Annotated in this window: 77 protein-coding genes and 2 tRNA genes; 36 read left to right on the top strand and 43 right to left on the bottom strand. The window is 59.6% G+C overall.

Going from position 1 to position 89,119, the window contains the following annotated elements:
- The 3 genes from cgtA to rplU all read right to left on the bottom strand — a co-directional run.
- Window positions 1-1,056: Obg family GTPase CgtA (gene cgtA, locus ACFQ95_RS18940; protein ID WP_422833432.1), on the bottom strand; the 1,056-nt coding region annotated here is incomplete at its 3' end.
- Between the two features lie 95 nt (window positions 1,057-1,151).
- Entirely contained in the window at window positions 1,152-1,412 is a 261-nt protein-coding gene (gene rpmA, locus ACFQ95_RS18935; protein ID WP_422833431.1) for a 50S ribosomal protein L27, read from the bottom strand.
- A gap of 12 nt (window positions 1,413-1,424) precedes the next feature.
- Entirely contained in the window at window positions 1,425-1,736 is a 312-nt protein-coding gene (gene rplU, locus ACFQ95_RS18930; protein ID WP_422833429.1) for a 50S ribosomal protein L21, read from the bottom strand.
- A 176-nt stretch (window positions 1,737-1,912) separates the two neighbouring features.
- On the opposite strand from rplU, the gene ACFQ95_RS18925 reads away from it, so the two are divergent.
- Entirely contained in the window at window positions 1,913-2,896 is a 984-nt protein-coding gene (locus ACFQ95_RS18925; RefSeq protein ID WP_422833428.1) for a polyprenyl synthetase family protein, read from the top strand.
- Window positions 2,897-2,900: 4 nt separating this feature from the next.
- On the opposite strand, the gene bluB is transcribed toward ACFQ95_RS18925, so the two are convergent.
- From bluB to ACFQ95_RS18905, 4 genes are all read right to left on the bottom strand, one after another.
- On the bottom strand, window positions 2,901-3,587 hold the full coding sequence (gene bluB / locus ACFQ95_RS18920; protein ID WP_422833427.1) for a 5,6-dimethylbenzimidazole synthase: 687 nt from the start codon (window positions 3,585-3,587) through the stop codon (window positions 2,901-2,903).
- Between the two features lie 75 nt (window positions 3,588-3,662).
- Window positions 3,663-3,739, bottom strand: a tRNA-Val gene (locus tag ACFQ95_RS18915).
- Between the two features lie 63 nt (window positions 3,740-3,802).
- The gene (locus ACFQ95_RS18910; RefSeq protein ID WP_422833426.1) at window positions 3,803-6,094 is read right to left on the bottom strand and encodes a RelA/SpoT family protein; all 2,292 of its coding nucleotides are present in this window, start codon (window positions 6,092-6,094) and stop codon (window positions 3,803-3,805) included.
- Complete coding sequence (locus ACFQ95_RS18905; protein WP_422833425.1) at window positions 6,091-7,056, bottom strand: alpha/beta fold hydrolase; 966 nt, start codon at window positions 7,054-7,056, stop codon at window positions 6,091-6,093. The genes ACFQ95_RS18910 and ACFQ95_RS18905 overlap by 4 nt, the downstream gene beginning before the upstream one ends.
- A gap of 161 nt (window positions 7,057-7,217) precedes the next feature.
- Between ACFQ95_RS18905 and ACFQ95_RS18900 the strand changes: the two genes are divergently transcribed.
- Complete coding sequence (locus ACFQ95_RS18900; RefSeq protein ID WP_422833441.1) at window positions 7,218-8,000, top strand: 3-hydroxybutyrate dehydrogenase; 783 nt, start codon at window positions 7,218-7,220, stop codon at window positions 7,998-8,000.
- 149 nt (window positions 8,001-8,149) lie between these two features.
- Here the strand turns inward: ACFQ95_RS18900 and aspS are convergent, their stop codons facing one another.
- The 10 genes from aspS to serA form a co-directional block, all read right to left on the bottom strand.
- Window positions 8,150-9,967: an aspartate--tRNA ligase gene (gene aspS / locus ACFQ95_RS18895; protein WP_422833423.1), complete on the bottom strand. Its 1,818-nt coding sequence runs from the start codon at window positions 9,965-9,967 to the stop codon at window positions 8,150-8,152.
- Between the two features lie 75 nt (window positions 9,968-10,042).
- Window positions 10,043-10,669 carry a DUF502 domain-containing protein gene (locus tag ACFQ95_RS18890; RefSeq protein WP_422833422.1) on the bottom strand — a complete coding sequence of 209 codons (627 nt, stop codon included), beginning with the start codon at window positions 10,667-10,669 and terminating at the stop codon, window positions 10,043-10,045.
- 9 nt (window positions 10,670-10,678) lie between these two features.
- Window positions 10,679-11,011, bottom strand: a complete 333-nt coding sequence (locus tag ACFQ95_RS18885) for an FmdB family zinc ribbon protein (protein ID WP_422833420.1) — start codon at window positions 11,009-11,011, stop codon at window positions 10,679-10,681.
- 107 nt (window positions 11,012-11,118) lie between these two features.
- Entirely contained in the window at window positions 11,119-12,705 is a 1,587-nt protein-coding gene (ubiB, locus tag ACFQ95_RS18880) for a ubiquinone biosynthesis regulatory protein kinase UbiB (protein ID WP_422833419.1), read from the bottom strand.
- On the bottom strand, window positions 12,702-13,298 hold the full coding sequence (locus ACFQ95_RS18875) for a hypothetical protein (RefSeq protein ID WP_422833418.1): 597 nt from the start codon (window positions 13,296-13,298) through the stop codon (window positions 12,702-12,704). Before ACFQ95_RS18875 ends, ubiB begins: the two co-directional genes overlap by 4 nt.
- A 57-nt stretch (window positions 13,299-13,355) precedes the next feature.
- A complete protein-coding gene (locus ACFQ95_RS18870) occupies window positions 13,356-14,381 on the bottom strand; it encodes a Tim44 domain-containing protein (RefSeq protein ID WP_422833417.1) in 1,026 nt (341 codons plus the stop codon).
- 27 nt (window positions 14,382-14,408) lie between these two features.
- A complete protein-coding gene (gene ubiE, locus ACFQ95_RS18865) occupies window positions 14,409-15,140 on the bottom strand; it encodes a bifunctional demethylmenaquinone methyltransferase/2-methoxy-6-polyprenyl-1,4-benzoquinol methylase UbiE (RefSeq protein ID WP_422833415.1) in 732 nt (243 codons plus the stop codon).
- 158 nt (window positions 15,141-15,298) lie between these two features.
- Complete coding sequence (locus ACFQ95_RS18860; RefSeq protein WP_422833413.1) at window positions 15,299-15,712, bottom strand: gamma-butyrobetaine hydroxylase-like domain-containing protein; 414 nt, start codon at window positions 15,710-15,712, stop codon at window positions 15,299-15,301.
- A complete protein-coding gene (locus ACFQ95_RS18855) occupies window positions 15,712-19,620 on the bottom strand; it encodes a DUF3683 domain-containing protein (RefSeq protein WP_422833412.1) in 3,909 nt (1,302 codons plus the stop codon). Before ACFQ95_RS18855 ends, ACFQ95_RS18860 begins: the two co-directional genes overlap by 1 nt.
- 158 nt (window positions 19,621-19,778) lie before the next feature.
- Window positions 19,779-21,008 carry a phosphoglycerate dehydrogenase gene (serA, locus tag ACFQ95_RS18850; RefSeq protein WP_422833410.1) on the bottom strand — a complete coding sequence of 410 codons (1,230 nt, stop codon included), beginning with the start codon at window positions 21,006-21,008 and terminating at the stop codon, window positions 19,779-19,781.
- 342 nt (window positions 21,009-21,350) lie between these two features.
- Here serA and ugpB point away from each other — a divergent pair, with 342 nt between their 5' ends.
- The 8 genes from ugpB (at window position 21,351) to ACFQ95_RS18810 (ending at window position 27,554) form a co-directional block, all read left to right on the top strand.
- Window positions 21,351-22,661 carry a sn-glycerol-3-phosphate ABC transporter substrate-binding protein UgpB gene (gene ugpB / locus ACFQ95_RS18845; protein WP_422833408.1) on the top strand — a complete coding sequence of 437 codons (1,311 nt, stop codon included), beginning with the start codon at window positions 21,351-21,353 and terminating at the stop codon, window positions 22,659-22,661.
- A 118-nt stretch (window positions 22,662-22,779) separates the two neighbouring features.
- Complete coding sequence (gene ugpA / locus ACFQ95_RS18840) at window positions 22,780-23,661, top strand: sn-glycerol-3-phosphate ABC transporter permease UgpA (protein WP_422833407.1); 882 nt, start codon at window positions 22,780-22,782, stop codon at window positions 23,659-23,661.
- Window positions 23,662-23,815: 154 nt separating this feature from the next.
- Window positions 23,816-24,667: a sn-glycerol-3-phosphate ABC transporter permease UgpE gene (gene ugpE, locus ACFQ95_RS18835; protein ID WP_422833405.1), complete on the top strand. Its 852-nt coding sequence runs from the start codon at window positions 23,816-23,818 to the stop codon at window positions 24,665-24,667.
- Between the two features lie 91 nt (window positions 24,668-24,758).
- On the top strand, window positions 24,759-25,763 hold the full coding sequence (locus ACFQ95_RS18830) for a sn-glycerol-3-phosphate import ATP-binding protein UgpC (protein WP_422833403.1): 1,005 nt from the start codon (window positions 24,759-24,761) through the stop codon (window positions 25,761-25,763).
- Window positions 25,764-25,765: 2 nt separating this feature from the next.
- Window positions 25,766-26,101: a bleomycin resistance protein gene (locus ACFQ95_RS18825; protein WP_422833402.1), complete on the top strand. Its 336-nt coding sequence runs from the start codon at window positions 25,766-25,768 to the stop codon at window positions 26,099-26,101.
- A complete protein-coding gene (gene ugpQ, locus ACFQ95_RS18820; RefSeq protein ID WP_422833401.1) occupies window positions 26,098-26,874 on the top strand; it encodes a glycerophosphodiester phosphodiesterase in 777 nt (258 codons plus the stop codon). Before ACFQ95_RS18825 ends, ugpQ begins: the two co-directional genes overlap by 4 nt.
- A 48-nt stretch (window positions 26,875-26,922) precedes the next feature.
- A complete protein-coding gene (locus tag ACFQ95_RS18815) occupies window positions 26,923-27,243 on the top strand; it encodes an antibiotic biosynthesis monooxygenase family protein (RefSeq protein WP_422833399.1) in 321 nt (106 codons plus the stop codon).
- 41 nt (window positions 27,244-27,284) lie between these two features.
- Complete coding sequence (locus tag ACFQ95_RS18810; protein ID WP_422833398.1) at window positions 27,285-27,554, top strand: DUF2277 domain-containing protein; 270 nt, start codon at window positions 27,285-27,287, stop codon at window positions 27,552-27,554.
- A gap of 26 nt (window positions 27,555-27,580) precedes the next feature.
- Here the strand turns inward: ACFQ95_RS18810 and ACFQ95_RS18805 are convergent, their stop codons facing one another.
- Window positions 27,581-27,853, bottom strand: a complete 273-nt coding sequence (locus ACFQ95_RS18805; RefSeq protein WP_422833397.1) for a hypothetical protein — start codon at window positions 27,851-27,853, stop codon at window positions 27,581-27,583.
- Window positions 27,854-27,936: 83 nt separating this feature from the next.
- On the opposite strand from ACFQ95_RS18805, the gene hemA reads away from it, so the two are divergent.
- Together hemA and prfA are read left to right on the top strand one after the other, a co-directional pair.
- Window positions 27,937-29,235, top strand: a complete 1,299-nt coding sequence (hemA, locus tag ACFQ95_RS18800) for a glutamyl-tRNA reductase (protein ID WP_422833395.1) — start codon at window positions 27,937-27,939, stop codon at window positions 29,233-29,235.
- Window positions 29,236-29,361: 126 nt separating this feature from the next.
- A complete protein-coding gene (gene prfA, locus ACFQ95_RS18795) occupies window positions 29,362-30,456 on the top strand; it encodes a peptide chain release factor 1 (RefSeq protein ID WP_422833394.1) in 1,095 nt (364 codons plus the stop codon).
- A 4-nt stretch (window positions 30,457-30,460) separates the two neighbouring features.
- Here prfA and ACFQ95_RS18790 read toward each other — a convergent pair whose 3' ends face one another.
- Complete coding sequence (locus ACFQ95_RS18790) at window positions 30,461-30,703, bottom strand: hypothetical protein (RefSeq protein WP_422833393.1); 243 nt, start codon at window positions 30,701-30,703, stop codon at window positions 30,461-30,463.
- Between the two features lie 108 nt (window positions 30,704-30,811).
- Here ACFQ95_RS18790 and prmC point away from each other — a divergent pair, with 108 nt between their 5' ends.
- From prmC to ACFQ95_RS18770, 4 genes are all read left to right on the top strand, one after another.
- The gene (gene prmC / locus ACFQ95_RS18785) at window positions 30,812-31,648 is read left to right on the top strand and encodes a peptide chain release factor N(5)-glutamine methyltransferase (protein ID WP_422833392.1); all 837 of its coding nucleotides are present in this window, start codon (window positions 30,812-30,814) and stop codon (window positions 31,646-31,648) included.
- Between the two features lie 185 nt (window positions 31,649-31,833).
- Entirely contained in the window at window positions 31,834-32,160 is a 327-nt protein-coding gene (grxD, locus tag ACFQ95_RS18780) for a Grx4 family monothiol glutaredoxin (RefSeq protein WP_422833391.1), read from the top strand.
- A gap of 185 nt (window positions 32,161-32,345) precedes the next feature.
- The gene (locus tag ACFQ95_RS18775; protein WP_422833389.1) at window positions 32,346-33,341 is read left to right on the top strand and encodes an AAA family ATPase; all 996 of its coding nucleotides are present in this window, start codon (window positions 32,346-32,348) and stop codon (window positions 33,339-33,341) included.
- 67 nt (window positions 33,342-33,408) lie between these two features.
- The gene (locus ACFQ95_RS18770; protein ID WP_422833388.1) at window positions 33,409-34,734 is read left to right on the top strand and encodes a hemolysin family protein; all 1,326 of its coding nucleotides are present in this window, start codon (window positions 33,409-33,411) and stop codon (window positions 34,732-34,734) included.
- A 20-nt stretch (window positions 34,735-34,754) separates the two neighbouring features.
- Here the strand turns inward: ACFQ95_RS18770 and ACFQ95_RS18765 are convergent, their stop codons facing one another.
- The 5 genes from ACFQ95_RS18765 to ACFQ95_RS18745 all read right to left on the bottom strand — a co-directional run bounded on the left by ACFQ95_RS18765 (window position 34,755) and on the right by ACFQ95_RS18745 (window position 43,308).
- On the bottom strand, window positions 34,755-35,486 hold the full coding sequence (locus ACFQ95_RS18765; RefSeq protein ID WP_422833387.1) for a S1 family peptidase: 732 nt from the start codon (window positions 35,484-35,486) through the stop codon (window positions 34,755-34,757).
- A gap of 125 nt (window positions 35,487-35,611) precedes the next feature.
- On the bottom strand, window positions 35,612-38,335 hold the full coding sequence (gene prsT, locus ACFQ95_RS18760; RefSeq protein WP_422833439.1) for an XrtA/PEP-CTERM system TPR-repeat protein PrsT: 2,724 nt from the start codon (window positions 38,333-38,335) through the stop codon (window positions 35,612-35,614).
- 78 nt (window positions 38,336-38,413) lie between these two features.
- A complete protein-coding gene (prsR, locus tag ACFQ95_RS18755) occupies window positions 38,414-39,775 on the bottom strand; it encodes a PEP-CTERM-box response regulator transcription factor (RefSeq protein WP_422833385.1) in 1,362 nt (453 codons plus the stop codon).
- The gene (gene prsK / locus ACFQ95_RS18750) at window positions 39,772-41,883 is read right to left on the bottom strand and encodes an XrtA/PEP-CTERM system histidine kinase PrsK (protein WP_422833383.1); all 2,112 of its coding nucleotides are present in this window, start codon (window positions 41,881-41,883) and stop codon (window positions 39,772-39,774) included. The genes prsR and prsK overlap by 4 nt, the downstream gene beginning before the upstream one ends.
- A gap of 45 nt (window positions 41,884-41,928) precedes the next feature.
- Entirely contained in the window at window positions 41,929-43,308 is a 1,380-nt protein-coding gene (locus ACFQ95_RS18745; protein WP_422833382.1) for a TIGR03013 family XrtA/PEP-CTERM system glycosyltransferase, read from the bottom strand.
- A 435-nt stretch (window positions 43,309-43,743) separates the two neighbouring features.
- Here ACFQ95_RS18745 and ACFQ95_RS18740 point away from each other — a divergent pair, with 435 nt between their 5' ends.
- Window positions 43,744-46,650 carry an aconitate hydratase gene (locus tag ACFQ95_RS18740; protein ID WP_422833381.1) on the top strand — a complete coding sequence of 969 codons (2,907 nt, stop codon included), beginning with the start codon at window positions 43,744-43,746 and terminating at the stop codon, window positions 46,648-46,650.
- A 56-nt stretch (window positions 46,651-46,706) separates the two neighbouring features.
- Window positions 46,707-47,948 carry an FAD-dependent monooxygenase gene (locus ACFQ95_RS18735; protein ID WP_422833380.1) on the top strand — a complete coding sequence of 414 codons (1,242 nt, stop codon included), beginning with the start codon at window positions 46,707-46,709 and terminating at the stop codon, window positions 47,946-47,948.
- Window positions 47,949-48,150: 202 nt separating this feature from the next.
- Here ACFQ95_RS18735 and kynA read toward each other — a convergent pair whose 3' ends face one another.
- The 4 genes from kynA to ACFQ95_RS18715 form a co-directional block, all read right to left on the bottom strand.
- Complete coding sequence (gene kynA, locus ACFQ95_RS18730; RefSeq protein WP_422833378.1) at window positions 48,151-49,044, bottom strand: tryptophan 2,3-dioxygenase; 894 nt, start codon at window positions 49,042-49,044, stop codon at window positions 48,151-48,153.
- A 269-nt stretch (window positions 49,045-49,313) separates the two neighbouring features.
- Window positions 49,314-49,619 carry a YkgJ family cysteine cluster protein gene (locus tag ACFQ95_RS18725; protein WP_422833376.1) on the bottom strand — a complete coding sequence of 102 codons (306 nt, stop codon included), beginning with the start codon at window positions 49,617-49,619 and terminating at the stop codon, window positions 49,314-49,316.
- A 134-nt stretch (window positions 49,620-49,753) separates the two neighbouring features.
- Window positions 49,754-50,695, bottom strand: a complete 942-nt coding sequence (gene argF, locus ACFQ95_RS18720; protein ID WP_422833375.1) for an ornithine carbamoyltransferase — start codon at window positions 50,693-50,695, stop codon at window positions 49,754-49,756.
- On the bottom strand, window positions 50,692-51,912 hold the full coding sequence (locus ACFQ95_RS18715; RefSeq protein ID WP_422833373.1) for an aspartate aminotransferase family protein: 1,221 nt from the start codon (window positions 51,910-51,912) through the stop codon (window positions 50,692-50,694). The genes argF and ACFQ95_RS18715 overlap by 4 nt, the downstream gene beginning before the upstream one ends.
- 465 nt (window positions 51,913-52,377) lie before the next feature.
- On the opposite strand from ACFQ95_RS18715, the gene ACFQ95_RS18710 reads away from it, so the two are divergent.
- Window positions 52,378-52,698, top strand: a complete 321-nt coding sequence (locus tag ACFQ95_RS18710; RefSeq protein WP_422833372.1) for a DUF3579 domain-containing protein — start codon at window positions 52,378-52,380, stop codon at window positions 52,696-52,698.
- Window positions 52,699-52,790: 92 nt separating this feature from the next.
- A complete protein-coding gene (locus ACFQ95_RS18705; protein WP_422833370.1) occupies window positions 52,791-53,150 on the top strand; it encodes a LysR family transcriptional regulator in 360 nt (119 codons plus the stop codon).
- A 183-nt stretch (window positions 53,151-53,333) separates the two neighbouring features.
- Here ACFQ95_RS18705 and rpsT read toward each other — a convergent pair whose 3' ends face one another.
- Window positions 53,334-53,633 carry a 30S ribosomal protein S20 gene (rpsT, locus tag ACFQ95_RS18700; RefSeq protein ID WP_422833369.1) on the bottom strand — a complete coding sequence of 100 codons (300 nt, stop codon included), beginning with the start codon at window positions 53,631-53,633 and terminating at the stop codon, window positions 53,334-53,336.
- A gap of 119 nt (window positions 53,634-53,752) precedes the next feature.
- Here rpsT and murJ point away from each other — a divergent pair, with 119 nt between their 5' ends.
- A complete protein-coding gene (murJ, locus tag ACFQ95_RS18695; RefSeq protein WP_422833368.1) occupies window positions 53,753-55,321 on the top strand; it encodes a murein biosynthesis integral membrane protein MurJ in 1,569 nt (522 codons plus the stop codon).
- Between the two features lie 36 nt (window positions 55,322-55,357).
- Complete coding sequence (locus ACFQ95_RS18690) at window positions 55,358-56,209, top strand: SirB1 family protein (RefSeq protein ID WP_422833366.1); 852 nt, start codon at window positions 55,358-55,360, stop codon at window positions 56,207-56,209.
- A 22-nt stretch (window positions 56,210-56,231) separates the two neighbouring features.
- Here the strand turns inward: ACFQ95_RS18690 and hemW are convergent, their stop codons facing one another.
- The 5 genes from hemW to ACFQ95_RS18665 all read right to left on the bottom strand — a co-directional run bounded on the left by hemW (window position 56,232) and on the right by ACFQ95_RS18665 (window position 61,059).
- Entirely contained in the window at window positions 56,232-57,503 is a 1,272-nt protein-coding gene (gene hemW, locus ACFQ95_RS18685) for a radical SAM family heme chaperone HemW (RefSeq protein ID WP_422833364.1), read from the bottom strand.
- A gap of 106 nt (window positions 57,504-57,609) precedes the next feature.
- Window positions 57,610-58,215 (bottom strand): RdgB/HAM1 family non-canonical purine NTP pyrophosphatase, encoded by a 606-nt coding sequence (gene rdgB / locus ACFQ95_RS18680; protein WP_422833437.1) that lies wholly within the window; start codon window positions 58,213-58,215, stop codon window positions 57,610-57,612.
- 37 nt (window positions 58,216-58,252) lie between these two features.
- The gene (gene rph, locus ACFQ95_RS18675; RefSeq protein ID WP_422833363.1) at window positions 58,253-58,981 is read right to left on the bottom strand and encodes a ribonuclease PH; all 729 of its coding nucleotides are present in this window, start codon (window positions 58,979-58,981) and stop codon (window positions 58,253-58,255) included.
- Window positions 58,982-59,146: 165 nt separating this feature from the next.
- A complete protein-coding gene (locus ACFQ95_RS18670; protein ID WP_422833362.1) occupies window positions 59,147-60,052 on the bottom strand; it encodes a PP2C family protein-serine/threonine phosphatase in 906 nt (301 codons plus the stop codon).
- The gene (locus ACFQ95_RS18665) at window positions 60,049-61,059 is read right to left on the bottom strand and encodes a serine/threonine protein kinase (protein ID WP_422833360.1); all 1,011 of its coding nucleotides are present in this window, start codon (window positions 61,057-61,059) and stop codon (window positions 60,049-60,051) included. Before ACFQ95_RS18665 ends, ACFQ95_RS18670 begins: the two co-directional genes overlap by 4 nt.
- A 77-nt stretch (window positions 61,060-61,136) precedes the next feature.
- On the opposite strand from ACFQ95_RS18665, the gene ACFQ95_RS18660 reads away from it, so the two are divergent.
- The 4 genes from ACFQ95_RS18660 to ACFQ95_RS18645 all read left to right on the top strand — a co-directional run bounded on the left by ACFQ95_RS18660 (window position 61,137) and on the right by ACFQ95_RS18645 (window position 65,352).
- Window positions 61,137-62,054 carry a YicC/YloC family endoribonuclease gene (locus ACFQ95_RS18660; RefSeq protein ID WP_422833358.1) on the top strand — a complete coding sequence of 306 codons (918 nt, stop codon included), beginning with the start codon at window positions 61,137-61,139 and terminating at the stop codon, window positions 62,052-62,054.
- Window positions 62,055-62,120: 66 nt separating this feature from the next.
- On the top strand, window positions 62,121-62,741 hold the full coding sequence (gene gmk / locus ACFQ95_RS18655) for a guanylate kinase (RefSeq protein WP_422833356.1): 621 nt from the start codon (window positions 62,121-62,123) through the stop codon (window positions 62,739-62,741).
- A 17-nt stretch (window positions 62,742-62,758) separates the two neighbouring features.
- Window positions 62,759-62,962: a DNA-directed RNA polymerase subunit omega gene (gene rpoZ / locus ACFQ95_RS18650; protein ID WP_422833354.1), complete on the top strand. Its 204-nt coding sequence runs from the start codon at window positions 62,759-62,761 to the stop codon at window positions 62,960-62,962.
- A 233-nt stretch (window positions 62,963-63,195) separates the two neighbouring features.
- Window positions 63,196-65,352, top strand: a complete 2,157-nt coding sequence (locus tag ACFQ95_RS18645; RefSeq protein WP_422833352.1) for a RelA/SpoT family protein — start codon at window positions 63,196-63,198, stop codon at window positions 65,350-65,352.
- On the opposite strand, the gene greB is transcribed toward ACFQ95_RS18645, so the two are convergent.
- Window positions 65,349-65,918, bottom strand: a complete 570-nt coding sequence (gene greB, locus ACFQ95_RS18640) for a transcription elongation factor GreB (protein ID WP_422833435.1) — start codon at window positions 65,916-65,918, stop codon at window positions 65,349-65,351. The two genes, ACFQ95_RS18645 and greB, sit on opposite strands and share 4 nt — an antisense overlap.
- 538 nt (window positions 65,919-66,456) lie before the next feature.
- Between greB and ACFQ95_RS18635 the strand changes: the two genes are divergently transcribed.
- The gene (locus tag ACFQ95_RS18635) at window positions 66,457-67,974 is read left to right on the top strand and encodes a mechanosensitive ion channel family protein (protein ID WP_422833433.1); all 1,518 of its coding nucleotides are present in this window, start codon (window positions 66,457-66,459) and stop codon (window positions 67,972-67,974) included.
- Window positions 67,975-68,113: 139 nt separating this feature from the next.
- Here the strand turns inward: ACFQ95_RS18635 and ACFQ95_RS18630 are convergent.
- The 5 genes from ACFQ95_RS18630 to ACFQ95_RS18610 all read right to left on the bottom strand — a co-directional run bounded on the left by ACFQ95_RS18630 (window position 68,114) and on the right by ACFQ95_RS18610 (window position 74,150).
- Window positions 68,114-68,190 (bottom strand) — tRNA-Arg (locus ACFQ95_RS18630).
- An 86-nt stretch (window positions 68,191-68,276) separates the two neighbouring features.
- Window positions 68,277-69,053: a ferredoxin--NADP reductase gene (locus tag ACFQ95_RS18625; RefSeq protein ID WP_422833351.1), complete on the bottom strand. Its 777-nt coding sequence runs from the start codon at window positions 69,051-69,053 to the stop codon at window positions 68,277-68,279.
- 212 nt (window positions 69,054-69,265) lie between these two features.
- Window positions 69,266-71,248 (bottom strand): hypothetical protein, encoded by a 1,983-nt coding sequence (locus ACFQ95_RS18620; protein ID WP_422833349.1) that lies wholly within the window; start codon window positions 71,246-71,248, stop codon window positions 69,266-69,268.
- Window positions 71,249-71,262: 14 nt separating this feature from the next.
- Window positions 71,263-72,507 (bottom strand): pyridoxal-dependent decarboxylase, exosortase A system-associated, encoded by a 1,245-nt coding sequence (locus ACFQ95_RS18615; RefSeq protein ID WP_422833348.1) that lies wholly within the window; start codon window positions 72,505-72,507, stop codon window positions 71,263-71,265.
- A gap of 29 nt (window positions 72,508-72,536) precedes the next feature.
- A complete protein-coding gene (locus ACFQ95_RS18610; protein WP_422833347.1) occupies window positions 72,537-74,150 on the bottom strand; it encodes an acyl-CoA ligase (AMP-forming), exosortase A system-associated in 1,614 nt (537 codons plus the stop codon).
- Window positions 74,151-74,266: 116 nt separating this feature from the next.
- On the opposite strand from ACFQ95_RS18610, the gene ACFQ95_RS18605 reads away from it, so the two are divergent.
- The 5 genes from ACFQ95_RS18605 to ACFQ95_RS18585 all read left to right on the top strand — a co-directional run bounded on the left by ACFQ95_RS18605 (window position 74,267) and on the right by ACFQ95_RS18585 (window position 78,062).
- Window positions 74,267-74,518 (top strand): acyl carrier protein, encoded by a 252-nt coding sequence (locus ACFQ95_RS18605; protein WP_422833346.1) that lies wholly within the window; start codon window positions 74,267-74,269, stop codon window positions 74,516-74,518.
- A gap of 25 nt (window positions 74,519-74,543) precedes the next feature.
- Complete coding sequence (locus ACFQ95_RS18600) at window positions 74,544-75,377, top strand: hydrolase 2, exosortase A system-associated (protein ID WP_422833344.1); 834 nt, start codon at window positions 74,544-74,546, stop codon at window positions 75,375-75,377.
- Entirely contained in the window at window positions 75,374-76,273 is a 900-nt protein-coding gene (locus ACFQ95_RS18595; protein WP_422833343.1) for a hydrolase 1, exosortase A system-associated, read from the top strand. Before ACFQ95_RS18600 ends, ACFQ95_RS18595 begins: the two co-directional genes overlap by 4 nt.
- Complete coding sequence (locus tag ACFQ95_RS18590) at window positions 76,270-76,953, top strand: tetratricopeptide repeat protein (RefSeq protein ID WP_422833342.1); 684 nt, start codon at window positions 76,270-76,272, stop codon at window positions 76,951-76,953. The genes ACFQ95_RS18595 and ACFQ95_RS18590 overlap by 4 nt, the downstream gene beginning before the upstream one ends.
- Before the next feature lie 170 nt (window positions 76,954-77,123).
- Complete coding sequence (locus ACFQ95_RS18585; protein WP_422833341.1) at window positions 77,124-78,062, top strand: glycosyltransferase family 2 protein; 939 nt, start codon at window positions 77,124-77,126, stop codon at window positions 78,060-78,062.
- 105 nt (window positions 78,063-78,167) lie between these two features.
- Here the strand turns inward: ACFQ95_RS18585 and ACFQ95_RS18580 are convergent, their stop codons facing one another.
- Window positions 78,168-79,799, bottom strand: coding sequence for a hypothetical protein (locus ACFQ95_RS18580; protein ID WP_422833339.1), 1,632 nt, complete (start codon window positions 79,797-79,799; stop codon window positions 78,168-78,170).
- A gap of 408 nt (window positions 79,800-80,207) precedes the next feature.
- Between ACFQ95_RS18580 and ACFQ95_RS18575 the strand changes: the two genes are divergently transcribed.
- Window positions 80,208-81,743, top strand: coding sequence for a lipopolysaccharide biosynthesis protein (locus ACFQ95_RS18575; protein ID WP_422833338.1), 1,536 nt, complete (start codon window positions 80,208-80,210; stop codon window positions 81,741-81,743).
- Window positions 81,740-82,876: a glycosyltransferase gene (locus tag ACFQ95_RS18570; RefSeq protein ID WP_422833337.1), complete on the top strand. Its 1,137-nt coding sequence runs from the start codon at window positions 81,740-81,742 to the stop codon at window positions 82,874-82,876. Before ACFQ95_RS18575 ends, ACFQ95_RS18570 begins: the two co-directional genes overlap by 4 nt.
- 724 nt (window positions 82,877-83,600) lie before the next feature.
- Here the strand turns inward: ACFQ95_RS18570 and ACFQ95_RS18565 are convergent.
- Window positions 83,601-84,896, bottom strand: a complete 1,296-nt coding sequence (locus ACFQ95_RS18565) for a hypothetical protein (RefSeq protein WP_422833335.1) — start codon at window positions 84,894-84,896, stop codon at window positions 83,601-83,603.
- A gap of 7 nt (window positions 84,897-84,903) precedes the next feature.
- Window positions 84,904-85,857, bottom strand: coding sequence for a glycosyltransferase family 2 protein (locus ACFQ95_RS18560; protein ID WP_422833334.1), 954 nt, complete (start codon window positions 85,855-85,857; stop codon window positions 84,904-84,906).
- 486 nt (window positions 85,858-86,343) lie between these two features.
- On the opposite strand from ACFQ95_RS18560, the gene ACFQ95_RS18555 reads away from it, so the two are divergent.
- Both ACFQ95_RS18555 and ACFQ95_RS18550 read left to right on the top strand, forming a co-directional pair.
- A complete protein-coding gene (locus tag ACFQ95_RS18555; RefSeq protein ID WP_422833333.1) occupies window positions 86,344-87,588 on the top strand; it encodes a hypothetical protein in 1,245 nt (414 codons plus the stop codon).
- A 153-nt stretch (window positions 87,589-87,741) separates the two neighbouring features.
- The coding region (locus tag ACFQ95_RS18550) for an asparagine synthetase B family protein (RefSeq protein ID WP_422833332.1) at window positions 87,742-89,119 on the top strand (1,378 nt) is incomplete at its 3' end.

Below are 89,119 nucleotides of genomic sequence, written 5' to 3'. Positions count from 1 at the left end.
TGGCATGAACCGTGGATCAACTTCCACGTGAACCTGCTCCGCATCGTGCTCGGCACGGATGTGTTTGTAGACCGCCTTGATCAGCGGCTCGCAACCTTCGCGGTTCAGCGCCGAAATCTCGAACACCGGGCCTTTGTACTTCAGCCGTTTGACGAAGTCCTTCACCAGCGCCTCGCGCTCTTCCACCGGCACCATGTCCAGCTTGTTCAACACTAGCCAACGCGGCTTTTTAAAAAGACCTTCGTCGTACTTTTTCAGCTCGGCGATGATGCCCTTGGCCTGTGCCACCGGATCAATCGAATCATCAAACGGCGCCGCGTCCACCACATGCAGCAGCAAACGTGTGCGTTGCAGGTGGCGCAAAAACAGATGGCCCAGGCCCGCGCCTTCAGAGGCACCTTCGATCAAACCCGGCAAATCGGCCACCACAAAACTTTGCTCAGGGCCCACGCGTACCACACCCAGGTTGGGGTGCAAGGTGGTGAATGGATAGTCTGCAATACGTGGGCGGGCGTTGGAGACAGCGGTGATCAAGGTTGACTTGCCAGCGTTTGGCAAACCAAACAAGCCCACATCGGCCAGCACCTTCAGCTCGAGCTTCAGGCTGCGCTTCTCACCGGGCCAGCCCGGCGTTTTCTGGCGTGGCGCGCGGTTGATGGCGCTCTTGAAACGCAGGTTGCCAAAGCCGCCGTCGCCGCCCTTGGCGATGGTGATCACCTCGCCCGGCGTGAGCAACTCAAACAGCACTTCGCCGGTTTCGGCGTCGGTGATGATGGTGCCGACGGGCATCTTCAGCGTGATGTCGTCACCGGCAGCACCGAACATATCGGAACCCATGCCGTGTTCACCACGCTTGGCGTCATAACGCCGGGCGAACCGATAGTCCACCAAGGTATTGAGATTGACGTCAGCCACCGCAAAAACGTGGCCACCACGGCCACCGTCGCCGCCGTTCGGGCCGCCAAACTCTTTGTATTTTTCATGCCGGAACGACACACAGCCGGCCCCACCATCTCCTGCAGAGATGTCAATATAGGCTTCGTCAACGAACTTCATGGTCGCTCCAGTTCAAAAAATCGCACCGCAAAACACAGAAGCCCCGGCTAGGCGGGGCTTCTGACGGATCCGTAGATCACTGTTGCCAGCAAAAATTACGCAGCGGGCGTAATGATCACTTGGTGCTTGTTCAACGCGCCTTTGTGGGCGAACGATACGTGACCGTCGACCAAAGCAAACAAGGTGTGGTCCTTACCCTGGCCAACGTTCGCACCAGCGTGGAACTTCGTGCCACGTTGGCGAACGATGATAGAGCCTGCGCTCACCAGTTCACCACCGAACGCCTTGACACCCAGCATCTTTGGCTTGGAGTCGCGCCCGTTTCGCGTAGAGCCGCCGCCTTTTTTCTGTGCCATGACTCTTGCTCCTTATCCAGCAATCGCGCCGATTTGCAGTTCGGTGAACTGCTGACGGTGCCCTTGACGCTTTTGATAGTGCTTACGACGACGCATCTTGAAGATGCTGACCTTGTCGTGTTTACCGTGGGCCACAACCGTGACCGTAACAGTAGCGCCGGACACCAAGGGCGTGCCAACCTTGATCTCGCTGCCGTTGCCGACTGCCAGAACCTGGTCGAACACAATCTCTTGGCCTACGTCCGCAGCAATCTGTTCTACTTTAATTTTTTCGCCGGAAGCAACACGATACTGTTTGCCACCGGTTTTTATGACCGCGTACATTTTTTAACCTTTTGAATTGGCTCTGAAGACGAATTTCTGCAGAGCCCTCTAGTTTAGCACAGGCCGAGCGAGTGTTGCAAACGCCCACCAAGCAGACAACTCCGGCACTGGCGCCGCCGGTTGAGGCTGGAAGTGCGTCAAAATTCATATAATTCTGCAAAACTTACGCTCGCATTTTGACCGTCAATTCTCATAGCACCACCGCCGCGCTCGCGCTGATCACCGATGACATGCGTGAGGTTGATCAAGTGATCGCCAAGCGGCTCTCCTCAGGCGTACCACTGGTTGGCGAAGTCTCCCGCTACATCATCTCCGCCGGGGGCAAGCGCCTTCGTCCCTCCATTTTGCTGTTGATGTGTGGCGCTTTGGACTATCAACAGGCCGACCGCTTCAACCTCGCAGCGGTGATCGAATTCATCCACACCGCCACCCTGCTGCATGACGACGTGGTCGATGAATCCAGCCTGCGCCGTGGGCGCGCCACAGCCAACGAGATTTTTGGCAACCCAGCCAGCGTGCTGGTGGGCGACTTCATGTATTCGCGCGCTTTCCAGATGATGGTGGAAACGCGGCAGATGCGCATCATGGAGATCCTAGCCGAAGCCACCAACATCATCGCCGAGGGCGAAGTGATGCAACTGGTGAACATGCATGACGCCTCACTCGACGAAGCCAATTACCTGCGCGTGATTCGCTCCAAAACAGCCAAGCTGTTTGAAGCCAGCACCCGCATCGCGGCCATTCTGGCCCAAGCTTCACCGGAACTCGAAGAAGCTTGCGCGGCCTACGGCCAAGCCTTGGGCACAGCCTTCCAGGTGATAGACGATGTGCTCGACTACGACGGCTCGGTGGCCGAAATGGGCAAAAACCTGGGCGATGATTTGCGCGAAGGCAAGTCCACCCTGCCGCTGATCATTGCCATGCAACGCGGCACCCCCGAGCAATGCGCCGTGATTCGCCACGCCATCGAACACGGTGAAGTGGAACGCATCCAGGAGATCGTCGACATTGTGCGCAGCACCGGTGCACTCGACGCAACGCGTGCCGCCGCCGCCGCCGAGGCCGAACGCGCCATCGAAGCGACGAAGGCGCTTCCCAGCAACGCATTCAGCAACGGCTTGCTGCAGTTGGCGGCATCACTGCTGGAGCGCAGGGCTTAAACACTCAGTCGGCGGCCGAGGCTGCCGGCCAGCGGTCGGTGAACGCAAAATCATCCAAAGGTCGGCCATAACGCCAGCCTTCGAGCTCCAGCATTGGCTTCTCATAAAAAGCCGGCACCGGCCCAATACACAGCAAGGCCAACGGGTCGGCGGCCTCGGGCAATTGCAGCAGACCGCGCACACGAGCGGGGTCAAACATCGACACCCAGCCCATGCCCAGATTTTCGGCACGTGCTGCCAGCCACAGGTTTTGAATCGCGCAAGCAACCGAACACACCGCCATGTCACGCGGCATGGTGCGTCGACCAAACACCGTGCCATCGTCGGGCGCCAGCACCGCCACCAGCAGCTCGGCGCAATCACGCAAGCCTTCAACCTTGAGGCGCAAAAATTCTTCAGAACGCTTGCCCATGGCCTCCGCCGTCGCTTGGCGCTCTTCTTCAACCAAAGTGACCAAAGCCTGCCGCAGTTCTGGGCTCGTGATGCGCAACAGCCGCCAAGGCTGCATCAACCCCACCGAGGGCGCGCGATGCGCCGCCTGCAGCAAACGCAGCATCACCTCATCCGGCACCCGCTGCCCCGGCAAAAAATGACGCATGTCGCGGCGCTCTGCCATGACACGATAAAGCGCATCACGCTCATCAGAAGAAAAATCGGAATGCTGGCTGCGGATTGGCTGATCGGAATGCATGGGCAAAAGCATAGACGCCATTCTCAGAATGAAAAACAAAAAGCCCAACACGAAACACTTCGTGTTGGGCTTGTTTGGTAGGCGCGATTGGACTCGAACCAACGACCCCCACCATGTCAAGGTGGTGCTCTAACCAGCTGAGCTACGCGCCTGAATATTTATTCAAGACCACGAGTATAGCATTGGTTTGCGCATTTTTTGCAGCCGCGCCACTTTTAACGCCGTCTTGCCGAGCGTACACCGCTGACCTCACGCACCACACCCAAAACTTTGTTCAAGCGTGTGGAGTCCGATACCTCGACGGTGAACGTCATCCAGGCCATGCCTTTGATCGATTGGGTCTGGACGCCAATCACATTGGTTTTTTCTTTTGCAAAGACTTCCGAGATATCGCGCAGCAGCCCCTGGCGGTCGGCCGCCTCCACCGCTACGTCCACGGGATAAACCGCGGACTGTGTCGGTTTGCCGGCGCCACCACTTGCGCTGCCCCAGGTGACCTCGATCACGCGCTCGCCGTTTTGCGTCGCCATCTCGCGCAGATTGCTGCAGTCGGCACGGTGCACACTCACACCCTTGCCGCGCGTCACAAAACCCATGATCGGATCGGGCGGCGCCGGTTTGCAGCACTTGGCAAGCTGCGTCATCAGCGAGTCTATGCCGACCACCAACACACCGCCCTTGGGGGCGTTTTCATTGGTGCGCGACTTGCGCTGCAACAGCAACTCATCCGGGTCGGGTGCGGGCTCGGGCGGGCGCAAGAGATTTTCGATATTGCGCAGCGAAAACTCGTCCTTGCCCACCACTTCAAACAGGTCGTCGGCACTCTTGAAACCCAGCTGAGTCGCCAGGTCGTCGAGTTTCATCGCCGTTTTGCCTTCACGCTGCAGCAGTTTTTCCACCGCTTCACGGCCACGCGCCACGGTGCTGTGCAGTGCCAAAGCGTTAAACCAGGCGCGTGCCTTGGCACGGGCTCTATGGCTCACCAGATAGCCCAGCTCGGCATTCAGCCAGTCACGTGAGGGACCGCCCTCTTTGGTCGCGATGATTTCCACCGTCTGGCCGTTTTGCAGCGGGGTGTTCAGCGGCACCATGGTGCCATTGACCTTGGCGCCACGACAGCGGTGACCCAGATTGGTGTGCACGCTGTAAGCAAAGTCCACCGGTGTGGCGCCAGCCGGCAACTCGACCACGGCGGCTTCGGGTGTCAGCACATAGATGCGGTCGCCCAGCATCTCGGCAGCGGTATGCGTGCCTGCGGCGGGCGGCGCGGCCTGACCCGACAGGTCGCGCTCCCAGGCCAGAAGCTGCCGCAGCACGGCGATCTTGGCATCGTATTCGCTGCTCGCCGATACCCCGGCATAGCCCTTGGCTCCGGCCTCCTTGTAGGCCCAATGCGCGGCCACCCCGTGCTCCGCGTGGTCGTGCATGGCCTGGGTGCGGATCTGGATTTCGATCGGCAAACCCTGGCCGGTGCGGGCGCCATCGGCATCGTCCACGCCGGTACTCGCGGGTTGGCGCACCACCGTGTGCAGCGACTGGTAGCCATTGGGTTTGGGGCGCGCGATGTAGTCGTCAAACTCATTGTTCACCGGCACAAAGCGCATGTGCACCCAGCCCAGCGCGGCGTAACATGCTTCCACGTTGTCAACGATCACACGCAGCGCACGGATGTCAAACACCTGGTTGAAGTCGAGCGACTTGCCACGCATCTTTTTCACGATGCTGTAGATGTGTTTGGGTCGCCCCTGCACCGTGGCCTTGATGCCCTGCGCGGTCAGCTCTTCCTGCAAGCTGTGGCGCAAGGCTTCCATGCTGGCTTCGCGCTCTATGCGCTTTTCATCGAGCTGCCGGGCCACCTGCTTGTAGGTGTCGGGCTCGAGAAAACGGAACGCCAGATCTTCCATCTCCCACTTGATCTGCCAGATGCCCAGACGATTGGCCAGCGGCGCAAACACCTGCAGCGATTCACGTGCCTTGCGTGGCGACATGGGGGTTTTGCTGGCGGCGCAGTAACGCAGGGTTTGCAGGCGCGAGGCCAGGCGCAGCATCACCACGCGCAGGTCGCGCGAAAAGGCCAGCAGCATTTTGCGCACCACTTCGGTTTGCTCGGCCGGGTCGTCCACCTGCTGCGCACTGCGCGACAGGCGCTGCACACGCATGAGTTGTGTAGTCTCCACGGCCAGGGTGGCAAAGTTGTCGCCAAAGGCCTTGGCAATGACTTCACGCGGCTTGTTCAGATGCACACAGGCGTAGACCAGGTAGCTCGCTGCCTGCATGGCTTCCGAGCCGCCCACCGAGCGCAGGATGGCGGCCACCGCATCGGCGTGGGCCAGGGTGTTTTCGCCAGAGTCCAGGTCTTCACCCGCGATCAACGGCTCGGCAAAGGCGCGTGCGCGGGCCAACGCCAGATCGGCCCCCTGCCGGTCGGCTTCGGTGATGATCAGGCCCGGGTAGGCGGTGGGCTGTTGGCTCGCGGGCTCCGGGCTTTCGCTTAACGAATGCTTCATGCTGCAGCAGGAGGCGCAGTCGCTCCGTCCAACAAAAAGCCGCTCACCAGCGCCTGCTGGTCAGGCGCAATCAGCGTGGGCGCATGGCCCACACCGGCCAGCTCCACCAGGCGTGCACGCGGGCCGCGTTCGGTCATGGCCTGGGCGGTGGCGGGCGACAACAGATCGGACTGCGCGCCGCGCAACAGCAAGGTCTGCGCGGTGATGTGGTCGTACAGGTTCCACATGGCAGCCTCGCCCTGCTTCGCCACTTCTTCGGTCACGCTGGCAAAGGGCACGGCTATGGCGGGGTCGTAATGCAGGGTCCAGGCATCGGCGTCATGCGGGTTGGCCTTGGGCAGTTGCCGCACCATGGGTTGCGACAGCGCCAGCCATTGTTCGGGCGTGTGTGGGCCAAAACTGGTGGAAATGGCCCACATGGCATCCGCCGCCTGCTGCACCGAGGCAAAACGCCCGGTCTGCCCCAGGTAGCTGCCAATACGTGCCAGGGCCTGCCACAGAATGCTCGGGCCCACGTCGTTGATGACCAGACGGCGCACGGGTGCAGGCAATGGCAATTGCGCCGAACCGGCAATGGCCATGCCAATCAACCCACCCATGCTGGTGCCCACCCAATCCAAGGTGTGAATCGGTGCCTGGGCATGCACCTGGGCCAGCAACGCCAACATGTCGCCCGCGTAATTCGGCAGTTGGTAAGCCATGGGGTCGGCCAGCCAGTCGCTTTGGCCACGGCCCACCACGTCGGGGCAGATCACCCGTGCCGAGCGGCTGAGCACACGCGCGAGTGCATCGAAATCACGGCCCTGGCGCGACAAACCATGCACACACACGATCACGTGTGGGTTGTGCGCATCGCCAGAGTTGTTCCATTCCCAGTACGCCATGCGATGCCCTGCCACCTCGGGTGCGGTCTTGGCGGCCAGGCCGGGGCAATTCACGTGGTGCAGGGTCGGTTCAGTCATGGCAAAAAACGATTCAACAAGGGCAAAAAAGCAAGCGAGAACGCGGGAGAACACGGAGCGCAATCTACGTGCCAGGCCCACGATAATGCGCCCGGCAATATCTCGCATTTACTACGGTCAATGCATCCTAAATCATTCGGAGAAGACACATGCGACAAGACCTGCTGAAAGGCAAAACCGCCCTCGTCACGGGCTCGACCAGCGGCATTGGTTTGGGCATAGCCCTGGCCCTGGCGCGGCAGGGCGCGAACATCATGCTCAACGGTTTTGGCGACATACAAGGCCCGAAGAGCGAGGTCGCGGCCTTGGGTGTACAGGTGGACCACCACGGCGCCGACATGAGCCGCGCATCCGACATCGAAGACATGGTCAACGCCACCAAGGCACGTTTTGGCAGCGTGGACATTCTGGTCAACAACGCCGGCATCCAGCATGTGTCACGCATAGAAAATTTCCCGGTAGAGCGCTGGGACGCCATCATCGCCATCAACCTGACCAGCGCCTTTCACACCACGCGGCTGGTACTGCCGGGCATGCTGGCGGCCAACAACGGTCAGGGCTGGGGCCGCATCATCAACGTGGCATCGGTGCACGGCCTGGTGGGCTCGGCCGAAAAATCGGCCTACGTTGCGGCAAAACACGGCATCGTCGGCCTGACCAAGGTCACGGCACTGGAGAACGCCACCACGGGCGTGACCTGTAACGCCATCTGCCCCGGCTGGGTGCTCACGCCCCTGGTGCAAAAGCAGGTGGATGCACGTGCCGCTGCCGGCAACATTTCAAATGCCGACGCCACACGCCAACTGCTGGCCGAAAAAGAGCCTTCGCTGCAATTCACCACGCCCGAGGAGCTGGGTGACTTGGCGGTGTTCTTCTGCTCGCCCGCAGGCAACAACGTGCGCGGTGTGGCCTGGAACATGGATGGCGGCTGGGCCGCGCAATAACGGCAAACCCTTTATGAAAAATATCGCCCCTATGCTTACTGGATAAGCGTAGGAAGCTATAAATTCAGAAGTAAAAAGCCCCGCCCGGTGAAACACCAGGCGGGGCTTTTTTGAGGTCAAGCCGCTAGCGCAGCTTCAACCCCTATGGCTTATGCCGCAGCAGCCGGGTTGCGCAAACGGATGTGCAACTCACGCAACTGCTTCTCGTCCACGGTGCTTGGGGCTTGCGTCAGCAAGTCTTGCGCACGTTGCGTCTTGGGGAAGGCGATCACGTCGCGGATCGACTCGGCGCCGGTCATCAGCGTGACGATGCGATCCAGGCCGAACGCCAGGCCGCCGTGTGGCGGCGCGCCGTATTGCAGCGCGTCGAGCAGGAAGCCGAACTTGTCCTGCGCTTCTTCGGGCGTGATCTTCAATGCGTCGAACACCTTCTGCTGCACGTCGGCGCGGTGGATACGGACCGAGCCGCCACCCATTTCCCAGCCGTTGAGCACCATGTCGTAGCCCTTGGAGATGCACTTCTCGGGCGCGCTGACCATCCAGTCTTCGTGGCCGTCTTTAGGTGCCGTGAAGGGGTGGTGCGTGGCGGTGTAGCGTTGGGCGTCTTCGTCGAACTCAAACATCGGGAAGTCGACCACCCACAGCGGACGCCAGGCGGATTCAAACAGGCCGTTCTTCTTGCCGAATTCGCTGTGGCCGATCTTGATGCGCAGTGCGCCAATGGCGTCATTGACGATCTTCAGCTTGTCGGCGCCGAAGAAAATCAGGTCGCCGTCTTGCGCGCCGGTGCGTGCCAGGATCTCGGCCAGGGCCTTGTCGTGGATGTTCTTGACGATGGGGCTTTGCAGGCCGTCGCGGCCCTTGGCCAACTCGTTGACCTTGATGTAGGCCAGGCCCTTGGCGCCATAGATCTTGACGAACTCGGTGTAGCCGTCGATTTCGCTGCGCGACAGGCCACCGGTTTCACGCGCGCCACCCGGCACACGCAGGCCGACCACACGGCCGTTCTTCATGGTGGCGGCGGACGAGAAGACCTTGAAGTCCACGTCGGCCATCACGTCGGTGAGTTCGGTGAATTCGAGCTTGACGCGCAGATCCGGCTTGTCGGAGCCAAAACGATGCGCGGCTTCCTGGAACGTCATCACCGGGAAATCACCCAGATCCACACCCAGCGTGTTCTTGAACACGGTGATGATCATGTTCTGAAACAGGTCACGGATTTCCTGCTCACCAAGGAACGAGGTTTCGATATCGATCTGCGTGAATTCGGGCTGACGGTCGGCGCGCAAGTCTTCGTCGCGGAAGCACTTGGTGATCTGGTAGTAGCGGTCGTAGCCGGCCACCATCAGCAACTGCTTGAACAACTGCGGGCTTTGCGGCAGCGCGAAGAACATGCCGTCGTGCACGCGGCTGGGCACCAGGTAGTCGCGCGCACCTTCGGGCGTGGACTTGCCCAGCATAGGCGTTTCGATGTCGATGAAACCATGCTGGTCGAGGTACTTGCGCACTTCCATGGCCACGCGGTAGCGCAGCATCAGGTTGTTTTGCATGTAGGGACGGCGCAGGTCGAGCACGCGGTGTGTCAGGCGGGTGGTTTCCGACAGGTTGTCGTCATCCAACTGGAACGGTGGCGTGACCGAGGGGTTCAGCACCGTCAGTTCCTGGCACAACACTTCGATCTTGCCGCTCTTCAGGCCGTCGTTGGCCGTGCCTTCGGGGCGCAGGCGCACCAGGCCCTTGATCTGCACGCAGAACTCGTTGCGCAGCGTTTCCGAAGCGGCAAACATCTCGGCACGATCGGGGTCACAGACCACTTGCACGTAGCCTTCACGGTCGCGCAGGTCAACAAAGATCACGCCGCCGTGGTCGCGGCGACGGTTCACCCAGCCGCACAGGGTGACGGTTTGGCCCAGCAGGGCTTCGGTGACCAGACCGCAGTAGGTGGTACGCATTTGTGAGGAGGACATGGCAATCAATTTCTGGCGCCTTGGCAGGCGCGTGAGTTAAAACAGAGTGGGCAGCGCAGAAAACGTCGGGACGCTCTAGTGCAATTTTTCGGTTGCATCCACCGGCATCGCCGGAGCCACCACACCCATGGAGACGATGTATTTGAGCGCATCGTCCACGCTCATTTTGAGTTCAATGCAATCACTGGCCTTGAGCATGATGAAGTAGCCACCCGTGGGGTTGGGGGTGGTGGGCACATACACGCTCAGGTAGTCACCTTGCAGATGGGTCGCGGTGTCGCCGCGCGGCACACCGGTGACGAAGGCAATGGTCCAGGCGCCTTGGCGTGGCCATTCCACCAGCACCGCTGTGCGGAAAGCATTGCCGTTCTCGGAGAACAAGGTGTCCGACACCTGCTTCACGCCGGAATAGATGGAGCGCACGATGGGAATGCGGTGCAACAGGCGGTTCCACCAATCCACCAGGCGGCGGCCGATGAAGTTGCTGGCCACGGCCCCCACCACCAAGAGCACCGACAAGGCCAACAACACCCCGAAACCGGGAATGTGAAAGCCGAGCAAATGATCCGGCTGCCACTCGAGTGGCAAGATCAGCAGGGTTTGGTCAAGGGTGCCAATGATCCATTGCAGCACCCACACGGTAATGGCCACCGGTGCAATCACCAGCAGCCCCGCGAGCAACCATTTACGCAATGCGCTCATTCTGTGCGATCAGTCCGAAGACTTGGCGCCAGACGAAGACTCGGTCTTCGCAGCGGCAGGTGCAGGGGTGGCGGCGGCAGGCGCGGGCGCCGACGTTGCGGCAGCAGCAGGTGCGGTGCCGGTCGCGGGTGCTGCGTCTTTGGCGCCGGAAGCGCCATTGCCGCCACGAAAGTCCGTCACATACCAGCCCGAGCCCTTGAGCTGGAATCCAGCGGCTGTGACTTGTTTCTTGAAAGCTTCGGCGCCGCAGTGCGGGCACACCGTCAATGGGGCGTCAGAAATCTTCTGCAAGACATCTTTGCTGTGTCCGCAGGACTCGCATCGGTACGCGTAGATAGGCATTGCGTTCTAGACTCTGGATAGGTTGCCAAAAACCTTTGATTATAAGGCGTGCAATGACGCCCAAGCCCAGCCGCACGCGCCGGTGTCGCCCTGCCCTGGCGCCCCCGTCAATACCCCCACCACTGCACACGGAACAACAACTGCATGGCGAACAAGCCAATGGCGAAACCGGCGGCCACGTAGACCAGGCGCTGCAGCAGCCGATTGGTACGCTTTTGCTCCACCAGCAGTTCTTCGAACAAGCGCCGTTGCTGCGCCTGCTCACCATCGGGTCCGCCACGACGCAAATAGTCCACCAGCAGGCGCGGCACTTCCGGCAGCAGCTTGGCGTAGCGTGGCGCTTCGTTGCGCAGTTGCCGGAACAGCGCCTGCGGGCCCACCTGTTCGAGCATCCATTTTTCAAGAAATGGCTTGGCCGTGGCCCACAGGTCGAGTTCGGGATCGAGTTCACGCCCCAAACCCTCGATGTTCAGCAGGGTTTTCTGCAGCAGCACCAGTTGCGGCTGAATTTCCACCTGGAAGCGGCGCGAGGTCTGGAACAGGCGCATCAGCACCATGCCGAGCGAGATTTCCTTCAGCGGCCGGTCGAAGTACGGCTCACACACGGCGCGGATGGCGGCTTCCAGCTCGTCCACCCGGGTGTTCTGTGGCACCCAGCCGGATTCGATGTGCAGCTCGGCGACACGTTTGTAGTCGCGGCGAAAAAACGCCGTGAAGTTCTGCGCCAGGTACTCTTTGTCGAACTCGGTCAGCGTGCCCACGATGCCGAAGTCAAGCGAGATGTAGCGGCCAAAGGTCTCGGGCTCGGTGCTCACCAGAATATTGCCAGGATGCATGTCGGCGTGGAAAAAGCCATCGCGGAACACCTGCGTGAAGAACAAGGTCACCCCATCACGCGCCAGCTTGGGCAGGTCTATGCCGGCCGCGCGCAAGCGGTCGGTCTGGCTGATGGGCACACCCACCATACGCTCCATCACGATCACTTCGGTGGCGCAGAAATCCCAGAACATCTCGGGGATCAACACCAGGTCTAGCCCGTCCATGTTGCGCCGCAACTGCGCCGCGCTCGACGCCTCGCGCACCAGATCCAACTCGTCGTGCAGGTATTTGTCGAACTCCGCCACCACTTCCATGGGCTTGAGGCGCTTGCCATCAGCCGACAAACCTTGCACCCAAGCCGCGAGCATGCGCAGCAGCGACAGGTCTTTCTCAATCGCCGGCAACATGCCCGGACGCAGCACCTTCACCGCCACGTTGCGCGCTTGGCCCTGGCGGTCACGCAGCACGGCAAAGTGCACTTGCGCGATGGACGCACTGGCCACGGGTGTGCGGTCAAAGCTCACAAAAATGTCGTCCACCTTGCGACGGAACGCACGCTCGATGGTGGCGACAGCCACTTCGGTGGGGAACGGCGGCACGCGGTCTTGCAGACGCGCCAGTTCGTCAGCGATGTCGGGTGGCAGCAGGTCGCGGCGCGTGGACAACACCTGCCCAAATTTCACAAAAATCGGGCCCAGGCGTTCCAGCGCCTGGCGCAGACGCTGGCCACGCGGCGCGTCAAGCCGGCGGCCCACGGTGATGATGCGCACCACCACGTGCAGCCAAGGCTTTTGCAAGCTGGTCAGAACCAGTTCATCAAGACCGTAGCGAAGAAGAATCCAGACGATGTAGACGCCGCGAAACATCCGGCTCATGGAGCCGCCTTGGGGGCGCCGGAGGCTACCGATGCCTCGTCCACGCCTGCGGCCGCATCGCTGTTGCGGCGGCTGCCGACAAAACGACGCAAGGCCGTCACCACGCTGCGTGCCACCTGGCCCACGGTATGGGCAGGTGCGTCGCCTATCAGGCGCGCCAGGTCATCTTCCAGGTCCCAGCGCACATGGTCCACCAGCCAGTTCACTTCGGCCGCCAATTGCACATCACCTTCGATGCGCACACCGGGTTTGTCGCCACGCAGCACGGCTTGCGCCAGTTGCAGCGGGGATTCGTCGGTGACGGTCAGGGTCAGGTCGGCAGCCGCGTGTGGCTCGGCCCGGTCCAGCAGGCCGGCGGGTGTGGCCAGCAGCTTCATGTTGAACTGGCGCCACTGCATCAGCACCACCTGCCCCTTTTGCCGCGCCAGGCGCGTCATGGCCTCGGGCTCCTGCATCAACACATGGTTGAGCAGCAGCACCACGCGGTGCTGGGCTTCGTCGACCACCCAGGGCGGTGGCTGAAAGCCGGAGCCTAGCTTGCCGAGTTGGTTGAGAAGATCGGTCACAAAAGAAAAAGGGGACTGTGTTGCCATAGTCCCCATTTTCACTGATTCCGCACCTCGAAGGCGCTAGAAACCTTGCGATCTCTGTTATTGCAGTGCTTGCACACCTGCCACCAGCCAGCCGCTGGCGCCGTTCTTCGGCTTGGTCATGTTCCACACTTCGCGGAACGGGCTTGGGCCGGCCGAGGGTTCTTCACGGATCATGCCGGAGAACTCGACACTCGCCATGTAGTCGTCACCCAGATCTTCTATGCCCAGCAGCTTGCCTTCGAGCATGACCACGTCGGTCTTGTTGGTCTGGCCACCGATGTGGTGTTCGCGCTCTTGCAGTTGCGACTGGATTTCCTGCAGCATGCCATCGGTCATCATGGAACGCAGCGATTGGATGTCGGCGTTGTCCCAGGCGGTCTGCAGCGTCACAAAGTTGCCCTTGGCGGAGCGCAGGAAACCTTCCACATCAAAACCAGCGGGGATGCCCCAGCTCTGGCTGCCCATCAGTGCCGAGCCAATGCCCAGACCGGATTGCGCACCCGTGCCGGCGGCGGAGCCGTCGAACGTGGAGTTTGAGCGCTCCCATGGGCGCGCCGAAGCGTCGTTGCCCACGTTTTCGGGGCGATAGGTCGGCGCGGTGGTGGCACCACCGGCACCAGCGCCAGCACCTTGGAAAGCAAACGGGCTGCTGTTACGTTGCGCGCCGCCGCCATTCGCGGCCGACGCTTTGCGCGCTCGCATGATCATGCCGATCACCACCATGGCAACCAGCACCAACAGCGCAATCATCAAGAACTGACCAAACTCTGCGCCCAGGCCCAGCGAACTCGCCAACCAGGCCAAGCCCAAACCGGCGGCCAGGCCGCCCAGCATCGCGCCCCAAGGCTTTTTCGGCGCTGCCGCAGGTGTTGCTGCGGCTGGCGTTGCGGGCTTCGCAGGTGCTGCGGCCGCGGAGTTTTGCGCAGGAGCACCAGCAGGCGGCGTGCCTGCAGATTCACGCTGCGTCACGTTGTTGGACTGCTTGCCGATTGACTTGCCGCCACCCATGCGACGCGCCGCATCGGCGTCGAGCACAGTGGTCAGCGCCAAGGCTGCCGTCAAAACCATCGCCCAGATCTTCATATTCGCTCCAAATAATTTATCGACCAACTAACACTTGATACCCACGTGCAGGGCCACCATGCCGCCCGTCATGTTGTGATAGTCCACATGGCCAAAGCCATTGGCCTGCATCAACGCTTTTAATTCCTTTTGGCTCGGGTGCATGCGAATCGACTCGGCCAGGTAGCGGTAGCTGGCGTCATCACCCGCCAGCAGCTTGCCCATCTGCGGCAGCACCTTGAACGAATACCAGTCGTACACCTTCTCCAGAGGCTTGGCCACCTTGGAAAATTCGAGCACCAGCAACTTGCCACCCGGCTTCAACACGCGGCACATCTCCGCCAGCGCGGCGTCTTTGTGTGTCATGTTGCGCAGGCCAAAGGCCACACTCACCACATCAAAACTCGCGCTGTCGAACGGCAGCTTTTCAGCGTCACACACCAGAGTAGGCAACACGATGCCGGCGTCCAGCAGGCGGTCGCGCCCGGTGCGCAGCATGGCTTCGTTGATGTCGGTGTGCACCACCCGGCCGGTGGTGCCGACCTTCTTGGCAAACGCCATCGCCAGATCGCCCGTGCCACCGGCGATGTCAAGCACCTGGGAGCCTTCGCGCAGATTGGCCACCATCACGGTGTAAGCCTTCCAGGCGCGGTGCAGGCCCATGGACATGACGTCGTTCATCAAGTCGTACTTGGGCGCCACCGAATCGAACACGCCGCGTACGTGACGCGCCTTGTCCTGCTCTTCGACTGACTGAAAACCAAAGTGGGTGGATGCCATGATTTGTATGCTAGGTCAGATTGATCAAAACACGCTGCTGCAACCCTGCAATTGGGCAGGCCATTAGCGCTAAAACTCAAAAGTTAGATAAGTCCCAAACCCGCATTGTTCAAGCACGAGTTGCTACTTATTTGTGAGCACAAGATAAAAACAGAGACTCAATGCGAACTGCAGCCGTGGCCACCTTTCGCAGGCATAGGCGCATCACGCTCTACACCCGCTGCAGCCAGCCGTGCGGCGTAGTCCGCCCACAGCTTTTCTTGCTCGCTACCCAGGAAATACAGGTAGTCCCAAGTGAAGATGCCGGTGTTGTGGCCGTCTGAAAATTCCGGCTGCACGGCGTAGTTGCCCACGGGCTCCAGGCCCGCCAATTCCACCTCGCGCATGCCGGTCTGCAGTTTCTCTTGGCCGGGGCCGTGGCCCTGTACTTCGGCGGATGGCGAATACACACGCATCAGCTCGAATGAAATGCGGAACACCGCGCCGTCCGAGAAGCCCACTTCCAGCACCCGCGACTGCTGGTGCACGGTGATGGCAGTGGGCGTTGGTGCGCCAGCGGTGAGCCCGGCCATCAGACCAGCACCCGCTCAATGCCGCCGTTGTTGGCCGCGGCCACGTAGTCTTCAAGCCACGACTCACCGAGGATCTTGTTCGCCATTTCAACCACGATGTAGTCAGCTTCGAGCAGCCCGTTTTGCAGGTCGTTGCCGTAGCGGCTCAGGCCTTGCAGGCAGCTCGGGCAGCTGGTGAGTATCTTCACGTTGTCCTGTGGCGCCACGGCACCGCTGTCGCGCAGCTTGGCCTCGCCCTTGCGCAGCTCTTCTTCCTTGCGGAAGCGGATCTGCGTGGAGATGTCGGGCCGGGTCACGCCCAGCGTGCCGCTCTCGCCGCAGCAGCGTTCGCTCTTGAGCACGTTGTCGCCCATCAGCGCCTTCACCGTTTTCATCGGCTCCTGCAGCTTCATAGGCGTGTGGCAAGGGTCGTGGTACAGGTAGCCGCCGCCAGCGGTGTTCAGGGTGATGCCTTTTTCCAGCAGATATTCGTGGATGTCGATGATGCGGCAGCCGGGGAAGATCTTGTCGAACTGGTAGCCCTGCAACTGGTCGTAACACGTGCCACAGCTCACCACCACGGTTTTGATGTCGAGGTAGTTCAGCGTATTGGCCACGCGGTGGAACAACACGCGGTTGTCGGTGATGATCTTGTCGGCCTTGTCGAACTGGCCACTGCCCTTTTGCGGGTAGCCGCAGCACAGATAACCCGGCGGCAACACGGTTTGCACACCGGCCTGCCACAGCATGGCCTGCGTGGCCAAGCCCACCTGGCTGAACAGGCGCTCGGAGCCGCAGCCGGGGAAGTAGAACACCGCTTCCGTTTCGGCCGTGGTGGCCTTGGGGTTGCGGATGATGGGCACGTAGTCGCTGTCTTCAATGTCCAACAGGGCACGCGCGGTGCGCTTGGGCAGGCCGCCCGGCATCTTCTTGTTGATGAAGTGGATCACCTGCTCTTTGATCGGCGCCGTGCCCACCGTGGCGCGTGGCGCGCTGGTTTGTTTGCGGGCAGCCACACGCAACACGTCGTTGGCCAGGCGTTGCGCCTTGAAGCCCACGTTGACCATGGCCGAACGCGCCAGCTTGATGGTCTCGGGGTTGGTGGCGTTGAGGAAGAACATGGCCGCCGCGTTGCCCGGACGGAAACTCTTCTTGCCCATCTTGCGCAGCAGGTTGCGCATGTTCATGGTCACATCGCCAAAGTCGATCTTCACCGGGCAAGGGGACAGGCACTTGTGGCACACCGTGCAATGGTCGGCCACGTCTTCAAACTGCTCCCAGTGTTTGATGCTGACACCACGGCGCGTCTGCTCTTCGTACAGGAAGGCTTCAACCAGCAGCGAGGTCGCCAGAATCTTGTTGCGCGGGCTGTACAGCAGGTTGGCGCGCGGCACGTGGGTGGCGCATACCGGCTTGCATTTGCCGCAGCGCAGGCAGTCTTTCATGCTGGCGGCAATGTCGCCAATGTCGCTCTGCTGCATGATCAGCGACTCGTGACCCATCAGGCCAAAACTTGGCGTGTAGGCGTTGGTCAGATCGGCGTGCATTTCCAGCATCGAATCTGGCTTTGATACAGTAGCCACGGGCGTAGCCAGCTCTGGTTTACGTAGCAGCTTACCCTTGTTGAAACGGCCTTCGGGGTCCACCCGTTGTTTGTATTCGGCAAACGGACGCAGCTCTTCGTCGCTCAAGAATTCGAGCTTGGTGATGCCTATGCCGTGCTCGCCAGAAATCACGCCGTCCAGGCTGCGCGCCAGCACCATGATGCGTTTCACGGCTTCGTGCGCCGTCTGCAGCATTTCGTAGTTGTCGCTGTTCACCGGCAGGTTGGTGTGCACGTTGCCGTCGCCGGCGTGCATGTGCAGGGCCACCCAGACGCGGCCCTTGAGCACGCTTTTGTGGATGCTGTTGCACTCGTCCAGGATGGGCTGGAACGCCGCACCCGAGAAGATCTTTTGCAGGCCCGGGCGGATTTGCGCCTTCCAGCTCGCACGCAGCGTGTGGTCCTGCAACTGCGGGAACAGCGTGTCGACCTGGTCCAGCCAGCCCTGCCAGAGTTGGCGCACATCGGCCACCAGTGCCAGGGCCTGGGCCACACGGTCTTCCAGCAGCTCGGCGCTGGGGATTTCGTGTGCGTCGTCTTGTTTGCCCAGCGGCAGTTGGCCCTTGGCAAAGAAGTTGGTGAGCGCATCGCAGAAGTCGAGCTTGTTGCGCAGGCTCAGCTCGATGTTGATACGTTCGATGCCATCGGTGTATTCGGCCATGCGCGGCAGCGGAATCACCACGTCTTCGTTGATCTTGAAGGCGTTGGTGTGGCGGCTGATGGCGGCCGTGCGTTTGCGGTCCAGCCAGAACTTCTTGCGCGCTTCGGGGCTGATGGCGATGAAGCCTTCACCGCTGCGCGAGTTGGCGATGCGCACCACCTCGGAGGTGACGCGCGCCACATCGTCGGCGTTGTCGCCGGCAATGTCGCCAAACAGCACCATCTTTGGCAGGCCGCCATTTTTCTTCGACTTGGTGGTGTAACCCACGGCCTTCAGATAACGGTCGTCCAGATGCTCCAGGCCGGCCAGCAGCACACCCGAGCGCTTTTGCTCGGCGAACATGAAGTCCTTGATTTCCACGATGCTCGGCACCGCGTCTTTGGCATTGCCAAAGAACTCCAGGCACACGGTACGGGTGTGTTGCGGCATGCGGTGCACGATCCAGCGGCCGCTGGTGATCAAGCCGTCGCAGCCTTCTTTCTGTATGCCTGGCAGGCCGGCCAGGAACTTGTCGGTCACGTCCTTGCCCAGGCCTTCCTTGCGGAAGGTGCTGCCGGGAATGTCGAGCCGCTCTTTGCGCAGTGGCGTTTTGCCGTCAGCCGCAAAGTACTGCAGCTCAAAGCTGGCCACTTCCACGTCGTGGATCTTGCCCAGGTTATGGTTGATGCGGGTAACTTCCAGCCACTCGGCCTGCGGCGTCACCATGCGCCACGAAGCCAGGTTGTCCAGCGCCGTGCCCCACAACACGGCCTTCTTGCCGCCCGCGTTCATGGCGATGTTGCCGCCCACACACGAGGCTTCGGCCGAGGTTGGATCGACCGCAAACACATGGCCGCCGCGCTCGGCCGCATCGGCCACACGCTGGGTGACCACGCCGGCTTCGGTCCAGATGGTGGCCACGGGCTGGTCCACACCGGGCAGCGTCAGCATCTCGACCTCGGTCATGGCCTCGAGCTTTTCGGTGTTGATCACGGCCGACTTCCAGGTCAGCGGAATCGCGCCGCCGGTGTAGCCGGTGCCGCCGCCACGCGGCACGATGGTCAGGCCCAGGTCTATACAGCCCTTCACCAGCCCGGCCATTTCAGCCTCGGTATCGGGTGTGAGCACGACAAACGGGTATTCGACGCGCCAGTCGGTGGCGTCGGTCACATGCGACACACGGCTCAGGCCGTCGAACTTGATGTTGTCCTTGGCCGTCAGCTTGCCCAACTGGCGGCGTGCGGCGCGGCGCAGGTCGGCCACTTCGACAAACGCCGCATTAAAGGTTTGCACGGCCTGGCGCGCGCTGGCCAGCAACTCACCGACCAGGGCGTCGCGCGCGGCATCGGCACCGGGCGTGCGGCGCTTTTCGACTTCGCTCAGGCGGTGCTGCAGCGCGTCGACCAGTTGCTTGCGGCGCTTGGGCGTGTCCAGCAGGTCGTCCTGCAGGTAGGGGTTGCGCTGCACGACCCAGATGTCGCCCAGCACTTCATACAACATGCGGGCTGAACGGCCGGTACGGCGCTCTTCGCGCAGTGAGTTCAGCAGGTCCCAGGCCTTGTGGCCGAGCAGACGGATGACGATTTCACGGTCGGAAAACGAGGTGTAGTTATACGGAATTTCGCGCAAGCGAACCGACTCGGGTGCCTGTGACAACAGCGTGGACAGGGCGGTAGGTGCATTCATGTGGGGTAACCTGGGTGGGGCAGACGGGCCCTGGGCCTTGGAGGGACGATTTTAGGCCAGCGGCGCGGCGCGCGCCCCGCTCTGGCGTCATATCCATGTACACAAATCAAAACGGCCACTTGCGTGGCCGTTGGCAAACCTCAGCCGAGGTGCGGTGTTTAGAACAAAACGCGGGCGCGCAGCGTGCCCGGCACCTGTGCCAGTTTTTCCAAAGCCAGATCGCTGGAGGCGGCGTCGATGTCGATCACCACGTAGCCAATGGCCTCGTTGGTCTGCAGGAACTGCCCGGCGATGTTGATCTTGTTGTCGGAGAACACCTGGTTCACGGCCGACAACACACCCGGCACATTGCGGTGGATGTGCAGCAGGCGGTGTTTGCCGGGGTGCGCCGGCAGGGCCACTTCAGGGAAGTTGACCGACGAAGTGGAGGTGCCGTTGTCGCTGTATTTGACGAGCTTTTCCGCCACTTCCAGGCCGATGTTGGCCTGGGCCTCCATGGTGGAGCCGCCCACGTGGGGTGTGAGGATGACGTTGTCCAGCCCGCGCAGTGGCGACAAAAACTCGTCTTTGTTGCTGCGCGGTTCTTCGGGGAACACATCCAAGGCAGCGCCCAGCAGCTTTTTGTCGCGCAGGGCCTGGGCCAGGGGTTCGATCTCGACCACGGTGCCGCGCGAGGCATTGATAAACACCGCGCCAGGCTTCAAAGCGGCGATTTCCTTGGCGCCAATCATCCATTGTGTAGCCGGTGTTTCGGGCACGTGCAGGCTGACCACGTCGCTTTGCGCCAGCAGATCGTGCAGATTGCCCACCTGGCGTGCATTGCCCAAAGGCAGCTTGGTGACCACGTCAAAGAAGATCACATGCATGCCCAGCGCTTCGGCCAGCACCGACAGCTGCGTGCCTATGGAGCCGTAACCGACGATGCCCAGCGTCTTGCCACGGATCTCGTACGAGTTTTCGGCCGACTTGAGCCAGCCACCACGGTGCGCCACGGCGCTTTTCTCGGGCACGCCGCGCAGCAGCAGAATGGCTTCGGCCAGCACCAGCTCGGCCACCGAGCGGGTGTTGGAGAACGGTGCGTTGAACACCGCAATGCCGCGTTCGCGCGCGGCTTCCAGGTCGACCTGGTTGGTGCCTATGCAGAAGCAGCCGGCCGCCACCAGCTTGGGGGCGGCGGCAAACACTTCGGCCGTCAACTGGGTGCGCGAGCGGATGCCGATGAAATGCACATCGGCAATCTTTTCCTTGAGCTGGGCATCGGGCAGCGCGCCGGGCAGGGTTTCGATTTGAGAGTAACCCGCGGATTTCAGCACCTCTACAGCGGAGGGATGCACACCCTCCAGCAGAAGAAATTTGATCTTGCTTTTGTCCAGGGAAGTCTTGCTCATGCGTTGCCCAACTAATGGAGTTTGTGAACCGTTGCCAGGGGGCGTGTTGACGTAAATCTGGCCCCCAAAATCGGCGCGATCCTAGCATGCTGCACCGCACCATTTCGGTGCCAGGGGCACACAGCAACACCGCCATCAGGGCTTTAGCGCACCGCCTGGGAGTCGCCAATGCCACAGCTTGGTGCGGATGGCTGTAACAAACCACTACACTTGCGCGCTCGCAACAGCCGTTTGCCGAACGGGTTAACCCGGCCTCAGGGCGGGTGTTGTGTAGCTGACAATTCACAACTTTGTCACACCACAGACATAAGATTTTCCGTTTCTCTGACCAGGAGTAGATAGATGAAGATTAGAAATTTGGCCATTGCTGCGTTTGCAGCCATAGGCGCGATCGCCTCGGCACAAGCCCAAACGGAAATCCAGTGGTGGCATTCGATGACGGCCGTGAACGGCGAATGGGTCAACGACCTGGCCAAGGACTTCAACGCCAGCCAAACCAAATACAAAGTGGTGCCGACCTACAAGGGCACCTACGACGAGTCCATGACTGCGTCCATCGCCGCCTTCCGCGCCGGCAATGCACCACACATACTGCAAGTGTTTGAAGTCGGCACCGCCACCATGATGGCCAGCAAGGGCGCCATCGTGCCCGTGGGCCAGGTGATGAAAGATGCCGGCGTGAAGTTCGACCCGTCGGCCTACATTGGCGCCGTGGCCGGTTATTACACGGCCCCCAACGGCCAGATGCTGAGCTTCCCGTTCAACAGCTCGACCACCATCTTCTACTTCAACAAGGACGCCTTCAAGGCCGCTGGCCTGCCTACCGACAAGGCGCCACAAACCTGGCCTGAAGTGGTGGCCGCCGCCGCCAAGCTCAAGGCCGCCGGCCACAAGTGCCCGTTCACCACCGCCTGGCAAGGTTGGACGCAGCTGGAGAGCTTCTCCGCCTGGCACAACGTTGAATTTGCGACCAAGAGCAACGGCCTGGCCGGCCTGGACGCACGCATGAAGATCAACTCGCCACTGCACGTGCGCCACATCGAGAACCTGGCCAACATGGCCAAACAAGGCCTGTTTGTCTACAAGGGCCGTGGCAACGTGCCTGAAGCCAGCTTTGTGTCGGGCGAATGCGCCATGGTGAACACCTCGTCCGGCTTCTACGGCAACGTCGCCAAGAACGCCAAGTTCGCTTATGGCCTGGCTCCCCTGCCCTACTACCAGGACGTGCCCGGCGCACCGCAGAACACCGTCATCGGTGGCGCCAGCCTGTGGGTCATGTCTGGCAAGAAGGCCGACGAATACAAGGGCGTGGCGGAGTTCTTCCAGTTCATCTCGCGTCCTGAAGTACAGTCCGCCAGCCACAAGCGCACCGGTTACCTGCCTGTGACCACCGCCGCCTACGAGTTGACCGAAAAATCGGGCTTCTACAAAGAGAACCCCGGCACCGACGTGGCCGTGACCCAGATGATCCGCAAGGTGACGGACAAGAGCCGCGGCATCCGCCTGGGCAACTATGTGCAGATCCGCGCGATTGAAGACGAGGAACTCGAACAAGTCTGGGCCGGCAAGAAGTCTGCCAAGGAAGCGCTGGACAGCATCGTCAAACGCGGCGACGAGTTGCTGGAGAAATTCCAGAAAGCCAACAAGTCCTAAACCTTCTTTAGTCTCTAAGGTTTAGCGAAAAAGCAGATGGGCTCCATCTGCTTTTTCCGTTTCAAGAGACCGACAATTTTTATCCCGATCAACACTTTGGTCACAGCACTGCAAGCCCATGGAAAAACGTGTTCTCTTTAAATCGACCTGGCTGCCCTGGCTGCTGATCGCACCACAGATGGCCATCATCGTGGTCTTCTTCTTCTGGCCCGCGAGCCAGGCGCTGGTGCAGTCGCTGCAGCAGCAGGACGCGTTTGGCACGTCCACCGAGTGGGTGGGCTTGCAGAACTTTGCGGCCCTGTTCAACGACCCGGCCTACCTCGAATCCTTCAAGACCACGGCCCTGTTCTCGGTGCTGGTGGCCACCATAGGCATAGCCTTGTCGCTGCTGCTGGCGATTTTTGCCGACCGCGTGGTGCGCATGGCCATGTTCTACAAAACCATGCTGGTCCTGCCCTACGCCGTAGCCCCTGCGGTGGCGGCGGTATTGTGGGTGTTCATGTTTTCGCCCTCGCTGGGTGTGGTGTCGTACGCCCTGGGCAAGATCGGCATCGACTGGAACCACCTGCTGAACTCTACCCACGCCATGACGCTGATCGTCATGGCGTCGATCTGGAAGCAGATTTCCTACAACTTCCTGTTTTTCCTGGCAGGCCTGCAATCGATCCCGAAGTCGCTGATCGAAGCCGCCTCGATTGACGGCGCCGGCCCGCTGCGCCGCTTCTGGACGATTCAATTCCCGCTGCTGTCGCCGACCACCTTCTTCCTGCTGGTGATCAACGTGGTCTACGCCTTCTTCGACACCTTCGCCATCGTTGACGCAGCCACCCAGGGCGGCCCGGGCAAAGACACGGCCATCCTGGTCTACAAGGTGTATTACGACGGCTTCAAGGCCATGGACCTGGGCAGCTCGGCTGCGCAGTCGGTGGTGCTGATGATCATCGTGGTGGCCCTGACGGTCGTGCAATTCCGCTACGTCGAAAAGAAAGTGCAGTACTGAATGCGGAACACCCCCAGTCTGCGCGCACTTCGTGTCGCTTCGCCAACCCCCTTGCAGGGGGCGACACCTACGGCCCGGCAAAGCCGGTTCCGTGGTGTCCCCATGAAAACACAAGCACCCTTATCGTTTATGAAGAAGTTCATGGGAGTTGACCATGGTTGAACGTAGCCCCACCCTGGGCATCCTCGCCCACGTGGTCATGATTTTGGGAGTGGCCATCGTCGCCTTCCCGCTGTATCTGGCCTTTGTCGCCTCCACCCACACGGCGCAGGAAATTGTGCAGGCGCCCATGCCTTTGCTGCCCGGCGGCCATTTCTGGGAGACCTACAAGGCCGCGCTGTTCGGCCGCGACAGCGGTGCCGGCTCCACCGCTCCGGTGGCGCGCATGATGTGGGTGAGCTTTGTCTCGGCCATGGTCATCACCTTCGGCAAGATTGCAATCTCGCTGCTGTCGGCATTTGCCATCGTCTACTTCCGCTTCCCACTGAAGAACCTGGTGTTCTGGCTGATCTTCATCACCTTGATGCTGCCGGTGGAGGTGCGTATCGGCCCGACCTACCAGGTGGTGTCCGACCTGGGCATGCTCAACAGCTATGCCGGCCTGACCGTACCGCTGATCGCCTCGGCCACGGCCACCTTCCTGTTCCGCCAGTTTTTCCTGACGGTGCCCGATGAACTGGTGGAAGCCGCTCGCATGGACGGCGCCAGCCCCATGCGTTTCTTTGTCGATGTATTGGTGCCACTGTCGCGCACCTCGATCGCCGCGCTGTTTGTGATCCAGTTCATCTACGGCTGGAACCAGTACCTCTGGCCGCTGCTGGCCACCACCACCGAAGACATGTACCCGGTGGTGATAGGCATCAAACGCATGATCGCCGGCGGCGACGGGCAAAACGAATGGAACGTGGTCATGGCCACGGCCCTGCTGGCCATGCTGCCACCCGCGCTGGTGGTGATGTTGATGCAGAAATGGTTCGTCAAAGGCTTGGTGGACACCGAAAAATAAGCCCAGACCCATTCAGAACCAAATTGGCCTTTGACGCTTACTAAATAAGCGACAGCAGCTACTCAATTGATAGTAAAAAAGATTTTCATCTATGGCTTCCATCTCTCTCAAGAACGTCGTCAAGCGCTACGGCTCGGGTAAATCGGCGGTACAGGTATTACACGGCGTGAACGCCGAAATCACCGACCACGAATTCATCGTCATTGTGGGCCCCTCGGGCTGCGGCAAATCCACGCTGCTGCGCATGGTGGCCGGCCTGGAAGAAGTCAGCGACGGCACCATCTCCATCGGCGACCGCGTGGTCAACGACCTGGAACCCGCCAAGCGCGACATCGCCATGGTGTTCCAGAACTACGCGCTGTATCCGCACATGAGCGTGTTCGAAAACATGGCCTATGGCCTGAAGATCGCCAAGGTGCCGGTGGACGAGATCAAGGCGCGTGTCGACAAGGCGGCGAAGATTCTGGAACTGGGCCACCTGCTGGAACGCAAGCCACGCGCCCTGTCAGGTGGCCAGCGCCAGCGTGTGGCCATGGGCCGCGCCATCGTGCGCCAACCCTCGGTGTTTTTGTTTGACGAGCCACTGTCCAACCTGGACGCCAAGCTGCGCGCACAAACCCGCCTGGAGATTCAAAAGCTGCACCGCGAACTGGGCATCACCAGCCTGTTCGTCACCCACGACCAGGTGGAAGCCATGACGCTGGCACAACGCATGATGGTGATGAACGGCGGCAACATGGAACAGTTCGGCACGCCCGAAGAGGTCTACCACACACCGGCCTCCACCTTCGTCGCCAGCTTCATCGGCTCACCGCCCATGAACCTGTTGAAGAACGCTCCCGGCGGCAAGGCCGGCGCCATCATGGGCATTCGCCCGGAGCACCTCGACGTAGCCCACGAGGGCTGGGAAATCCAGGTCGAAACCGTGGAACTGCTGGGCGCCGAACGCCTCATCTACGGCCGCCTGGCGGGTGAACAACTCATTGTGCGCATCGAAGAAGGCCGCCACTCGCCAGCGCCAGACGAGAAAATCTTCGTCAAGCCGCGCGAAGACCGCCTGCACTGGTTCAACGCCGAAACCGGCAAGCGTATCTGAGCATGATCACATCAACGGTGCCTGTTTTGGCGTCGTTAAACCTAGCCGAGTCTGAAGCGTTCTACAGCCTAAAGCTCGGCTTTACCGCCCTGCTGCACGCGCCCGACTACCTGATCATGGCGCGCGACGGCTGCGAGCTGCACTTCTGGCTGGGCAGCGACCGCCACGTTGCCGAAAACACCTCGTGCTACGTGCGCGGCGACACCCGCGCCTTGCATGCCGACTTTGCGGCCCGTGGCCTGGTACTCAAGCCGCCCGTGGAGCGCGAATGGGGCATGCGCGAGCTGTACGTGATCGACCCCCATGGCAACCTCCTGAAGTTCGGAGAACCTACATGACCCAAGCCAACACCACATCGACAGCCTTGCCCCACTGGCCCTACCCACGCTGGGTGGCCCACCGGGGCGCTGGCAAGCTGGCACCCGAAAACACCATGGCAGCGTTCCGCCTAGGCGCGGCACACGGCTACACCATGTTCGAGTGCGACGCCAAGCTCAGCTTTGATGGCGTGCCTTTCTTGCTGCACGACGCCACGTTGCAACGCACCACCAACGGCAAAGGCACGGCCGGCGAACGCGACTTCGGCCAGCTGGCCCAGCTCGACGCCGGTGGCTGGCATTCACGTGCGTATGCGGGCGAAGCCGTGCCGTCGCTAGAACAACTGGCGCGTTACTGCATTGCCAACGGCTACTTCCTGAACATCGAGATCAAACCCACACCCGGCCAGGAAGAAGAAACCGGCCGCGTGGTCGGCGCACTGTCCGCTCGTTGGTGGAAAGACGAAGCTGTGCCGCCGTTCTTCTCATCGTTCAAACCTGAATCCCTGGAGGGCGCACGCGCCACCGCGCCGCACATTCCGCGCGGCCTGCTGCTCGACACGCTGACCAATGGCTGGCTGGACACAGCGCGCCAATTGGAGTGCGCCGCCGTGGTCTGCAACCACGCGCTGTGGAACGCCGAGAACGTCGCCCAGGTACACGCCGCCGGCATGCGCGCGCTGAGCTACACCGTGAACGACGCCTGGGCCGCGCAGCGCCTGATCGACCTGGGCACCGACGCCATCATCACCGACCGCGTCGACCGGTTTTCTCCGGAACTCTGGCGCGGCTGAAGCTGCTGAGCGGCTAAAGTTGAGTCCTTAGCCACTCACGTCTCAGCCATGATCGCCAAGACCCCCGCCGCACCCTATTACGCCGTCATCTTCACCTCGCTGCGCACCGACGGCGACAACGGCTATGGCCGCATGTCCGACGCCATGGTCGCTTCGGCAGAAAAACAGCCCGGTTTTCTGGGCGTGGAATCGGCGCGTGAAGAGGTGGGCATCACCGTCTCTTACTGGGAAAGCCTGGAAGCCATCGCTGCGTGGAAACGCGACACCGCCCACCAAGTGGCACAACAGCGCGGCCGCGAGCATTGGTACAGCGCCTACAAGACGCGCATCTGCAAAGTCGAGCGCGACTACGATTTTTCTGCGGTGTAAATTTCGGCCTATACGTCATCACCTCGACGAGGAGCCTCGCCATGTGCCGAAACATCCGCACCCTCTTCAACTTCGAGCCACCGGCCACCGAGCTGGAAATACGCGACGCGTCTTTGCAGTTCGTGCGCAAGCTGAGTGGTTTTAATGTGCCGTCTCAGGCCAACGAGGCAGCTTTTGAACAGGCGGTGGAGCAAGTGGCCGCGACCGCACGTGTATTGATCGCCTCGCTGGTGACTTCGGCCCCAGCCAAGAACCGTGACGAAGAGGCTGCCAAGGCCCGGGCGCGCTCCATCGCGCGTTTTGGCGGGTAGACAAATTGACTCAGGTCAACATTACCTCAACGCCCGCGCAACATCCACGCCTGGCTGGTGGCGCACACCAGCACCAGCGCAGCATAGGTGGCGATCTTGCCGTCACGGCCAAACAGCCACAGCCCAGCCACCAACACCACCGCGCAAACTACAAAGTTGATAGCTGCCTGCGCAAGCAGGCCGGGCGTTGCAGCGCTTCTCTTCATAAGAACCGCAGAACCCAGCACGGTCAGCACGGCCACGCCCAGCGCAGGCACAAAGAAGTTCAGCAGGTGGTAGAGCACGTCGAGAAAGCCCATGATAGTTTTGACCTATGTTGCTATTTGTAGGGTTGCACTGCAAAGGTGCGGCGCGAGGGCTCGGCAAATTTTATAATCCTAAGATGGCTGTCTGGGCACTTGGCATCAATCACAACACCGCTCCGCTGGATTTGCGCGGCCGGTTTGCGTTTGCACTCGACCAAATTGCCCCCACACTCAACGGTTTGCGCTCGGCGCTGCACGAAAGCACACGCTCGAACAGCGCCAGAGCCAACCAAACCCGTGGCCCCGAAGCCGCCATCATCTCCACCTGCAACCGCACCGAGGTGTATTGCGCCGGCGACGAACATGCGCTGGACCACACCGTGCATTGGCTCGCCAGCGCCGGCGGTGTGTCGCCACAACTGCTGCGCTCACACGCCTACACCCTGCAGGACGGCCTGGCCGCACGCCATGCGTTCCGCGTGGCCAGCGGCCTGGATTCCATGGTGCTGGGCGAGCCGCAAATCCTGGGGCAGATGAAAGACGCCATTCGTGTGGCCGACCAGGCTGGCGCGCTGGGCACCACGCTGAACCAGTTGTTCCAACGCTCGTTTGCCGTGGCCAAGGAAGTGCGCAGCTCCACCGAGATCGGCGCGCACTCCATCAGCATGGCGGCTGCCGCCGTGCGCCTGGCCGGGCAACTGTTTGAAGACCTGAGCGAAGTCAAGATTTTGTTTGTCGGTGCGGGCGAGATGATAGAACTCGCCGCCACCCACTTTGCCGCGAAAAACCCCAAGGGCATTAGCGTCGCCAACCGCACCATGGCGCGTGGCGAAAGCCTGGCCACACGTTTTGGCGGCGAGGTGATGCGCTTGGCCGACCTGCCCGCGCGCCTGCACGAGTTTGATGCCGTGGTGAGCTGCACCGCCAGCACGCTGCCCATCATAGGCCTGGGCGCCGTCGAACGCGCCCTGAAGCAACGCCGCCACCGCCCCATGTTCATGGTCGACCTGGCCGTGCCACGCGACATCGAGCCCGAAGTGCGCGCGCTGGAAGACGTCTACCTCTACACCGTGGACGACTTGGCCACCGTGGTGCAAACCGGCCATGCCAACCGCCAGGCCGCCGTGGCGCAGGCCGAGGCCATCATCGACGCCGGTGTGCAGAGCTTCATGCACTGGATGGACCAGCGTGGCGCCGTCCCGCTGATCCAACAGCTCAACGCGCAGGCCGACAGCTGGCGTGCCGCAGAGTTGGTGCGTGCGCGCAAGCTGCTGGCGCGGGGCGAAGATGTGGACGCAGTGCTGGAAGCGCTGTCACGCGGCCTCACGCAAAAAATGCTGCACGGCGCCATGGCCGAACTGCAGGCCGGCGACGCCACCGCCCGCGAACACACGGCACAAGCGATCCAGAAGCTGTTTCTGCGCAAAGAGCGTTAGCGAAGTTCTGCGACGCCAGGCAGGCACAACTGAGGTGCCGTGCGCCTGAACAAATCGACCCGTTGCATCGCGCCTGTCTCGGCTGCCATGCCCTCCCCCCGTTAGATTTCGCTCACAAGGATTCCCTTGAAAAACTTTCTCCGCCAACAGCTCGACCGTTATGCCGTGCGCCTGGCTGAACTCGACTTTCTGCTGTCGCGTGAAGACATCATGAAGGACATGCCGCAGTTCTTGCTGCTCTCGCGCGAGCACAACGACGTGGCACAGGTGGCGGAACGTTATCTGCGCCACCAGCAGCGCCAGGCCGACCTGGCCGCCGCACAAGAGATGCAGAGCGACCCGGAAATGGCCGACATGGCCGCAGAAGAAATTGCCTCGGCCGAAGCCGAACTGGAAAAGCTCGAAGGCGAGCTGCAGCGCATGCTGCTGCCCAAGGACCCGGACGACAGCCGCAACGCCTTCATGGAAATCCGCGCCGGCACGGGCGGCGACGAGTCGGCCTTGTTCGCCGGCGACCTGCTGCGCATGTACACGCGTTATGCCGAGCGCCAAGGCTGGCGCACCGAGATCATGAGTGCCTCCGAAAGCGAACTCGGCGGCTTCAAGGAAGTGGTGTTGCGCGTCGAAGGCGACAACGTTTACGGCCAGTTGAAGTTTGAATCCGGCGGCCACCGCGTGCAACGGGTGCCGGCCACCGAAACCCAGGGCCGCATCCACACCAGCGCCTGCACCGTGGCGGTGTTGGCCGAGCCGGACGAGGCCGTGGCCATTCAGATCAATCCGGCCGACCTGCGCATCGACACCTACCGCGCCAGCGGCGCCGGCGGCCAGCACATCAACAAGACCGACTCGGCCGTGCGCATCACGCACATCCCCACGGGCATCGTCGCCGAATGCCAGGACGACCGCTCGCAACACCGCAACAAGGCCAAGGCCATGCAGGTGTTGTCGGCACGCATTCAGCAAAAAGATGCCAACGAACGTGCTGCCAAAGATGCGGCGTTGCGCAAGGGCTTGATTGGCAGCGGCGACCGCAGCGACCGCATCCGCACCTACAACTTCCCGCAGGGCCGCTTGACCGACCACCGCATCAACCTCACGCTGTACAAGCTGCTGTTCATCATGGAAGGCGACTTGGCCGAAGTGATCGCCGCATTGCGCGCCTTCCAGGAGGCCGAGCAGTTGGCCGAGTTGGAGGTCGGAACGGCGGTGGGCGGCTAAACCCTCAAACCTCCAGGGTGTAAATCTTGGCCTCGGCCAGTTCCTGTGGGTTGTGGCTGCTGAGCACCTCTAACCACGGGCTGCCTGGCTCTATAGGCGCGGCCACCAAGCCATGCAACATCACCACCACTTCTTCGGACGAGGCGTCAATGTCGGACATGTGGCGCCGCTGGGCGTCAAAAAAACGGGCGGTCATGCCTTCTTGCGTTTCAATCATCACCAAGTATTTGACGGGTGTGCTTTCCATGACTGCTCCCTTGTGGCCTGAATGGAGCCTACAGCTTATGCGAAGTGGCTACGCCCTGTGTAGTACGCCGCACGTCCATCTTGTAAGTCACGGCTCAAAATAACCACCATGACGCTCACCCAAGCGCTACGCGCCATCCAAACATTTGGCGTTGACCGCCTCGACGCTCAACTGCTGCTGCTACACACCCTGGGCCGCCCGACACACGACCGCGCCTGGCTGCTGGCCCACGACTCCGACGCACTGCCGGACGCGCTGGAAACCACGTTGATGGCCCTGGCCCAACGCCGCGCAGCCGGTGAGCCGCTGGCCTACATCGTCGGCCGGAAAGAATTCTTTGGCCTGGACTTACAGGTCGATACCCACACACTGGTGCCGCGCCCCGACACCGAGACTTTGGTGGAATGGTCGCTGGAGGTGATCGGGTCGACCCCGGCAAACGTGCTCGACCTCGGCACCGGTAGCGGCGCCATCGCCCTGGCCATTCGCCACGCGGCACCGCAGACCCAAGTGACGGCCGTGGACGCCAGTGCGGGCGCCCTGGCCATGGCGCGGGCCAATGCCCAGCGGCTGGCCTTGCCGATCGGGTTTCACCACGGCTCGTGGTTTGCAGCGCTGCCTGCGAGCATAACCAGCCGCTTTGACTTGATCGTCTCCAACCCGCCCTATATTGCCGAACACGACCCACACCTGCCCGCCCTCGCCTTCGAGCCGCGCAGCGCCTTGACGGCCGGCGTGGACGGGCTGGACGACATCCGCAGCATCGTGCAACAGGCGCCGCAGCACCTGCAACCAGGCGGCTGGCTGCTGCTGGAGCACGGCTACGACCAGGCGCCAGCGGTGTGTGCGCTGCTGGCGGCTGCGGGGTTCAACGCCGTGCAATCGCGTCAAGACTTGGGCGGCCATGCACGTTGCAGCGGTGGGCAGTTTCCCACTGCCCCTTGAAACCAAGCCTAAAATCACCACCTTAGGCATGCAGTGAAAGCGCAATTCGCTATTTTTTAGATAGCAACATCTGCGCTGATCAAGCCCACCCAATCCCATCACGCCACGCAAAAGGCGTGGTAGTGAAATAATCCACCCATTCAGTCGTAGCCAATCCGACGACCACCCACACAAGGAGTTCCAAAATGAGTGACGCACAAGAACGCATCGACGCGCTGGTCAAGTCCAACGAAGTCTTGCTGTTCATGAAGGGCAACGCCAGCTTCCCGCAATGCGGCTTTTCCGGCCGTGCCATCCAGGTGCTCAAGGCCTGCGGCGTGGACACCAAGTCCATCAAGACCGTCAATGTGCTTGAAGACGATGGCATCCGCCAAGGCATCAAGGAATACAGCCAATGGCCCACCATTCCACAGCTCTACGTCAAGGGCGAATTCATCGGCGGCTCTGACATCATGATGGAGATGTACGAGTCCGGTGAACTGCAACAGGTGCTGGGCACCAAGACGGCCTAAACCACTTCAGCATCGCCTTCAAGCCCGCAAAGGTTCGCGCCTTTGCGGGCTTGTTCGTTTACGGAAGCAAAAACTAATTCACTCAGATATTTGGCGCAAATGCACAACAAATCGTGAACAACACACGTTGCCCCTTGGCACAGCTTATGCTGGAATGAAGACGTCTTCTTCAGCAGGAGGTCCCGATGGAATCACGCAGCCTTGTCCCGCATACAAGCCATTTTCATCTGCCACTCGCCAGCGTGCGCAGCGTCTTCCAGACACAAGACGTTGAACGCAAACTGGCCAAACTACCGGGGCGAGAACACGAGAACCTGCGCACCACCTACGAACGCATGCTGGAGCGCGGCCCTGAGCGTTTCCAGGTCAAACCTTCCGGTGTGCCGAACATGAACCCGCTCTACGAAGCCCTGCCCAACTTCACCGAAGTGCTGGACGACGTGCGCCGCCACGTCGCGCTGAGCCAGGACTGCCCGGATGGTTTGGAGGTCACACCCATCCTGTTGCTGGGCCCGCCGGGCATAGGCAAAACCCATTTCGCGCGCAAGCTCGCCGATCTGCTGGGAACAGGCATGAGCTTGGTGCCCATGAGTTCCATGACGGCCGGCTGGCTCTTGTCGGGCTCCAGTTCACAATGGAAAGGCGCCAAGCCGGGCAAGGTGTTTGAAGCGCTGGTCGATGGCGAATACGCCAACCCGGTGATGGTCATCGACGAGATCGACAAGGCCAGCGCCGATGCGCAATACGACCCACTGGGCGCGCTCTACAGCTTGCTGGAACACGACACGGCGCAGAGCTTCGTGGATGAATTTGCCGAGGTAGCCATAGACGCCAGCCAGGTGATCTGGATCACCACCGCCAACGATGCACGCGGCATACCCGAGCCGATTCTCAACCGCATGAATGTGTTTGAAGTGGAGTCGCCGTCAGCCGAAGCGGCACGGCAGATCGCTGGCAACTTGTACAAATCCATACGCGCCGACCACGGCTGGGGGCAGCGTTTTCAGCTTGCGCCCAGCGGCGATGTTTTAGATGTTCTGGCCGAACTGCCACCTCGCGAAATGCGCCGCGCGCTGATGACAGCTTTTGGCAACGCGCGGCTCGATGGGCGTGAAGCCCTGAAGGTAGACGATCTGCCGCGCAGTGGCGCGAGTAAAACACGCATGGGTTTCATTCAGTAGCGCGCCTGCGGAAGCTCGCTAAACTGGTGCAGCAGTCGCGCACTTGAGGTGCCGGACTGCTGTACTTATGAATTTTTCCACCAGTCTTCTGCTCATTGCCGCACTGATTGTGGCGAGCGCATTTTTCTCCATTGCCGAGATTTCGCTTGCCGCCTCGCGCCGCGTGCGCTTACGCCAGTTGGCCGACGACGGCGATGCGCGCGCCGAACGCGTAATGCGCGTGCAAGACGACCCGGCGCATTACTTCACCGTAGTGCAAATCGGGCTGAATGCTGTCGCCATTCTGGGTGGCATTGTGGGAGAAGGTGCACTCAGTCCCAGCCTGACCATGCTCTATGCCATATGGCTTGATCTGGACGTGGCTGAAACGGCTGGGTTTGCCAGCTCGTTCTTCGTCGTCACATCGCTGTTTATCCTGTTGGCCGATTTGCTCCCCAAACGCTTGGGCATGACCGAGCCCGAACACATGGCGGTACGCGTGATCGCGCCTATGCAGGTGTTCGTCACGGTATTGATGCCCCTGGTGTGGATCTATAGCAAGTGTGCCGACTGGTTGGCCCATCTGCTGGGTCTGCCGACCGTACGCGACGACCGTGTGACGTCGGCCGACATTCTGGCCATGGCAGAAGCCGGCACCCGCGCTGGAGTCCTGGAAGAGCGTGGCCAACGCGTGATCGAAAACGTGTTTGAACTCGACATCCGCACCGTGTCGAGTGCCATGACACCGCGCGACCACATCGCTTATTTTCTGACCGATGACCCCGACCATGTGGTGCGCTTGCGCATCGCGGCCGAGCCCTACTCCACCTACCCCGTATGTGAACGCGACATCGACCATGTGGTGGGTTACGTCGACGCCAAAGACCTGTTCCAGCGTGTCCTGAACAACCAGGCCATCTCGCTCAAGGATGATTCACTGATTCGAAAGGTGGTGATGGTGCCCGACCGCCTGACGCTGGGCGAGGTTCTGGAACAGTTCCGCCAGGTTCATGAAGACTTTGCCGTCATCATCAACGAATACAGCCTGGTGGTTGGGGTCGTCACACTGAACGATGTGATGAGCACGGTGATGGGCGATTTGATCTCCAATCCCCCAGACGAAGAGCAAATCGTCCGCCGAGACGAAAACTCTTGGCTGATCGACGGCATCACCGCCATCGAAGATGTCTTGCATGCTTTGTCGCTGACCGAACTACCCCATGCAGAAGAATACGAAACCCTGGCGGGTTTCATGATGGTGATGCTGCGCCGCGTTCCACGACGTACCGACACGGTGGTCTGGGGCAACTACAAGTTTGAGGTTCTCGACGTAGACAGCTATCGCATCGACCAGGTCATGGTGTCACGCATCACACCGCAGCCGCCCACCCCTGCATCGGCCAGCCTGCGGTAAGGCGCTGCCTCGCAGCCTGTTCAGCGTGGCTTTTGCCGCGCCAGCAACTCCACAAAGAACTTGCTTGGAATGGCGTAGCTGATACCCGATGGGTTGGTCAGCGCCGACTCGCGTGTGCCTTTGACGAAAGTCATATTGATTACACCAACGACCTCACCTGTTTCCACATCGAACAGCGGGCCGCCACTGTTGCCGGGGTAGGCCGTACCGTCAAGCTGAAAAATGCTGAAGTTGCCATCACGCAAGCTGCGAATGACTCTCTCGGACAACTGGCGCCCGGTAGGCGCAGGCAATGAGATGGTGGTGATGGAGGAGATCATGGCCCGGTGCGTGACGGGCGAAAAGCCAAGCGCCCCGCCAATCGGAAACCCCATGAACGCCATAGACTCGCCCTCTTTGACGCGATCGGAATCACGCACACGCAGACCCGGTATCGGAGGCCCCTCCACCTGCAACGCGGCTACATCATGCGTCGGGTCCACCTCCAACACGGTTGCGCGTCGGGTTTCCCAACCCTCTTTGGAGGTACGCACGTTCACCACCAAATCGCGGCCATTCTCTTCTCCGGCCGGCACCAGCACATGGGCATTGGTAATGACGCGGTTCCTCTCGCCCACGACAAAGCCGGTTCCGCGTAACGTAAAGCGCGGGTTGTCCGTGGCCTTGTAATAGCCCACGATCACGACCGAGGGTTTGACCTTCTCGATCACCCCAACCAAATCGGCACGCGCTTCGGGTGCAACTAACAACATGCCCGTCAGCGCCAGCCCCAGAACACCGCCGAAAGCCCGCCGCGAAAGAACGTCTGCTCCAGCTGACATCAGGAAGCTTCCCAACACGCGCAGGGTGTGCAGTTCACTGTTGTCAGCCATCCCGCTCAAAGCGTTTTGAGCATCTGCTCTACTTCAGGCTGGGAGCTGAACTTGTCACCCAGTTTGGCTAGCTCAGTCAGAATTGACTTGGCGTTGCTCTTGTCACCAGACTTCGCATAGACCTTGGCCAGATTCAGTTTGAAAGTCGGGTTGTCTGGTTGCATCGCCACCGACTTCTTGCTCCACTCCAAGGCCTTGGCATAGTCGTTCTGATCGAGCAGCAACATGGCCAGGGTATCGGTGAAGGCAGGTTGTTGCGGCATCAGGCTGACGGCCTTCTCGGCATAACCCAGGGCCTTTTCCCGCTTCAATTGCCCACTCACCCACGCCAAGTTGTTGAGTGCGGGCGCGTTCTCTGGCTGCGCTTGCACCACAGATCCATAGTATTTCTCCGCAGCGGCGTAATCATTGCGCGCCAGTGCGTTGTCTCCCAGGTAGAAGACAAAACCAAGATCCTTAGGGTGCTCCTTCGGCCAACTGACCGCCAATTGATCAGCTTCCGCCTTTTTGCCGCTGGCCACATAGGATGAGTGCAACTTGATGGCGAGTTCCGACACGCTCGCATTCTTCAAGCCCGCTTGATAGGCCCGTGCGGCCTCGTCCCACTTGCGCTGGGCCACATACACATCACCCTCCAGGATGTAGCCGGCCGCGTCCTTGGCACGTTGCCGCTGAACATTCTTCGCTGTGACTAGCGCCGCTTGGTAACGCTGAGCCTCAACATCGAGCGAAATCAAACCACGCTGCGCCTGCAGTAAATCGGGCTGAAGCTCCAATGCCTTAGTAAGGCTTTGCGCGGCTTCCGTCTTTTTCTGGTCGGTCAGGTAGACCTCCGCCAGGCGCAAATGCGGTTGAACGGCATTCGGCTGCTGGCTGATCATGCGGTTGAATGTGGTCAGTGCCTGGTTGATGTCGCCGGACAACATCTGGGTGCGGCCCAGGGCGTCTTGCAAGGCAAGGTTATCCGGCGTGGCTGAGACGCCCGCCTGCGCAGTCGACAACGCCTGCTTAAAGTCCTTGCTACGCAGATAAAGCTCGATCAGCAACAAGCGTGGTGAAGCTTCATTGGGATTGGCAGCTATCGCCTTGTTCAGAAGATCAGCCACCTCCTGCTTGCTTCCCCCCTGGCTTGCACTGAGTTCCGCCAAGGCTACGAGCGCCTGACCGTTCTTCGGCTCCTTGGTCAACACCGCCTCAAAGCGGGACTTGGCCACGTCAGGCTTCTTGTCTGCCAGGTCCAAACGGGCCAAGCTGGCCACGGCTGGGAAGTAGGTTGGGTTGATCTTCACGGCCGCTTCAAAGCTCTTGCGCGCTGCAGCCGAATCTTTCATCGCCAACTGCGTGTGGCCGCGCAAGTTTGCGGCCAGGGGGCTATCGGGTTGTTTCTTCTCCAGGCCATCAATCGCCTTCAGCGCCTGAGCAAACTCCTGACGGCGCAGACGCGCGCTGATCAAGGCCAGATCGGCAGTCACTCCGGCGTCGCTTGCAGCAATGTCCTGGAGCTCGCCAAAAGCGGCGTTGGCATCACCGCTCATCAGGTGTGTCAGTGCCAACGATGTCCTTTTGCGAGCATCCTTGGGGTCTAGCCTGGCGGCTTTTGCAAAGTAATCTTGTGCACGAGCCAAGTTGCCATTCTGCAAAAAGACCTCACCCGCCAGCGAAAGCAAGTCCGGGTCCTTGGGCTCGGGCGACAAAGCTGGATTCAGCGTGCTCATGGCTTTTTCTGGTTTGCCGGAACGCAGATAGGTCAGGACCAGAAACCGCCGCGCCGACGCCAGTTGCGGAGCGGCCTGTATCACCTTGCTCAGATAAGACTCAGCCTGTAGATAGGAGCGCCGTTGGTACTCCGCAGCACCGGCCAACTGCAAGGTTTTGATGTTGTCTGGCGCCACGCGCAGGATTTGTTGTGTCAGGTCGCGCACCTTATCGAAGTTGCGCGACTGGTACGCAATTTGCGCCTCAAAATACTTGGTTTGCGGGTGGTTTGCAGCCACCGCCTTCATGGCTTCCAGTTGCTTGTTTGCACTGGGCAAATCGCCCTTTTGCAAATACACCGCCATGGCACCCGAGTGACCCGGCAAGAAGTCTTTCTTGACCTCGACCGCTTTTTGATAGGCTTGCAGCGCACCGTCGGAATCGCCCTTGGCGAAAAGCAGGAGGTCGGCTTTCAAACGCCACGTTTCGGGGTTGGCCGGGAATTTGGCAACCAACGACTCGGCCTGCGTCAGCGCCTGGTCAACGTTGCCGCTGCCAGCTTCATTTCGCGCTTGCGCCAGCAGGGCGTCAGCATTGCTGGGGTTTGCCTGTAAGGCGCTGTTAAGCGCAGTGCGCGACTCCACCTGCTTTCCCTGTGCCGCATAGGCGGCGGCCAGCGCAATCAGAAATTCTGACTTCGCCTCTGGCGACGAGATCTGCACATGACCCAGTTCGTCCGTGATCTTGCGGAACTTGCCCTGCATTGCCAAGGATTTGGCCAGCAAGGGCACAACCTTTTCGTCATCAAACTTCAGGCGCCTGGCCTTGTCCAGCTCGATCTCGGCGGCAGTTGCATTGCCAGAATTAAGCAAGGTCAGCCCCAGCAGATAACGCCCCTCGCCAGAATCGGGCTGGACCTGCAGCGCATTCTTGACCTGGATCATGGCCGCCGCGTTGTCTTTCTTCTCCAAGTACTCCTTGGCCGAAGTCAACATCTTTTGCGGATCGTCGCCGCCACAAGCCACAAGCACCATGGGCAGCAACGCCACCAGCAATGCCTTGGAAAACCGAACCTGCGTCATGTTCATCAACATTCCTAATTCGTCAACTTGCTACTTCAAGCCCAACCGGTGCATCAGGTCGTAAAGCGTGGGCCGACTCACACCCAGCAACTCGGCGGCCTTGGCAATATTGCCGTTGACTCGGCTGAGCGCCTGGATCAGCGCACCTTTCTCCGCGTTCTCGCGGATCACCCGCAGATCCAGCGATTGGTCTTGTCCATCTTCATCCGGCACAGACAGGCCCACATCATCGGCTGAAATCTGATTGCCGTCGGCCATGATGACCGCGCGTTTGATGCAGTTTTCCAGCTCGCGAATATTGCCTGGCCACTGATACGTCTCAATGACACGCACCGCACCTTCACTGAGATGCATGCTGCCGCGATTCTGTTCCTCACTAAAGCGGCGTAAAAACGAATGCGCCAGCAGCGCGGCATCGCCATTACGGCCACGTAGGGGCGGAATATTCACCACGATCTCGGCGAGGCGGTAATAAAGATCCTCGCGGAACCGCGCTTCCTTGCTAAGTGCGTTCAGATCCTGATGGGTCGCGCAAACAATGCGCACGTCCACCGGGATCTCCTGCCGCCCACCCACACGCTCAATCGTCCGTTCCTGAATGAAGCGCAGCAGCTTGGCCTGCAGCGGAAACGGCAGATCGCCGATTTCGTCCAGCATCAGCGTTCCGCCATTGGCCGTCTCGATTTTGCCGATGGTAGTCTTGCTCGCCCCGGTGAAGGCGCCCTTCTCGTAACCGAAAAGTTCGCTCTCCAGCAAATTTTCTGGGATCGCTGCGCAATTGATAGCAACAAACTTACCATTCTTGCGCGGGGAACTTTGATGCAAACCACGCGCCAGGACTTCCTTTCCCGTGCCACTTTCGCCCAACAGCATGACCGTCGCCGTACTCGCGGCCACCTTTTCAATGGTGCGGCAAATGCGCAGCATCTCGGGGTCGCGCGTGATAAGGCCCGACAACGCATCAGGCTGGTGCATGCTTTGCAGGCGCCGGTTTTCCTTCTGCAACTCGAACATGCGAAATGCACGCTCTATGGTCAGATTCAGTAGTTCTGGCTCGAACGGCTTGGCGAAGAAGTCGTAGGCCCCCAGCGCCACAGCGCGCAAGGCGTTTGCCTGATCGTTCTGCCCAGTCAACACAATCACCTTGGTATCGGCCTGCGCCGCCAGGATCTGCTCCAGCAGTTTGAAGCCCTCGGAGACACCATCCGCATCCGGCGGCAGTCCCAGGTCCATGGTGACCACGGCGGGCGTATGCCGGCGCAATTGGATCAATGCGCTCTCGCGATCAGCCGCGGTGACGGACTCAAATTTGTCGACCGACCACTTGATCTGCTTCTGCAGCGCAAGGTCGTCTTCGACAATCAGTAGGGAGCGTGCCGTATCCACTGTCATACCTCTTCTTTCTCTCGCAAATCCGATCCTTGCTGAACGTCAAATAACGGGAGGAATATAGACACTCGCGTTCCCTTGGAAAGTTCACTATCGACCAAGATTCTTCCACCTAGTTCTTGTACGTATTGGAAGCTTTCGTAGGCCCCAATTCCCATCCCAGCCTTCTTTGTTGTCTGGAAGGGTTTGAAGAGGCGCTCCCTCACAAACTCCTCCGACATGCCTTGCCCCGTGTCACGGACTTCAATACAAGCTTGCCCACTGACACGGTCAAGTTTCAGCCAGACCTGTCCTGATGATTCGGTTGCATCAAAGGCGTTTTGCACCACATGTCCAATGATGCGCTCCAGCCTCTCCTCATGCCCTCTCGTGACTACGCGCTGCACCACTTCCACCTCCAAATGCCGACCACGTCCTGCGGCGACAGCGGAAATGCGTTGCACGATACTGAAAAGGTCTACACCGACGGCGACGCCTGGGGGAGTGGCCCCCTCGCGCAATTGAAGCATCAGTTGACGCATTCTGTCCAAAGAATTCTCCACCGTCATCAACATGTCTTGCTGAAATTCGGGGTTATCGTGCAGTCTTTTGGCGTTCTTCATCATCAATGACAACTGCGTCACGATGTTCTTCAGATCGTGCACGACAAACGCCGACATCTTGTTAAACGCGTCAAATTTTCGAACTTCGAGCAGTGCCTCCGTCGCCTGCATTTGCGAAAGAAAGCTGGCGGCCTGCCGGCTCGCTGTTTTCAGCAAATCATTCACCTCCCAGTTGACGTCGAAGTTTGTTCTGGCACTGGCCAAGAGGACGAAACCTATCATGTTGTCACCGACGATGAGCGGCACCACCAGCCAGGCATGTGGAATATCGTGCAGCCAAGGGGGCAAAACCAGGTCGCCATAACGCTGGGGAAAAGAACGAAACTCAGCGAGATTCACCACCCAACGGCTTTTCACCAAAAACCTGCAGAAAGGCGAGTCGTCGCCTTCTTCCGCATCGGTTTTCGCCAGATTCCACCGAGCTGCCTGCCTGAAGGCAGACTCACCTGCGCCCTTGAGCCAAAGCCCGCCACCGGGACTCTCCAGCATATCGGCCAAGCCCCTGATCACCTTCTGCCCCATTTCCTGCGGCACGTCACTGGACGAAAGTGTTTGGGTAAACCTGAGCCATTCCTCACGATAGTCATACCGGTACCGGAAGAAATGCTTGCCGACGAATACCTTGAACTTTGCGCGCACCGAACCCGAAAGGGCTAGGATCATCAGCACCACAAGTGCCGAGAAAATCAAGCCCAGTTGCAGGGCGCGCCCCCATTCACCGCCAAAGTAACGGACGTAGTAGCCCACACCAGAGATAAACAACAGGTAGATCCCTGCGGCGAACAAGGTTGCAGAATGAAATGCGGCCCGCTGTGAGATACGAATCTTCGCAACCCAGTCTTTACGACGCAACGTCGATAACAGTAGCAATGGCATCATCAAGCCATGCACAAACCCACGGATGCTGAGTGCATCAGGGTCGAGCTTGTTAAACAACACCGCCTGCGAATACAAGTACAGATCGAACAGAAATGTTCCCGCAAGGCCCAGACATAGCGGCTTCACGTTCCAACGGGAATCTTCCGTGACATTGCGATAGACCTGCTCAAGCCACACCAGCGCCAGGACCGACATCGCCATTGAGCTCAACAGCAAAAGGTTGGAGCTATCCGCCTCAACTGCGGGGCGCATCCCTGCCTGGACCTGCATCGCAAGGCTGCCAAGCATCAGCAAGATGGTCACCAGCGGCAAAGCGGCAATGGAACTTGGCAGATCCTCCGTCTGATTTGGCCGGCACAGCACGACCATGAAGCCCAACCAACCGGCATAACGCCCCCAGTCGACCAGGCGCCCAAGCCACTCGTATTCCAAGTGAGACGTCAACAGGAACCCGGCCTCCAAGCCGCCCCAGACGGCACTGCAGAAGACGGCAAAGACAAGCGAAATGGCGCTCAGCGCAAGCGGTGGCAACAGCGTGCCGGCCCAGATCAAGCGCAAAAGAAAAAGACCATAGACCAGTCCCACCAGTCCATAGCCCCAAAGCATCAAACCAAAGTTTTCGCTATCCATCATTCAGCCGTAACGAGCCCACCATGGCAGGACAATCGGGCCAACTTAGCGCGAGCCTTTAGCCAGGAGGACAACGCCAACTGTTTCAAACAGGATCACGATGTCAAGAAACAAGGAGTGATTCTTGACATAGTAGAGGTCATATTGCAGCTTCTCCGCCGAATCTTCCAACGTGGCGCCGTAGTGGTAGCGCACTTGCGCCCAACCCGTAACGCCGGGCTTCACACTTTGCCGTACCGCGTAGTAAGGAATCTGGCGCGTCAACTGGTCGACGAAATACGGGCGCTCGGGCCGCGGACCGACCATGCTCATGTCGCCCGTTAGCACACAGAATAGTTGCGGCAATTCATCGACGCGGATTTTGCGAATCACCCGCCCGACACGCGTCACACGGTCGTCCTGGGCAGCGGCCCAGCGCGGCTTGCCATCTTTTTCCGCATCGGTGCGCATGCTGCGGAACTTGATCACATTGAACAGCCGGCCGTTGAACCCGACCCGCTCCTGCTTATAAAAAATCGGCCCCTTGCTCTCCAGGGTGATCAGCAACATGGTCACCAGCATGATGGGCAGGGTGATCAAGATCAAAACAAGCGCACTAAAGATGTCGAACAGCCGTTTCACAAAGGTGCGCATGCCATCTTGGCTAAAGCCATCGCCAAAAATCAACCACCCGGCATTGACGGAATCAAGCCGAATCTGGCCCTTGGTCTTTTCAAAATGGGTCGCAACATCCACCACCCGCACCCCATGCAATTTGCAATCGAGTAATTCACGTAGCGGCATGCTGCCGCCACGACGCTCCATGAGCGCAACCACGATTTCGTCCACTTCCAGCTCAAGCGCGGTATCCGTCAGGGATTTGTGTTTGGACAAAATGCCCCAGGCCGACACTTCTGCCTCGACTTCATTCGGACTTGCGTAATACCCCACAACATCCACGTGTGGATCTTCATTCTTCAGCGTCTTGCCCACAAGCGCCGCGCGCGGACCGGTACCGAACACCAATACACGGTGGCGCAACATCGATTGGGGCGTGGAGTGCACCACATAAACCCGGTGCAACATCATCACCAGCACACCGAGCATGGCCGACATCACAATAGCTTCGCGATTCGCCAACTGAGACGGAAACAGCGCAAACACCACATAGGTGAGTGGAACCGCCATGATGAGCGACAGCACGGCGCGCGCGCGCGACTGGCTGAGCGAGCGGTTGTGCACGCGCTGGTAAAAACCCAGCCCCGCGTTGATCAACAACATGCCGAGCGCCAGCAAACATGCATGCCCGACAAGTGAAACGGCGGCGGTAGTGTCCTCGCCTCGCCACAAGACAGTGAGAAGAACCGCCAGGATTACCAGCCCCAAATCGAAAAAAACCTGCTGCAGCGTTCGCTTGTGCAAGTAGTGATTGAATAGCTTGATCATGCTCGAAATACGTCCTCATCACCGCACAAGACTTGCGACTGGCGAAGCCGCACCGAAATCTCAGATTGCAATTCAGCGATTTCCGAGCATCTCCCCCAGGAACGCAAAATTGTTTTCAAAAATATGGTCATGAAAATCGGTGCGTACTTATGATTTTTTTATATCAGTTCAAACAACGATATTAACCGCAGTCGATTGGCGGTTAATGAAGCTTGGAATTATCAGGTGCTCCTCAGGGCTACCCGCTCACCGCTTGCTGCTAGAAGCGACAATTTTGGCGTATTCGACACATTTTCGGTCAAATCCTTGTCCGCAGAAGAATATGCAATCCATTGATGCAAGCCACCGAGCAGCCGACTCACAGGCCGTGTCATCGCCATCGCTGTTCATTTAGTCCACAATCAATTTCACTCACTTTGAAACAAGGTCATGTTGATGAAAAAGCCCACACGCACACATTCGCTCCATCCCTTTGCTTCCACCGTCAAGACGTTCAGAACGGCCTCTGGCGCCACCGGCAAGTTTCATTCACTTCCCGAGCTCGCCAAAACCTACCCCGGCGTGAACCGGTTGCCGGTATCGATGCGCATCGTGCTCGAATCGGTGTTGCGCAACTGCGATGGCAAACGCGTGAGCCCGGAACATGTGGAGCAACTGGTGCACTGGTTGCCGAACGCCGAACGCGTGGACGAGATCCCGTTTGTGGTCTCACGTGTCGTATTGCAGGACTTTACCGGCGTGCCACTGCTGGCCGACCTCGCCGCGATGCGCAGCGTAGCCTTGAAACTAGGCAAAAAAGTCGGTCGCATCGAGCCCCTGGTACCCGTGGACCTGGTGGTAGACCACTCCATCATGGTCGACTACTTTGGCAGCAAAAAGGCGCTTGATCTGAACATGAAGCTCGAATTCCAGCGCAACCGCGAGCGCTACGAGTTCATGAAGTGGGGCATGCAGGCCTTCAAGACCTTTGGCGTGGTGCCGCCGGGCTTTGGCATCGTGCACCAGGTGAACCTCGAATACCTGGCGCGCGGCGTACACCGCACTTCTGACGGCGTGTACTACCCCGACACCTTGGTCGGCACCGACAGCCACACCACCATGATCAACGGCATTGGTGTGGTCGGCTGGGGCGTGGGCGGCATCGAGGCCGAGGCGGCCATGCTCGGGCAACCGGTCTATATGCTGACGCCCGATGTGGTCGGTTTCGAGCTCACGGGGCGCCTGCGTGAGGGTGTCACCGCCACCGATCTGGTACTCAGCGTCACTGAAATCCTGCGCCACGCCAAAGTGGTCGGCAAATTTGTCGAGTTCTTCGGTGAAGGCACGCGCACCCTGGCTCTGCCCGACCGCGCCACCATCGCCAACATGGCGCCCGAGTACGGCGCCACCATGGGATTCTTCCCGGTGGATGAACGCACCATCGACTACTTCAAGGGCACGGGCCGGACCAAGGCGGAGATTGAAACCTTTGAAGCCTACTTCCGCGCCCAAGGCCTGTTTGGTGTTCCGCTAGCAGGCGAAATTGATTTCTCGCAGGTCGTCAAGCTTGACCTGGGCGACGTGACGCCCAGCCTGGCCGGCCCCAAGCGCCCGCAAGACCGCATAGAACTGGGCAACGTGGCACACACCTTCCAGTCGCTGTTCAGCCTGCCAGTGGCCGAAAACGGTTTTAACCGCCCCGCCGAGGAACTGAGCCAACGCCATTCCGTCTACCCCGAAATCCCCGCGCACACGGCCCCCTCCAGCCCGCCGACACCCCACGGCGCGCCGCGCCAAGTGGTGGAGATGGAAGGCAACAAGCCGACCATGGCCACGGCTGTCGCCACCAGCCGCAGCTCAAACGTCACGGTTGGCAATGGCGATGTATTGATTGCGGCGATCACCAGTTGCACCAATACGTCCAACCCCAGTGTGCTTTTGGCGGCCGGCCTGCTGGCAAAGAAGGCCGTGGAAGCCGGATTAAAAGTACAGCCGCATATCAAAACCTCATTGGCGCCGGGCTCGCGCATCGTCACCGAGTATCTGACCGAAACCGGCCTGCTGCCCTACCTGGAAAAACTCGGCTTTGCACTTGCCGGTTATGGTTGCACGACCTGTATCGGCAATGCTGGCGACCTCACACCAGAGCTGAACGAGGCCATCACCCGCAACAACCTGGTGTGCGCGGCGGTGCTCAGTGGCAACCGCAACTTTGAAGCACGCATCCACCCCAACCTGAAGGCCAATTTTCTAGCCAGCCCGCCGCTAGTGGTGGCCTATGCGATTGCCGGCACCATGAAGCGCGACCTGATGACCGAACCTGTGGGCATAGGACGCGCTGGCAAAGAGGTTTACCTGGGTGATATCTGGCCCAGCAGCGACGAAATCCACGCGCTGATGAAATACGCCATGAACGGCAAAGCCTTCCGCGCCAATTACGGCAAGGTGAAATCGGAGCCTGGCAAGCTGTGGGAAAAAATCAAAGGTGTGGCCGGCGACGCCTACACCTGGCCCGCCAGCACCTATATTGCCGAGCCGCCCTTCTTCAAGGATTTCGCTCTTGAATTGGGAGTACCCAACGCAACAGATAAAGGCGCGAGCGACACAAAAGACGCGGTATCGGTGCGGGGCGCCACCATCATGGCGCTGTTTGGCGATTCCATCACCACCGACCACATCTCACCGGCTGGTTCCATCAAGGAAAGCTCGCCCGCCGGCCAGTGGCTGCTCGCCAACGGCGTGCAAAAAGCCGACTTCAACAGCTATGGTGCGCGCCGCGGCAACCATGACGTGATGATGCGCGGCACTTTTGCCAATGTACGCATCAAGAACCTGATGATCCCGGCCCTGCCCGATGGTTCACGCGAGGAAGGCGGCCTGACGTTCTACCAGCCAACGGCGGCCGAAGGTGGCGCTGCGCTAAAGATGCCGATTTACGACGCCGCCATGCGCTACATGGCGCACAACCGTCCCACGGTGATTTTTGCGGGTGAAGAATACGGCACCGGCTCGTCACGCGACTGGGCGGCCAAAGGCACGCAGTTGCTCGGCATCAAGGCCGTGGTGGCGCGCAGCTTTGAGCGCATCCACCGCAGCAACCTGGTGGGCATGGGCGTGTTGCCGCTGCAGTTTTTGCCGGGTGTGAGCTGGCAAACCTTGGGCCTCAGCGGGCGCGAACACATTGACATCGTGCCCTCCCAGGATCTCAAACCGCAAAGCTACGCCAGCATGGTGATCCACCGCGAAAACGGTCTGCAAGAAGAGGTGCAGTTGATTCTGCGCATAGACACACCAATCGAGGTCGACTACTACCGCCACGGCGGCATCCTGCCGTTTGTGCTGCGGCAACTGCTGGCGGGATAAAGTCAAAGCCGGCAGCTACGCCGTTTTTATTTGTAAAAAGCGGCAGAATTCGGGGTATGGCGAAACAGGTGTTGATCGCGGGGGGAGGCATTGGTGGCATGTCTGCCGCCCTGGCTTGCGCGCGCGCAGGTTGGGGTGTGCAACTGTTTGAACGCGCCCCGGCCTTCAGCGAGGTGGGTGCAGGCATACAGCTTGGGCCCAACGTCACGCGCCAACTCAATGCCTGGGGCCTGGCCAGTGCCGTGGCAGAAGTCGCAGCCCTGCCCGACCAGTTGCAGGTGCGCGATGCCGACTCGGGCCAAACCCTGGGCCTGTTGCGCTTGGGCCAGCAGACTCAGGCGCGCTACGGTGCGCCCTATGTCACCATTCACCGTGCAGACCTGCACCGGCTGTTGCATACCGCCACGCAGCAGGAAGGCGCGGTGCAGATTCAGCTGAACACGGCACTTCGGCAATTCAGCGAAGACCTCAACAGCGTTAAAGCACAACTCACCAGCGAGGCCAGCACTTTTTCCGCCGGGGCAGTCGAGGTAGAAGGCGACGCCCTCGTCGGCGCCGATGGTTTGTGGAGCCCGGTGCGTCAGATTCTTTTGCAGGACGGCCAGCCCATGGTGGCAGGCCATTTGGCTTACCGCGCGCTGGTGCGCCAAGCCGCCCTGCCCGAGGCGCTGCGCACCCAGAACATCACCGTCTGGCTGGGCTCGCGTTTGCACGTGGTGCAGTATCCCGTGCGCGGCGGCGATTGGCTCAATGTGGTGGCCATCGTGCAGGCCCGATTGCCCGGGCCTGTGCAAAACCTGGGGCCAGAGCGGCTTGACCACTGGGACCACTCGGCCAATGCCATCGAGCTGCAACGTGTGCTGGCCGACACCTGCGGCCCGCTGCAAAACCTGGTGCATGCCGTAGGCCACTGGCGCCTGTGGGTGCTGTGCGACCGCCCACCGATGCGTGGCCCGCAAGAACAAGCCCTGGGCCGCGTGGCACTGTTGGGTGACGCCGCCCACCCCATGCGCCCCTACCTCGCACAAGGCGCCGGCATGGCCATAGAAGACGCCGCAGCCCTGGGCCAAGCCTTGGGCCAAGCGCTGACGCCATCGGCCAACGTGCCTGCCGCCCTGCGCCGCTACGCCCAGGAGCGCTGGCAACGCAACGCCCGCGTCCAGGCCCGCGCCGAACGCAACGGCCGCATCTTCCACGCCACCGGCCCGATACGCTGGAGCCGCAACCTTGCCATGCGCCTGGGCGGCGAACGCCTGCTCGACATGCCCTGGCTTTACGGCGCGAATACTACGGCTTAATCGCTATTGAATAAATAGCTGCTCATGCTTATCCATAAAGCGTGAGCGGCACTTTTGATATAAACCGCCAGTCCGGCATCAGCAGCAAGAAAAAACACCCCTGCCCCTTTGCGAATACCGCAGAACCGGCTTTGCCGGGCTGCAGGTATTGCCCCCTGCAAGGGGGTTGGCGTAGTGACACGCAGTGCACGAAGACTGGGGGTTAGAGATTAGTTCTCAACGTCCAAATCTCCGGAAACAACACCACATCCAGCATCTTGCGCAGATAGCTCACGCCACCCGTACCGCCCGTGCCGCGCTTGAACCCAATCACCCGCTCCACCGTCGTCACATGGCGGAAGCGCCAAAGCCTGAAGGCGTCTTCCAGGTCGGTGAGTTCTTCGCCCAACTGGTACAGATCCCAGTAATGTGATGGGTCGCGATACACCGTGAGCCAGGCTTGCTCGACCTCGGCACTCGCCACATAGGGCTGACGCCAATCACGCTCCAGAGTGGCCGCCGGCACGGCAATGCCACGGCGCGCCAGCAAGCGCAGCGACTCGTCATACAGCGACGGCGCGGCGTAAGCCGCCTCCACCGAGGCCAGCAAATCGGGCCGGTGCGCGTGCGGCTTCAGCATGGCGGCGTTTTTGTTGCCCAACGCAAATTCGATGCGGCGGTATTGGTGGCTCTGAAAGCCGCTGGAGCTGGCCAGGTAAGGCCGCATGGCGCTGTACTCGGGCGGCGTCATGGTCGCCAAAACGTCCCAGGCGTGCACCAGTTGCTCCATGATTTTGCTCACGCGCGCCAGCATCTTGAAGGCGCTGGACAGGTTGTCGGCCGCCACACAGGCAATGGCCGCATGCAGCTCGTGCAGCATCAGCTTCATCCACAGTTCGCTGGTTTGGTGCTGCACGATGAACAACATTTCATCGTGCGCGGGCGACAGCGGCTTTTGCGCACCCAGGATGGCGTCGAGCTGCAGGTAGTCGCCGTAGCTCATGGACTGGCTGAAGTCGAGCTGCGCACGCTCTTCGATGACGATGCTCTCTGGTTTACCAGGCGCGACCTCTGAGCCGGCGTTAGGGGTGGTGCTGGAATGGGCGTGGGGACACATGGATCTATACCTCGGTTACACGGCAAGGCGGGTTTCAACCGCTACGCAAATCACAGGCCTGATGCGCCACTCTCAACCCAATACGAGTTAAAAATCGTGCGCTTCAAACAACAAGCCGCGGAGTTTGCCGCTCGGAAAAAACCCGTTGTGTCGGTTATTTACAACGAACTACAAATATTCATTACCCAACGATGACCGTCAATGCGGCGGCATCAAGGGTGAAACAAAAACCGCCGAAAGCGGCGGTTTTGAGGCGACGGTCAAGATGCTTAAAGCACGGCCAAACCGTGTCGGCGCCGGGCACGCGCACAGCCGTCGCTGCCGGCTTCCAATTCGCGGCAGGGGCTGGGGCGCCACTCATAGATTCCGCAGCTCACCGACTCACCAATGCGCCCGCAGAGCGCAGCGCAGCGCGGCTGGGCGTAATCGGTACCGCGCAGGCGGCTCAGGTTGTCGTTGACTTCCACTGCCAACGAACTCGGCACGCTGCCGCCGTGTTCGTCGAGTTCAAACACGCTGAAATCGACCCGAAAAGCTGCGCAGCAGGCGCCACATGTTTGGCAGGTATCGGCCATGTGGGCGCCCCTATGAACCGACGCTCAGGCCAGGCGGCCCAAGAGCAGGTATTCCATCAAGGCTTTTTGCGCGTGCATGCGGTTTTGGCTACGCCGCAACATAATGCCTGCCCTGCGGTCAGCCGCCCCGCACTTCATGCGAGTCGTCCGAGCAAAAGGTACTCCATGAGCGCCTTTTGCGCATGCATTCTGTTTTCAGCCTCGTCCCATACCACGGACTGTGGGCCGTCGATCACATCCGCATCCACTTCTTCGCCACGGTGAGCCGGCAGGCAGTGCATGAACAACGCATCGGGCTTGGCCACGCGCATCATCTCGGCGTCGACACGCCAGTCGGCAAAGGCTTTGCGGCGCGCGTCGTTTTCGGCCTCGTAACCCATGCTGGTCCAGACGTCGGTGGTCACCAGGTCGGCACCGGCGCAGGCTTGCATGGGGTCGGTGAAGACCTTGTAGCTGTCACTGGAACGCACACCAGCGACCGACTGATCGACCTCGTAGCCGCTGGGCGTGCTCACGTGCACGGTGAAGTCCAGAATCTCCGCGGCCTGCAGCCAGGAGTTGGCCATGTTGTTGCCATCGCCCACCCAGGCCACCGTCTTGCCCTTGATCGAGCCACGGTGCTCGATGTAGGTGAAGATGTCGGCGAGGATTTGGCAAGGGTGGAACTCATTGGTCAGCCCGTTGATCACCGGCACACGCGAGAACTCGGCAAAACGCTCCAGCTTGTCCTGGCCAAAGGTGCGGATCATCACCAGGTCGACCATGCGGCTGATGACCTTGGCGCTGTCTTCAATCGGCTCGGCACGGCCCAACTGGCTGTCGCCAGTGGTCAGGTGCACCACCGAGCCGCCCAGTTGGTACATGCCGGCCTCAAAGCTTACGCGGGTGCGCGTAGAAGCTTTTTCGAAAATCAGCGCCAGCGTGCGGTCGGCCAGCGGGTGGTGTTTTTCGTAGGACTTGAACTTCTTCTTGATCAACGCGGCGCGCTCGAACAGGTAGGCATATTCGTCGGCCGTGAAGTCGCTGAACTGCAGGTAATGCTTGATGCTGGCGGGGGTGCTGGATGCTGTGCTCATGGGGCCACGGGTTCGGCAAGGAACGCTTTGATCAAAGGACACAGGATAGCGACAATTTCATCAGCCTCAGCCTTGGTGAGGATGAGCGATGGCACCAAACGCACCACACTGTCGGCGGTCACGCTCAGCAGCAGGCCCGCATCGGCCGCACGTTGCGTCAGCACACCACAAGGGCGGTCGAGGTCGATACCCAGCATCAGGCCGTGGCCGCGCACTTCGCGCACGCCTTTCTCGCCAGCCAACGCGGCCTCAAGCCCGGCCTTCAGGTGCGCGCCCACCACGGCGGCGTTTTCCAGCAAGCCTTCTTCTTCCATGATCTGTATGGTTTCCACACCGGCGCGCATAGCCAGCGGGTTGCCACCAAAGGTAGTGCCGTGGTTGCCCGGCTGGAAGATGTTGGCCGCGCGTGCGCCCGCCACCACTGCACCGATCGGCACGCCCGAGCCCAGGCCCTTGGCCAGAGGCATCACGTCCGGCTTGATGCCGGCCCATTGGTGCGCAAACCATTTGCCGGTGCGGCCCATGCCGCACTGCACTTCGTCGATCATCATCAACCAGTCGCGCTCGTCGCAGAGCTTGCGCACCTGCTGCAGGTATTCGTTACGCATGGCGTTGATGCCGCCTTCGCCCTGTATGGTTTCAAAGAACACCGCCACCACGTTGGGGTTGCCTTCGGTGGCTTGCTTCAAGGCGGCAATGTCATTCAACGGCACACGGATGAAACCTTCGACCAGCGGGCCAAAACCGGCTTGCACTTTTTTGTTGCCGGTAGCCGACAGCGTGGCAATGCTGCGGCCGTGGAAAGCATGCTCGTAGACCACGATTTCAGGCTTTTCTATGCCCTTGTCGTGGCCGAACTTGCGCGCCAGCTTCAGCGCGGCTTCGTTGGCTTCCAAACCTGTAGAGCAGAAAAAGGTCTTGCCGCCTTCGGCGCTCAGCCCGGCCAGGTCCACCAGCTTGGCGGCCAGCTTTTCCTGGTTGGGGATGTGGTAGTAGTTGGAGCTGTGGATGATCTTGGCGATCTGGTCTTGCAGCGCGGGCACCAGCTTGGGGTGGTTGTGGCCCAGCGTGTTGACCGCAATGCCGCCCAGGCCATCCAGATAAGCCTTGCCATTGACGTCCCACACGCGCACACCTTGGCCATGTGACAGCGCGATCGGCAGGCGACCGTAGGTGTTCATGGTATGGGGGGATGCGGCCTCGATAAAAGCGGTCATGTGGTTCTCCAAAACGTGACAAGAAAGGGGTTTTCAGCGCAAGATACGAACCTACAGGAGCCTGTTGGGCCTGGGGCGCCGATAGCGAAAATCGACCCCAGTGAGGACAGTTTTTGTCGACTTTGCAGGTCCATAGTTCACCTATGGATCAAGAAGACGGCGAAAAATGGACCACTGCGGTAGATTTGCAGCCGGCGATTCCCAAGCCCAGCAGGCTCCTTATATGCCGCTGAAAGCTAATTCTAGGCGCTGCCACTGCAACCTTATTTGACAATTCCGCATCACTGCAATGCACCCACGCCGCTCTATGGAAATCGGGATCAAGTCTTATATAAGATATAATTTTGCTGCGATGCAACAGTGCAAATTTGCCGCACCACTTGGCAGGTTTGAGACATGCACCGCCTCCGGAAGTGCTGGTCCGCAAAGCCGCCACGCCGGTCAAATCCAACACAGCCCCATCAGATGACCCCCACCCCGAGCAAAGAAGTTTTTATCCAGGGCATCACCAGTGATGGCCGGACCTTCCGCCCCAGTGATTGGGCCGAGCGCTTGGCCGGTGTCCTGTGCCAGTTTCGCCCCGGCGGCCCACAGCCTGGCGGCCACTTGAGTTACTCCCCCTGGTGTGTTCCCACAACCATCAATGGCGTGAAATGCGTGATCGTCCACCGCGATTTGCGCGACTATGACGTCATGGCCTGGGATTTCGCCATGAATTTCGCCCGCGACAATAACCTGCAGGTGGCCGAAGCCTGCCTGGTGCCCGACCCAGCCAAAAAGGTCTGAGAAAAATCGCGCGGGGATCAAACCCAAAGGGTTTTGTCATAAATGTTTGGCACAAGAGTTGCATCATCAAGGCAATTCCTACGGCTAAACCCATGCAACGCTCCTCCGCCCCGCTCGACCGCCAGATGCTTCGCGTCCTGGTGACACTGCTGACCGAAACCAGCCTTCAACGCGCCGCCGAGTGCCTGCGCCAAACCCCCGAAGCCATTGAAAACGCCTTGCACAAGCTGCGCCGCGTGTTCCGCGATGACTTGCTGCAGACCGTGGGCACCGCGCTGGTGCCAACGGCCCATGGTCTCACCGTGCTGGAAAGCGCCCGCACCGCGTTATGGGCCATAGAAGACCTGATGGCCGAAAGCAGCGCCATGCCACGTCGCCACAACGTGCCACGGCACATCAACACCAGCACAGATGCCTGCGAGTTGGCGCTGGCGCACATCGCACCGGCCTGACACCTCAGCGCACAGCAGCCGATGAGAAAAGCCGTCAGGTTTGCGCCTGGCGGCTTTTATTTTTAGGCTTACCCAACGAAAAAACCCTCGGAGCTTTCGCTCCGAGGGTTTCCTGCTTTTGCTTTGCTGGCAGCGCACCCACACAACGGCGGACTGAAATCAGTCCGGGCGGTGCGCTTAAATTTAAGCGGCGGCCAGGGCCAAGGCTTTCACCTTGGCGCTCAGACGGCTCTTGTCGCGAGCGGCCTTGTTCTTGTGGAAGATGCCCTTGTCGGCAACGGTGTCAACCACGGCTTGCATCTTGGCAAACAGTTCGCTTGCCTTGGTCTTGTCGCCAGCGAGAACAGCCTTTTCGACGTTCTTCACAGCGGTACGGTACTTGGAACGCAGCGAGGTGTTCGCAGCGTTGATCTTGATGTCCTGGCGGACGCGTTTACGGCCCGACGCCAGGCGTGGGTTCTTTTTCTTTGGTTTGGTTGCCATGATATGTATTCCTTGAGGTTAGAGGGATGTTGCCAGCAAAGCCCACCATTATAGCAAGCGTCCACTCACCTGCCAAAAGCCGGGCCTGACAAGCCTGCAGGCCGGGCTACACTCAGCCGGTGAGTTTATTCAAAGCCGCCTCGACCATCTCCCTCCTAACGCTGGCCTCCCGCATCACCGGTTTGGCACGCGAGTTGTTGATGGCCTCGCTGTTTGGGGCCAGCGCCATGACCGACGCGTTCAACGTCGCGTTCCGCATCCCCAACCTTTTTCGCCGCCTGTTTGGCGAAGGCGCGTTCAGCCAGGCCTTTGTGCCGGTGCTGGCCACCAGCAAGGCCAAAGACGGCGAAGAAGCCACCAAACAACTTGTAGACCACGTGGCCACCGTGCTTACCTGGGTATTGCTGGCCACCACCGTACTCGGCGTCATAGGCGCGCCGTTCATGGTCTGGGCCCTGGCCAGCGGCTTTGAAAAAGACCCGCATGGTTTCGAGGCGGCGGTGTTCATGACGCGGCTGATGTTCCCCTACATCGCCTTCATGTCGCTGGTGGCGCTGGCCTCGGGCATTTTGAACACTTGGCGCCGCTTCGCCATTCCGGCGGCCACACCGGTTTTACTGAACCTCGCCATGTTGTCCGCCGCCTGGTGGGGCTCGCCCTGGCTGCAGGCGCGGGGCATTGAGCCGATTTACGCCATGGCCGGCGGGGTGATGTTGGGCGGCGTGCTGCAACTGGTGGCACAAGTGCCCTCGCTCGTCCAACTCGGCATGTTGCCGCGCATTGGCCTGAGCTGGCGCGCCCTGCGCACCGCCTGGCAGGACCCCGGTACACGCCGCGTCGGCAAACTCATGATGCCAGCGCTGCTGGGTGTGGGTGTGGCGCACGTGTCGCTGTTGATCAACACCCAGATCGCCTCGCACCTGGCCCCAGGCAGCGTGAGCTGGCTGGGTTATGCCGACCGCCTGATGGAATTCCCCACCGCGCTGCTGGGCGTAGCCCTGGGCGTGGTACTGATGCCGCAGCTCAGCGCCGCCCGCGCCGCCGGTGACGACATACGTTACTCCGGCATGCTCGACTGGGGCCTGCGCCTGGTGATGGTGTTCTCGGTGCCCAGCGCCGTGGCCCTGCTCACCTTCACCCAGCCGCTGGTGGCCACGCTCTACCACTACGGCAAGTTCACCGCCTACGACGTGCAGCAAACCACGCTGGCGCTGATGGGCTACGGCGTGGGTTTGATCGGCCTGGTCGCCATCAAGGTGCTGGCCCCCGGCTTCTACGCCAGCCAGAACATCCGCACGCCGGTGATGATTGCCGTGGCGGTGTTGATCCTCACGCAGATGTTCAACTTGGTGATGGTGCCGTGGCTGCAACATGCAGGTTTGGCCTTGTCCATCGGCCTGGGCGCACTGGTCAACGCCACCTGGCTGCTCATCGGCCTGCTGCGCCGGGGCAGCTTCAAGCCTTCCCCAGGTTGGGGCGTGTTTTTGCTGCAGGTGATTGCCGGCAGCGCCCTACTGGCCGTGTTCCTGATCTGGGCGGGTTCTGCCGTGGCCTGGACAGAAGTCCGCGGCCTTAAAAGAATTGCGCTTCTGACGGCTGTCCTGGCTGCGTCAGCCGCTATTTATTTCATAGCCACCTGGGCGGCCGGACTGAAGCTGCGGAAATTGCTCAAGCATTCATCCGATTGAGTCGGCCGCTGGTACAGTGTTTGCAGAGTTGTTCTTATGCCTTTGAGCTTTGAAGCCCCCACACCGCTGGAATATTTCTCGTCACTGGTCGAGAGTGACACCTCTTTCCCCCTGCTTGAAGCCGCCGCCAGCCTGGCGCACGACGAATACCCCGACCTAGACGTCCAGCAGGTACTGGGCGACGTGGACCAGCTGCACGCCCGCCTCAAACGCCGCCTGCCGACCGATGCCCCACCACTGCAACGCCTGCGCGGGCTGAACCAGTTCTTCTACCGTGACCTCGGTTTTGGCGGCAACGCCAACGACTACTACGACCCCGACAACAGCTACCTGAATGCGGTGCTGCGCACCCGCCGCGGCATCCCGATTTCGCTGGCCATCCTGTGGCTGGAACTGGCCCAAGGCATAGGGCTGAACGCGCGTGGCGTAAGCTTCCCCGGCCACTTCATGCTGAAGGTCAACCTGCCCAAGGGCCAGGTGGTCATGGACCCGCTCAGCGGCCAGTCGCTCAGCCGCGAAGACCTGATGGAGCGGCTTGATCCCTTCCGCCGCCGCAATGGCTTGGTAGACGACTTTGAAGTGCCGCTAGGCCTGTACCTGCAGTCAGCCCCTGCCCGCGACATCCTGGCGCGCATGCTGCGCAACCTGAAAGAAATCTACACCACGCAACGCGATTGGCCACGATTGGTGGCGGTGCTGGAGCGATTGGTGGTGTTGCTGCCCGGTGCCTTGGACGAGGTGCGCGACCGGGGCCTGGCGCACGCCGAAGCCGGCCACACCCAATTGGCCGTGGCCGACCTGGAACACTATCTGCGACTCGGTGAAGACATTCTGGACGGCGCCGCCATCCACGAACGGCTGGCCGTGCTGCGCCGCGCGACCAGCTAACGCGCGGTCTAGAGTTCTGCGCTTAGCCCTTCGCAGGGGCGTCGCTCAAAAACAGTTCCTGCAGATCGCTCAAAAAGTCAAAGCCCCGCTCGGTAGGCCGCACACGCGCAAAGTCGCGCGTGATCAAGCCACGCTTTTCGGCCTCGGCCAGACCTTTTTGGATGGACGTGATGGGCAAGCCGGTGCGCTGGGAAAACTGTTCCAGCTCAAAACCTTCGCGCAGGCGTAGCGCGTTGAGCATGTACTCAAAGGGCAGATCTGCGCGGGCGACTTCTTCCTCTTGCGTCACCGCGTTGCCCTGCAAGGCTTTGTCCATGTACAGGCCGGGTTCGCGGTAACGCACCTGGCGGATCACGCGGTGCGGAAAGCTGATCTTGCCGTGCGCGCCAGCACCTATGCCGATGTAGTCGCCAAACTGCCAGTAATTGGTGTTATGGAAGCAGCCATGGCCCGGCAACGCATAGGCCGACACCTCGTAGCGCGCCATGCCTTTGGCGCCGGTGCTCGCGGTGATCATGTCGAGCATGGTGTAGGCGATGTCGTCCTCGGGCAGACGCGGCGGAAACTTGGCGAAGTAGGTGTTGGGCTCGATGGTCAGCTGGTAGATCGAGATATGCGGCGGGCGCAGCGCGAGTGCGGTGTCTATGTCTTGCTGCAGCTCTTCCAGCGTTTGGCCGGGCAGCGCGTACATCAGGTCGAGGTTGAAGGTTTCGAATGACTGGGCCGCCTCTTCCACCGCTGCCAGCGCCTGGTCGCGGTTGTGCACGCGGCCCAACGCCTTCAGGTGTTGGTCGTTGAACGACTGCACCCCCACCGACAAACGTGTGACGCCCGCACCACGGTAGGCGCGGAAGCGGTCTTTTTCGAACGTGCCGGGGTTGGCTTCGAGCGTGATTTCACAGTCGGCCTCCAGCTTCAAGCGTGCGCGGATGGCGCTGATGAGTTGGTCGATGGCCGCGGGCGAAAACAGGCTGGGTGTACCGCCTCCGATGAAGATGCTGTGCACCGTGCGGCCCCAGGTCATGGGCAAGGTGGCTTCCAGGTCAGCGATCAATGCATCGATGTAGCGCTGTTCAGGGATACCGCCATCGGCTTGAGGCGCTTCGGACTCTGCTGCGCCCGGGCGATGCAGTTGTATCGTTTTCTCACCCGCCCCACGCCATTCATGCGAGTTGAAGTCGCAATACGGGCACTTCTTCAGGCACCAGGGCAGGTGCACATAAAGCGACAGCGGCGGCAGCGACGGCAGCTGCAGCAGGCCGGGGCGAAGAAAGTACTGGACGTCGTTGGGCATGGAGTCGAAACGGCTGGCCGCGTCAGGTCAATGACGCGGCTTGGCTGGGAAAATCAGGGGATGGGCGAGATTGTCCGAGTTTTCGACTCGCCCGGAGGCCGTAAGGCTAAAACCAACGATCCCGCATCAAGGCCAGCATGTCGCGCGCGGCGCGGCCACGGTGGCTGTTGGCGTTTTTCACCTCGGGCGTCAGCTGGGCAAAGGTCTTGCCGAATTCAGGCAAAAACATCACCGGGTCAAAACCAAAACCGCCGTCGCCCACGGGCTCCTGCGTGATCTGGCCGACCACACGGCCCACGGCGATCAACGGCTCGGGGTCTTGCGGCGAGCGCACGGCGACCAGGGTGCTGACCAGCGCGGCGCGGCGATTGGCTTCGCCCTTCAACTGCTCGAGCAACGCGCGCACGTTGTTGGCGTCACCCTTGGGGTAGCCGAACTGCGTAGCGTAGTAGGCGGTGTCCACGCCCGGCAGGCCGCCAAAGGCATCAACACACAGGCCGGCGTCGTCGGCCAGCGCGGGCAGGCCGCTGTGCTCGGCGGCGTGGCGCGCTTTGGTGAGTGCGTTTTCGACAAAGGTGCGAAAGGGCTCGTCGGCCTCGGCAATGCCGAGTGAAGACTGGGCCACCAACTCCACCCCCAGCGGCGCAAACAAGGCTTGCAACTCAAACAACTTGCCGGGGTTGTTGGACGCCAAAACGATCTTGGACAAAATAGGACTCCTAGGCTTTATGGACGTGCGCAAGCCGCTCTCATTTAGCGAGCGCTTCGCGCTGCAGCGTAATCAGTTCAGCAATGCCTTTTTCGGCCAATTCCAGCAGCGCATTCATCTCGGCGCGGCTGAACGCCGCACCTTCGGCCGTGCCCTGCACTTCCACAAAGTGGCCAGCGCCGGTCATCACCACGTTCATGTCGGTGTCGCAGGCCGAGTCTTCGGTGTATTCCAGGTCGAGCAACGGTGTGCCTTGGAGCAAACCCACCGAGATCGCGGCCACCGCACCGGTGATAGGGCTTTCCTTGAGCTTGCCCGTGGCCAACAGCTTTGACACCGCATCTTGCGCCGCCACAAACGCGCCGGTGATGCTGGCCGTGCGGGTGCCGCCATCGGCCTGCAACACGTCGCAGTCAAGGTGGATGGTGCGTTCGCCGAGCTTCTTCAGGTCGAACACCGCGCGCATAGAGCGGCCGATGAGGCGCTGGATTTCCTGTGTGCGGCCGCTTTGTTTGCCACGTGCGGCTTCGCGGTCACTGCGTGTGTGCGTGGCACGCGGCAGCATGCCGTATTCGGCCGTCACCCAGCCTTCGCCGCTGCCTTTTTTGTGGCCCGGCACCTTTTCTTCGACCGACGCGGTGCACAGCACCTTGGTGTCGCCAAACTCGATCAGCACCGAGCCCTCGGCGTGGATGGTGAACGCGCGGGTGATGCGCACCGGGCGCAGTTGGTTGGCGGCACGGCTGCCGTTACGGACAAATTCGGTCATTTTGATCTCTACAGTTGGACCAGCAGGTGACGCTGGTGAATTTAAAAGTTTAGCCAAGTCATATGGCGATCGGCAGAGGCACTGCCGAACCGGCTTTGCCGGACCGCAGCGACGCCCCTGCGAAGCGGCGGCGGCCACACGCTGTGGGCCCCAAGCCCTGAGGGGTCAGATTTTCCGAGCGGCCGTGCGTTTGATGGCGGCGTTGATCTCGGCAATGGAGCGCTCGATGGCGGCATCGTCCAATTCCTCAACCGCGCCGTCGAGATCATGCAGTTCCACCGTCGAGGCGAATTCGCCCTCGCCTATGGAGTCCGGGGAAATGCCCTGGGCCGAATCGAAGGGGTCGGGTGTTTCCCATTCCAGCGCAATGGCGGTCACGTTGTCACTGGTCGGGCCGCCGTTGCGCAGCGCCATCTCCACCAGTTCTGGCACCACGTGCGACACCGGGCCCGAGGCCACGACACGCACGATTTCAGCATCCGACAAATTGCCCCACACACCGTCGGAGCACAGCAACAAACGGTCGCCCATCTTCAACTTGACCGGGCCGGTGGATTCAAACGTCGGCTTGCTGGGCGAACCCAGGCAGGTAAACAACACATGGCGGCTCACCCCTTCTGGCGCCACATGGCCGTGTGTTGCGCCCTGCTCCAGATAAGAATGGTCAAGCGTGCGCACAAACAGCGCGCCATCGCGCACCAGGTACAGGCGCGAATCACCGCAATGCACCCAACTGGCGGTGTTGCCCTGCAACACCGCCGCCACAAGCGTGGTGCGCGGTGTGTCCAGCATGCCGCGTTCGCCCGCGTAGCGCAGCAGGCGGTGGTGCGCCGCCAGCAACGCATCTCTCAAAAACTCGCCGGGGCGGGAAATCAACGGTTTGGCACGCTGTTGATACTGGTGGGTGACGGTTTGCACCGCCAGTTGCGAAGCCACTTCGCCTTCAGGATGGCCACCCATGCCGTCGGCCAGCACAAACAAGCCCGAGCCGCGCGTGTAGCAATAACCCATGCGGTCTTCGTTCTTGACACGGCCTCCTTTGCGGCTGACCTGAAAGACGGAGAACTTCACTTGGTCTTGGAACCCAGGCTGGTGGTGATGTCTTTGACGTTCTTCTTGGTGTCGGAAACCAGGGTATCGAATTGCAGACGGATCTTCTCGCCCACCGACAGCTTGGTATAACGCCGCTCGCCTTCGCGGCTGAGTTCTTTTTGCAACGCAAAAACCGATTGCGGGCGCGACAACGGGTCCACCGACATGCACCACTCCACCACCTCGATCAGGTTGTCGGAGTACACGCCGCGCAGCCGCGTCAGCGCCAGCGTCAACCTGTCCTTCTCCAGCCGCTGCGGCGCTTCACTGGGCGGATAGCCTTGCATGCAGGCGTAGATGCAGGCGCCAATGGCGTAGATATCAGTCCAAGGCCCCATGGTGGCGTCACGCCGGTACATCTCGGGCGCGGCGAAACCGGGCGTGTACATCGGCCGGATGAAATTGCCCTCTTTGTTCAGCACTTCGCGCGCGGCGCCAAAGTCTATGAGCACGGCCTTGTTGTCGTCCGTGACGAAGATGTTGGCCGGCTTGATGTCCAGGTGCAGCATCTTGTGCTGGTGCACGATGCGCAAGCCACGCAGGATCTCGTCAAACAGCGAGCGTATCGTGGACTCGCGAAACACCTTTTGTTTGCGCAGGTCGCGCGAGGTGATGATGAAGTCCTGCAGGGTCGCGCCCTCCAGGTAGTTCATCACCATGTAGACGGTTTCGTTCTCGCGGAAGAAGTTCAGCACACTCACCACGGAAGGGTGAGAGATCTGCGCCAGCGAACGGCCTTCCTCAAAGAAGCTTTTCAGCCCCAGGCGGTAGAGCGAGAGTTTTTCAGACGGCACCTGCGGCAGCAACTCACCCACGGCACGCGTGGCAAGCGAGGTCGGCAGGTATTCCTTGATGGCGACCTGTTGGCCTTCCATATCAAGCGCGAGGTACACCACGCCGAAACCGCCCGATGAAAGGCGGCGAACGATGCGATAACCTCCAATGACTGTGCCGGGCGGCAACGTGGCCGGTTTGATCTTTGACATATTTTCGGATGGGGGATCGCAACGCTGGCTGAACCCGGTATTCTTGGGCCAACCATAACCATCTAACAGACCAACAAATGCCAGTTTACAGCATGACTGGCTATGCCAGTGCCCAGCACAGCACAGCCACAACGGGTTCCGAATCCGAAACCAAAAGTGCCCCGGCAAGGCGCTTGGGGCTTGAAATCCGCGCCGTCAACAGCCGCTTCCTCGACCTGACTTTTCGTCTGCCGGACGAGTTGCGCAGCAAAGAACCGGCGCTGCGCGAATTGCTCACCGCCAAGCTCAAACGCGGCAAGGTTGAAGTGCGCGCGGCCTTCGAGCAGAACGGCTCCAGCGAGTTGCCCGCGCCGTCGCCCCGGCTGATGCAGCAACTCAACTCCCTGCAGGATTCGGTGCGCGCCTGGCTGCCTTCCGCAGCCCCCTTGAGCGTCGCCGAGGTACTGCGGCTGTCGGCGGTCGAACAAGCACCTACGGCTGATCTGGGCGAAGCCATCGTGCCGCTGGCCGAAAAAGCGCTGAAAGAACTGCTGGCGTCGCGCCAACGCGAGGGCACGCGCCTGGCCAGCATGCTCAAAAGCCATGTGACACAACTGCGCGCCTTGGCAGCACAAGCCCAGCCACTGATTCCGCAACTGGTGGAGCAGCAGCGCCAACGTTTTGTCGAGCGCTGGACCGAAGCCATGGCTCTGACCGACGGCGCCACCCTGCCCGAAGCCGCCCAGGAGCGCGCCCTGAGCGAAGCCACGGCCTTCGCCATCCGCATCGACGTGGCCGAAGAGCTGACACGCCTGGACTCGCACCTGGAAGAAATCCAGCGACTGATCGACAAAGGCGGCGAGATCGGCAAGCGCCTGGACTTCCTGATCCAGGAACTGCACCGCGAGGCCAACACCATGGGCTCCAAGTCGGCCGCGCTGGAGCTGACACGCATCTCCGTGGACATGAAGGTGCTGATCGAGCAACTGCGCGAACAGGTACAAAACATTGAGTAAACCAGGCCTGGCCGCCAGAAGGTAAAATATCGCTACTTTATTGATAGCAGCTTACATACCATCACCATGGACTACCCCGGAAATCTGATCGTCGTTGCGGCACCCAGCGGTGCTGGCAAGTCGAGCCTGGTCAAAGCCCTGCTGGAGCTTGACTCCAAGGTGCAGCCCTCGGTCTCACACACCACACGCGCGCCCCGCGGCCAGGAGAAACATGGCCGCGAGTACTTTTTCGCCTCCCGCGAAGAATTCGACAGCATGGTCGCCGCGGAGGCTTTTCTGGAGTGGGCCGAGGTGCACAACCATCGCTACGGCACCTCGCGCAAAGCCATTGAAGACCGCATTGCGCAAGGCGCCGATGTCATTCTGGAAATCGACTTCCAGGGCGCCATCCAGGTCAAGTCGATTTTTGCCAACGCGGTGCTGATCTTCATACTGCCGCCGAGCTGGGAAGAGTTGCGCTCACGCCTGGAGCGCCGCGGCGAAGACTCCGCCGAAGTGATTGAATTACGCCTGAAAAACGCGTCCGTCGAGATGGCACAGGCTTCGAAGTTCGACTTCGTTATAATCAACGAGTTATTTGACAAGGCCGTTTTCGATCTTAAATCGATTGTTCACGCCCAACGGTTGAAGTTCCAAGCCCAGCGCAGAGCCCGGAGCGACACCTTCAAATCCCTGAACATCATCTAGTTTCCCGGAGAAATTCCATGGCACGTATTACCGTCGAAGATTGCTTGGTGCAAATCCCGAACCGTTTCCAACTGGTGTTGGCGGCCACCTACCGTGCCCGCATGCTGAGCCAAGGCCACACGCCAAAGATCGAAAGCAAAAACAAGCCCCTGGTCACCGCATTGCGCGAAGTGGCCGCTGGCAAGGTGGGCCTGGAAATGCTGAAAAAGGTCCCCACCTGATCGCTTTCCGCATCACCGCGTGATCACTGCTCACGTAGCCGCCAAAAAAGCACCGCCCAGCGGTGCTTTTTTTGTGCGCAAAACACTCGCGGCCATCGGCGCGCTATATTCAAGCCATGAGTGACGGATCCGTTCCCGTAGTCGCAGGCCCAGCCAAGCTCCCTGCAAAAAAAAGCCGCACGCCGGTAAGCCCCGCCGCGGTCAACGCAGCGGCTGCGAGTTTCGCGGCCCTGATGGCCAATTTGGAATACCTGGATGCCACCAGCGTGGAACAGGTGCGCCAGGCCTATCGCTTTGCGGATGAGGCCCATCTCGGTCAGTTGCGCAACAGTGGCGAGCCCTACATCACACATCCGATTGCCGTGGCGGCCCTGTGCGCCAGCTGGAAGCTGGATGCCCAGGCCCTGATGGCAGCTTTGCTGCACGATGCAATTGAAGACTGCGGCGTCACCAAGCCCGAGTTGATCGAGCGCTTTGGCGCGCCCGTGGCCGAGATGGTGGACGGCCTCACCAAGCTCGACAAGCTGGAATTCACCACCCGCGAAGAAAACCAGGCCGAATCGTTTCGCAAGATGCTGCTGGCCATGGCGCGGGATGTGCGCGTGATTTTGATCAAGCTGGCCGACCGCACCCACAATATGCGCACGCTGGGCGATACACCGCGTGAAAAGTGGGCACGCATCTCGCGTGAAACGCTGGACATCTATGCCCCGATTGCGCACCGCCTGGGTTTGAACCAGACCTACCGCGAGCTGCAAGACCTGTCGTTCCGCCACCTCATGCCCTGGCGCTACAACGTCTTGTCCAAAGCCGTGGCCAAGGCGCGTAGCCGGCGCCGCGACCTGGTGCAAAAGGTGCAGCAGGAGGTGGAAGCCACCTTCGCCAACTTCGGCATGATGATGCGCATGGCCGGGCGTGAAAAAACGCTTTACTCCATCTACCAGAAGATGGACGACAAACACCTGAGCTTTGCCCAGGTGACCGACATCTATGGCTTTCGCGTCATTGTCTCCAGCATTACCGACTGCTACACCGCACTGGGCTTGCTGCACCAGTTGTACAAGCCGGTGCCGGGCAAGTTCAAGGACCACATCGCCATCGCCAAGCTCAACGGCTACCAGTCGCTGCACACCACCTTGGTGGGCCCTTCCGGCGTGAACGTGGAGTTTCAGATGCGTACCGAGGCCATGCACGTGGTGGCCGAATCCGGCGTGGCTGCACACTGGCTTTACAAGGTGAACGAGGCCGACACCGCCACCGCCGACCGCTTGGGCACCAAATGGCTGCAGTCACTGCTGGACATCCAGGACGAAACCCGCGACGCGGCCGAGTTCTGGGACCACGTGAAAGTGGACCTGTTTCCCGATGCCGTCTACGTGTTCACGCCCAAGAGCCAGATCATGGCCATGCCGCGCGGTGCCACCGTCGTCGATTTTGCCTATGCCATCCACAGCAATGTGGGCGACCGCACGGTGGCGGCCAAGATCAACGGCGAGCAGGTGCCGCTGCGTACCGAGCTGAAAAACGGCGACATCATTGAAGTGATCACCGCGCCCGTGTCCACGCCGAATCCGGCCTGGCTGTCGTTTGTGCGCACCGGCCGCGCCCGCTCGAAAATTCGCCATCATCTGAAAACCCTGGCCTTGTCCGATTCAGAAAGCCTGGGAGAAAAGCTGTTGTCACAAGCCTTGCGTGCCGAAGGCATTGCCCAGTTGCCCAATGCCAGCCCCGAATTCCAGCCGCTGTGGGAACGCCTGCTGCGGTTCACCGGCAACCGCAGCCGCGCCGAACTGCTGACGGACATCAGCCTGGGCAAACGGGTTGCGGGCATTGTGGCCAAACGCCTCACGGTGCTGCTGACCGAAAGCGGCGAAAAGCCAAACGCCTTGTTGCTCAGCACAGAACGCTTTACGGCACACGAATCGGTGTCCCAAGGCGCGGTGATGATAGACGGCAGCGAAAACACCTCGGTGCAGTTTGCACGTTGCTGCCGCCCGATTCCCGGCGACGACATCGTGGGTTATCTGGGCCGTGGCGAGGGCTTGGTGGTGCACATCGCCCAGTGCGGCGTGGCGCGACGGCTGCAGCACAAAGACGCAGAACGTTTCATCGCGGTGGACTGGTCGGATGAACCCGTACGCACATTTGAAACCGGCATCACCACCACCGTGACCAATGGACGCGGCGTGTTGGCGCAAGTGGCTGCGGCCCTGGCGTCGGCAGAAGTGGACATCACCCATGTCGACATGGGCCAGGACGAAGGCCAGGATGCCAACGATTTACGGCTGGTGATCGCCGTGCAGGACCGCACGCAGCTTGAAAACGCTTTGCGGCACCTGCGCCGCACTCCGCACGTGCTGAAAGCGGTACGGGCGATTCCAGCAGCCTAGGACTGCGCCGGGCCAGGCGCCGGGTAGGTCACCTCCAGCACCTCAATGTCTTGCACGCCCTGCGGCGACTGCAGGCGCACCACGTCGCCCTCTTTGGCCTTCAGCAGTGCACGCGCGACTGGTGACACCCAACTCACCTGCCCTTGCAGGTTGTCGGCTTCGTCGACACCCTGGATCGTCACCGTGCGCTCCACGCCTGCCGCGTCGGCGTAGGTCACGGTGGCACCAAAAAACACCTGGTCGTTGCCATGGTGTACCGCCGGGTCGACGACCTCGGCGATCTCCAGGCGCTTGGTGAGAAATCGAATGCGCCGGTCAATCTCGCGCAGGCGCTTCTTGCCGTAGAGGTAGTCACCATTTTCTGAACGGTCGCCGTTGCTCGCGGCCCAATGCACACTTTCCACGATCTTCGGACGTTCGTTGTCGATGAGATCCAACAACTCGGTGCGCAACCGAACATAGCCGTGGGTGGTGATGTAGTTCTTGCCGCCAGCAGGCAATGCGGGTTGGCCGATTTCGTCATCGTCTTCGGCGCCATCGGTCTCGCGGGTAAATGCCTTGCTCATGCGCCATTGTCGGCCAATCGGCAAAAAGGCTACCGCGTACGCGTCGAAGAAACCATACAGCCCCTGCAGCACCAGGGGACTACCGAATCCCTTCTTCACGTAGCGGCGCCCCCTCAATTCATCAGACCACGACCAGCGGCAGCTTACAAGGCGTTCATTCAGTATCTTGACTTGAATTTGGCATGTCAACGCAACGCGTGCAGACTTCTCCCAGCCGAATCCCGTAGACCCGTCGCTTTTGGCCCACGACCACGCAGAGGCGCTAGTCACGGTCATGCCTTCAGTGTCACACTTAGTGACGAATCCACCTTGTTCGGCCACCCCAGACACCATCCCTACAAAGGCATTCAGGCCTATGAAGTTCCAAGTCGTCACTGACAGGTTTACCAGAGTCGCATTGTTCTGCGCTGCCCTCACGCTCTTCACCGGAGGCGCACAGGCAAGCGAATCCAATCCTCCAGCCTCCGCGCCACAGCTCGCGTCGCCTGCCGTCAAGAGCCCAAGCAAAACAGCCGCACACCAAGAAGAAGCCACCGTGATGTTGGCGAATCGCCCCGTCATGGTCTTCAGAGCGCCGTTGCTGGGCATTCCACCCGCCGAGCGGGTGTGGCGCACCGAGCGCATTCTGGGGGCACGGTTGAACCTCGGTGGCCCCAACCAGGTCACCGTCAAAAATGAACCGCAAGGCAGCGCCATCATGCTCGATGGTGCATTCATCACGCTGCTGCAACCCGATGATGTAGACACACTCACCGGGCAGACACTCGACATGGCCACACAAGCCACTGTGGCAGCCCTGGAACAAGCGATTGCCGAAACGCGTGAGGGGCGTGACCATCAACGCCTGCTGCGCGGCCTGGGTGCATTGGCCATCGCCACAGTGCTGCTGGCGGCTGCGTTGTGGGGAATTGTGCGCTTCCGCCGCTGGATCATCCGGCGTGTGGCGCGGGTGGTGACGCGTGCCGCAGAAAACGTCAGAGTCGCCGGGGCGCCCCTGGTGCACTCCACACGCATGCTGGAGATCTCCGCCCGCTTTGTGGGGCTGGCCTCGTGGCTGCTGTTTGCCTTGTTTACCTACGAGTGGCTCAGTTACGCCCTCACCCGCTTTCCTTACACCCGCGCCTGGGGCGAACAACTTGACAGCTTTTTGCTTGGCATCGTGCTGCGCATTGGCAACGGCATCCTCAAGTCATTGCCCGATCTGGTCATTGCGGCGGTGATCCTTGGCATGGCCAAAGTGCTAATCGGGGCGCTGAAGCCTATCTTCAAACGTGTGGAAACCGGCCAGGCCCGCGGCGGCTGGCTGGACAGCGACATGGTCGGCCCCACCCGGCGCCTGTCATCCATCGGGATCTGGTTGTTTGCATTCGTGATGGCCTACCCCTATCTGCCGGGAGCAGATAGCGAAGCGTTCAAAGGTGTGTCGGTGCTAGTCGGCTTGATGCTGACACTGGGCGGCTCCAGCCTGATTGGGCAGGCAGCCAGCGGGCTGATCCTGATGTATTCCCGCACGCTGCGCGTAGGTGAGTATGTGCGCATAGGTGACCAGGAAGGCACGGTGCATGAACTGGGTTCGTTCACCACCAAGATCCGCACTGGCCTGGGGGAAGAAGTGTCCGTGCCGAATGCGTTGGTACTCGGGGGAGTGACCAAGAACTACTCGCGCACGGTGCAGGGCAAGGGCTACATCGTCGACACCGCGGTGACCATTGGCTACGACACGCCTTGGCGCCAGGTCGAAGCGATGCTGATTGAAGCCGCGCACCGCACACCCGGCATCTTGGCCGATCCCAAGCCCAGGGTGGTGCAGACTGGCTTGTCCGATTTCTACATCGAGTACCGACTGATAGGCCAGGCCGTGCCCAGCGAGCCCCGGCCACGCGCCGAGGTCTTGAACAGCTTGCACGGATGCATCGTGGATGTGTTCAACGAACACGGCGTGCAAATCATGTCGCCGCATTACCTGGGCGACCCAGCACAAGAGAAGCTGGTGCCCCGTGGAGGCTGGTATCCGCCGCCTGCACGCCGCCCCCAGGAAGACCCCACACATTCATGACATCAGCCGGCGCGCGGCTGGAAGCGTCGCACACATTGCATGACGCTTCTGCCGCGAAACACAGGAGAGGCGAAGTTGCGGCAAAGCGATGGCACAAACGAAAAAGTCCTAGAACATTTCTGTTCTAGGACCACTCGTTTGGTGCGGCTGGCAGGAATTGAACCCACGACCCCTTGGTTCGTAGCCAAGTACTCTATCCAACTGAGCTACAGCCGCTGAAGCCACTATTCTACATCGGATTTTTCAGTTTTGTCTAGTCCCCGCAACTTTTCTGAAAAAAACTTGCACAACATGCTTTGCGCTTACTTCTCGGCGAACGCGCGTTCGACCACGAAGTCGCCAGGCGTAGACGTGTTGCCTTCCTTGAAGCCACGCGCTTCGAGCATGTGCTTCAGGTCGACCAGCATGCCCGGGCTGCCGCACAGCATGACGCGGTCGTCGGCCGGATTGAAATCGGGCAATTGCAAATCGGTGAACAGCTTGCCATTGGCCAGCAGTTCGGTGATGCGGCCCATGTTGCGGTAAGGCTCGCGCGTCACCGTGGGGTAGTAGCGCAGCTTGCTGCTCACCAGTTCCCCCAGGATCTCGTGTGCTGGCAAATGCTCGGTCAGCATGTCGTGGTAGGCCAGCTCTTCCACTTGGCGCACGCCGTGCACCACGATCACTTGATCGAAACGCTCATAGGTTTCAGGGTCGCGCACGATGCTGAGGAACGGCGCCAGGCCCGTGCCCGTCGACAGCAGGTACAAATGCTTGCCGGGCAGCAAATAGTCGGTCACCAACGTACCGGTGGGTTTGCGGCCCACGATGATGGGGTCGCCCACCTTGATGTGCTGCAGACGCGAGGTCAGCGGGCCCTCTGGCACCTTGATGCTCAAGAATTCCAAATGGTCTTCATAGTTGGCGCTGGCGATGCTGTAAGCGCGCAGCAGCGGCTTACCGTTGTCGCCCATCAGCCCGATCATGGTGAAGTGGCCATTGCTAAAACGCAGCGAGGGGTCTCGCGTCGTGGTGAAGGTAAACAACCGGTCCGTCCAGTGGTGCACGCTCAGCACACGCTCTTCGTTGAATGCGCTCATGTTTTTTCAGACAGTAAAGTAGTAAAAATCGCCGCCATTATTTCACATTAGCCTAGTGTTATCCCGGGTGAGAAGCGTTTCACCTCGTCTGCATCAGGGCCTCCAAGCCGTGACAGGCACGACCGGCATCCCACCCATTCCGAATAAAAAGTGCTTGAAACGCTTTTGCAGTATGCGCAGGCCACTATGAAAATTGAAAGCCAAGTGCCGAATTAATCCGTCGCACCTGTGCGTGGCGCAATCTGCAGTGCCAGAAATGCCTGCCAAAACAACAGAAAAGCGACACGCGGCACATCCATCACACTGCTGACCAGGCCAACGATCAACACCCCCGCCAGCGACGCAGCCACGTACGGCGCGAGCGGGTTCCTGCGCACTCGGCCCAGCACCAGATGCCACAACGCCGCGCCCACCAGTACAGCGGTCAAGAGGAGGCCAAGCCATCCGCGCTCAATCAACAGTTCCAAATAAAGGTTGTCGATGTGCCAGGGAAGGAAGTAGGTTTGCGCAGAGGGGAACCAATGCGCCAGGTTCTGCTTGAATTCGGTGTTTTGCAGCCATTGGCGGTTGTCGCGCAAGCTGAGCAGTTCGATCCGGCTCAACTGCAACTGCTCGCCCGGACCCAGCACGGACACCGCCAGCATCCCCAACCTGGGCGCATAGGCCGGGCCGCCTTTTTGCACCCGCCCCTGCAGCGGCACGGTGATGGTTTGCCAGAGTTGATTCGGCCTGGGCTGCAGGCGAACGTAGAGGCCTTGGCAGCCACCGTTGTAGAGCAAATGACGCTCACAAACCTGCAGGTAGATGTGCGCAAGCGTGGCCACCCTGGCGCTCAGCCGTACCCGGTAACGTTGGCCAGGGACGATATCCACACGCTGCGTCAACGCAAAGAATCCGTGCAGATCGGGGTTGGACTGCGGGCCAAAGATGTTGACCTGCGACTGCAAAGTGCCATCCGGCCCCGCAGCCGTCAACAGTCGCACCTGACCTGAGCGCTCGCCCTCCTCGTACGCATCGGAGTACAACGCGGGCAGGCGCCCAAGACCCTGGCCCCATAGCCACTCTTCGGGCGTCTTGAGCAAATCCATGCCGCGTGCCCAATGCTCCATGCGACTACCGAAATCCTTATCGGTCGCCGCCATGCGGTCTGCCATGTAAGAGCCGCCATGGAATACGCCCACGACCTCCAACACCAGCACCATCGCCAGCACAACACCGGCGCGTGCACGCCAGGTCCTGAGATGCAGACGGTGCCAGAAACGCTGAGTCAACTCGCGCGCATCCAGTCCCTTGCGCTGCAGCCACAACAACCCCGCCAACCACACCAACGGCACGGCGACCGATAGGTATACGCCACGCGCAAACGTGGTCAGGCAGACATAGGTGGCACCGCAGGCGAGCAAGGCCGCCAGCAGCCACTGCCAGGGCCGCTTGGCCAAACGCAAAGCCCAGACGACATAGGGCGCAGCCAACGCCAGATAGGCATCAATCGCCGCGCCACCAACATGCATCTCCCAGAACCAGGCAGTCGTGCGGTATTTGCTGGTGAAGTTCAGCAGCCCCGGAAAGGCCAGCCGCTCCCACAACACGGCAAACGTCACCAGCGCCATGCCAACCGCCATTCCCAAGGCGTAACGCGACAAGGCCGCACGCGGCGAGTGCCGCAAGGTGTCCCGCAACAACGGCACCGCCAGCGTGGCCCAGAGCAAGCTTTTGAACACACGCAGCCCGTTCAAGGGCTGCATGTAATCTTGAAAAAAACTGGGTAGCGCCGCCGGTGCAGCAATCCACCCGCGCGCCAGTGCCCATGCGCCGGCGCAGAACACCGCAAGCGGCAAAACGGCCCATGTAGCCGTCCGCCAATGAGACAAGGGACTGAGGTTTGTCGGCGGCAAGGACCAAAGCGACAACAGCACCCGGCCGTATCCACCCGCCAGAACGGCCAGCATCAACAGGTCAAACTCGTCGAATGTGAGCCAGCCGCTCCACGGCGAAAAATTCAGTGCGGGCAAACATGCGGGCACCAAGAACATCCACAGGCCGGGGCGCCAGAGTGCCGCCAAGGCCACACCAGCAAAAGCCACCAATGCCAAGGCTGGCAATAAAGGGTGGGCTGCGGCAAGACCTAGGCCGGCCACCAAACAGACCAGCGTCAGCAGGGCGGCAAAGAGGCGGCCTGGCTGGATTCCAAGCAATGCAGCCGCCAATGCTAGGCCAGCACCTCGACGCAGGCCGGGTGTCCCAGAAAACCATGCGGGCTGGCGCTGGCGCCGTAGGCACCGGACTGGAAGATCACCACCAGGTCGCCCTCTTGCGCGACCGCAAGATCCATGCGGTCGGCCAGCAAGTCGAGCGGCGTGCACAAGGGTCCAACAACCGACGCGCTTTCGCGCGCGCTACTTTCGGCTTGTGTGCCCACCATCACCGGATAGTTCTTGCGCACCACCTGGCCAAAATTGCCCGACGCGGAGAGGTGGTGGTGCAGACCACCATCGGTGACCAGGAACACCTGGCCACGTGACAGCTTGCGGTCGACCACGCGCGCCACGTACACCCCCGCCTCACCCACCAGGTAACGACCCAGCTCGATGACGAACTCGGCCCCCGGCAGCTCGGTTTTGGCCTGTGCCGCGAGTGCCGCCAGGTTGTCGCCTATGGGCGCCAAATCCAGTCTTTGCTCACCTGGAAAATAAGGAATGCCGAAACCACCGCCCAGGTTCAGAAAACGCACCGGCGACGGCGCATATGCGGCCAGGCGCACGGCCAACGCGTAAGACTTTTGCTGGGCCTCACAAATGGATTCCGGACGCAGATTCTGTGAGCCGGCAAAAAGATGAAAACCCTCAAAGGCCAGGCCCGCCGCACCAATGGCGGCCAATACCTCGGGCATGGCCTCCACGTCCACACCGAACTGCTTTGGACCTCCGCCCATCTTCATGCCCGAGCCCTTCAGCTCAAAATCCGGGTTCACACGCACGGCCACACGCGCAGGCAATCCCAGCTCAGCGGAGATCTTTTTCAGCAAGGCGACTTCACGCATCGACTCCAGATTCACCAGTACCCGCGCTGCCACGGCTTGCCGCAACTCGGCTTCGCGTTTGCCAGGCCCGGCGAAACTCACCTCGCGAGGATCGGCACCCGCATCCAGCGCCACCTTCAGCTCACCGGCAGAGGCGACATCAATACCGTCCACCAATCCGGCCATCAGCCCCACCACTGCAGGCATGGGGTTGGCCTTCATCGCGTAGTGCAGCTTCACACTCGACGGCAATGCAGCGCGCAGCTCGGCTACACGCGCACGCAGCAGACCACGGTCGTAGGCATAAAACGGCGTTTGCCCCACCCTGGCCGCCAATACAGAAAGCTTTTCACCGCCGACCACCAACTCACCGTCGCGTATAGGGAATGGCGGCAAGGGAGCGTGTACAGGTGTAGGGCGAGCGGGTGCAGTCATGTTGCGAGGTGTGTAGGGGGTGAACTTGTTCAGTTGGCTTGGCGCTCAAGCCACTGGGTCGACAAAAGTTTGCGGTCAATCTTGCCATTCGGGTTACGCGGCAAGGGGCCGTCCATCACGTCGACACCGGCCGGCACCATGTAGGCAGGCATGCGACTGCGGCACTGGGCCAGCAAAGCGTTTAGATCCAAACTGCCCCCTTCGGGCGCCGTGGCAATGACCTGCACCGCCTGCCCCCAGGCCGGGTGGTCCACGCCAAATGCCACACACTCACCCACCAGCTTCGAGGCATACAACACCTCTTCCACTTCGGTGGGGCTGATGCGGTAGCCAGACGATTTGATCATCTCGTCGCGTCGGCCAATGAAATAGAGAAAGCCATCCGCGTCCTGCTTGACGGTGTCGCCAGAAAAAACCGCATATTCGGGCAATTGCAGGCCGGTATTGCGTCCGGGCGCATGGGACGCCAACAGTTTGTAGCGCTCAGCCGTTTTTTCTGCGTCGTTCCAGTAGCCCATGCCCACAAGCGCGCCACGGTGCACCAGCTCACCGGGCTCGTCCGGGGCGCAAGGCATGCCATCTTCACGCAGCACCAGGATTTCAGCGTTGGGTATGGCTTTGCCGATCGAATCCGGACGGCGATCAACCTCTTCGGGCGGCAGGTAGGTCGACCGAAACGCCTCGGTCAAGCCGTACATCAGAAATGGCTTTGCGCCGGGCACACGTTCACGCAACAGCGAAAGCGTTTCATGCGGCATACGCCCGCCAGTGTTCGCAAAGTACCGCAGGTTCTCGCGGATGGCGGCAGGCCACTCCTGCTGCGTGAGCTGAATATAAAGCGGCGGAACGGCCGTCAGCCCCGTGACCTTTTCCTTCTCCATCGCCTTGAGCACATCGCGCGGCATCAGGTAGTTGAGCAAGACCACACGGGCACCCGTATGAAAGGCGGTGGTCAACTGACTGAAGCCCGCATCAAAGGACAAGGGCAGCGCCGCCAACAGCGTATCGCCGGCGTGATTCTGCAAATACGCCGCAACGCTTTTCGCGCCGGCCACCATGTTGCGATGCGAAAGCACCACCCCCTTGGGCTTACCCGTGCTGCCCGACGTGTACAGAATAGCCGTCATGTCGACGTCAATGACGCGGTGTCCAGCCAGGGTGGGACTCGACATAAACGCGCTCCAACCGTGAACAGCTTGTGCGCCACCGACTGGTGTTGCGGCAGCAGCCGCCGATGCAACGGAATCGGTGACCACGATGTGCTTCAGATCCGGGCAAGCGGGCAATACATCGGCCAACATCCCCAGTCGCTCAGGGGAAGTCACCAATAACTGCACATTGCAATCGCGCAGAATAAACGCTACCTGCTCAGGCTTGAGCAATGGGTTCAATGGAACAAATACCAGCCCCGCCGCTGGCGCGCCAAAGCTCGCGACTACGGTCTCGACCCGCTTGTCCAGATAAATGGCCACACGGGCCCCACGGGGCAGCTTGAGCCCCATCAGCCCGGATGCAAAGCGAGACACCAACGAGGCCAGCTCTTCATAGCTGGTGGTCGCACCGGCGAAGCTGAGAGCGGCGCCTTGAGGTGTACGTTGCGCTGCCGCGTAAATGAGTTCAGGCAGTAGCGTAGATTCGGTCATATCACGTCACGTCCAGGACGGAAATCAATATTTATGCCAAAAGTATCGCACAGGCATTTCACCCATCCCGCCTAAAATGTACGGTTTGTATACGCAAACCATAAAGGGATCAGTCAATGGACGTCGCGCAAGAAGTCATCCGTGTTTTGGACGAGGTGCTCAGTTTGAACGGTCGCTCGGCCTCCTTCAATCGCGATACCCCGCTGCTGGGCGCAATACCGGAACTGGATTCAATGGCCGTGGTTTCACTGATCACGGGTCTGGAAGACCATTTTGGTTTTGCCATTGACGACGACGATATTGATGGCAGCACGTTTGAAACCCTTGGCACCCTCACGGACTTTGTTTCCGGCAAAGTAGCCGCCTGATTCGGGCAAAGGCAGACATACCACTGTGCAGCAGCCCCAAGTTTTCTTCAGCGACGCGGAACCAGGACAGCGGTTCAATATTTTCTATCCCGCACAAAGTAATACGCCACGCGGAACCATTGTTTATGTTCACCCTTTTGCTGAGGAGATGAACAAATCGCGCCGTATGGCGGCTGTTACTGCGCGTAGGCTGGCGCAAGCGGGGTTTGGCGTTCTGCAAGTCGATTTGCACGGGTGTGGCGATAGTTCTGGTGATTTTGGTGATGCGAGCTGGTCCAACTGGGTGCAGGATGTCGTACAGGCAAGCCAACACGCCCTGCGTCTTTCGCCTGCACCGCTTTGGTTATGGGGACTTCGCGCCGGCTGCCTGGTCGCCAGTGAAGCGGCCCGGCATCTTGACGTTGCTGCCAATTTCATTTTTTGGGCGCCGCCGTCGAACGGAAGCCTGCTGCTACAGCAGTTTCTGCGTCTGAAACTCGCCGGTGACATGGTGAGTGGTGGTGCCAAGGGCGGCATGGAGGCACTACGGCAACAACTCGCGAGCGACCAGGCGGTGGAAATCGCTGGTTATCAACTAGCGCCTGCGCTTGCCAATGGCCTAGGGGCTGCGACGTTGGCGGCGCCACGCCAAACTGGTCATCTGTTATGGCTAGAAATCTCTAACAAGCCTGATGCGACTTTGTCGCCTGCGTCGAATAAAACGATTGCGACCTGGCAAAACGCAGGAGTTCAAGTACATAGCGAAATCGTGCCAGGCCCTGCTTTCTGGCAGACCTCGGAAATCGAACTCGCACCAGCGCTAGAGGAGGCGACTCTTTCTGCGATTCGGCAAACTTTGTTGCCCGAGGTCGCAACATGAGTCCGTACACTGAAATCGCAGACACCTTCTGCAGTGGTTCGCACACCCTGGTGGGCGTGCTCAGCTTGCCCGCAGACTCAGAAGCAGCGCCCACTGTCGGCGTCGTGATCATCGTCGGCGGCCCGCAATACCGGGCTGGAAGTCACCGCCAATTTGTGCTTCTCGCACGTACTTTGGCCAGTGCCGGCTATCCAGTCCTACGCTTCGACTACGCCGGCATGGGCGACAGTGAAGGTGATCAACAAAACTTTGAAACCACCTCCACCGATATTGGCGCAGCCATCTCCCAGCTTCAACGGCGAGCCCCTTCCCTTACCAAAATAGCACTTTGGGGCCTGTGCGACGGTGCTTCAGCAGCCTTGTTGTATCTGCAAAGCAATGAAGACTCACGCATAGCCGGTTTGTGCCTGCTCAACCCCTGGGTTCGTTCAGCGGAAAGTCTGGCGCGGACACAGGTCAAACACTACTATCTCGAAAGACTGCAACAGCGCGAATTTTGGGCCAAGCTCTTGCGCGGCAAGGTTGCGATAGAAGCGGTCAAAGGCCTTGTAGCCAACCTCAGCGTTGCGACAAGAGGAAAAAAGAGTGACCCTAAAAATGCTGTGCTACAAAACTATCAGCAAAAAATGGCTCTGGCATGGCATCGATTTGAAGGGCAGATTTTGCTAATCCTTAGTGGCAGGGACTACACCGCAAAGGAGTTTGTGGAGTACACGCAAACGCATGGCGAATGGCAAACCGCCTTTCAACATCAAAATCTCGAACGCCTGGATTTGGCTCAAGCTGACCATACGTTTTCCGATGTCCCCGACCGCACCGCGGTGGAGCATCGGACACTTAGCTGGCTGCACAAAATCGCCGCCAACACACATCGCCCGGAGAAATTTCGGCAGTGAAGTTCAATCAAAATGTGGGAATGGTCAAAATGATTCGACACACTCTTGCACCGTCCTTGGTGACGCTTCTTGCGCTGATTGGCACTTGCGGCGCGACATTTGCACAAACCGCTCAAGGGGTGTCCTGCGGCAACCTCGCCAATCACTACGGCCCTTTTGATTACCGCGTAGACAAAGACAAGCTGGGCATCGTAGAGCATGCTCACTTTACCCCTGCAGTCGAAAACCTGATCTCAGGCAATACTGACTCTGTGGGAGCCGACATTAACTATACGTTGCATACCTTCCCAAACCACCATAGAGCACTTCTCTCTATGGCCAAATTGGGTGAAAAGCAAAAAACCAATCAGCCCAAAGGTGCCAACTTTACAGTTGAATGTTATTTCGAACGTGCCGTGCGCTTCCAGCCCAGCGATACCATTGCCCGCGCTTTGTATGCACAGTATTTGCTAAAGAATGGCCGTAAAAATGAGTCCATTACGCAATTGGATATTGCAAATCAATATGCCAAAGAAAATCCATTTTCTATTTTCAATATTGGATTGCTTTACTTCGAAGCCGGAGCTTTTGATAAAGCGTTAACCCAAGCTCAGCGGGCCCAGGAACTGGGTTTCCCTAGAACCGAATTGATTGACATGTTGAAGCAAGCCAACAAGTGGCAGGATCCGCCCCAAAAGTAGCGCGATCAAATGATCAATCCGTGGCATGGCCTATGCAATGCATGAACTCGGTTTGACAACCGTGCTGGTCGGATAACACCCCTTGGAAATGGCCGCAGCACTCCCTGATGACGCATCTAAATCAACCCCACAGTGGCATGGGCTGCTGAACGCCCTTTGAGTTTTTGCGAATGCCTAGCCATCAGTTTCCACGCATCTCTGTCGTCATCCCCTGCTATAACGCGGAACGCTACATCGCTGCAGCCATTGAATCCGTTCTAGCGCAAGAATGGCCTGATCTGCAAATAGTCGTTGTTGATGACGGCTCCAAAGATGCGTCCGCACAAATCATTCAGCAGCGCTTTCCTCAAGTACTTCTGGTGCAACAGCCCAATCAAGGCGTCGCCGCGGCAAGGAATACGGGCATCGCAGCCTCTAACGGCGAATGGATCGCCTTTTTGGATGCGGATGATTTGTGGCTACCGGGCAAGCTGCACAGGCAATGGCAATCACTTGAATCCAACGCCGAAGCCCAAATGGCCTACACCGCTTGGCAAACCTGGGAGAGCTCAGACGCGACGCCCACACCCGCATTCTTGTCTCAACTTGAGAATGACGCCCACGATGCTGCGAAATGGCAAGGAGCATCTGGATGGATCTACCCCCAACTCCTTCTGGACTGCGTGGTGTGGACCTCTACCGTGTTGATGCAACGCACGCTACTGCGCGAAATTGGCGGTTTCAACACAACGCTACGCATTGGTGAAGACTACGATCTTTGGTTGCGCGCCTCGAGACGCACCCCCATTGCGAGAGTGAACGCGCCAACAGCACTCTACCGTCAACACCCGGAAAGCATCACCAAATCCGCGCCGCAGAAAAACTACCAGGGAGAGGTCGTTCAGCACGCACTTGTCCAATGGGGATATCAATCACCTGATGGTCGATACGCCGATAAAGTGGAAGTCAGCAGAAAGCTCGCAAGGATTTGGAGCGACTTCGGCGCAGCTCACCTCACAAGCAGGAATTTCTCGCTGGCCAAGCATGGCGGCTTAATGGCCATACGCACCGACTGGCGTGATGCCCGTGGATGGAAGGTTCTAGCCAAAAGCATACTGCGTTGCCGATAAAGTCCCATCCTCGACAAACGCAGCAAATGATCGCCCCCTGCTCCAGCGCCGGCCCCATACAGCCGTGCTAACGACGCAGCCAGTGCGTTTGACAACACCTCAACGCTATCCCCCATTGCAACGATAGACCACGAGCGGCCGTGGCGTGTGGTCCGCGCGTTCCATTGTCATGGTCTTGAAATAGCGGCAATGGGCTCGAAGATACTCATCAAATCCTGGTACATCCACCAACCTATCACTCCCCGGCGCACTGGTAACACCAGTTACCAGCCCGAGATAACGCGGCGGGGTGCCGGCGAAGTCTTTCCACAGTTGTTCTAAGTTTTTGGCTTGTATCTGGGCCAGACGCTGACCCTTGGTGCTTTCCGGAGAAGGTGGCGTATACAGTTCAAACTTAGGCATACCAGGTAGGGCCCAAGAAAACAAGATATTGGATGCAGGAATCAGTCCGTTATCGGTATAAAAGCTGGGCCATGAAGGCCCCAAAACATAAGCGTACTGACCGCTTGCGCCTTCAATCGATGGGGGTCGAGAAATGCCGACGGGCGGGTCACCACGACCAGCATTGTGATGCCAAACCTGCAGCAGTCCGGTGAACGCACTTACGCCCAGAACAATCCCAAGCATCACGGCCTGCGGCGGGCGGGCACGCTTCAGATCTGTCCACAGGTCACCAAACGCCACACCCGCCAGAATCGACATAAAAACCCAAATGGGAATCGCGTGGTAGGCCCAAAACGTAGGCGCAGCCATGGCCGCAGCAAACGTACAGAAGGCAGCCGACAATACCAGCCACCGACCAGCCAAGCTCGCGGCCGGTTCTTTGCACACCAGCCTGCGGTAAAGCGTCTGCAGCATGCCAAGCACAAACAACGCGACCAGCAGCTCGCGCCCGGTTGTGACCAACTCGTACACATTTGCAAAACGCATCACATAGGCGTGAAAACCTCGGGACACACCTCCGGCATAAACCGACGGGTAAACCAAAAAACTGGCCAAAAAGCTTTCTGCCTGCCCTTCCCAAGAGACGCCCGCCAGATACCCAATAAATGGGACACTGCCCGCCAATGCAACGCAAGCGGTACGGCCCAGAGTCTGCCGCCAATGCGCCCGCCCCATCCACAAAAGCCAGACACAGGAAAGCCCTAGAAAAATCACGTTAGTCTGCTTGACCAGCACAGCCAACCCCAGCAGCAGCCCAGCGCCCAAACATTTCCCATGAGCCACGGGACGCGGCACGGCCATCAGGCCAAAGGCAGCAAGTACCAAGAGCAAGCCTATAGATTCGGTTTTCAGCGCCCAGAACTGCGCATTCGGCGCCAGGGCTGCAATCAACAAGACCACCGAGGCCACCGCAGCCGCCCTCTCCGCCAAACGCAAAGCCAGTTGGGCGACGCCCCCCACCATCAGCAGCATCACGCCAAAAGCGGCCAGTTTGCCGACCCAGACGTTATAGAGATAGGAGTGGGGCTGTACGAATTGATGGATCAGATAGATCAGCGGCGGCTTGTTGTCATGACAGCCAGGATTGAGCCATAGACCGGTGATCGAATGCCGAGCTGCGCAGGAATAGAAGTACAACTCGTCAACTTGTAATTCAACGGCAGCAAATGGCCCAAATTCAAGGTAGGCGAGGTAGCCAAAGGTCAGGAAACTGAGGCTCAGAACGGCCAGCAAGGTGAACAATGGCAGCCGTCTGACGATGGAGCGAAAAAACAACGGGGAAGCTCGCAACAAACTCAACACTCCTCTTCACCATGGCTCGCGGGGCGACGCATGTCACCACAGCACGCAGACCATACGCCTAAAACGCCAGATCAAGCCGCGAGAAACCCGCCATTGCAAAGCAGAAAAATTGTCACGGACCTCGGCCATCATATCCACGATTGCGCTCCCACCGAGGTGGTTGCGCCTCGCGCGCCCAACTCCGCGCCAACCAAAATCTCCACTCTCCCGCACCAAGGGGAGACCTCAAATTTGGATTGACGCTCAAGTACCGGCAACAGGGCCTCGTTAGAATGCCCGGATTTAAACCAGAACAAACTTCATGATGAGCAGGCCTACTCGTGCGTCATCGCGCCCAGCGTCACGCTTGCTCCAGCCGCCAAGGCTGCTTGCCCCCCACCGGGTTGATGTTGGCAAAGCATGTCGGGCACCGTGAAGATGCAGTTGACAAGCGGTCGGCGCGCAAGCTTGGTACGGCGCGCCTTTTTTCCCTCCAGCAACAATCTGAGCCAGCGCGTGGTGCACGGCGCCGCGTTCACGTTCCTCGGCATTGCAATCCGCAGCGGCGTCACCATCGGGTCGATGGCGGTGTTGGCGCGCTTGCTCACCCCCGCAGACTTCGGCCATATCGCAATGGCCACGCTGGTGACCGAGCTGGCGGCTTTGTTCAGCAACTTCGGCTTCGGCTCGATTTTGATTCAGCGCGCGCGCTTGTCCCGACTACAGATAGACACCATGTTCTGGGCCGCACTATTGCTCGGCGTGATGCTGTCGGTGGTGGTGTTCGGTCTGTCTTTTGTTTCGCAGTTGGTATTTGACAATGCCTTGGTGGGTGAATTGCTGCGCGCTTTGTGCATCGTCTTCATCTTTGAAGAATTGACAGTCGTGCCGCGCAGCCTGCTGGCACGGCTGATGCTGTTTCGTGCCGACTTTGCCGTGCAGGCCATCATGATCCTGCTGCGCGCCGGGGTATCTGTTCTCTTCGCAATGCAAGGGGCCGGTGTCTGGAGTCTGGTCGCCGGCTCCATTGCTGGTGCGGTAGCCCAGTCGGTGCTGTACCTGATCGTTGGGGGCTATTGGCCCCGGCTGCGTTTCAACGCGGCATTTCTGCGTGAGACCTGGCACACCAATAGCAGCTACTTCGGCAACGGCCTGCTGTTCTATCTCAATTCCAACCTGGATCTGATGCTGATAGGCCGTGCACTGGGTGCCAGTTCGCTGGGGATCTACCAGAATGCACGCTCGCTGACACAGGAGATCAACACGCGCATGGCCCAACCGTTGCAGCGCGTGCTGTTTCCAGCCTTTGCTCAGGTGCAGAATGAGCCGGAGCGGTTTCGAGATGGCATTGCGCGCAGCGGTAGATTGCTGACCTTTGCACTTGCGCCGGTCGGTTTTGGTCTGGCTGCGGTTGCGGACGAAATCGTTCCCTTGCTCTATGGCGATCAATGGATAGAGATGGTCCCCGTACTGCAGGTGTTCGCACTTGGGGCAGGTTTGACTATCGCAGCCAGCATCAATGCATCGATCTTCAATGCCAAGAACCGTGTAGGCCTGGCATTCAAGCTGTACCTAGCCAATGTGGCGATCAATGTGATCCTGATCGTCGTCGCCAGTCGCTGGGGAATGATGGGCATCGCCTACGCCAAGCTGGCCCTGGGCTTGATTGGTCTCGTCATCTTGCGCGTCGCCATGGGCCTGGTGCAGATGGACTCGCGTGACCTTTGGCGCATGGTCGCGCCACCTTGTGCCGCAGCTGCTCTGATGCTCGCGGGTATCACGCTTGTGAGGCCATTGGTCTACCAGGTACTTGACCCCACGGCGCTTCGCTTGGCGGCACTCGTCATATTCGGCATGCTGAGTTACGGCGTGTTTGTGCTGCTTGGGGCACGGACCCACGTGAACGATGCGCGCGACGTCATCGCTATGTTGCGAGGCAAACGAGGCAAGCGATGAAAGTCTCAGTGATTGTTCCCACATTCAATCGGGCCAACTACATCGCCGAATGCCTGGATAGCCTGCTGACGCAGAGCATGCCGGCGCACGAGATCATCGTGGTGGATGACGGCTCCGAGGACGGAACGTCGGAACTGCTCGAGGCCTACGGCACCCGCATCCGTTACGTGCGCAAGGAAAATGGTGGCAAGCCGAGCGCGGTCAACCTGGGGTTGTCGCTGGCCGAGGGCGATCTGATCTGGATCTTCGATGACGATGATGTCGCGTTGGCCGATGCGATCGAAACACGTGTCGCGGTACTCAGCCTGCATCCGGAAGCGGGCTTCGTCTACAGCCCACATTTCTACGGCAGCGACGGCCCCGGGGGGCGCATTGCACGTGGCCGCCCACACGTACTGCCGCAGATAGCGCATGAGCAGTTGTTATCTGTGCTCATGGAGGGCTGCTTCTTTCATTTGGCAACGGCGTTGGTGCGGGCTTCGGCATATCGCACGCTTGGTGGCTTCGACACGAATTTGCTGAGTTCCGAAGACTACGATATGCAACTGCGCCTGGCGCGTCATTTTCGAGGCGTCGTGTCGACAGCCCCATGCTTTGTTTTCCGCCAGCATACCGGCTTGCGAGGAGCAAAAGCGATCCGCTACGCGGGAGCGGATCGCGGCAAGGTGTTTCGTCGCTTCGATCAGCGCGTAGGACACAAGCTGCGGGCCGAGTTGCCCCTTGGCGACTATCTGGTGCCGCGTCAAGCTGACGGATTGTCTGCGCAGCAACAGCGTCAGGCTCTTCTGGCGCGAGCTGTGGTCATGGGAAGCAAGGGCTGCATTCCGGAGCTTTTGCAAGATGCCGCGACCGCGCTGTCGCACCACGTCGAGGGACACAGCTTGTCGCACTCCGAGTACGAGCAACTGGCCCGCGCTATTCGTACTGGCTACGCCTACGACGCCTTGGGCGATCAAGGATGGGGGGGCGCTGGATGGGAGGCCCCCCTGCTGGCACAACCTGGCGGACGCAAGGCTATCCTGGCGTTGGCAGACGGTATCTGGCGCATGGCGCGTGGTTATCCCGGCAGTGCAAGGGAACGTTGGCAAAAGCTGCGTAGCGCTGCCATGACCGCCCTCGTTGCGCTGAAATGATGCTTGGTCATAGATAAGCAAAAGAGATTCCATGCACCGCGGATCAAGGGGCTGCCCACGGTTTCGCTAGATGTGACATCCCGCACAACCCGGGCCCCCTGCTGGAGCCACTGGAATCGTTGGTTGGCATCACGATGGCGTCGCATGAAGTCGTCGTAGTGGACTTAGGCTCCATCTACTGCAGCAAAGGTTGCACGCACCTGCAATTGACCGGCTTCACTATTAAATTGCGCAGCGCTACTGCGATTTGTCCGCACTCTTCGCGCTTTCCGACAGCGCGAATTCTGGCCTCTATGTCGCGCTGTTATCCATCAGAATACTGGATGGCGCTGGCAGCATGAGGGGGCTATATGCAGCAGATTCACCAATTTATAGTTCGGACATCAGCCCGATCCGTCTTTACTAGGCTGATGATAATCAGAATCTTAGGATGTGGATTTTCCCGGCGAATGTTAACAGTTACTGCCACAGTGACGTCATACCACTCACCGTCCGGAAAAATATGATTGCACTCGAGTTCCAATCCCATTCAACACTTGGCCTGCAATTTTTTGATATTTTTTCGACATCAGGGATACGATTTAAAGCCCAAGAAAATTCAGCTCACCGAGAGTAGTTTTGAGTATTCTGAGAAAACAGGTTTTCATCGAAAAGTTACGAAAGATTTTTAAATATCATTTCAAAAGCTGAATTTCACCAAAATTGCCGCATGCAACATGGTGAATTATGCTTCAACAGACTCAAGTAGATCGATAAAACTTCCTGCGAGCATAGATCGCTTATGCTTTTCCAACCAAGAGTCGATACTACTATTATCGAGACTCTTCTTGTACTCCTTAATTCCCATAAGCGCTGCATAGAGTTCCTGATCATTATTTTCAGAAAGCACAAATCCTGCCCCCAACATGGAAACCAAATTTTCAACCTCCCCCCCGGAACCATAGACAAGAATAGGGGTTTTCATGGAGATGTAGTCATACAATTTCCCTGGGCGATATCGATGTAACCGGGGCTCATTGATTAGAATAATCCCATCCGAATCCTGCATTATTTTCAAAGCAATAGTTTTAGGGACAGATTCAACTATTTCAAGCGACTCTTTGTATTTGAATTCATTCAGCTGTTGAATTGCTGAACCACTTTTGCTCCCCACAAATGCTACGCGAATACAGCTCGAAAGCTCTGGATGCTTTTCAAATACCTTTTCAAGACAATGCAGCACACCGCCAGGAAGCGTGTGCTCACCTAGGTGCCCCACAAATGCAATCCGCAAATTGACCGGAGCCAATGGATTGACAGTGTCCTCCCCAGGCACATCCTCCGCCTCCCAGCCGTTGGGAATCAGAGCCACACGCTTGTTGTCGGGAATATTAAAAACTTTCTTTTGATGCAAAAAATGCGACTGCGTCGTAAAAATAATAGCGTTAGCATTTTCAATGCATTTTTTTTCGAAATACGTGTCTGTATTGCCAGTCTCAACAAAATCAAAAGGACACTCTGTCCACTCATCTCTGTAGTCGAGAATGTATGGCACACCACAAAATTTTGCGAGAACCCATGCTGCAACAAAATTATGAAATGGTGGCCCTGAAGCAACAATAACAGAGGGTGGATTCTTTAAGCAAACCTGTTTCCCCTGTTTAATCGTTTCAATTAAATTCAAAAATCCACCACTGATCGTTGGGCAGAATAACTTGTGACTTGGACTAATTTTCGACTTCTCAAGTCGAACGATGGTTCCGATATTTGAAACATAGTTCTCCAGATACCTTCCTGCCTCTGTAACATGATCTGGAGCAGGCCCGCTGAGTACAGTAATATTCCATCCACGCTTTTTTGCCTCACGCACCATTGATGCAGGGCGATAAACCCCTCCCGTTACATCTGGAGGATATGCCCACGTCAGCAATAGCAGGTGCTTATGCGCAGAAAATACTTGGGTAGATCTTGATTTTAATAAATGAAGGCATCCCCAATATGCCTTAGCAGTATCAATTAGTTTCTTGAACGTCTGTAGCATGGAGTTTTTATGTAAAAGCTTTGTTTTTAAGAATCATTAGCTTTGACGCTGTCACTTTCAGTTTTTCGGTGCAACTCATTGCATCCTTGGAAATATTCTTCGCCATATTGACAACAGTTGAATAATCCTTACTGAGAAAGGCCGCCCAGAGAATTTCGTGATACGAGACTTCAATTGCATTTTTTAGAGAGTTAACCTCATCCTCCAAAAGCTCTTGTTCATGCAGCAGAATTTTCCATATATTCATTCTACCGATTGCATTCAAAAGCGATGAGCTTGAATCATTGCCAGCATGGCATCGGTAGTGAACCGTTGGCGTCCATATCACTGCAGTTTTTCCCTGTCGTATCGCCCTATAGGCAAACTCAAAATCTTCGGATTTTATGCCGCGTAGATTTTCATTCCAGCCGTTGAGTTTCCCCAATAAACTTCGATGCACAGCCATTGCCGATGGCCAGAATGGGTGCACAGGGAGCAGGCGCGTGACAGGAAACTGCCCGATCACGGAAAAGTTGGTGCCCGGCCTATAAGGAAGTCCTTGCCAGAATTGACTGGATAGGTCCGCAATTTCGTCAAACATGGTGCTATTCGCAAGCCAGCCCTCACCAAACTTGATGAAGTCGCCAACGATGAGATCGGCTTTATCGCACGCCATGACTTCACTCAACAGCGCATGGCGCTCAGGGAGCCACAGGTCGTCGTCATCCAGATAGGCAATCCAGTCCCCCGTTGCCGTACGTGAGCCTAGATTGCGAGCCTTGGGCTGGCCGCCATTCGGCTGCCAAACATAGTGAAATTGCGCGCCAAACTGCTCCACGACTGCTCTCGCGCTACCACTTCCCCCGTCGTCCACAACAACGACCTCGTGCAAAGGGAGGGTTTGTTGACTCAGTGATTTAAGACATTCGGCTAACAAGGCGTCTCGTTGGTACGTGATCACAACAACGGATAAGGTCGGCATGCTGAGGTCAAGGAGTAAAAATGTTCACAAAAGGGAATCCTGGGGCTGCCGTGCAGCGACTGCATTTGGAGCAGATTAGAACTGATGACGGTACCGTGCCCCTGCAGCGCGCGTCAAGCCAGTTGTCGCCTCGGTTGAAACAGTCCCTGATGCCCCCCGCCCCATCGCTTATCTTGGCAGATAACAATAAGACAATGAACACCGTTAAACATACGGACTCGGTCATGCTGGTCCGGCTCGCGGCACCATCGATTCGTTGTGCATGATTGGTTCAAGCACCCTCTCGGCACAAGCGCCGGGATGGTCTTTCAACACAACAACCAGTACACCATCAAAATCGAAGCGGGCCTATGTCAGTCCGACATGGTGCGAATAAGACCGACCAATTCGTAGCCCGGTTACGGGATAGGCGCGGCTAAGGACCAACCAGTTTTTGCGGATCTGCCCCGTAAGTCCCCCGGCAAAATTTCAAAAAATCAAACCCGTGTGATTTTTGAATGTCACAACGCGATACTGCTCATCCAGGCAAACTTCGCTCACATTTCCGACGACATGCATTTTCCGTTCAACCCGTCACTCTCGCGGCCACTGTGCGTCGCAGTCCTCATGGGCCTGTTGCTGCTGAATCAGGGCATAGCCAGAGCCGCGACCTTTTACGTCGGGCCCCAAGACTCACCGAACAAGCTGCGTGAAATCGTGGCATCCGCCCAAGATGACGATGTCGTGGAAATCGCACCGGGTCAGTACCTCAACTGGCCGCTGCTGATTGAGGGCAAACGCATCACCTTGCGCGGACTAGGCACGCGTCCGGTGTTTGCGTCGAACGGCGCAGCGACTGAAGGCAAGGCGCTGTGGGTCGTACGTCGCGGCCGCGTGACCGTGGAGAACATCGAGTTCCGCGGCGTGCGTGTAGCAAGTGGCAATGGAGCAGGCATTCGTTTTGAATCGGGACATCTCGTCGTCAACCGCTGCGCTTTCATTGACAACGAAATGGGACTGCTCACGGGCAACGATGCAGATGCCACGCTCGAGGTGCTCAACAGCGAGTTCGGTGCAGCGCCACGTTTTCAAGGCGGGGCACTGCACCATTTGCTGTATGTCGGTAGCATCGCTTCGGTCAAAGTCCTGGGCAGCCACTTTCAACAGGGGTTTCAAGGGCACTTGCTCAAATCACGTGCGCGCGAAAGCCGCATCTTCTACAACATGCTGGTCGACAGCAGCGATGGCCAAGCCTCTTACGAGCTGGAGTTTCCCAATGGAGGCTTGGCATTTGTGGTGGGGAACATCATTGGCCAGAGCCAAACCACGGCGAATCCAGCCCTGATCTCCTTCGGAGCAGAGGGACCACGTTGGCCACAAAACGGGCTGTATTTGTCTCACAACACTCTGCTCAATCCGCTGAGCAACGGCATTCTGGTGCACAGCTGGCAACAGAAATTCTCGCCCCCTTACGAGGAGTGGCTTGTGAATAATTTGGTCATCGGACACGGCAGCCTAGGCAGCCCTCTGGCTGGGCACGCACAAGGCAACTATCATACGGACCGCTTGCTGGAAGTGACAAACGACCCGAATGCGTTGCTGGCCGTAGCCCGCGCCGCTTCTGCGTATGCCAACACCGATGCCGGCACCGCCCACCAACAAAGCCTGGTGCCCACCGCAGAGTTCCGTCTGCCGGCTGGCACCCGCGCGTTGACGCTCAACCGTCAGCGCTTGGCAGGCGCCCTGCAATAGCCGCCGATTCATTCAAGTGCCGATTCCAATCTACAGATTTAAATCGTCTTCCCGTTACTAGACAACCTTACCAACCCGCCATACCTCATGTCCACGCAACGCCCCTCTCTGGCCCTTGGCTCACCTCGCTTCTCCGGCGCAGCAACCACCGCGATGGCTCGAGACCAAGGACTCGTTGCCGCATGGAGCCAACTGGGCCTCGCCGCCGACGTGAAGAAACTATCGGACGTCCAGGGCGACTTTGCCCTTGGCCTGCACTTGCCGGACGGTAGTGTGTTGCTAGCGGTCGACCGCTTCGCCATCCAGACGCTTTGTTATTGTGAAACGCCGGAGGGTTTGCAGTTTGCTCAGCGTGCCGACGAACTGGCCGACTTCAGCCAGGGCGTTGACCCGCAGGCCATCTTCGACTACCTCTACTTTCACTGCATTCCTTCACCACGCACCATCTTCAAGGGCGTGTTTCGTCTGCCGCCCGGCCACTACGCGTTGTGGAAAAACGGCAAGTTGACGGTTGCGCCCTACTGGCAGCCGGTGTTCAAAGAAGCTCAGAACGTCTCGTTCGACACCCTGCGCGATGAGTTCCGCAGCCTGCTGCTGGATGCAGCCCGCGAACAACTCGACGGCAGCAAACCTGCATGTTTTTTAAGTGGCGGCACCGACAGCTCTACCGTCGCAGGCATGGCGGGCTTGGCTGCAGGGCAGCCCGTCGCCAGCTACTCCATCGGCTTTGAAGCCCAAGGTTATGACGAAATGGCGTTCGCCCGTATTGCGGCCAAACAATTCAAAACCGAGCATCATGAATACTATGTGACGCCCGCCGACCTGGTGAAAAGCATTCCCATGGTGGCGGCACATTTCGACCAACCGTTTGGCAACTCTTCTGCCGTGCCCTCCTACTACTGCGCCAAAATGGCCAAGGAAGACGGTGTCAGCAAGCTGTTAGCGGGCGACGGTGGCGACGAGCTTTTTGGCGGTAACAGCCGCTACGCCAAGCAACGTATTTTTGGCTGGTACCAAACGCTGCCCGGCCCACTGCGTACCCACGCCATGGAGCCCCTGCTCGGTACCGCCGCCGGCAAGCTGCCGTTGCTGCGCAAAGCGGCTAGTTATGTAGAACAAGCCAGCGCCCCCATGCCAGACCGCTTGCAGATGTACAACTTGGTGATGCGCCTGGGTGTGGCCGATGTTCTTACACCGGCCTTCCTGCAACAGGTGGACCAAACACTGCCGCTGCGCTGGCAGCAAAATGTGTGGCGCGCGACCCCTCCCGCCAGCGCAGTCAATGAAGAACTGGCTTTCGACTGGCGCTTTACCCTGGCAGAAAGCGACCTGCCCAAGGTGATGGGGGCGACAAGCCTGGCAGACGTCAAGGTCGGCTTCCCTCTTCTGGACGATCGCTTGCTGCAGTTCTCCATGAACCTGCCCACGAGCTACAAACTCAAGGGCTTGAAGCTACGCTGGTTCTTCAAAGAGGCTCTGCGCGGCTTCTTGCCCGACGACATCATCACCAAGAAAAAGCAAGGCTTTGGCC

Source organism: Variovorax sp. HJSM1_2 (genome assembly GCF_049316285.1).
GTDB lineage: Bacteria > Pseudomonadota > Gammaproteobacteria > Burkholderiales > Burkholderiaceae_C > Rhodoferax_B.
Note: the sequence above shows the minus strand (reverse complement) of the source record. Positions and strands in the feature narration are given on the sequence as shown.

Bases quoted from the DNA above. Each gene is read 5' to 3' on its own strand.
- ACFQ95_RS18905 (WP_422833425.1), bottom strand. From the start codon at position 7,056: ATGACTGAACCGACCCTGCACCACGTGAATTGCCCCGGCCTGGCCGCC.
- rpmA (WP_422833431.1), bottom strand. From the start codon at position 1,412: ATGGCACAGAAAAAAGGCGGCGGCTCTACGCGAAACGGGCGCGACTCC.
- ACFQ95_RS18645 (WP_422833352.1), top strand. From the start codon at position 63,196: ATGGCCAATTTGGAATACCTGGATGCCACCAGCGTGGAACAGGTGCGC.
- ACFQ95_RS18570 (WP_422833337.1), top strand. From the start codon at position 81,740: ATGAAAGTCTCAGTGATTGTTCCCACATTCAATCGGGCCAACTACATC.
- argF (WP_422833375.1), bottom strand. From the start codon at position 50,695: ATGAGCACAGCATCCAGCACCCCCGCCAGCATCAAGCATTACCTGCAG.
- rpsT (WP_422833369.1), bottom strand. From the start codon at position 53,633: ATGGCAACCAAACCAAAGAAAAAGAACCCACGCCTGGCGTCGGGCCGT.
- ACFQ95_RS18885 (WP_422833420.1), bottom strand. From the start codon at position 11,011: ATGCCTATCTACGCGTACCGATGCGAGTCCTGCGGACACAGCAAAGAT.
- ACFQ95_RS18705 (WP_422833370.1), top strand. From the start codon at position 52,791: ATGCAACGCTCCTCCGCCCCGCTCGACCGCCAGATGCTTCGCGTCCTG.
- ACFQ95_RS18625 (WP_422833351.1), bottom strand. From the start codon at position 69,053: ATGAGCGCATTCAACGAAGAGCGTGTGCTGAGCGTGCACCACTGGACG.
- ACFQ95_RS18610 (WP_422833347.1), bottom strand. From the start codon at position 74,150: ATGACCGAATCTACGCTACTGCCTGAACTCATTTACGCGGCAGCGCAA.
- ACFQ95_RS18875 (WP_422833418.1), bottom strand. From the start codon at position 13,298: ATGGCAACACAGTCCCCTTTTTCTTTTGTGACCGATCTTCTCAACCAA.
- ACFQ95_RS18910 (WP_422833426.1), bottom strand. From the start codon at position 6,094: ATGAAGCATTCGTTAAGCGAAAGCCCGGAGCCCGCGAGCCAACAGCCC.
- ubiB (WP_422833419.1), bottom strand. From the start codon at position 12,705: ATGAGCCGGATGTTTCGCGGCGTCTACATCGTCTGGATTCTTCTTCGC.
- ACFQ95_RS18815 (WP_422833399.1), top strand. From the start codon at position 26,923: ATGATCGCCAAGACCCCCGCCGCACCCTATTACGCCGTCATCTTCACC.
- ACFQ95_RS18715 (WP_422833373.1), bottom strand. From the start codon at position 51,912: ATGACCGCTTTTATCGAGGCCGCATCCCCCCATACCATGAACACCTAC.
- ACFQ95_RS18560 (WP_422833334.1), bottom strand. From the start codon at position 85,857: ATGCCGACCTTATCCGTTGTTGTGATCACGTACCAACGAGACGCCTTG.
- ACFQ95_RS18825 (WP_422833402.1), top strand. From the start codon at position 25,766: ATGATCACATCAACGGTGCCTGTTTTGGCGTCGTTAAACCTAGCCGAG.
- prsR (WP_422833385.1), bottom strand. From the start codon at position 39,775: ATGACAGTGGATACGGCACGCTCCCTACTGATTGTCGAAGACGACCTT.
- ugpQ (WP_422833401.1), top strand. From the start codon at position 26,098: ATGACCCAAGCCAACACCACATCGACAGCCTTGCCCCACTGGCCCTAC.
- serA (WP_422833410.1), bottom strand. From the start codon at position 21,008: ATGAGCAAGACTTCCCTGGACAAAAGCAAGATCAAATTTCTTCTGCTG.
- ACFQ95_RS18775 (WP_422833389.1), top strand. From the start codon at position 32,346: ATGGAATCACGCAGCCTTGTCCCGCATACAAGCCATTTTCATCTGCCA.
- ACFQ95_RS18765 (WP_422833387.1), bottom strand. From the start codon at position 35,486: ATGTTGTTAGTTGCACCCGAAGCGCGTGCCGATTTGGTTGGGGTGATC.
- ugpE (WP_422833405.1), top strand. From the start codon at position 23,816: ATGGTTGAACGTAGCCCCACCCTGGGCATCCTCGCCCACGTGGTCATG.
- ACFQ95_RS18635 (WP_422833433.1), top strand. From the start codon at position 66,457: ATGTTGGCGAATCGCCCCGTCATGGTCTTCAGAGCGCCGTTGCTGGGC.
- prsK (WP_422833383.1), bottom strand. From the start codon at position 41,883: ATGGATAGCGAAAACTTTGGTTTGATGCTTTGGGGCTATGGACTGGTG.
- ACFQ95_RS18690 (WP_422833366.1), top strand. From the start codon at position 55,358: ATGCCTTTGAGCTTTGAAGCCCCCACACCGCTGGAATATTTCTCGTCA.
- ACFQ95_RS18870 (WP_422833417.1), bottom strand. From the start codon at position 14,381: ATGAAGATCTGGGCGATGGTTTTGACGGCAGCCTTGGCGCTGACCACT.
- rplU (WP_422833429.1), bottom strand. From the start codon at position 1,736: ATGTACGCGGTCATAAAAACCGGTGGCAAACAGTATCGTGTTGCTTCC.
- ACFQ95_RS18585 (WP_422833341.1), top strand. From the start codon at position 77,124: ATGCCTAGCCATCAGTTTCCACGCATCTCTGTCGTCATCCCCTGCTAT.
- ACFQ95_RS18805 (WP_422833397.1), bottom strand. From the start codon at position 27,853: ATGGGCTTTCTCGACGTGCTCTACCACCTGCTGAACTTCTTTGTGCCT.
- ACFQ95_RS18595 (WP_422833343.1), top strand. From the start codon at position 75,374: ATGAGTCCGTACACTGAAATCGCAGACACCTTCTGCAGTGGTTCGCAC.
- ACFQ95_RS18810 (WP_422833398.1), top strand. From the start codon at position 27,285: ATGTGCCGAAACATCCGCACCCTCTTCAACTTCGAGCCACCGGCCACC.
- ubiE (WP_422833415.1), bottom strand. From the start codon at position 15,140: ATGGCATCCACCCACTTTGGTTTTCAGTCAGTCGAAGAGCAGGACAAG.
- hemW (WP_422833364.1), bottom strand. From the start codon at position 57,503: ATGCCCAACGACGTCCAGTACTTTCTTCGCCCCGGCCTGCTGCAGCTG.
- rph (WP_422833363.1), bottom strand. From the start codon at position 58,981: ATGACCGAATTTGTCCGTAACGGCAGCCGTGCCGCCAACCAACTGCGC.
- ugpA (WP_422833407.1), top strand. From the start codon at position 22,780: ATGGAAAAACGTGTTCTCTTTAAATCGACCTGGCTGCCCTGGCTGCTG.
- bluB (WP_422833427.1), bottom strand. From the start codon at position 3,587: ATGCATTCCGATCAGCCAATCCGCAGCCAGCATTCCGATTTTTCTTCT.
- gmk (WP_422833356.1), top strand. From the start codon at position 62,121: ATGGACTACCCCGGAAATCTGATCGTCGTTGCGGCACCCAGCGGTGCT.
- prsT (WP_422833439.1), bottom strand. From the start codon at position 38,335: ATGGTGCTTGTGGCTTGTGGCGGCGACGATCCGCAAAAGATGTTGACT.
- grxD (WP_422833391.1), top strand. From the start codon at position 31,834: ATGAGTGACGCACAAGAACGCATCGACGCGCTGGTCAAGTCCAACGAA.
- hemA (WP_422833395.1), top strand. From the start codon at position 27,937: ATGGCTGTCTGGGCACTTGGCATCAATCACAACACCGCTCCGCTGGAT.
- ACFQ95_RS18770 (WP_422833388.1), top strand. From the start codon at position 33,409: ATGAATTTTTCCACCAGTCTTCTGCTCATTGCCGCACTGATTGTGGCG.
- rpoZ (WP_422833354.1), top strand. From the start codon at position 62,759: ATGGCACGTATTACCGTCGAAGATTGCTTGGTGCAAATCCCGAACCGT.
- ACFQ95_RS18725 (WP_422833376.1), bottom strand. From the start codon at position 49,619: ATGGCCGATACCTGCCAAACATGTGGCGCCTGCTGCGCAGCTTTTCGG.
- ACFQ95_RS18565 (WP_422833335.1), bottom strand. From the start codon at position 84,896: ATGCTACAGACGTTCAAGAAACTAATTGATACTGCTAAGGCATATTGG.
- prmC (WP_422833392.1), top strand. From the start codon at position 30,812: ATGACGCTCACCCAAGCGCTACGCGCCATCCAAACATTTGGCGTTGAC.
- ACFQ95_RS18735 (WP_422833380.1), top strand. From the start codon at position 46,707: ATGGCGAAACAGGTGTTGATCGCGGGGGGAGGCATTGGTGGCATGTCT.
- ACFQ95_RS18575 (WP_422833338.1), top strand. From the start codon at position 80,208: ATGTCGGGCACCGTGAAGATGCAGTTGACAAGCGGTCGGCGCGCAAGC.
- ACFQ95_RS18605 (WP_422833346.1), top strand. From the start codon at position 74,267: ATGGACGTCGCGCAAGAAGTCATCCGTGTTTTGGACGAGGTGCTCAGT.
- aspS (WP_422833423.1), bottom strand. From the start codon at position 9,967: ATGTCCTCCTCACAAATGCGTACCACCTACTGCGGTCTGGTCACCGAA.
- ACFQ95_RS18790 (WP_422833393.1), bottom strand. From the start codon at position 30,703: ATGGAAAGCACACCCGTCAAATACTTGGTGATGATTGAAACGCAAGAA.
- ACFQ95_RS18665 (WP_422833360.1), bottom strand. From the start codon at position 61,059: ATGTCAAAGATCAAACCGGCCACGTTGCCGCCCGGCACAGTCATTGGA.
- ACFQ95_RS18890 (WP_422833422.1), bottom strand. From the start codon at position 10,669: ATGAGCGCATTGCGTAAATGGTTGCTCGCGGGGCTGCTGGTGATTGCA.
- ACFQ95_RS18855 (WP_422833412.1), bottom strand. From the start codon at position 19,620: ATGAATGCACCTACCGCCCTGTCCACGCTGTTGTCACAGGCACCCGAG.
- ACFQ95_RS18860 (WP_422833413.1), bottom strand. From the start codon at position 15,712: ATGGCCGGGCTCACCGCTGGCGCACCAACGCCCACTGCCATCACCGTG.
- ACFQ95_RS18830 (WP_422833403.1), top strand. From the start codon at position 24,759: ATGGCTTCCATCTCTCTCAAGAACGTCGTCAAGCGCTACGGCTCGGGT.
- kynA (WP_422833378.1), bottom strand. From the start codon at position 49,044: ATGTGTCCCCACGCCCATTCCAGCACCACCCCTAACGCCGGCTCAGAG.
- ugpB (WP_422833408.1), top strand. From the start codon at position 21,351: ATGAAGATTAGAAATTTGGCCATTGCTGCGTTTGCAGCCATAGGCGCG.
- ACFQ95_RS18660 (WP_422833358.1), top strand. From the start codon at position 61,137: ATGCCAGTTTACAGCATGACTGGCTATGCCAGTGCCCAGCACAGCACA.
- ACFQ95_RS18710 (WP_422833372.1), top strand. From the start codon at position 52,378: ATGACCCCCACCCCGAGCAAAGAAGTTTTTATCCAGGGCATCACCAGT.
- ACFQ95_RS18745 (WP_422833382.1), bottom strand. From the start codon at position 43,308: ATGATCAAGCTATTCAATCACTACTTGCACAAGCGAACGCTGCAGCAG.
- greB (WP_422833435.1), bottom strand. From the start codon at position 65,918: ATGAGCAAGGCATTTACCCGCGAGACCGATGGCGCCGAAGACGATGAC.
- ACFQ95_RS18740 (WP_422833381.1), top strand. From the start codon at position 43,744: ATGAAAAAGCCCACACGCACACATTCGCTCCATCCCTTTGCTTCCACC.
- ACFQ95_RS18615 (WP_422833348.1), bottom strand. From the start codon at position 72,507: ATGACTGCACCCGCTCGCCCTACACCTGTACACGCTCCCTTGCCGCCA.